Here is a 115,343-nt window from a genome sequence, read left to right as displayed (position 1 = left end):
AGTTTTCAACTAAAGAATTAGCTGTTGAATATGCAAAAAAAAATAAAATAGATTATGAAATAATAGAACCTCAAAAAAGAAAAACTATTAAAAAATCTTATGCTGATAATTTTCTTAAATAATTTAAATGTTTAAATTTTTTTCACAAAAAAAATGGTTTTTATGGGCATGGTTAGGATCTTTTGTGATTCTATCTTCGTTATGGATTCAAGTAAAAATTGACGTAAAGATAAATGAATGGTTTGGTGTTTTTTATGATATGATACAAAAAGCTCTAGCTTCACCAAATGCAATAACAATTAATGAATACTGGGCAAGTTTAGCTTCGTTTATTACTCTTGCTGGAATGTATATTGCTCTTTATGTAGCAATAAGTTTTTTTACAGCTCATTTTTTATTTAGATGGAGAACTGCAATGGTTGAATGGTATCATTCTGTTTATGATAAAGCTCGAAAAATCGAAGGTGCTTCTCAAAGAGTCCAAGAAGATACAATCAAGTTTACTCGTATTATGGAGTCACTAGGAACAAGTTTTATTGAATCAGTTATGGTATTAATTCAGTTCGTTCCCATACTTTTAGGATTGTCACTTGGTATACCAATTTTCTTTTTTGGTGATTGGCAGTATGGGCTAATAACAGGAGCTTTAATTTGGACATTGGGAGGCACAGCATTCTTGATAGGACTTGGTTGGATATTACGTTTAGTTGGTGTGGAGTATGATCTTCAAAAAAAAGAGGCCGCTTATAGAAAAATATTAGTAGTAGCTGAAGATGATATTAATGTTAGGCCAAAAACAATAAACGAACTATTTGATGATGTTCGTTCAATTCATTTTTTAAGTTATATAAGATATTTATATTTTAATGTTGGTCGTATGGCGTACTTACAGGCAAATGTATTATCGGCTTATGTTTTTTTAGCGCCTGCTATTGTTGCAGGGGTTGTAACTTTGGGTGTTATGCAACAAATAATAAGAGCTTTTGGAAGAGTTGAGGGGTCAATGCAATACTTGTTAAAAGCATGGCCTACTATTATTGAACTAGCAAGTGTCTATAAACGTTTGAGAGAATTTGAAAATGTTATAAATTCCACTGAGTCTGTTGACGAAAAAATTTAATGAGTATTGATAAAAAATATATTGATCAATTTATTAATGTTTCATCTAAAGCGGCATTAGCATCTTCTTATTTAGTTGGAAAAAAAAATAAAATTGCTGCAGATCAAGCTGCAGTAGACTCAATGAGATTTGAATTAAATAAGATGGATATTTCTGGTGAAGTAGTTATTGGAGAAGGATCATTAGATGAAGCACCAATGTTATATACTGGCGAACTTCTTGGTAGTAAAAATGGACCAAGTTTTGATATTGCTGTTGATCCATTAGAAGGGACTAATTTTGCTGCAAATAATTTACCTGGAGCTATTTCAGTTATAGCTATTGCTGAAAAAGGAAACCTATTTAATGCTCCAGAAACTTACATGGACAAAATTTCAACTGGCAAAGTAGAGAAGGGTTTAATTGATTTAGATAACCCATTAAAAAAAAATATCTACAATTTAGCAGATTTTATGAACAAAGATATTTCATCTATTACAGCCTGCATTTTGGATAGACCAAGACATAAAAAGATAATAGATGAATTAAAAAGATTAAATGTAAAGATTAAGTTAATTACTGATGGGGATGTTCTTGGTGCTCTATATGTATCAAACCCAAAATATAATGTTGATATTTTTTTAGGTATAGGAGGTGGACCAGAAGGGGTTTTAGCTGCTTGTGCACTTGATACTTTTGATTGTCATTTTCAGGGAAGATTTATATTTGATAATGATAAAGATAAACATGAGGCACAAAAAATGGGTATTACAGATTTTAATAAAAAATATGAGTTAAATGAAATTATAAAGGGTGACTCGATATTCTGTGCAACAGGAATCACTACAAACGATGTGCTTACTGGCATAAAAATTAGAGACAATAATTATATATCCGAAACATTAGTTACTCATAAAAACACTCACTTAAAAAAGATTATAAAGAAATCAACTATTATTAAAGGATGATTTCTATCTCTGGTAAAAATTGGGAACAAAAAAAAAATAATAAAAATTTAATAGAAAAATTAAAACAAGATTATAGTCTTAGTGATATTTTATCAAGACTAGTTGTTTCAAGAAAGTTTGATGAAGAAGAACTAAATAGTATAGACAATAATTTAAAACTTAATAATATTTTTTCAAAAAATGAAGATTTTAAAAAATCAGTTGAACTAGTAACTAATTCTATTATTAATAAAGAATGTATTTGTATATTAGGTGACTATGATGTCGACGGTTCAGCAGCCACATCATTATTTATAAGGTTTTTTGAATATATAAAACATCCATACTTTTACTATATACCTGATAGAGAAAAAGATGGCTACGGTGCTTCTATAAAGCTATTTCAAAAATTAATTTTAAAGAAACCAAAATTGATAATTATGCTAGATTGTGGATCAACATCTAACAAAGCAATAGAATTTTTAAATGAAAACAATATTAAATCTTTGATAATTGATCATCACGAGATAAACAAACCCTTTCCTAAAGCAAATTTTATAATAAATCCTAAAAAGGGTAATGGTTACATTGAATATGATTATTTATGTGCAGCAACTTTAACTTATTTTTTTTTAGACTTGTTGATTAAAAAAATTGAAGTCAAATTTAAAGTATCTGATTTTCTAATTTATGTATTATTAGCAACAGTATGTGATGTAATGCCATTAAGAAAACTTAATAGGTTAATTGCAATAATTACACTTAAGAATTTTGATATTAATAAAAATATTGCAATTAATGAATTATTTAATCTTAGCCAAAGGAAAAATAAACTTAATATTAATGACCTTGGTTATTTAATAGGTCCTATATTAAATGCAGGTGGTAGATTAGGTAAATCAAATTTTGCATCAGAATTGTTAGCTTCTGATAATTTAAAAATTGTTAATAATAAATCTAATGAACTAATAAAACTTAATAATAAAAGAAAAAAAATTGAAAAATTAATAATGGATGAAATTGATTTTAAAAAAATAGAAAATGAAGATAAAGATATTGTTATTTATTATAACCCAAATATTAATGAAGGATTGATTGGAATAATAGCGGCAAGACTAAAGGATTATTTTAATAAACCAGCCATAGTAATAACTAATTCTAATGAATTATTAAAAGGATCAGCTAGATCTGTTTTTAATTATAATATTGGTCGTGTAATTAAAAATTCTTTTGATAAAAATATTATAGTTAATGGTGGTGGACATAACGCTGCAGCTGGATTTACATTAAAAAAAAATAATCTTAAAAAATTTGATGATTTTATTCAAAAAGATTTTTTAAATTTAGGTTCTTTTAGAGATAACACTTTTTTATATGATGCAGAAGTATCATCTCTTGCTTTAAATATGGATTTTTATGTTGATATAAAAAAAATAGAACCTTTTGGTACAGGTAATCCTAATCCAACATTTCTATTAAAAGATTTAAAAATTATTAAATCATCTATACTAGATAATAAACATATTTCACTAATCTTGAAATCTAAAACAGGTTTTTCAATAAATTCAATATCATTTAATTCTATCAACAATAAAGTGGGTGAATATTTATTGAACTATAAAAATAGTTTAAATGTATTGGGTCAAATCAATGAAAATATTTGGAATAACAAAAAAACACTCCAATTAACTATCAGAGATATAATCATATAATTAATTTGGCTTGATAAATAATGACTTTTAAAATAAAAGATCACAACATGGTCCCTTCGTCTATCGGTTAGGACAGCTGGTTTTCATCCTGCAAAGGGGGGTTCGATTCCCCCAGGGACCGCCATAAATATGTATTATTATACTTATATGCTTAAGTCTATCAGCCCAGGGATAAAAAAAACATATGTTGGTTATACTAATGATTTAAAATCACGATTAAAAAAACACAACAATAATAAAGGGGCAAAATCAACAAAAGGATATAAATGGTTGTTAATTTATAGCAAAAAATTTAAAAGTAAAAATGAAGCCATGTCTTTTGAATATAAACTTAAAAAAAATAAATTTGGAAGAAAAAAAATCTTAGATCAGTATATTAAATGAAAATTTCCATATTATTACCATATAAAGAAAATTATTCCCCTACGTATCCAGGTGCTGTTTCTTTATTTGTCCATTCTACTACAAAAAAAAGTAATTATAAGAAAGATATTACTATTTACGGCTTTACAGATTTAAAAAATAAATTTCCTGAAAAATATATTAACATCAATCTTAATAAAAGTGTTTTATTCAAAAGTCAGAGTAAAGAATATGTTAATAAATTTGTTGATTTACATAAAAATAATAAAGTTGAAATAATAGAAATACATAATAGACCAAATTATGTAAATTTGATCGACAAGTTAAATTCTAAAATAGTACTTTATTTTCATAATGATCCAATATCAATGATTGGCTCAAAATCTCCAATTGAAAGAAAACAATTATTAACTATTTGCTCTAAAATTATTTTTAACAGTGAATGGTCAAAAAAAAGATTTTTAAAAAATCTAGATAATATTTACCATAAATCTTTAAAATTAGAAGTAATACATCAATCAATAAATAGAACTAAGATAGATATTAAAAAAAAAGAAAAACTAATTACTTTTGTTGGTAAATTAAATTCAGCTAAAGGTTACGATTTATTTGGCAAAGCAATTATAAAAATTTTAAATGAATTTAAAGATTGGAAGTCATACGTTATTGGTGATGAGCCAAGAGAAAAAATCTTTTTTGAACACGAAAATTTAAAAGTTCTCGGTTTTCAAAAACATTCAAAAGTTCTTGAAATTTTTAAAAAAACTAGCATTGCTGTTGCTTGTTCTAGATGGGAGGAGCCATTTGGTAGAACTAGTTTAGAAGCTTCTAGTAGAGGATGTGCTGTTATAATTTCAAATAAAGGGGGATTACCAGAAACAATAACCAATGGAATTATAATAAGGAGTCTTACTTTTGATAATATTTATAAGGCTATTAAAAAATTAATAATTAATAAGATACATAGAGTTAAATTACAAAATTTATCATATAAAAATTTTTATTTAACTGACGCATATATTACTGAAAAAATTGATATCTACAGATCTAAATTAGGGACTAAATTCATATACAAAAATGTTATGTTAAATAAAGACGATAAACTAAAAATTTTGCACGTTACAAATTTTAATGAAAGACACAATGGTAGACTTTTTTACAACACTGGCAAAAGAATCAACAATGGCTTGATAAGATTAAATCATAGTGTATTGGAATTTAGCGACAGAGATATAGTCAGTTATTATAGGTCTATTAAAGATCCAAAGGGCTCCAAGAGACTTAATAGTAAATTAATTGAAGTAATAAGCAACTATGTACCAAATATCATAATTCTTGGACATGCAGATTTAATACAATTGGAAACTTTAAACTTTATTAAAAAAAATTATCCTCAAATTAAAATTGTTCAGTGGTTTTTAGATAGAATGGATTCTCAATGGATTATAAACAAGAAAAGATTTTTAGATAAGATTAAAATAATGGATGCTAGTTTTTGTACTACAGACCCCAAGAGTTTAAAATTTCCAAAACAGGATAAAATATTTTATATACCTAACCCTGTAGATGTATCTTTTGAAAAACTTCACAATTATAAATATGACCACTTTAATAATGACGTCTTCTTTGCAATGAGTCATGGTGTACATCGAGGAGTTTTAAAAGATGGTAAATTTGATGAAAGAGAAAATTTTATGAACAAACTTTTATTAAAAACTCCCGATATAAGGTTTGATCTTTATGGAATGCATCAAAGACAACCTGTATGGGCTGACAATTTTATAAATTCAATATCTCAATCAAAAATTGGACTTAATTTAAGTCAGGGTAAACCAGCTAAGTATTATAGTAGCGATAGATTTGCACAATTAATTGGCAATGGTTTAATGGTAATGATTGATGAAAAAACTAAATTTGGTAACTTCTTTAATACCGATGAAATAATTTTGTATAAAAATATTAATGATTTAGCTTACAAAATTGATAAATATACTAATGATAATAAGTTAAGAAAAAAAATTGCAAAAAAGGGTAGGGATAAATACTTTAAATATTTCAATTCAACTATTGTAGCAGAATTTATAATTGAAAAAGCATTAGGTTTAAAAAATAAAAAATATTATTGGAATAACTAAAATAATGTTTTCAATAATCATACCAACATTTAATAATGTAGAATATCTAAAACTTTGTATATCCAGTATTGAAAAGAATTCAAAGTTTGAACATGAAATAATTCCACACATTAATATTGGCGACGACGGTACTGAAGAATTTCTTAAAAATAAAAATATAAAGTACACTATAACAAATTATAATGCGGGTATTTGTGAAGGCATGAATAAAGCTTCAAAAATTGCTACGTCAAATTATATTTTATATGCTCATGATGATTTTTATTTCTGTCCAGATTGGGATGAGATTTTATTAAATGAAGTAAAAAAAATTAAACACAATAAATTTTATTTATCAGGGATAATGTTGAATAACGGTCCTATAAAGTTTAATTGTGGAAATGAGCTTAAAGATTTTGATGAAGAAAAATTATTAAAAGATTATAAAATGGCTAATCATTATGATTTTCAAGGCTCAACATGGGCTCCACACCTTATACACAAAGATTTATGGGACAAAGTAGGTGGATTTAGTGAAGAATATTTTCCTGGAACTGGATCTGATCCAGATTTAAATATGAAATTATGGAAAGAAGGTGTTAGAATTTTTAAAGGTATTAATAATTTTAAAGTTTATCATTTTGGCTCTATTGTTACGAGAAAATATAAAAACCACCCTACTATTAAGACCGAGTCTGGAAGTAGAGGAGCAAAAATTTTTTTAATCAAATGGAGAATAAGCATAAGTTTTTTTAAAGAATTTTTTCTCAAATCTGATAAAATTTATGAAGGTGAACTATCAAATCCTAGAAAAACTATGAGATTTTTATTTAAATTATTATTATGTAAAATTAATTATTTTTATATAAGATATTTATATAATTTTAGAAATCGACATAAATTGATTATTAAATGAAGTTGATTAAAACTAAAATCACTGGTCTTAAAATACTTAAAACGAAAATTTTTAAAGACAAAAGAGGTTTTTTAAAAGAAATTTTTAGAAAAGAAGTTGTAAATGATGAAGACTTTCTATTTGATATTTACTCCAGTTCAAAAAAAAATGTTTTAAGAGGGTTGCACATACAAACAAAAAACCCACAAGCAAAAATTATTACTGTAACTCATGGTAGAATATTTGATGTTGCTGTAGATTTGAGGAAAAAATCAAAAACTTATGGAAAATACTTTGGAATAATAATTTCTGATAATGATGATTTTTCATTTTATATACCAGCTGGTTTTGCTCATGGATTTGTTTGTTTGTCAACAAAATGTACTGTCTATTATAAAAATTCAAAATACAGAAGTCCCAACTTTGAAGTCTCTGTTGCGTGGAATGATACGGATCTAAATATTAAATGGCCATTAAAAAATCCAGTACTATCCTCAAAAGATAAAAATGGATTAAGTTTTAAAGATTTTAAAAAACTATATAGATAATAAAGTAAATATTAAATATGAAAATTATATCACATCGTGGCTTTGTTGATGGCACTGATAAGAACTTAGAAAATAATCCTGAACAAATTCTTAACCTAATCAATAAAGGTATAGATGTTGAGATTGATATTAGAATGCATAATGATAAATTTTATCTAGGTCATGATGAACCAATGTATGAAGTATCAAGAGATTTTATAGAAAATGAAAAACTTTGGTGTCATGCAAAAACTTTTTCAGCACTTCAGTCCTTGAGCAAAATTAACTGTCACTATTTTTGGCATCAAAATGATGATTATACTTTGACAAGTCGTGGTTTCATTTGGGTGTATCCTGGTAAGCCAATTTTAGATAATTGCATATGTGTAACACCTGAAAATTTCGATTTAGATTACTCTAAATGCTTTGGTATATGCACAGATTATGTCAAAAAATATATAAAGGACTAAAATGAGTAAAATAAAAGGTTTAATTTTTGATCTTGATGGAGTTTTGGTAAATACAAAAAAAATTCATTTTGATGCATTAAATTTAGCTTTAAAAAAGATAAAAGCAAAAGAAATTTCATATGTAGATCATCTAAATATTTATGATGGGTTGCCAACAGCAAAAAAATTAGAAATTTTGAACAAAAATAAAGTTTTAAATAAAAAATACAATCAAACCATAAAAAAAATAAAACAAGAAAATACGTTGAAGCTATTGAATAGTTATATTCGATATAATCCTAAGATTTATAATACTTTTTTAAAATTGTCGAAAAAATATAAGATATCATTAGCAACAAATGCAGTAAAGAAAACTCTAGATTTATGTTTAAAGAAACTTAAAATTGAAAAATTTATTTCATTTAGTTATTCAAATGAAGATGTTAATAATAACAAGCCACATCCAGAAGTATATTTGAAATGTTTAGTTAATATGGGTTTAAAACCTTCAGAAACTTTAATATTTGAAGATTCTCATCATGGAGTAATGGCTGCACAAGACTCTGGTTGTGTTCTATATACGGTTAAAAATATTTCGGATATAAATTATTCGAATATTTTAAATATAATTAATAACTCAAACAAAAATATTATGAAAAAAAATAAAAGTAACTTTTGGTCAGATCCAAAGTTGAATATACTTATACCAATGGCTGGAGCTGGAAGTAGATTTCAAAAAGCTGGATACGTATTTCCAAAACCATTAATTGAAATAAATAATAAACCAATGATACAATGCGTTATAGATAGTCTTAATTTAGACGGGAATTATATATTCATTGTTCAAAAAGAACATCAAGAAAAGTATAACATTAATAGCGTTTTAAAAATTTTAAAACCAAATTGTAAAATTATTGAACTGGATGAAATAACAGAAGGTGCTGCTTGTACTACTTTGTTAGCAAAGAAATATATTAATAATAATGACCCATTAATAATTGCTAACTCTGATCAATTTATAAGATGGGATAGTATTAAATCTATGTATAATTTTAATTCAAAAAAAATTGATGGTAGTATTTTAACTTTTGAGGCTATTCACCCTAAATGGTCATACGCCAAAACTGATAAGAACAATTTTGTTACAGAAGTAGCTGAAAAAAAAGTAATATCAAAAAATGCTACTGTTGGTGTATATTTTTGGAAAAAGGGTAATGATTATGTTAAATATGCTGAGCAAATGATTAAGAAAAATATAAGAGTTAATAATGAATTTTATGTTTGCCCTGTATTTAATGAAGCAATTTCTGATAAAAAAAAAATTATCATAGATCCAGTTGAAGAAATGTATGGATTAGGAACACCCGATGACTTAAATAATTTTTTAAGTATTAAAAAAAACCTTGTGTAGAATAAATGAGTAAAGAAAGATTATTTGTTATATCTTGTTATTTTGATGGCTCTAATAATGCTATTTTTAATTGTACAAATTCTATATTAAATAATTATAACAAACCTAAAATTGTTGTGGTAGATAGTGACTCCCCTGATAAGTCTTATTTTGATAAACTTAAGTTAAAATCAATCGAAGTTTTAGATGCAAAAAATAAAAATTACGACACTGGTGCTTATTGGATAGCATTTAATAAATTCCATGATTATGATAATTATTATTTTTTACAGGACTCAATAATAATCAAAGAAAACTTAATATTTTATGAAAAATATAGTTTAACTACTTTTAGATATTTTCTCTCTATAAATCGAGTAGGGGGCTTTATAATTGATAAAACAAAAAAAAATTTTATTAAGAAATTATCTGCCTTTTTTAAAAGAAATAAAAAGATTCATGATATTTATGGTTATGATTATAATGATCAGATAACCTGGAGCAATGAACAACTTAAAAAAACTCTTTATTTTTTACCAAAAACTTGGTTAAGCGTGTTTGGCCCAATTTTCTTGTGTAAAAAACATGTTATGCTTAATCTTATACAAAAAAATTTTGATAAAATTTTACCTACCAATAAGATAGAACAAATGTGTATGGAAAGACTTTTTGGTATTGCATTTCAACAAGAAGGTTTAGATGTAAGTAATTCTATTCAAGGTGAAAATTTCAATACAAAATTTGACACACCTAAATTTGAAAAAATTTTTTACAAAAGAAAATAAATTATTATTTTAATCTTTTGTATGATTTCAGTCCTTTCATTGATGTTATTAAGCCATCAAATCTGCTAATAAACTTTTCACGTTTTTCATAATTTTTTGTTAGGGTATAAAATAAAATTCTAAATAATGTTCTTAGTACAATTGGTACAAAAAATATTATACTATAAATCATTCCATAGTTTTTTTTATAATAGTAATATTTGGACCAGACAAAATGCCATGTATAAAGTTTTTCTAATAATTTTTTTTCATTTTCATTTTTAATACTCACTGATGTTCCCACATAATGGTTAATTCTTATTTTATTAATTTGGTAATTTTTATTTATCCTATATGATCTTAAACAAAAATCACTTTCTTCAAAATATAAAAAGAAGTTTTCATCAAAACCTTCTAACGATTTAAATATTTCTGTTTTAAAAAACATACAAGCACCACTTATAAATTTCATATCCGCAATTTCAATATTCTCATCACTCTGAACATGAGATTTTGGATTTGCATTAATGTATCTTGGTCCTAGTGATGAAAATTTGTCTTTTAAAATTTTTGCAGATTTATAAAATTCGTTTATGTTTGTTTCAGTTAATCCTTCAATGTCTGGATTGCTTATTAGAAAATATTCAGTTTCCACAAATGTACTTGCATAATTGATTGCCGAACCATAGCCATCATTTTTAACTATTTTGAAATTTATATTAGGATAAAATTTATCTATCTTTTTTTTTAAATTTAAATCATTAGAATTATCAATTACTATAATTTGAAATTTATTATAAATATTTTTTATAAACTTCATTACTAAATTCTCACTTTTATGAGCCAGTAAAATTATAGTTATATCTTTATTCATTATTCAATTTTAATTTTATTTAAGGCGTTGTTTTTAAACAAATTTGCTTCTTTAATATATCTTCTTACCATTTCTGTCGATTTATGGCCTGTCATAGCCATAATACTTCTTTCTTCAGCTCCAGACTCAGCTGCTGTTGTTGCAAAACCAGATCTTAAGCTATGTCCTGAATAATTTTTGCTATCTATTCCAGCTAGTTTTAAATACTCTTTGATAAGCAATGCTACTGTTTGATCAGTTAAACGGTTTTCTGATAAATTTGAACCTTTTGTAAATCTTCTAAACAAAGGACCTGTATTAATCCTGGATATTTCTATCCATTTTTTTAAAGATAAAACTGGACAATATTTAATATTATTAAAGTAGGGTAGTGCTTTAACCGTTCCTTCACCAAATTGGTCTGTCTTAGACTTTTTCAAACTGATTTTAAGACCCTCTGCTACAAAATCTAAATCATCATAATCTAATGAAACTATTTCATTTCTTCTAAAACCACCTGAAAATCCAATCAGTATAATTGTCCTATCTCTTAATTTTTTAATTTGTTCTTTTTTTTGTTCATCTATCACTTGAATTATTAATTTTAAATTGTTGATTAATATCGGTTTTTTACCTCTTTGAACACTGCCTTTTCTCCTTTTTATACCCATAATATTTTCAATTATAGAGGGGTGTTTAGTATCCAGATAATACCCTTTCAGCTTATGTATTACTCCAATAGAAACTAATCTTCTCTTTAAGGTGCTCATTTTAACGTCTTTTATTGATAAATGTGTTAAATAAAGAGAAACTATTTTTGGTTCTGATGGAAGTGATTTAAAACCATTTTGTGCACAAAACAAACTAAAGTCATTAAAATCCGATTTATAAGCTCTGACTGTATTATTTGCCTTAGAACTTTGAAGATTTAATAATGTCTCTTCCTGTAAGGCTTTTATATCTGTTACTATATTATTCATATATTACTATTGATAACCATTAATTATCGTTAGTAATATATTAAGTGATTTTGAATGTCAATCAATTATTATTGAATAAATGAAATTAAAAAAAAAAGGATTTTATAGACTATACATTGTCATAGCATTGCTTTGGTCGACTTATATAATATTTATTTGGAATATTAAACATTCTGATCTAGTTTCAGGGATTCTAGCATTATTACCAATTCCAATTTATTTCGTATTAAGGTGGATAATTAGAGGTTTTAATTGAAAATTCTTATTAATATCAATGTTTTATCATCTAGAATTAAACTAAATGATTAGAAAATTAGAGCAAAAAGACAAGGGAAATTGGGCCAAATTATACAATAGTTATGCCGATTTCTACAAAGTCCCAATGAATACTGATGTTTTAGACACTCTTTGGGGATGGATTAATGATGAAAGCCATGATGTTAACGGACTTTGCTTTGAATTAGAGGGTAAAATCGTTGCTATTGCTCATTATAGAACAATGCCAAGACCAATTAAGGCTCAGTATATTGGGTTTTTAGACGATTTGTTCGTAGAGCCAGAATTTAGAGGTCAAAAAATAGCTCAAAAGCTTATTAGTCATCTAAAATCTTTATCTAAAGCCAATAATTGGAATGGAATTCGGTGGATCACCCACTCTTCCAATAAAAATGCAAAGAAATTATATAATAAAATAGCCAATAATACAGGTTTTGAACTCTATGAACTTAAAAGGGACTAAGTTTCAGCTAAAAGTCTGGAATTACTTAAGGAAAATACCAAAAGGCAAAGTTAAGACTTACTTAGAAGTTGCTAAAGCCATTGGAAAACCTAAGGCATTCAGGGCTGTTGCTAATGCAGTGGGTAAAAACCCCTATCCACCTAAAATACCCTGTCATCGAGTGATCAGATCAAATGGAAGTCTCGGCGGATACTCTAGAAAAGGTGGAATTCAACAAAAAAGACAATTATTAAAATCTGAGAAGGTCTTTATCAAATAGTGATATTTATTAATTAAAAGTATAGAAAAGTCAATAAAATCAACCCTTCTGGAGTATTTTTATAATATTATATACAAATGTTATAATGCATCCTTCAGTTGTACCAGATATGAGTCCTTGCTTAAAATAAGGTGCTCTATGGACGTTTAAAAGGCATATTCTATTACTGCATTGCTCTAGTTATCAACAATACCAACACTTTTAGAGATGGGCTAAAAAGCCCTTTTTTAAAGAGTTTTTTGACCCCCACTCTATCTCATTAAAATATTATAATTCAATGGTAGATAATAAACGTTGATATGCAACACTTTTTAACTAAATTGAATAAGGGCCAGAAAATTCAGCACAAATTAAAAATAATATCCATAATTAAAAAAATAGATCTAAATATTTACCCCTGAGTAAGATTTTTTTACTGTTAATTAGTTAATTTTATATATTAATAAAATTTAATAATTACAGTTATTTAAGTAAAAAACTTAAAGTATTATATTAAGTATTAGTAAACTTATGATACCTATACTAGGTTTTCTTGATCATTACTTCTCTTCTAGAAATATAAATACCACTTATTACGATTATTAAAAGTCCTAAAAAAGTCCAATTATCAGGGAAATTACCAAAGAAATAGTACCCAATAATCACGTTAGGAATTATCTCAGTATAGCCTAAAGGAGCTAATTTAGAAGCATCAGCATATTTTAGAGACAATATAAGAAATAAGTGACCAATGCATGCAAAGACCCCTATTCCAGCCATCATAGACCACTGATTAATGGTAGGTTTTACCCAAATGAATGGAACAATGAATGAAACAATCACGGCACCAACTAAACCTGTTAGTAGGAGAGTTAATAATGGATTGTCTGAGGTGCTTAATTTACGAGTAATTATAAGATAAAACCCATACATTATACCCGTTCCTAAAGCAGCTAAACTGGCAAGATTAATTTCAAGAAAACCTGGTCTAATAACAACCAATGAGCCTATAAATCCAATTATTACAGCCATCCATCGTCTGACACCTACCTTCTCTTTTAATAAAATCGGTGAAAACGCTGTAACTATTAATGGAGCAACAAAAGCTAATGTTAAAGCTTTAGCTAAAGGAATAATTGATATTGCGTAGAAAAAACAAATGTTGGCACAAAGTAAAATAAGACCTCTTAGAATTTGTAATTTAGGTTTATCAGACCATACAAGTTGTTTGTTATAAAAGAAAAACATTATGGGTAACGTAAAAGCTACCGTAAAAAAATATCTAGCCCATGTTATTTGTAAAACTGGAAGATCAGCACTTAAGTACTTTGCAAAACCATCCATTACTGGAAGCATCATCCAACCTAATAAGCTAAAAATAATGGCTTTCATAAGCCAATTGATACAGTTTAATTGAAGTACTTTAAAGCAAAGAATACTACTATTGGAATAGTAATAAAAGACATCAATGTTGATGTTACAATTGTACTAGCTATACTATCAACAATTTTTTTAGGTGAATACATCGATCCTACAAGATAATTTAACACAGCACTAGGCATTGCACTTTGTATTAATAAAACACCAGCTGCAAAACCATTCAAATCGAGCTTATTTATAATAAAAACACATATTATCGGACCCAAGAGAACTCGTCCTAAAGCTAATATAATTGAGTCTTTTAATGAAAACTTAAACCTTGTTAAAGCTATACCAAGAGACATTAAAACTAAAAATATAGTTGCATAAGTTAAAAGAAAAGTGGTGTTTTCAAGAAATATTGGAACTTCTATATCAAAATAAAGAAATAATACTGATATTATTATTGCATAAACAGGGGGACTTTTAAGAACTACATCAAAAGAAAATTTTTTTTTTGCAAGAAAAACACCTAATGTAAAATGAAATAAAATTATAACTGAGGCAATAGCTGATGCCACACCTAGTCCTTGAGTTCCATAAGCAAAAAGGCAGATAGGAATACCCATATTACCAGTATTTGGTAAAATCATTGGTGGTAACTCCATACTAAGGTCTCTTTTCAAAATAAAAAGTAGTATTAAACCAACTATAGAAAATCCCCCAATCATAATTAAAGCATAGAAAAAGTAGGAAGTAAAAACTACAAAACTAACACCTGTAGTAGTCACTGTATAAAAGATCATTGCAGGCGTTCCTATATTGCCTGCAAAATCAGTTATAAAATTAGTGTCTATTTTAGGATTTTTTTTTCCCAAATAAAAACCAATACCAATAACAAAAAAAACAGGAAATAAGACTTCGAATATTTTAGAATATAAATCCATTAATTATACATTCTTATTAATGTGGGATAATTAAGAATATCTTTATCTTTCTTGAAAATTGAAAGACAATTTTTTGAATTAAGCTCATTTGTTTTATGGGTAATAATAACAATTGTAGCTTTATTATTTTTTTTATCAGGTGTTTGAATTAATCTTTTTACTGAAATTTTATATTTAGCCAACCTGTTAGTAATCTTAGATAAAACACCAGGTTTATCTTTAACTTCAAATCGTAAATATAAAGAGTTTGTATAATTATTAACATTATAACATTTAATGGATTTACGCTTAATGTGAGGTATACCAAAAGGCTTTTTAACATTACCTTTTAATATAGAAAGTAAATCAGATAGTAATGATGAAGACGTAGGACCAGGTCCTGCACCCTCACCCTGTAAAATACTTTCACCTACTGGTTTTCCCTCAAGTATAACAGCATTCATCACGCCAGAAACGTTACCAATATAAGAATTTTTACTTACAAGGCATGGATGGACAGTTTCAAACAAACTACCATTAATAATTTCAGAAATTCCAAGTAACTTAATACGTAAATTTAATTGGTTGGCTATTTCAATATCTTTAAGTTCAATTTTTTCAATCCCTTCCATTAAACATTTATGTTTTGAAATAAGTGTATTAAACGCTAAAGAAGATAAAATTCTAACTTTAGCAAATGCATCAAAGCCATTTAGATCTAATTTGGGATTACCTGGCTCAGCATATCCAAGCTTTTGAGCTTTTTTTAAAACATTAGAAAAACTATCTTTAGAATTTCTCATTTCTGATAATATATAATTGGATGTACCATTTAAAATTCCATAAACTTTAGAAATTTTATTAGTTGAAAGGCCTTCTTTGATAGTTCTTAATATTGGAATGCCTCCAGCAACAGATGCCTCAAATTCTAGGTTTACATTATTATTTTCAGCTAATTTAGCCAATAGATCACCATGTTTTGATATGAGTGCTTTATTAGGAGTAATTACATGTATTTTATTTTTTAAAGCAGTTTCTACAACTTTTTTTGAGATACCATCTGATAATCCGATTGCTTCAAATAAAATATCTATTTTAGTTTCTTTAAAGATATCTAGTGGATTTTTAAAAAAAATTTTCTTATTAATTTTGAATCTTCTCTTTTTGGAAATATTTCTAGCTGAAACAGCAACTACCTTGATTTTTTTTCCAGTTTTAAGCTCAATATCTTTTTTTTTAATATTTAGTTCATTTAACAAATAAATACCTATTTGACCTAATCCAACTACAGCAATCTTTATATCATTTGTCATTATCTAATTATCAATGCTTGGGTAAGGGTTTGTCTCAGCATAATTCAATATTAATACATTAAACTCCTCAAAAGTTTTATCTTCACTAAAGTCCAAAATATTATTTTTTTTTACGTCATTATTTGAATTGAGTGAAGTACAAGATATTAAAAATATAAATAAAATTAAATATTTCATTGAAGACCTCTATTTATAGGAAATCTAAACTTCAAATTCATATTTTGGATAGCTTGTCCAGCTCCACCCTTAATTAAATTATCAATAGCTGATAAAATAATAACTCTGTTTTTATATTTAGTTTTACAAATTGAAATAAAACAGTTGTTTGAATTAATAACATCATTTGTGCTAACTAAAGAATTTATTCTTAAAATTTTAACAAATTTACTTTTATTATAAGCATTGATTAAATTTTTTTCTAATTTACTAACACTAACATTTTTATTTAGATCAACATAAATTGTACTTAGTATGCCCTTAAACATAGGTGTTAAATGAGGAGTAAACGTAAAAGAAAAATTATTTTTTGTATATTTAGATATTTCTTGTTGAATTTCTGAGTTGTGTCTGTGAAAACCAACACCATAAGGGCTTATAGATTCATAAAGATTTTTATACTTATATTTTTTATGAACACCTCTACCAGCACCTGAATACCCAGATTTTGAATCAATAATTATATTATTAGTTTTAATCAAATTTTTTTTAATCAATGGTATAAGTGGTAATAATATTGATGTTGGATAACAACCTGGGCACCCTATTATATTAAAATTTCTTATATTTTTTCCATTAACTTCTGGCAATGAATAAATCGATCTTTTAATATTTTTAATGGATCTATGTTTTTGTTTATACCATCTTAAATATTCAGAAGCTTTATTTAGTCTAAAATCAGCAGCCAAATCAATTAAAACATTATGTTCAAATAAATCGTTTGAAATATCTTGAGCCTCTCCATTTGGTAATGCGGTAAAAATAAGATCTATATCTTTTAAAAGAGATTTTTTATATTTAATTATTTTTGGTAATTTTTTTGAACTTAATTTTTTTTCATAACTTGATATATTTTTGCCAACAGAAGAATTTCCACAAAGATATTTAAGATTAACATTGTTATGTTTAATTAATAACTTAATTAATTGAACACCAATATAACCAGTCGATCCAGCAACTAAAACATTAAGCTTAGGCATTTTTTTATTATAGCAGTTTAGAGATAAAAAAGAATTATCTTTTCGAGAATTGGAAGCTTCTTCTGGCTTTCCTACGACCAGGCTTTTTTCTCTCAACTGATCTAGAGTCTCTGGTGTTGAGTTTTTCAGTCTTTAGTACGGCGCGATTCTCCGAATCAAATAAAATTAATGCTTTAGCGATACCATGTACCATTGCACCTGCTTGTCCAGTATGTCCACCACCAGCTACACTGCATCTTACATCATAAGCTGTAGCTTGATTGATAATTTCAAACGGTCTTGTAATTTGCATCTTATGACTCCCGCTGCTAAAATACTCATCCATACTTCTGCCATTTACATATATCTTACCAGTTCCCTTTTTAACCCAAATTTTAGCAATAGATTTCTTTCTTCTACCTGTTGCATACTTACTATCTTTAAAATCTAATTTAATTTTAGGTTTTTTTGCAGTTTTTTTTGATATTGCTGGTTCCATATTAATTTCTTATTAAATTTTTACTGTTTAATTTTCTTAAATCTAAAAGTTTAGGATTTTGTGCTGCATGAGGATGATTTTCACCAGCATAAATTTTTAATTTAGTTAACTGTTTTCTACCAAGGACACCACCTGGCAACATTCTTTTGACAGCTAATTTTAATGAGTCGCCTGGTTTATTTTTTTCTAATAATTTTTCAGGTGTTATTTCTTTAATTCCACCTGGGTGACCTGTGTGTTTATAATATTTTTTATCTTTAAATTTATTTCCAGTAAACTTGGCTTGTTCAACATTTTTTACTACAACAAAATCACCATCGTCCATATGTGGGGTATAGTTCGTCTTATTTTTACCTCTAACAATCATTGCTATAATAGATGCTAGTCTTCCAACTACAGCATCTTTAGCGTCGATTTCGTACCAGTTACTATTTAATTCACTACTTTTAAGAAATTTTGTCATTGTGCGACGATTAATACTATTATTCAATATAAAGTCAATTTTATATTTGCCTTGCAATACCTCACTTAAATGATAGGTTGATATTGCCGATTTGTTCCTATTGCAGGCTTTATGTTGCTAAAAAGGATTTTTTAACCACATTATCGGCAGGCGCATTTGAGCTGTATTGTACGCCTTGCATTAAGCTAAAGTACTAAAAAGGAGTATTAAGATGAGTACAAAAAGAAATAACCCTGAAACTATAGCAATTCATGGTGGTGATTATAGAAGTGACCCTGCAACTAATGCAGTAGCCGTTCCTATCTATAGAACTACATCATATCAATTCAATAACACTGAACATGCCGCTAACCTATTTGCCTTAAAAGAGTTTGGTAATATTTATACAAGAATCATGAATCCAACAAATGATGTTTTGGAAAAAAGATTAGCAGCACTTGAGGGTGGTTTAGCAAGTTTGACTGTATCATCTGGCCAAACTGCTTCAACTTTTGCAATTTTAAATGTAGCTCAAGCTGGAGATAATATTGTTAGTTCTACCGATCTTTATGGTGGAACAGTATCTTTATTTACCCACACTTTAAGTAAACTTGGAATTGAAGTTAGATATGCTGACCCATCTGATCCAAAAAACTTTGAAAAAGCTATTGATAATAAAACAAGAGCTTTTTATGGAGAAACTTTACCAAATCCATATTTAAGAGTTTTTCCAATTAAAGAAGTCTCAGATATTGGGAAGAGATATAACATACCATTAATAGTAGACAACACAGCTGCACCAGTGATTTGCAAGCCACTACAACATGGAGCTGCTGTAGTAGTTTATTCACTTACAAAATACATAGCTGGACATGGTACTGTTGTTGGCGGTGCTTTAGTTGATGGTGGAAATTTTGACTGGACAGCAGACCCTAAAAGGCAACCTCTATTTAATGAACCAGATGCTAGTTATGGTGGTGTAGTTTGGGGTAAAGCAGTACCAGAATTAACAGGAGCTAATGTTTCTTTTGCAGTAAGAGCAAGAGTAACAATTTTAAGAGATCTTGGATCTGCACTATCTCCTGATAATGCTTTTGGTGTAATACAGGGTTTAGAAACTTTGGCTTTAAGAATGAAACAACATTGTGAAAACGCATCTAAAGTTGTTGATTATTTAAAGAAACATAAAGCAGTAAAAAAAGTTATTTATTCTACTGAGCATAATGATGAAATAAATAAAAGAGCTAAAAAATATCTTAAAGGAGGCAATGGTGCTTTAGTTGGTATTGAATTAGCTGAAGGTATTGAAGCTGGAAAAAGATTTATAGAGTCTTTAAAAATGTTCTACCACGTAGCTAATATTGGAGATGCAAGGAGCTTGGCAATACATCCAGCATCAACCACTCATAGCCAATTAACAGAGGATGAATTAGCAGCTGCTGGTGTTACGCCTGGTTATGTTAGGTTGTGCATTGGTTTAGAACATATTGATGATATTATCGATGACTTAGATCAAGCATTGGCAAACTCTTCAAAAAAGAAATTAAAAGCTGTTAGCTAGAGTTTTTATATAATATTAAAAAATAAGAGCTCAAAACTAATATTGAACCTAACTGGTGTAGAGATGCGTATTTAATATCTACACCAGAAATCAAGGTTATTATTCCTAAAAAAATTTGAATCAAGATAGCAACATCAAAAAATAATAAATATTTAAAATCATATTTTTGTTTAATATAAAAATAATTTAAAATTATAATAAAAAATAATAGTAAATAAGCAGTTGATCTATGCAAAAACTGAACAATAGACGGGTTGCTTAACAATTGAGAATTTATAACTTCATAAAATTTAACATCATTAGGAAAGAAACTACCATTCATATCTGGCCAAGAATTATATATAAGACCACCATCAAGCCCAGACAAAAAAGCTCCTAATAAAATTTGTATAAAAATTAATACAAGTATGAATAATAATAGAAAATTAGAAATTTTAATATGAAATTTTCTGACTCTAAAAACTTCTAATATAAACCAAAAAATTAGACTTAAAATTAATAACGCTAAAGATAAATGTACACTTAATCTAAAATGACTAACATCATTATTTTCAATTAAGCCACTTGAGACCATATACCACCCAATAAATCCCTGAAGACATACAAGGAAAAATATAAAATAATATTTATTTGAATAAAATTTTGAGTCTTTAAATTTTAGACTGAAAAAAATTAATGGTATTAACGAAAATAAACCAACTAATCTTGCTAATAATCTGTGTGCATATTCCCAATAAAAAATTATTTTAAACTCACTCAAAGACATGCCGTAATTAATATTTTGATATTCTGGGATTTTTTTGTACTGTGTAAAGTAAAAATTCCATTCGTTTATATTTAATGGTGGTAGTATTCCTATGAAAAGTTCCCATGCAGTGATAGATAATCCAGAATCAGTTAATCTTGTGAGCCCACCTACTGCAACCATTAAAATGATTAATAGATATAAAGTTATTAGCCATAGCTTTAAATATTTTATATAGTTGTCACTGTTTACAAACATAAATTATACTTATAATACTTATTTTAATAACCAATTGAATAAATGTCGCCTATAAATAAAAAAAAGTTAGATTTATTAAGAGTTAAGCTTGATAGGCTTGATAATGATTTACTCAAATTAATTAAAAAAAGATCTAATTTAGTTAATGATGTACTGAAGATAAAAATTTATAAAAATGAAATAATTGACCAAAAAAGAATAAATTTTATTCTTAGAAAAATTAAGAAAAAATCAATACAATCAAATATAGATCCAAAAATAACTAATAGGATTTGGAAAAATATGATTTGGTCTTTTATTGATTATGAAAAAAGAAATTTTAAAAAAAAATAATACTATTTACTATGCGGGGGTAATTTTTTTTCTACAAACATTTCGTGTTTTCTTGTAGATGGATTATACTTTTTAGCAGAAAGTTTTATTTTAGCTTTTTCACCACCAGCAGGTTTTTTAACATAATAAAAAAAGGGACTATCAGGTTTGGCTTCTGGTACTAATCTAACTTTAACGTGTGTTTTTTTTGCCATTTTATTTTATATTTTTTAATTGTTTTATTAAGTTTGATATCTTCTTAAGTTTATTTTTAATACTATAATCAGCATTTATAGAATTTTTTGGTAATTCGTCAAGTTTTAATGATTTATCTGTATTAAGAACTTTTCTAGCTCCATTAATTGTCATTCCTTGATCTTTAAGTAGGTATTTAACTTTTTTTAATACCTCAATTGTATCGTCATTATAGTATCTTCTATTTCCGTTTAAAATATTTGGCTTAATTTGTTTAAATTCTTTTTCCCAGAAACGAATAGTATGAGTATTCAGGGATCCTTTTTTTTTATTTACAAGATTAAGAATTTTTGCAACTTCACCAATAGATTTATAAGTTTTATTCTTTTTATAAGTCATTCTTAGAATTTACTAAATCTTTAAATTCTTTAGAAGCTTTAAATAGAACCACATCTCTATTTGATATAGTTTTTCTTTCTTTTGTCTTGGGATTTCTACCAATTCTACTTTTTTTGGAACGTATCGAAAAAGTACCAAATTTTGATAATTTCAATTTCTTTTCAATTCTCAAATTTTCAATAATTGTCATCAAAAAATCATCTATTAGATTCTCTGATATATTTTTTGAAAATCCAATTTGCATATAAACTGAATTTATTAAATCTTTTTTTACCAAATTTACTCTAGTCATTAATAAATATTATTTCTGATTTTTTCTATTAAATTACCACTCACAGTTTTAGTACAAACATTTAATGAATTTGAAAATCCGATATAATCTGTCCCTCCATGACTCTTGATTACAGGAGAATCTAAACCAATAAATATAGCACCATTATAAAGTCGAGGATCCAATCTTGCTTTAAATTTATTTAAATTAGAAATATTTAATAAAGATGAAATTTTACCAATAATGTTACCAGTCATAGCTTTCTTGAGTTCACTTATAATAAAATTAGCAGTACCTTCTGCAGTTTTTAATGCAACATTTCCTGTAAAGCCATCCGCTACAATGACATTAACATCTCCATTCATTAATTGATTTCCTTCTATGTAGCCTTTAAATTCAAAGTCATGATTGTTTCTTTGATTTAATTGTAGATAAGTTTCTTTAATAGTTTCATTACCTTTTATTTCTTCAGATCCTATATTCAATAATGCAAGTTTTGCATTATCTTTGGGGTATAGAGATTTAAATAGTGAGGATCCCATTATTGAAAAATCAATTAAATTTTTTGGACTACACTCAATATTTGCTCCCAAATCTAAAACAACACTCATCCCTTTTTTATTAGGCCATAATGCTGATAAAGCTGGTTTATCTATATTCTCAATCATTTTAAGATTTAGTTTAGATATAACAAGTAAAGCTCCTGTGTTACCAGCTGATATTACAACATCAGATTTTTTTTCTTTAACACTTTGAACGGCAAGCCACATACTAGTATGTTTTCCTCTTTTGGCACCCTCTAATGGACTATCAGTACCCTTTACTACATCTGTTGTATGAATTATATCAAAAGATGAGTTTGGTAAATTGTTGTTAATACAAGTTAAAATTTTTTCTTTATCTCCAAAAATTTGATAAAATGAATTTTGATTATCTTTAAAATGATGCTGTATCCCATCAATAACTTTTTTTGGTGAGCCATCTCCACCCATTGCATCAACTGCAATTTTTATTATTTTATTCATTTAAAATCGGGTATTTATTCCTTGGGATCTAAAACTTGTCTACCTCTGTACATTCCAGTTTTAAGATCTAAATGATGAGATAATCTGTACTCACCAGATTTTTTATCTTCAACAATATTTTTTGATGAGAATTTCATTGTCTGAGCTCTTCTCATTCCAGTTCTTGACGGTGATTGTTTACGTTTAGGTACAGCCATAAATTTATGTGTTAACTACACCTTTTATATAGGAATTCAAAGTGTTATTTAATAATTTTATTTGGTATTTATTAAAATAATTCACTAAAAAATCAATATCTGAGCTTTTATCGACAAATAATACCATTATACTCTTTTTTGAATCTTTTGAAATTTCATCCCAATAATGGATTCTATCAATCATTGCATAAAAAAGATTTAAGTAATCTTTCATCTTCTTATTGATTGACTGATCACCATATCCAATCTCTCTAATGCTCAATTCAAGCTGTCTAAATACATAATCATAAATATCTTGTAAAATTGCCTTATTGTTATCATTTTTAAAAACTTTAAAAAAAAAAGCAAGATGTATTAACAATAAAACTAGTCTATCTGAAAACTCATCTTGTTTATTAAAATTTTTATAGAGGTCTTTATTTCTAGTTAAACTAACTAAACTATTGTAAATATTTATATATTTATAATTCATGACTAAATTTTATTTATATATATTTTTTATGATTTTTATTTCTAATTGTACATTAAAAAATGTAGAAAAACATCATGGTTTTAATCAACTAAATAAAAAAAATGAAAAAATCATTATAAATTTATTTAATAAAAATGACATTCTCAATTTATTAGGGCCACCATCTACAATAGGAAGCTTTAATCAAGATGTATGGATATACATTGAATATAAAGAAAAAAAACAATCTATATTTAAGTTAGGCAAAACGGCAGTAGACATTAATAATATATTAATATTAGAGATTGATAATATGGGTCTTCTGGCTAAAAAAACTTTTTTAGATAAAAGTGATATGAATGAATTAAAATTTTCAGAGGCAAAAACGTCTGTTGACTATAAAAAAGATAAATTCATTTACAACTTTTTATCAAGTATAAGACAAAAAGTTAATGATCCTCTGGGTAAAAGAAAACCAGGAGACCGTCGAAAAAAAAACAACTAAAAGCTTTAACCTGCAATAATAGCTAACAATAATAAAGCAACAATATTTGTAATCTTTATCATAGGGTTTATTGCTGGTCCCGCTGTATCTTTATATGGGTCTCCAACTGTATCACCAGTCACGGCAGCTTTATGAGCTTCAGAACCTTTTCCACCATGATTACCATCTTCTATAAATTTTTTAGCATTATCCCAAGCACCACCACCTGCAGTCATTGAAATCGCAACAAACAACCCAGTAATGATAACACCAAGCAACATGGCACCAACAGCCGCTAAGGCTGCAACTTGACCACCAATTGCAAAAATAACAAAGTATAAAACAATTGGAGATAAGACCGGAAGCAATGATGGGATTATCATTTCTCTTATTGCTGCCACTGTTAATAAATCAACAAGTTTGGCGTAATCAGGTTTTTGCTTACGTTTCATAATCCCTGGGTATTTTTTAAATTGTCTTCTTACTTCAACAACTACAGCTCCACCTGCTCTTCCAACAGCCTGCATTCCCATTGATCCAAAAAGATATGGTAGCATTCCACCAATTAATAAACCAACGACTACATAAGGATTTGACAAATCAAAAGTAACAACTATTCCTTCTAATTTAGATCCCGCTACACCTGAAAAATGTTTAATATCCTCAACGTAAGCTGCAAATAAAACTAAAGCACCTAATCCTGCAGATCCAATAGCATAACCTTTAGTAACAGCCTTTGTTGTGTTCCCTACTGCATCTAAAGCATCAGTAGTTTTTCTGACACTATTTGGTAATTTAGACATTTCAGCAATACCACCGGCATTATCTGTTACAGGACCATAAGCATCAAGAGCTACAACCATTCCTGCTAATGCCAACATAGTTGTAACAGCTATTGCTATTCCATAAAGACCTGCAATAGAATTAGTAAATAAAATACCTGCTACAATAATTAAAGCAGGTATAGCTGTAGCCTCCATAGAAACAGCTAATCCTTGAATAACATTCGTTCCATGTCCTGTTGTTGATGACTTAGCAATACTTCTTACTGGTCTATATTCTGTGCCAGTGTAGTACTCAGTGATCCAAATCAATAAGCCTGTAATAACTAAGCCAATAATTCCACATGTGTATAAATTCATACCATTAAAAGTTTTACCATTAACAGTATATTCACTTGAAAACCCAATTACAAAATCAGTGACTGGATATAAGATTAATAATGAAGAAACAGCAGATACAACAAAACCTTTATATAAAGCATTCATGACATTTTTACTTTTTCCTAATTTAACAAAGAATGTTCCTAAAATTGATGTTAAAATACATGCTCCACCGATAGTTAATGGATAAATCATCATATTAGTATCACCGACAAAAAATATTGATGATAAAACCATAGTAGCAACAATAGTTACTGCGTAAGTTTCAAATAAATCAGCAGCCATACCAGCACAATCACCAACGTTATCTCCAACATTATCAGCAATAACAGCTGGATTTCTAGGATCATCTTCTGGAATTCCTGCTTCAACTTTACCAACTAAGTCTGCACCTACATCAGCTCCTTTAGTAAAAATTCCACCACCTAATCTAGCAAAAATAGAAATAAGAGAAGCACCAAAACCAAGAGCTACTAGTGCATTAACTATTTCTCTTTCAGCAATTCCAAATTTTAACAATAAATAATAATAGACAGCAATAGATAACAAAGCTAAGCCTGCAACTAGCATTCCTGTTACAGCACCAGACTTAAATGCTACAGAAAGTCCACTTGCCAAACCTTTTCTTGATGCTTCAGCAGTTCTAACATTAGCCTCCACTGAAACTAACATACCTACATAACCTGCAATACCTGATAACGTAGCACCAATTAAATAACCAACAGCGACCAAAGGACTAAATACAAAACCGATAATAATCAAAACAACAACACCAACTACAGCTATTGTTTTATACTGTCTTGCCAAATAAGCTTTTGCGCCAATTTGAATAGCAGAAGCAATTTCTTGCATTTTTGAATTCCCAGCACTCAAATTAAGAATATTTTTACCAGTAAAAAAACCGTAAACTATTGAAAGAAATCCCGCCGCTATTGTATAAAGTAAAATTGTTTCTACTGATGTGTTCATAATACCTTTTTGGTTGTTTAGTTGTTAAATTTTATTGTTGTAAAGTCCGGACAATACAAAAAAAGCTATAAAAGGCAATATTTAACTTACTAAAACTGATGTAAATAACCCTTAGTTTTAAGGGCAATTGTCCTGTTTTTATCATCAATAATGGATGATTTTTCAACATAACTTTGAATTGAGCCAATTTTTGTAAGCCTAACTCTACAATTAGAAGCAATTTTTTTTATGATTCTCATCTTATTTTTAGAAGCTGTAAATAAGACCTGATAATCATCACCATTAGAAATGTAATTAATCTTGGATAGTTTTTTAAGATCAAGTATCTTTTTAAGATTGCTTGAAATTGGAATATCTTTTAAAAAAAGTTTATAAGACAATTTTTGACAATTAATCATCTTATCAAGATCGGCTAAGAGTCCATCAGAAACGTCAATTGAGGTATTAGCAAATTTCTTGATTTGATCAGTTAATCTTAATTGGATATTTGGCATAAAATATTGATTAGTAAAATATTTTTTTAATTTTGGCTTAAGCTTAAATTTATTTTTTAAAACTAATAGGCCTAAATAACTATCACCTAAATTTCCAGAAACATATATATCATCATTAATTTTAGCTTTGTTCCTATATATAATATTATTAGCAAAACCTATTGAGGTAATTGTAAAACTTAGCTTGTTTGAAAAAACTGTATCTCCACCACTTAAAAATATTTTATATTTATTTTGTTCTTGATTAAGTGATTTGCTAATTTTTGATAAATTCAATTTAGAAAAACTTTTTTTATTACCTGATCCTGAAATAAAGTAATATTTTGGTTTAATACCTTTGCAAACGAGGTCTGAAATTGATGATCTAATTATTTTTTTGATAACTAGCTCAGGTTTTTTAAAGTTTATGAAATGATTACCTTCCACATATGTATCAACTGATACAGCTAAACTTTTTTTTTTATCAAAAAAAACATCATCATTTAAATTTAGTGCACTTGGTGATTTTTTAGAAAGTTTTTGAAAATAATTTTTTATTAATTCAAATTCATGCATTAGTAGTTCTTATTTTTTTAGCTATCTTATCTAATATAGCATTTAAATATTTCGTTTGACCATCTTCTAAAAAGAAGTTTGATGCATCAAGATATTCTTTAATAATTATTTTGCTAGAAACTTTTGGTTTATATAAAAATTCGAATATAGCAGATTTTACAATGATTTGAAAAACTTGATCTAAATTAGTCAATTGTAAGTCTTCACTTAAGTATTTATTAACTTCTTCTTTAATAATTTCGTCTCTCTCGATAGTACCTAAAACTACATCTTTAATGAACTTTTTAAATCTATGTTTGGGAAAAGTTAAATCTGTATCATCATTAAAAAAATTACCGTATAATTTTTGGATAATTATAACTCTTGGACTTTGATTGGAATTGTATGGAGTTCTCATGAAAAGTTTTTTAGAACAGATAATACAGCTTTAGCAGCTTCCTCACCTTTTCCTGTTTTGACACGACTTTCTATTATGTAATTACCACATCGATTTTCTGCTTGTTTTCTGTTTAAAGCAGTAATAATTCCATTGCCAATTGGTTTTTTACTTTCAATTGATATCTTCATAATTCCATCAGTCGTAGCTTGTGAAATAAAATCAAAATGAGGTGTTTCACCTTTTATAACACAACCAAGAGCTATAAACGCATCATATTTTTTTATATTTTTTGAAATAATAACAGGAATTTCAAAAACTCCAGGAACTTTTATAATTTCATATTTTGACAGGATTGGAACAAAATTATCATCTTTTTCATTATTTATATGTGATGTAATTAAAGTGCCCGTTGCTCCTACTTCTAGATTATTTGATATTTCGTAATAATAATCTGAAATAACAATTAATATTTTTGCTTTTAATTTCTTTTTCATTAAATGATTTCCTGCTTAGTAATCTTTATATCATAACCCTCTAAACCAATAACTTTTTTAAGAGATTTAGTGATTAATATCATATTTTTGATCTTTAAATCTTTAATTATTTGAGCCCCAATACCATAATTTCTTATAAGCTTATCATTTCCTTTTTTATAAAAATCTTTATTTTTATAATCCTTCAGTGTTTGTGTAACTGATTTTAAGTTTGTATCTTTTATAAAAACTAAAACACAATTATTAAATTTCTTAAAATAATTTAAAGTTTTGTCAAATGAATTTGGTAATTGTTGATTGATTAAATAATTTTGAACTACGTTAGATGAGATTACTCTAACTCTTGGAACTATCCCTTTTTTAATATTCCCTTTAATTAAAGCAAAATGTTCAGATCCATCTAAAAGATTTTCATAAATTCTAATTTTATATTTTTGATTTTTAACTTCAATATCTGATTGTTTTTTAAGTTTAATTAGTTTTTCTTTTTTTAAACGGTAAGCAATAAGATCTTCAATCTTACCAATTTTTAGATTATGTTTTTTTGCAAAGTTAAATAAATCGTGACCTTTTGCCATTGTGCCATCTTCATTCATGATTTCACAAATAACTGCAGAATTGTTTTTTTTTGCAAGTTTTGAAATGTCCACAGAAGCTTCTGTATGACCGGCCCTAACTAAAACACCTCCATCTTTAGCAATGATTGGAAAAATATGCCCTGGAGATACAATATCTTTTTTATTTGCATTTTTTTTTGATGCAATTTTTATTGTTTTAGCTCTATCTTTTGCAGAAATCCCAGTTGTTATTCCTTTTTTTGCTTCTATAGAAATTGTAAATGCAGTTTTATTTCTAGACTGATTTATTGATGACATTAAAGATAAATTTAACTTTTTTGCCTGAATACTATCTAGGGCTAAACAAATTAATCCACGACCAAATTTAGCCATAAAATTTATATTCTTAGCATTTGAATCAGTTGTTGAGATTATAAGATCACCTTCATTTTCTCTTTTTTCATCATCCACTAAGATAAACATACCACCCTTCTTTGCAGTATTAATTATACTTTCAATTGATGCGTAATTATTTTTTTTCATTAAAATAATTTCTAACGTATTTAGATAAGATATCTATCTCTATATTTACTAGTTTTTTCATTTTTAAAGTGGATAAGTTTGTAAGTCTGAAAGTGTGTGGAATAACCCAAACCTGAAATCCTTTTTTGGTTATTTTTGAGATTGTTAGAGAAATTCCATTAATACAAATTGAAGCTTTTTCGATTAAATTTTTTCTTTCCTTTTTAACTATTTCAAAATCAAATAAATAAGACTTATCAATTTTTTTGATAAAACCAATTTTTCCAACAGTGTCAACGTGACCTTGACAAATATGACCAGATATTTTTTGACCATATTTTAAGGGTAATTCAATATTAATTTTATCATTTATCTTTAAAAATTTAAATTTTGATCTCTGAATAGTCTCGTCTGAAAGATAAAATTCGATTAACTTATTTTTTATAGCTATCAGTGTTAGACAAACACCATCACAAGCAACGGAGACACCAATATCTTTTTTAGTTAATTTTAAATTTGAATTTATAAAAATATTAATACCCTTGTCTCTTTTAGTGATTTTTTTAATAACCCCTTGATTAAATATTATTCCATTAAACATAATATCTTTTATAGAGGGTGATTGAATCTTTTCCTAATAATGTATTAATCTTTTTTTTATTTTTATAGTTTTGTGACAAGTATTTAAAGCAATTAAAATCTTTATAGGCAACTAATTTCGATAAATTTTTTCGGCTTTTAAATAGATAAAATTCATTAAATAATTTATTTTTTAAAAAACTTCCAGATAATTCATCACCACCTTCCACTAGAATATTTCTAATTCCAAATTTGTAGAGTTTTTTAAGAGCTAATTTCAAATCAAAATATTTTTTTTTATTTAGATCAGATTTAATTAATTGAATACCTTTTTTTTTAAATAAAGTAATTTTGTGTTTATTAGCATTATTATAAAAAATTATCGTATTTTTTTTATTGGCTGTATTAAATATATACGAATTAATCTTTGTATTTAAATTATTATCTAAAATTATTCTTTTTGGTGAAAACATTTCTAAACCACTTAATCTACAGTTTAACTTTGGATTATCTTTATTTAAAGTTTTATAAGAAATCATTATAGAATCACTTTTATATCTTAAAAAATGTGTCAATTTATCTGAATGTTTATCTGTAATTTTTTTTATTTTATTACTATAGATTATATTATTTTTTGATAAAGCAATCTTTCCAATTACAAAAGGTAATTTATTTTTTCTGTTAAAAATATAAGTTGAATAAAATTTACCAACATCTTTTTTAAGTAAACCTTTTTTAACATTAATATTCCTAGATTTTAAAATTTTAAAACTTTTTCCTTTAACTTTTTTATCAATATCATTTATTGAATAGATAACTTCTTTAATTTTTTTTTTTATTATTAAATTTGTACAAGGAGGAGTTTTTCCTAAATGATTACATGGTTCAAGTGTTACATACATTTTTGAACCTTCTAAATTCTCATAAGAATTATTAATCGCATTGTGTTCTGCATGTGGTCTACCATTATAATTAGTTTGGCCTATTGAAATTATCTCATCATTTTTGACAATTACACACCCCACAGATGGATTTGTTCCAGTATGTCCATGTCTAGCCATAGCCAAACTTAATGCTAGCTCCATATACTTTTTATCTTTTTTGGTAAATTTATCTTTTTTTGTAGACATCTAATTTGTCCACGAATTGTACAAAATCTTTTTCTTCTCTAAAATTTCTATAGACAGATGCAAATCTAACATAAGCAACAGGGTCAAGTTCTTTTAAACCCTCCATTACCATCGTTCCGATAATGTTTGATGATATTTCGCTCTGACCAAGTTCTTCTAAGGCTCTTGAAGTTTTACTAATAAATTTTTCTGCTGTTTCTGTGTCTATAGGTCTTTTTTTAAGAGCAATATAAATTGACTTTGAAAGTTTATCTCTATCAAAAGATGATTTTCTTCCATTTTTTTTAACTACCATTATTTCTCTAAACTGAACTCTTTCAAATGTAGTAAATCTTGCACCACAAACACAAAGTCTCCTTCTTCTTATTGCTGTTCCATCTTCTGTTGGTCTAGAGTCTACTACGGACGTTTCACCTTTTTTACAGATCGAACAAATCATTATTTTAAATTTTTATAAATAGGGAATGAAGATGTAAGTTCTATAACTTCATTTCTTACTTCTTCCTCTATTTTGCTATTATCATTGGGATTTTCAGATAAACCTTTTACAACTTTAGTTATTAACTCTCCCACTTTTTCAAATTCTTTTAATCCAAAACCTCTAGTTGTTGCTGCTTGAGTTCCTAATCTTATACCTGATGTGATCATTGGTTTTTCTGTATCAAAAGGTATTCCATTTTTATTGCAAGTAATATTAGCATTAGAAAGACTTTCAGCAGTCAAATTGCCCTTAACGTTAAAAGGTCTCAGATCAACTAACATTAAATGAGTATCCGTTCCTCCAGAATAAATCTTAAAACCATTATTTTTAAGTGTCTCTGATAAAATTTTAGCATTAGCTAAAACTGATTTAATATAATCTTTAAAATCTGGTTTTAATGCTTCTAAAAAACCAGCAGCCTTAGCAGCAATTACATGCATCAATGGTCCACCTTGGTAACCAGGAAAAACTGCAGTGTTAAATTTTTTTGCCAGGTCTTCATGATTAGTTAAAATGATTCCACCTCTTGCACTTCTAAAAACCTTATGAGTTGTTGAAGTAACGACATGTGCATAGTCACACGGATTAGGATATCCTTTACCAGCGACTAATCCAGAAAAATGAGCCATGTCTACCATTAGATATGCACCTACTTTATCTGCAATGTCTCTAAATTTCTTAAAGTCAATTACTCTAGAATAAGCACTACCTCCACAAATTATAAGTTTTGGTTTATGCTCTAAGGCTAATTTTTCAACATTATCGTAATCAATTAATTCTGATTCCTTATCAACATCATATCCTATTGGATTAAACCATTTACCTGACATTGAAATTTTTAATCCATGAGTGATGTGTCCACCAGAATTTAAACTCATTCCCATAAATGTATCACCTGGATTTAATAGAGCTAAAAATACAGCTCCATTTGCTTGAGCACCAGAATGAGGTTGTGCATTAGCAAATTTACAATCAAATATCTTTTTTAATCTTTCTATAGCTAAGTTTTCAGCAACATCAACGTGCTCACATCCATTATAGTATCTTTTACCAGGATATCCTTCCGCATACTTGTTTGTTAAGACAGACCCTTGTGCCTCTAAAACAGCTTGTGAAACAATATTTTCAGATGCAATTAATTCAATGTGTTGCTGCTGTCTTCTTAGCTCATCATTTATAGCTTTATGCAGTTCTGGATCTGTTACAGATAAACTATCTTCAAAAAAACTTTTATAATTTTCATTTAAGTAATTTTTTTCACTGGACATAGTTAAATCTTTTTTATTCTTTTTGCGTGTCTTCCACCTTCAAATTTTGTATCTAAAAAAACACTGACACATTTTAAAGCATTAATTTTAGTAAGCAATCTTGATCCTAATGTAATGATATTTGCATCGTTATGCAATCTTGATAATTTTGTAGATTTTAGATTAAAACATTGGGCTGCACGTATATTTTTATGTTTATTTGCGGCAATATTCATACCCATTCCAGAACCACAAACTAGTATTCCAGCATGATTATTGTTGGTCTTCACTTTTTTAGCAACTTTATGAGCATAATCTGGGTAATCAACCCGATCATCACTGAATGGACCTAAATCAAAATATCTAATTTTCTTCTTATCTAAATTAATCTTAATAAATTCTTTCAGCTTATATCCAGCGTGATCTGATGAAATAAATATCTTTTTCAAATTAGTTAAATTTATAATCTAAAACACAAGCTACTAGGTGAACCCTATTTTCTTCACCACCATTAAAAGCGTTGTGATATTTTGTATTATTAGTAACCCATACAGATCCATCTGCTGGCATATGTTTTGCAACATTATCTATGACCATCAAACAACCTGGGTTTGTAATTAATGGAATATGTAACCTTGGTTCTGGGTCTCTATGCCAACTTAATGTTGACCTTGGTTCTTTTAATAAAATTCTAACTCGTCCTAGTTTATATTTAGATGATAGAGTGTCAAAAACTTCTTTAAAATATGTATTTTCATAATCAGGTATAAATTCTGAATAAGCTGACTCGTCAATCGAGATATCTCTTGAAACTTCTTTGCCTGACTTATCTGGCTTAGTCCAATAAACTCCTCTAGCTTTACTTCCTTTTACTGAATCTGGATCACCAGGAATTTGTGTTAAAGAAATAGCACCAAAATGGGCTATTCCACCACCATCTTCAAATTTTTTAGTTTGGACAATCTGATTGTAAGCTTCTTGAAGTTTATTAATATCAAATTTAATACTTTGTTTTTGAAAGTCACTAAAATCTAAAATTTTTTCATCTTTTTTAAGATTTAAATTTACAATATTTTTATTTTCGATATTCATCTAGATTGTTTTTTACTTATTTTAATATATATTTGTATAATACATTTGTCGCATTTTAAAAGTAGATTTAAGCATGATTATAGGAAATTACCCAAATTTAAGACTTAGAAGAAGTAGAAAACATGATTGGTCTAGAAGATTAATTCAAGAAAATACCCTTTCGACAAGCGATTTCATATTACCTATATTTTTGATTGATGGGAAAAATACAAAACAATTAATTAAAACTATGCCTGACGTTTATAGATATACTATAGATAAACTTGGAACTATTTTAGATAGAGCGATTAGGAACAAGATACCTATGGTTGCATTATTTCCTTACACTAACAAAAATAAGAAGAATGAAATTGGAACAGAAGCTTTAAATGAAGATAATCTTGTTTGTAAAGCCATTAAATACATTAAAAAAAATTATAAAAATGAGATTGGTATTATGTGTGATGTTGCTTTAGATCCATATACTACTCATGGACATGATGGTTTGGTAAAATCAGGATATGTTTTAAATGATGAGACCATTGAGGTATTGATAAATCAATCATTGCTTCAGGCTGAAATTGGATGTGATGTTCTTGCACCATCAGATATGATGGATGGAAGAATTGGAAAAATAAGAAAAGCTCTTGATAAAGAAGGTCATGAAATGGTTCAAATACTTTCATATGCCATAAAATATGCATCAAGTTTTTATGGTCCTTTTAGAGATGCCGTTGGTTCAAAAGGATTGTTAAAAGGTGACAAAAAAAACTATCAGATGGATTTTAGAAATAGCCATGAAGCTATAAGAGAAGTAGCTTTAGATATAAAAGAAGGTGCTGACATGGTGATGGTCAAACCTGGAATGCCTTATCTAGATATAATTAAAACAGTTAAAGATAATTTTAAAATTCCAGTATTAGCTTACCAAGTTTCTGGTGAATATAGTCTTTTAAGTAATGGTATAAAAAAAGGACTAATAGATAAAAGTGCTATTTTAGAGAGTTTAATTTCATTCAAAAGAGCTGGCGCTAGTGCAATAATTAGTTATTACGCAGATAGAATTAATAATTTAATTAAATAAATTATTTTAAAAGATTAACAAAATGAGTTCTAGAGCTTGGAATGTTTAGATTGTTTGGTCTTAAAATACTCTTTTCAAGATAGTCAGTAACTAGTTTTAAACCTTTAAGCAGATTTTTTAAATCAACATCTTTATAATTTTTATCTATTAAAAAATTTGGAATATTTTTTTTTTCTGATGAAGATTTTACAAAATAATTAACTTTTTGATCAATAATTTCTTTTTCAACTATATTTTTTAATTCAAGGTCATAGCCAAGTAATTTGAGTAATTCTAACTCCCAAAAAATATATTCTTTAATCCAATTTTCTAAGGGTAGTATTTCAAAAAACTTGTCAATTAAAATAAATATTTCTTCATTAGATTGAGCTTCTGCAGTAAGAAGTTTAATTAAATTCATAGCAGAAGAAATGCAAGATAGTTTTTGGTTTTCATCAAAATAAAGTGGAGTTAATGCTTTTAAAATTTCTACTTTAAAATATCCAATTCTAGTAGGACTTTTAGAATTGTAGTTTACATAGATTTTATTACCAACTTGTAAATAATTTTTAATTTTTTTTGAAGTTCCACCAAAAATTATTCCAGATATTTTTCCATGATTTTTAGTAAAAACTTCAGCAATTATTGAATTTTCACTATAACGATTTTTTGAAATTAGATAGCCATTATCATCCCAAATCATTTTTTAAAAACACTTTCAAGGCATAATGATGCTGCATTTTGTTCTGCATCCTTTTTGGAGGTACCTTCAGCTGTAAAAAATTTAGTATCTTTTAATTTAACAGAAACTTTAAAAAGTGGTTTATGTCGAGGACCAGTATTAGATATTAATTTATAAATAGGTAAAAGTTTAAAGATCTTCAATGAATGTTCTTGAAGTTTAGTTTTAGCATCAATCTGGGTTATTATGCTTGCTGTAATATGTTCACTCCAAATGTTTAGTATAAATTTTTCAGTAAAATTTAAACCTTTATCAAGATAAATTGCACCAATTAATGCCTCTAGACAGTCTGCTACTATTTTATCTTCTATTAAAATATCTTTATTTTTTGGGTTTGAAATTAAAATATATTTCTCTAATTCTATTTTTTTTGCTATTTCTAAACATTTTTTTTTATTTACTAGCGAAGCAAATTTCTTATCTAATACCCCTTCTTTTTCATCGGGATAAAGATCTAATAATTTTTTAGCAATAATTAAGCCTAAAACTCTGTCACCTAAAAATTCAATTTTTTCATTATTGTTTTTTGAGTCAAAACTTTTATGTGTTAAACTTTTAGTAAGAATTTTGTGGTCTGAAAATTTAAACTTTAGTTTTTTTTCAAGATTTGCAGTGCTTATTTTCATTAATTTATTCTTTTAAAAAATCTATCAAATCTAATAGTTTTATGCCATTTCCAAAAAGAAAAAATACTGCCAATCCTAAAATCAGATGAAAAAAAAATAAATTGCGCTTTACCAACAAGGTTTTGTTCGGGTACATAACCCAAATCGGCTAACTTTCTACTATCAGCAGAGCAGTCTCTGTTATCACCTAAAAAAAAATAGTGCTTTTTAGGAATAACAAACAGGTCTGTATCTTCACTGTTATTTTTAGAATAAACTGTTGTATGATTTATACCATTAGGAAGTTTTTCATTAAAAGTATCTACCTCTATCTGACTACCACAATAAATAACATCTGTTTTTGAAATTATTGATTTAGGAACTTGATTGTTATTAATATATAGATCACCATTGATAAATTGAATAGAATCACCAGGTAACCCAATCAATCTCTTAATAAAGTCAGTTCTGTTATCTCTTGTAGTTTTAAATACTACTACATCACCCATTTTTGGTTTATTAGAAAACAATCTACCATTAAAGATAGGTGGACTAAATGGAAATGAATGTTTGCTGTAGCCATAAGAATATTTTGTAACAAATAATCTATCTCCAATTAGTAAATTAGGTTCCATAGATGAAGATGGTATATAGAATGGTTGAATAAAAAGAGATCTAATAATTATTGCTATAATTAAAGCGTAAAAAATTGTTTTTATATTATCAATTATTATATTTCTATCTATTTTCATTTTTTTTGTAAAATTACATAAGCAATAGAATATTTTTTTTCATCTGAAATTGATAGAAAGAAATTAAAGGATGTTGTTTTAAATTGTTTTTTTACAATTTTTTTTATTTTTTCATTAATTATAAATGATGGTTTTCCAGCTTTATTATTGATTATAGATATATCTTTAAAATTAAGATCATTTCTAAAACCAGTTCCAATAGATTTTACAAAAGCTTCTTTTGCTGCAAATCTATTAGAATAGTAGGTTTTTTTATCTTTTATTTTTTTTGCTATTATAATTTCTGAATTTGAAAATATACGTTTAATAAAGAGTTTATTTTTTAATGATTTAACAATTCTAGAATTTTCAATGATATCAACACCTATTCCTAAAATTTTCATGACTATTTATTGGATATTTTTTTAAATCTTTTGATTGTACTTTTTAAACCATGGATTATTGACTCACCTATAATAAAATGACCAATATTAAATTCTTCAATCTCACTAAGTTTAGATAAAATTGCAGTGCTTTTATAATCAAGTCCATGACCAGCATGTACCTCAAGATCAATTTTTTTTGCAAGTTCACAACATTTCTTAATTTTTTTATATTCGTAACTATAATTCTTTTTAGTTTTAACTAAATTTGAAAATTTTCCAGTGTGAAGTTCTACACAATCAACATTTAATTCTTTTGAAATTTTAATATCTTTTAAATTTGGATTAATAAATAAGCTCGTTCTAATTTTTTTTTTATTAAATTCTTGAATAGTTTTTTTAATTAAATTAAAGTTTTTGGATAAATTTAAACCACCTTCGGTGGTAACTTCTTTTCTTTTTTCAGGAACTATACAAATAAAATTTGGTTTATTTTTTAAAGCAATTTTTATTATCGCTGCATTTAATGAAATTTCTAAATTACTAATAACTTTCTTAAGTTTACAAATTTTAACAACATCGGCATCTTTTATATGTCTCCTATCTTCTCTCAAATGAATTGTAATAGAATGAGCCCCACATTTCATAACATAATTAGCAATACTAACTGGGTCAGGATGAAATGAACCTCTGGCATTCCTAACAGTTGCTACATGATCAATGTTAACACCTAATCTTTTCATTTTATAAATCTACTGCCGGGAACAGAAATTGGCGTATTTTTAAGTTCTTCTGGAAGTTTGCTTTTTTTAAATGTTGGAACTTTTATTTTCATATGTGAAATAATTTTTTTTTTTATCTTTAAAGTTTTTTTAGTTGACCGATCTATTATTGTCGCAAAACCAATAAGATTAGCACCAGCATCGGTAATTAGCTTTACGCATTCTAGGCTTGATTTTCCAGTTGTTATAACATCCTCTATAACAACAACTCTAGATCCTTTTTTAATATGAAAACCTCTTCTTAGCTTAAACTTACCCTCTATTCTCTCACAAAATATTGTTTCCTTTTTTAATAATTTTCCAATTTCATAACCAATAATAACACCACCCATCGCTGGAGCTAAAATTAAATCTATAGACTTAAATTTTTTTTTAATTTTGTTAGCTAGTGATAAGCATATATCTTTTGCGAAATGTGGAAAACTTAATAACTTTGCACATTGAATATACCGTGGAGAATGTAAGCCTGATGAGAGTACAAAATGACCCTCTATAAGGGCGTTAGTTTTTTTTAAAATATTTAAAGATTTTTTGTGTGAAAGCATTACGTTCCTTTAACCAGTTATCTTCGTGTCTAATGATTTTAAATTTTATTTCCATTTGTTTTAACTCACTGATAAAATTTGTAAAGTTCTTCAAGTCGCGTATAATTAAATTAAATCTAAAATTAATATATTCTTTCGACTTTTCCTTCATTTCAACGCTTGAAATGTTTAAACTATGATAGCCAAGTAAAGTGGTAACTTCACCAAGTTTACCTGGCTTATCAGGCAAAGAAATCCATAGGGTAGTATTATATCTTTTAACTCTCTGAGCTTTTTCCTCACCTTTTTTATACCAATACTTTCTAATAGCTGACCTTGCTTTTCCTGTTTTTGTTATTGGTATCCAGTGTAGAGAGGGTGATTTATTTTTAGAAGTAATGATATCTACAACATCCCCGTTATAAAGAATACTTTGCAATTCTCCATCATTACCGTTGATTTTACAACCAATAGCACTATTGCCAATTTTTGTGTGTACAGCATAAGCAAAATCTATTGGTGTGGCATCTTTTGGCAATTTAATTACTGAACCTTTTGGAGTAAAACAAAAAACATTTTCCTGAAACATCTGTAGCTTTGTGTATTCATAAGAATGTTCCGGGTTTTCATTCTTGTCAATGATCTCAACTAGATCAGCAAGCCAATCATATTCTTTCCATGTTAAAGAATTAAATTTTTCAGAAGATTTATACTTCCAATGAGATGCAATACCTCTTTCTGCATACTCATGCATTTGGAGAGTCCTAAGTTGTATTTCAATAGGTCTTCTGTTTGGTCCAATAATTGATGTATGAATTGATTGGTATTTATTTATCTTAGGAGATGAAATATAATCTTTAAATTTACCTGGTATACAATTCCATCTATTATGAAAAATACCAAGAGCTTTATAACAATCTTCAACACTTTCGAGTATTATCCTAAAACCAATAATGTCTGAAATTTGTTCAAGAGAAATTCTCTTTTTTTGTACTTTTCTCCAAATCGAAAAAGGAGTTTTTTCACGACCAAAAATTTCAGCATTTATTTTGTGTTCATTTAATAGACCGCTAAATTCTAATGAGATTGAATTGAAACTATTTACTTTATCATCTTTAATTTTATCTAATCTTTTTTTGATAAGCTTTCTAGCTTTACTATTCAATACTTCAAAAGATAAGTCTTCCAATTCGTCTCTAATTCTATGCATGCCCATTCTGTCAGCTAGTGGGGCATAAATTTCCATAGTTTCTTTTGCAATACGTTCTTTTTTTTCAACTTTGTTGATTGCATCAATTGTTCTCATGTTGTGTAGACGATCAGCAATTTTAACAAGTAGTACTCTTATATCTTTTGAAGTTGCTAAAATTAATTTTCTAAAATTTTCAGCTTTTGATGTTGATGTAGCTTGATTTTCAAAAACTGATATTTTTGTTACTCCATCTACTAAATCAGCTACCTCTTGTCCAAACTCATTCTTTATAGTTTCATAAGTAGCATATGTGTCTTCTATAGTATCATGAAGTAATCCTGTTGTTATAGTTGCACTATCTAATTTTAGATCTGTTAGTATGCTTGCTACTGCAATTGGGTGATTAGAGTAAGGATCACCCGAATCTCTCCTTTGATTTTCATGAGCTTTAACAGCAAAGTTATATGCTTTATTTAATTTATCAGGATTTAAAAATCTATTATATGATTTTATCTTATTTATTAATTCTTCAGAATTAAGCATATTTAATTATAGCATTAATTTATATTTGTTTAATAGATCTTAAATCTTTAACTGGCAAAGAACTGATTAGTTTTACTATATTAATCTTAGTTTCTGGGTGTTTCCATGATTTTTCAATTTCAAATAAAGGTAATAATACAAAAATTCTATTATCCATTCTTGGGTGAGGTAAAATCAAATTTTTTTTTTTTTCATTCAATAATTTTTGATCATAATCTATAATATCAATATCACATATTCTTGGTGCATTTATTTTTGCCTTAACTCTACCCATTTTAAATTCTATTATTTTACAAACTTTGAGAAGTTGAAACGGTTCTAGATATGTTTTAACTTTTATGACGCTATTAATAAATTTAGGTTTAGTATTATCTGGCCAAGATTCAGATAAATATTTAGATGAAGACTTTAAAATCTTAATTTTAAACTTTTCCAATTCTATCTTGGTTATCTCAATATTGTAGACTTTATTTCCTAAATTTGACCCTATTGCTAAATATACTACTTTAGCTCGATTTTCTAATGTGTCTTGCTTTTTCACGATTCCAATCTCTATTTTTCTTTGTAGCTCTTTTATCAAATTGCTTTTTTCCTTTGGCTACAGCTATTTCAATTTTAGCCTTACCTTTCTTAAAATACATTTTTGTTGGAACTAAAGTTAACCCATCTCTCTGTAACTTTCCAATCAGTTTGTTAATTTCTTTTCTGTTTAATAAGAGTTTTCTTTCATCCATAGGATTGTGATTGGAGTAGCTAGCTTGTTTAAAGGCTGCAATATGAGAATTAATTAAAACTATCTCACCATTTTTTTCTACAGCATACGAGTCTGATATGTTAACTTTACCGTCTCTTATCGATTTAATTTCAGATCCTTTAAGAACTATTCCGGCTTCTATCAACTCTTCAAAAAAAAAGTTAAAGCTTGCTTTTCTGTTTAAGCAAATAATTTTTAAACCAGAGTTGGTTTTATTGTTCATTAGAGCAGATTTGCTGAGACTAAAACTTTTTTAATAGTTGCTTTAGTTAAATCTGTAACTTTTACCAGAGGTAGTCTTACGTCATCATTGCAAAGACCTAAAAGTTTTGCGGCATATTTTACAGGACTAGGATTGCTTTCAATAAACATTGAGTTGTGAATAGGCTGTAGTACTTTGTCAAGTTTCTCAGCTTCTAATATTCCTTCTTTAGATTTTGTAATAGAGGATTTCTGAAAATTCGCACAAAGTTTTGGAGCAATATTTGCTGTAACACTAATAGAGCCAACGCCACCCCTTTTATTAAATTCTAATGCATTATCGTCATTACCTGTAAGTTGAATAAAATCATTTCCCATTTTTTTTTTTTGCTGATCAACTCTATTAAGATCGCCTGTTGCATCTTTCACTCCAACAATATTTTTTAATTCAAATAATTTAGCCATTGTATCAACTGACATGTCAATAACAGATCGACCTGGAATATTGTAGATTATTATTGGAATACCACACTTGTCATTAATAGCTTTATAATGCTGGTACAAACCTTCCTGATTAGGTTTATTATAATAAGGAGTAACAATTAAAGCAGCATCAGCTCCTACTTTTTCCGCATGCGTTGTTAAAGAAATGGCTTCTTTTGTCGAATTAGATCCAGTCCCCGCAATTACTATATTTTTTCCTTTGCTTTCTTGAATACATAATTCAATGACTTTTTGATGCTCCTCATGATTTAATGTTGGAGATTCACCTGTTGTTCCAGCTGGCACCAAGCCATTAGTGCCATTTTCTATTTGAAAATTAATAAGCTTAATATAAGCATTTTCATCAAGCTTATCATTCTTAAACGGGGTTATTAAAGCAACATTTGATCCTTTGAACATAAATACTTATAACATAGTTTGTTGATTCATTTAGTAAAATTTATGCTTAGAAATAGATTATTTTATATAAAGTTTTTATTACTTTTATTGTTATTTATAAACAATTCGAATGCCATTGAGCTAACAACAATTCCTTTAAAAAAACCTACTTTAGATAAAATAACAAAGCAAATTAAATTAATACAAGGCATAATAAGGCCTAAACCAAAACCCATTACAAAAGATGAAAAGCAACAAATATCTAAAGAAATTTTAAAACCTAAATTTAAACCATCAAAACAAAATATAGCAGAAGCAGAAACAGAATATAAAAAAAAAACAGATAAAAAGTTGATTGTTTTAATACCCAGGAACAAGCCCATCACTTTCAAAAAAACATCTAAAATAAAAAAAATAAATTCTAAGTTTTACAGTCAAAAAGATTTTAACATTGCAAAAAATTCTATTAAAGCTGTAGAAAAACGTCAATGGACTTCTGCTTTGTCTTTATCAAAAAAATCTAAAGATAAATCTATATACAATTTTATTCAGTGGAGACACTTATTAACTACAGGTAATCAAGCAAGTTTTTATGACTACTTATCATTTATTAATAGTAATGAAAATTACCCTAGAATTAATAGAATTCGATATTTAGCTGAACACAAACTTTCAACAGATAAGATTTCACCTAATAAAATAATAGATTGGTTTAATTCTGAAGAGCCATTAAGCGGCTATGGTAAATTAATATTAGGAGAAAGCTTTATACAAACTGGAAAAATTGAAAAAGGAACTTCTTTAATTAAGGATGGATGGGTGACAGCAGATCTAAATAGAACAGAAATGAAATTTTTTAGAAAAAAATATAAAAAATATTTAAATGCAGAAGATTATATTGAGCGTGCGGACTATTTGGCTTGGGAAGGTAAATCTTGGGATTTAAAAAGAATGCTAAGATATCTACCTAAAGACTATGAGTTACTTTATACAGCTAGACAAATTTTAATGAGTAAATCTTACGGTGTAGATAATGCTATTAAAAATGTTCCAGTAAAACTTAAAAATGATGCTGGTTTGAATTATGATCGACTTAAATGGAGAAGAAAAAGAGGAAGAGTTGATGATTCTTTGAAGATTATATTTAAAGTTCCAAATAATAAAAAATATTTAGTTAGACCCGATAAATGGTGGAAAGAAAGAGCAATTATGACAAGAGCTCTTATTTATAAAAAAAAATATGAATTAGCATACAAAGTTGCAAGTAAACACAGTCTTGATAAAAGTCCAGAATTTGCTGAAGCTGAATGGATGAGTGGATGGATTGCTTTAAGTTTCTTAGATGATCCCATTTTAGCAATAGATCATTTTAATAATTTTTATCAAAATGTTGGTTATCCTATCAGCCTTTCTAGAGGCGCTTATTGGCTTGGAAGATCCTATGAAAAAATTGGTGATTTAAAACAATCTAAACAATGGTATGAGGAAGCAACTAAATATTTAACGACTTATTATGGTCAATTGGCTCACTTAAAAATTAAACCTGATGAAAAATTTGAACTTAAAGAACAACAAAAAATTACAGATGAATATAGAAAATATTTTTATAAAAAAGATTTAGTTAAAATAGTCCACTTGCTAGATGAATTAGATAAAACAAAATATACAAAAAATATTTTAAAACATTTAGCAAATGACAATATTCAAAATGGAAGTGAAATATTAGCTGCAGAACTATCAACTAATATATCAAGATATGATTTCGCAATTCAAATAGCAAAGAAGGCTTCTTATGAAAAAAGGTTTCACAATGATTTTAACTATCCAATAATAGGTACACCCAAGTTCGTTAATGGAAGAAAGATACCAGAAACTGCTTTTATCCTTTCTCTTATTAGACAAGAAAGTGAATTTGATATGAGAGCAAACAGTCACGTTGGTGCACAAGGTTTAATGCAACTAATGCCTTACACAGCTAAGTTAGTTGCAAAACAAGCGAAGTTACCTTACTCAAAATCAAGACTAACATCTGATCCTGAATACAATATAAATCTAGGCTCACATTATATTGCTGGTTTAATTTTGCAATATGATGGTGCCTATCCGTTTGCGACCGCTGCTTACAATGCAGGTCCAAAGAGAGTTAAATATTGGAAAAAAATTAATAAAGACCCACAAAACAAACAAGTTGATTATGTTGACTGGGTAGAATTGATTAAATTTAAAGAGACACGAAACTATGTCCAGCGTGTTATGGAAAATTATAATGTCTATAGATATATTTTAGAAAAAAAACCAATTAAAATGAAAGATTTTTTTAAAGATCAGCCCTTATTTTGATGGCGGAAGAGGAGGGATTCGAACCCTCGGTACAAGTTTCCCCGCACGGTCATTTAGCAAACGACTGGTTTCAGCCTCTCACCCACTCTTCCACTGCGACACTGATATAACTGATTGTATTGAATATTCAATATTTATAAAGTAATTCTTGGATATTATTATGAAAAATAAATACTCAATATTTTCATTGATTAAAAATGCATTTTCACATCATGAAAATTGGCAAAAAGCCTGGAAAGATCCCACTATAAAAAAAGAATACGATGCGGTTATTATTGGTGGTGGCGGTCATGGCTTAGCAACTGCATATTATTTAGCTAAAAAACATAATATGAAAAATATTGCAGTTGTTGAAAAAGGTTGGATCGGTGGTGGTAATACTGGGAGAAATACTACAATTATAAGATCTAATTATTTATGGGATGCAAGTGCTGGTCTATATGATCATGCTTTAAAACTATGGGAAGGTTTATCTCAAGAAATAAATTACAATGTAATGTTTAGCCAAAGAGGTGTAATGAATCTTGCTCACAATTTACAAGATATCAGGGATTTAAAGAGAAGAACACATGCTAACAGACTAAATGGTATCGATGCTGTGTATTTAACCACTGAAGAAGTTAAAAAGTTTTGCCCTATTATCAATACATCTCCTAATATTCGTTATCCAGTATTAGGTGGGACTTTACAAAGAAGAGCTGGTACTGCTAGACATGATGCTGTTGCATGGGGATATGCTCGTGGTGCTGATGAAATGGGTGTTGATATAATTCAAAATTGTGAAGTTAATGGAATTAAAAGAATTGGTGATGAGGTTGAGGGTATAGAAACAACTAAAGGATTTATAAAAACTAAAAAAATTGGTGTAGTTGCTGCTGGTCATTCAAGTGTAATTGCTAATATGGCTGGGCTCAGATTACCTTTAGAAAGTAAACCTCTTCAAGCACTAGTCTCAGAACCAGTAAAACCAATTATTGATACTGTTGTAATGTCAAATGCAGTTCATGCTTATGTTAGTCAATCTGATAAAGGTGAACTTGTAATTGGAGCTGGTACAGATGATTATGTTTCATACTCTCAAAAAGGAAGTCACGATATTGTTGAAGGAACTTTAAATGCAATTTTAGAACTTTACCCAATTTTTAGTAGAATGCGAATGCTCAGACAATGGGGTGGTATTGTAGATATTTGTCCAGATGCAAGTCCTATTATCAGTAAAACATCTGTAAAGGGTTTATATTTTAATTGTGGTTGGGGAACAGGTGGGTTTAAAGCAACACCTGGATCTGGTGATTTATTTGCTCATACAATTGCAAATGATGAACCTCACAAATTAAATTCTGCTTTCAACCTAAACAGATTTAGTAGTGGTGACCTTGTTGATGAACATGGTGCTGCAGCGGTAGCTCATTAATGTTTTTAATTACTTGTCCCTATTGTGGTGAACGTGAACAAAGTGAATTTAAAGCTGGTGGAGAGGCCCATATTGAGAGACCTAAACAACCTACAGAATTAAGTGACGATGAATGGGCAGAATATTTATTTATGAGAAAAAATATCAAAGGTGTTCAATTTGAAAGATGGAACCATACTCATGGTTGTAGAAAATGGTTTAATCTAGTTCGTGATACTTCTAACGATGAAATTAAATCGGTTTATAAAATGGGTGAAAAACCTCCAAGTATTTAACTTTATGTTAAAAAATTTAAGAGTAAAAACTAGTAAGTTTATTGATGAAACCTCAAGAGTTTCATTCAAATTTAATGGTAAAATATATTACGGTTTTAAAGGTGATACACTAGCTTCAGCTCTACTCTCTAACAATGTTCATTTAATTGGAAGAAGTTTTAAATACCATAGACCAAGAGGCATAATGACAGCTGGCTCTGAAGAACCTTGCGCAATCGTTCAAATAAATGGTAAAACATCATTAACAGAGCCAAATATAAGAGCTACTGAAATTGAAATCTACGAAGGTTTAGACGCTACAAGCCAGAATTGTTGGCCAAATGTAAATTTTGATATTGGTGGAATAAACAACTTTATCTCTCCACTTTTACCGGCTGGATTTTATTATAAAACATTTATGTGGCCAGCAAGTTTTTGGGAGAAGTATGAGTACTTAATAAGACACTCAGCTGGACTTGGAAAATCACCAACAAAACCTGATCCAGATATTTATGAACATAAATATGTTCATTGTGATGTCCTTGTTATAGGTGCTGGTATTACAGGAATAATGGCTGCAAAAACTGCAGCTAAGAATGATTTAAAAACTTTACTGGTTGATGAAAAAAGTGAAATTGGTGGATCTACAATCTATCAGAATTCAGAACATATTACAATAAATGATCAATACTCTTCAACCTGGTTAGAAAATGAAATTAATGATTTAAAAAAGTTTAAAAATTTAGAAGTTAAAACAAGAACAAGTGTTGCCGCATACCATGGTTATAATTATTTACTAGCAAGAGAAAATCTTACCGATCATCTTCCACAAGATGAAAAAAAAAATAAAGTAAGACAAAGACTATTAAAGATTAGAGCCAAAAAAGTAATTGTTGCAACTGGGTCTTTAGAGAGACCGCTTGTTTTTAATAATAACGATAGACCTGGTATTATGCTTTCATCAGCTGTTAAAAAATATGCAGATTATTACGGTGTGGCAACAGGACAAAAAAATATATTCTTTACGAATAATGATACAGCATATGAAAGTGCTATTTCATTAAATAAGAAAGGCATAAAAGTTGAGGCAATTATTGATACTAGAGAAAAATCAAATTCAGAATTTACTGCAGAGGCTGAAAGTTTGGGTATTAAGGTTTATAGATCTAGAACTATTGTTGATACAGGAGGTTATAAAAGAATAAACAAGATTACTGTTATGGAGCTATCTAAAAACGGACAATCTTTTGCTAACTCAGAAAAGATTACATTAGATTGTGATTGTCTAGCTATAGCTGGAGGATGGACACCAGCTGTTCATTTATTTACTCAGTCAGGTGGAAAATTAAAGTTTAGAGATGAAGATCAAGTTTTCATCCCTAACAAATATCCATCAGACCAAGTTAGTATTGGTTCGTGTAATGGAGATTTTGAATTAGATGATATAATAAAAGAAACTTCAAAAACTTTAAAAGAGTTTTTAAATATTAAAGAAACTAATTATGATGATTTAAAAATCAAATGTCCCAAAAATAAAGAAATTAGAAATATTTGGTTGCTACCTTCTGACAAAGTTATTGGAAAAACAAAGCCATTTGTTGATTATCAAAATGATGCAACAGCAAAAGATATCAAACTTGCTCTTAGAGAAGGTTTTAAATCAATTGAACATGTTAAACGTTATACTACAACTGGTATGGGTACAGACCAAGGTAAGCTTGGTAATATGCATGCATTAGGCATTATTGCAGAAACTGCAGGTGTTAAAATGGGAGAACTTGGAACCACAACATTTAGACCTCCTTATACACCATTAACGTTTGGAACTATTGTTGGAAGAAATGTTGGTGAGTATTTTGATACTTTTAGAAGAACACCCATGAATGATTGGCACATTGAGAAAAAAGCAGAATTTGAAAATGTGGGTCAATGGAAAAGGGCTTGGTATTACCCAGTAAATAACGAAACTATGCATGAAGCAGTTCAAAGAGAAAGTAAAGCTGCAAGAGAAAGTGCTGGAATATTAGATGCTTCAACACTAGGTAAGATTGACATACAGGGAACAGATGCTTCTGAATTTTTAAATAGAGTTTATACAAATGCTTGGTCAAAACTGGCTATAGGTAAGTGTAGATATGGATTAATGCTCAATGAAGATGGTATGGTTTATGATGATGGAGTAACCACTCGTCTTGATGAAAATCATTATATTATGACAACAACAACTGGTGGAGCTGCTAATGTGTTAGGCAAACTTGAGGATTATCTTCAAACAGAATGGCCAGAATTAGATGTTTACCTATCATCAGTTACTGATCACTATGCTACTGCTAGTGTTTGTGGTCCAAATAGTAAAAAAATATTAAATAAAATAATCCCAGATTTAGATTTATCTGATGAAAACTTTCCCCATATGTCATTTATGAATGCAAAAATTGGTAATATTAAATGTAGAGTTATGAGAATTAGTTTTACAGGAGAGCATACGTATGAAATTAACATACAAGCAAACTTCGGAAAGTCTCTTTGGGAAAAATGCATGGAAGCTGGTAAGGAATTTAACATTACACCTTATGGAACAGAGACAATGCACTTATTAAGAGCTGAAAAAGGATTTATTATTGTTGGTCAAGATACAGATGGAACTATGACTCCTATTGATCTTCAGATGGATTGGATTGTGAGTAAAAAGAAGTATGATTTCATTGGCAAACGTTCTCTTTATAGATCAGATACAATGCGTGAAGACCGTAAACAGTTAGTTGGATTAGTAACAGATAATCCAAGTGAAGTTTTAGAAGAAGGAGCTCAGATAGTTGCTGATGCTTATTTAAAACCTGTTGAAATGCTAGGTCATGTAACATCAAGTTACTATAGTCCAAATTTAAATAAATCTATTGCACTTGCAGTGGTTAAGAATGGAAAAAGTATGATGGGTCAAAAATTATTTATTCCAATGGAAAATAAAAATATTAATGTAACTATTGTTGATCCTGTATTTTTTGATAAAGAAAATGTGAGGTTAAATGCTTAATTATAATACATCTATAAAAGAAAATAGGTCTTATGTGGATCTAGAGATGAGGGAAATTAAACCTGTTATGAAATTAATCATAAGAGGCAAAACAAAAGATTTTATTACTGCTATTGGAAAAAATTTAAATATGATCTTACCAGCTGAAGCAAACACATCAACATCAGGTCAAGCTTTAACAGCCTTATGGCTAAGTCCAGATGAATGGATGTTAGTATCAAATAAAACATTAAGTGAGGACACTAATACTTACGAAGTTGAAGATAATCTAATTAAGAATATCTCAAAAGTTAACTTAGGTGCAGTAACTAATGTCAGCGATCAATTTGTAATGATTAATATAAAAGGCAATAAAGTTTTTGATTTATTTGCAAAAGGGTCACCTTTTAACTTTAATCAATTTAAAGATAAAAAAGGGTCAGTTGTTCAAACAATATTAAACCAAATTGATGTAATTATTCATCTTATAGAGATAAATGAGGTAAATTTACTTGTAAGAAGATCATTTTCTGAGCATTTATACTCATGGATAAATGATAGTGCGTCAAGGTTATAACCTTATATTTGCTAAAATTGTTGTTATATGAGGTATATGAAAAAAAAACTAATTGTTGTGCTATTAGCACTTTTACCTTTCTCTCTTAACGCAGAAACTAAACTTGATCAGATTTTATCTTCTGGTGAATTAAAAGTTGGAACTACAGGTGACTGGGATCCAATGACAATGAAAGATCCTGCAACAAATAAGTATAAGGGATTTGATATTGATGTGATGAATGAATTAGCAAAAGATATGGGTGTAAAAATTACTTTTGTTCCTACTGAGTGGAAAACTATCGTTTCAGGAATTACTGCAGGAAGATATGATATTTCTACAAGTGTCACTAAAACTCCAAAAAGAGCAGAAGTTGCTGGTTTCACAAACTCGTATTATAAATATGGAACTGTTCCATTGGTTCTTAAAAAGAATTTAAAAAAATTTTCAACATGGAATTCTTTGAACAACCAAGATGTTACTATTGCAACAACCCTTGGTACATCTCAAGAGGAGAAAGCTAAAGAATTTTTTCCCAAGTCTAAATTGCAATCTGTTGAATCACCAGCAAGAGACTTTCAGGAAGTTCTGGCTGGCAGAGCAGATGGAAATATTACAAGCTCAACAGAAGCTAATAAGCTAGTCATCAAATACCCTCAATTAGCAATTGTTCCTGATGGAGAAAAAAATCCTGCTTTTTTAGCAATGATGGTTGGTAAAAATGATAAAGTTTGGAATGATTATGTTAATGAGTGGATTAAAGGCAAGAAATCCTCTGGTTTCTTTAAAAAACTACTCACTAAGTATAATTTAAAAAGTTTATAAAAAATTAGATATTAATTTTTAATTCATTATAACTTTAAGAGTGAAAAATTTATTTTTTTTACTTTTAATTTTACCTCTTGCTTCATGTAGTGGTCAAGAATTAGGTTGGTTTATTCTATCACCTAATAATGTCGAAGGATTAACAAATTTAAAGTTTTTATTAAGTGGGTTAACAACAACAATTTACATTTCAGTTGTAAGTATAGTTTTATCAGCGATTATAGGTTTTATTATTGCAATTCCATCTTTGGCAAAAAGTAAATTTTTAACCTACATAAATATTGGATATGTAGAAATTGTAAGGGCAATACCACTCCTTGTTTTAATTTTATGGATTTATTATGGTTTGCCTATAATGACTGGAATAAGTTTTAGTCCGTTTGTTTCAGGTATTATTGCACTAGCAATAAGTGAAAGTGCTTTCCAGGCAGAAATTTTTAGAGCTGGTATTAATTCAATTAAAAAATCACAATGGGAAGCTGGCTCATCATTAGGTTTAACTTTTTTTAAAAGACTAAGATTGGTAATCTTTCCACAGGCAATAAAAAATATTTTACCTGCATTAGGTAATCAATTTGTATATGTTTTAAAAATGTCTTCATTAGTATCAATTATTGGCATTGGTGATTTAACAAGAAAAGCAAACGAATTAGTTGTGTCAACATATAGACCTTTGGAAATTTATACATTCTTAATTTTAGAATATTTAGTTTTGATATTAATCGTTTCATTTTTTGTAAGAAAGTTAGAAAAAAATCTTGAAAAAGATGGAAATAATTAATGAGTTCATCAGATAATACTAATTATGATATTAATCTAAGTGATGGAGTTATTACTTTTAAAAATATCAATACTACACTTGGGTTTGTTAGATATAATGAAGCAGCTGAAGTTGAATATATTTTTGTTAATCCAATGTTTAGACGCCAAGGGCTTGCTAAAAAACTACTAAGTATTGTTGAAAAGAAAACAAAAATTAAACCTACTCCTCAAAATCCAATCAGTCCTTTGGGTGAAAAGCTATTTAAAATTAATAAACAAGTGATTAATTAGAATTCTGGGGCACCGGGTAACAGAACTACCGTGCGTGCTAGCTTTAATTTTTCTTAGATTTTCTATAATCCCAAGGATAATCAAACTCCATAGACCACATACCTAGTTTATTGGTTCTTGCATAATCTTCATCTACAACAAACTTTTTTGAATACCTTCTGTAGGCAAATGCATAGCCACTTCTAACAAGGTAACTTGATAGACTTTCATTATTAACAAAACATTCTGCTAGTGTTCTTTTGTATTGATCTTTTCCTTCACTAATACATTCAACAGTATTGTTTCCAATTTTATCAATAAGGATTTCTTTTGCTGTAACTCCACAAGGATCTTTTACACTATCTTTAAAGCAAGTTTGTTTCAGTTCAGGTGTATCTATTCCAGTAAATCTAATTTTTTCTCCATTAAGATGAATTGTGTCCCCATCAACAATTTTAATTGTTTGAGATTTAACCTGGTTATTAGTTAAAATAAATATTAGTACCGAAACACTAATAAGAAAAATGGCTTTTCTTTTGTTTAAAAACATTATTTAAAAAGTATCCAATAAAGATGATTACTGCAATACCCATAAACCAATTGGTTACCATGATGGTGTAAAAAATATCTGCATAATCTCCACCTCTAATATTAATTACATACCATAATGATAAGAAAGGAAATGCAGTTAATCTAATGATACTTAAATAAAGACTATACAATGGTTTTTTTACAGCTTGAAATACAGCAGTAGTTATAAAGAATACAGGGTATATAGGACCAATTAATGCAGCAACTTTCAAATAAATTGCACCATGTTTTATCGCAACAACATTATCAGTAAATTGTGAAACAAAAAATTCTGCACCAAAGAATAAAATCACACCGGCTAAAGCCATGAATGATGATCCAAAAAATAATGCTTTGGTATAAAGCTCTCTTATGCGGTTATAATTTTTAGCACCGAAGTTTTGTCCACCAATAGAAAGTACTGCTGTGTTTAAACCAATCACAGGTAATAGAAAGACTTGCTCTACTCTTAAGGCTGCTCCGTAACCAGCTGTAGCAAGATCACCAAATTGACCAATGAAGTATAAAATATTAAAAATTCCAACTCCAATAAATAACATACTAAACATAATAGGTGTTGATTGTTTTGTTAATGTCTTTAGCATTTCAATTTTAGGAATAAAGCATTCTAATTTTAAGTATTTTCTTATTTCACAAGAATTTACTTTATAGGCTAAGTAAAACATTCCTATTGATTGAGAAATTACAGTTGCTATAGCAAGTCCTGCTATTCCAAATGCAGGAACAATACCGTAGCCCCATATAAATAGTGGATTTAAAAAGATATTAAGAAAGAAACTAAATATTAAGACATTTCTATAACTTTTCGTATCACCTTGTGCATTTAAAGTACCATTTAAAGAAATTTGGATCATAACTATAAAGGTTCCATAAAAAATAATATCCAAATATTCTCTTGTTAAAGCTATACCTTGAACATCAGAACCCATAACACCTAGAAGAAAATTAGATGCATTTAAACCAAACATTGTCACTAATATAGAAATTCCTAATGCAAAAATGATTGATTGAGCAATAAATAAAGATGCAACTCTTACTTTTTTTTCACCAATTGAATTACCAATTAATGAATTGGTAGCAGCGCCTATACCAACACCAACAGCTATAATTGTAAAATAAATGGGAAAAGATTTAGCAATTGCCCCTATAGCTTCAGCTGAAATTTTTCCTGCAAACCAAGTATCAACCAAGTTATAAAAAGTTTGAAACAATGATCCAACACTAGCAGGAATTGTTACTTTTCTAAGAAGACGCCAAATAGGATCTTTTTGTAAATTTATTTTTTTAGACAATTTTATTACTTTATATAAATTCTTTTTTGAATATATGCTTTGAACCACTCTTTTTAGCAAGGTTTATTTGCTTTTGTCTCATCCGAAATCTCTCTTTTTGAGTTTGAGTTAATTTATCATGACAGTTTACACACGAAACACCCTCTTCATATTTTTTAGACTTCTTATCTTTTTGTGAAACAGGTTTTCTACAACCACTACACATTGAATATGTGCCAGTTACCAATCCATGTTTTACACTGATTCTGTTATCAAAAACAAAGCACTCACCATTCCATAGACTTTCTTTTTTTTTAATATTTTTTAAGTAATTTAAAATTCCACCTTTTAGCTGATAAATATTTTTAAAACCTTTTTTTTCTAAAAATACTGAAGCTTTTTCACATCTTATTCCACCAGTACAAAACATTGCAATTGGTTTTGTTTTTTTTAGCTTATTTAAGTATTTTGGAAATTCTCTAAAATTGTGAACATCAGGGTTAACTGATTCTTTAAAAGTTCCAATATCATATTCAAATGGTTTTCTTGAATCTAAAACTAATGTTTCTTTATCGTTAATCAACTTATTCCATTTTTTAGGGTCAACATGATTATCTTTTTTATTTTTTGATGACAAAGAAAGACCCATAGGGACTACTTCTTTTTTAATCTTAACTTTGGGTTTGTGAAAGGGTTGAAATTTACTTTTTGAAATATTTTCACTATCAAACTTTTTAAAATTTAATATCTTTTTAATCTCTGTGATAGTAGACTTTAAATCAACAGCTTTACCTGAGATTGTTGCATTTACTCCTTCACTAGCTATAATTATTGTTCCTCGGATATTTTTTTTAATTAAAAAATCCTGTAGTAAAACCTTATTTTTTTTTAAAGAGGTTATTTTTTTAAATTTATAAAAACCAAATATATCGAACATTATAACACTCTACAAACAGTCATGCCGTCACCTAAAGGTATTATGATTTGTTCCACTCTTTTATCGTTTGCAACATAAGTATTAAAATCTCTGATATTTATTGTATATTTATCTAAATTATCTTCATCAGCAACTTCACCATGCCATAAAACATTGTCTACAATAATCAATCCACCTTTGTCCAATAACTTAAGTGATCTTTCATAATATTCTTTATAATTCATTTTATCAGCATCAATGAAAACCATATCAAATTTACTATTCTTAAATTCATCCAAACTGTCTAATGCAGGTTTAACAATTGTTTGAATTTTATTATTAAGATTTGCTTTTTTAAAAAAATCTAATGCAACTTTGTTCGTTTCTTCATCTTTATCTAGTGCAACAAGTTTGCCATCATCCGGTAGTGCTAATGCTATTGAAAGAGCACTTAACCCAGTAAAAGTACCAATCTCAAGCACTCTTTTGATATTAGAGGTTTTTATAATTAAATGAAGAAAATGACATTGAGATGTTGCTACTTGCATTCTCTTAACGTCTCCAAGTGTATTATTGTAATCAATTATTTCTTGCTGAATGGGATTTAACTTTAAACTAAAATTTTTTATATATTTTTCAAGTTTTTCTGTAATTTCAAGGTTCTTAGCCATGGTTTTTTAAGTCCTTTGTGTATACCTATTTTAAGACTATTGAAGTTTTTTCTTTAATATTTCATTTATTAGTTGTGGATTAGCTTTGCCACTTGAAGCTTTCATTGCTTGTCCTACAAAGAAACCAAATAGCTTTTCTTTACCATTCTTATATTCAATAGCTTTTTCCCTATTATCATTGATAATCTTATCAATTAAAGCCTCTAATGCCTTAGGGTCACTTTCTTGTTTTAAACCTTTTTTCTCAACAATTATTTGAGGATCTATGTCTCCATCAATCATTAATTCAAATATTGTTTTAGCTATTTTTCCAGAGATTGTTCCATTCTTAATTAGATTAATTAATTTTGCCAAATTTTTTGCACTTATTGGACTTTGTGTAATTTCTAAATTTTTATTATTTAAAACAGCAAACAATTCACCTGTAATCCAGTTAACGGCTAATTTCATATCTCGGTTTTTGCCCATTTTAGCAACAACTTCCTCAAAATATTTAGCTGTATCAATGTCAGATACTAATATTGTAGCCTCGTAAGCAGAGACTTTAAATTCATCAATAAATCTTTTCTTTTTATCATCTGGCAGTTCTGGAATATCTGCTTTAAGTTTTTCAATAAATTCATCAGTTACTTCTAATGGTAATAAATCTGGATCTGGAAAATATCTATAATCATGAGCATCCTCTTTAGATCTCATAGATCTTGTTTCATTTTTTTTAGTATCAAATAGTCTTGTTTCTTGATCGATTGTTTTATCTTCTTCAATTAAATCAACTTGTCTGTTAGCTTCATAATCAATAGCCATTTGCATAAATTTAATTGAGTTAACATTTTTAATCTCACAACGAGTTCCAAGTTTATCTGAACCTTTAATTCTAACAGAAATATTAACGTCAGCTCTTAAAGAGCCTTCCTGCATATTTCCATCACACGTACCAAGGTATCTCATAATAGATCTTAATTTTTTAACATAAGCACTAACTTCATCTGGGGTTCTCATGTCTGGTTTACTAACAATTTCCATTAAAGCTACGCCAGATCTATTTAAATCAACTAATGTATTTTGTGGGTCCATATCATGAATACTTTTTCCAGCATCTTGCTCTAGGTGCAATCTTTCTATACCAACTTCCTTTTGGCCATGTGCCATATCAAGAACAACAGTGCCCTCTCCTACTATAGGATATTTAAATTGTGAAATCTGATAACCTTGTGGAAGATCTGCATAAAAATAATTTTTTCGATCAAAAACTGATCTTTTATTAATTTGAGCTCTTAGGCCTATGCCCGTTTTAATTGCTTGTTTTACACAGTACTCATTAATAACTGGAAGCATTCCTGGAAATGCAGCGTCCACTAAACTTACTTGTGTATTAGGTTCGGCACCAAAAGTTGTTGATGAAGATGAAAATAATTTTGAATTTGATGTAACTTGAGCATGAACTTCAAGACCAATTACTACTTCGTAAACATTATCTCGTCTTTCAATTAAATATTCTGAATTATCTTTAGTCATTTATTTAATCCACCAGTCAGTAATTTTGTTTCTAAACTGAATTTTCTCTTCCATAGCGTACGCAATGTTTAAAATATTTTGTTCGTCAAAAGCTTTACCAATAATTTGAAGTCCCAATGGATAACCCTTAACATCTACTCCTGCTGGAATAGAAATCGCAGGTAATCCAGCTAAATTAACTGGAACTGTGAATATATCATTTAAATACATTGAAACTGGGTCATTAGTTTTTTCACCAATTTTAAAAGCAGCACTTGGTGTCGATGGAGTTAAAATTGCATCAACTTTTTTGTAAGCTTCTTCAAAATCATTTTTAATTAATTTTCTAACTTTTTGTGCCTTTAGATAATAAGCATCATAATAACCAGAGGATAAAACATATGTTCCTATCATTATTCTTCTTTGAACTTCGCTACCAAAACCTTCAGATCTTGTTTTTTCGTACATATCAATAAGATTTTCACCTTTAGATCTAAAACCATACTTAACACCATCATATCTAGCTAAGTTTGAAGAAGCTTCAGCTGGGGCTACTATATAATAAGTAGGTAGAGCATAATTTGTATGAGGCAGCGAAATTTCAATAATTTCAGCACCACAATCTTTTGCATACTCAATTCCCTTAGTCCATAAATCTTCTATCTCCTTTGGCATTCTATCAACTCTATATTCTTTTGGAACTCCAATTTTCTTACCTTTGATATTATTTGTTAGTTCTTTACTGTATTCATTTCTTTTAAAATCAATTGATGTTGAATCTTTTTCGTCATAAGTGCTAATTATTTCTTGAAGAAGTGCACAATCTTTTACATCTTTAGACATTGGCCCTGCTTGATCTAATGAAGATGCAAAAGCAACAATTCCATAACGTGAACAACTTCCATAAGTAGGCTTTAATCCAACGGTACCTGTAAATGAGGCAGGTTGTCTAATAGAGCCACCAGTATCGGTTCCAATTGTAATAGGTGTTAAATTGGCTGCTAGTGCTGATGCAGAACCTCCTGAAGAGCCTCCTGGGACCAAACCTTTATCAATTGGACTTTGTACATTTCCAAAAAAACTAGTTTCGTTAGACGAGCCCATTGCAAACTCATCACAATTTAACTTACCAAGTAATATCGCACCCACATCCCAAATATTTTGAGTAACAGTAGACTCGTATGGTGGAATAAAATTATTTAGAATTTTACTACCTGCTGTAGTTTTTACATCTTTTGTACAAAACAAATCTTTAACCGCCATTGGAACTCCTGGAAGCTTTAAATCAAAGTTAGGCTTTTGATCAAAACTTTTAGCTTTCAAAAGTGCATTAGAAAAATCTTCTGTTATGTAAGCATTTAAATCTCTAGACTTTTCTCCTCTATCAATAAAAGCTTTGGTAGTTTCTTCAGAAGAAATCTTTTTATCTTTAATATTTTTAACCAATTCAGTTAAAGTGAGTGATGTGATATCTGACATTATTCAACAACCCTTGGTACTACAAAAAAATCTTCATTTTCATCTGGTGAGTTTTTTAATATTTGATCTCTTATATTTTCACTTTTAACCTCATCAGCTCTTGATTTTAATGTGGTCTCTGCAACAGAGGTTAAAGGCTCAACATTATCAGTATTGAGTTCATTCAATTTTTCAATGAAATCAAATATAGAGTTAAGATCTCCAGCTAATTTATTAGCTTTTGCATCATCAACTGAAATTCTTGATAATTTAGATATATGCTTTATTGTTTTAAGATCAATTGTCATGTGGTAATTAAATATGTCGGCAAACTATCACTTAAGTATAAAATATACAATATGATCACAATTGAAGATTTTAAAATAAAACACTCAAATAAGGTAAGATTTATAGGTTTAGATTTAGGCTCTAAAAGAATTGGTGTCTCAATTTGTGATGAAAGACAATCTATAGCCACACCCTTTAAAACCATAAACAAAACCAACACAAACGAACTAATTGATGAACTTAAGATAATAATTAAAGATAATAATATTGGTGGAATAATTGTCGGAAACCCAGTTAATATGGATGGCAGTCTAGGTAGATCTGCTCAATCAGTTAATGATGTTGCATCGAACATATCAAAATCTATAGACCTACCTGTAATATTGTGGGATGAGAGACTTTCAACAGTTGGGGCATTTAATCTGTCAAGTTTATTAGACGTTAATGTTTCAAAAAGAGTTAAAACAATTGATCAAAATGCTGCAGCCTTTATTTTACAAGGTGCAATTGACTATTTAAATAATTAACTTGCCATATTGATGGTTAATAGTTATAGAGTTAATTTTAATGGCAACTAAAACAAATAAAGCTATTAAAATCTCTCAAAAACACCTTCTGGGTATTCAAGATCTTTCTATTAACGATGTTAATCAAATTTTAGACGAAGCTAAAACTTTCATTAAACTCAACCAAAGTAAAAATAAAAGATTAAATGTTTTAAACGGTAAAACTCAAATAAATTTATTTTTTGAACCCTCTACTAGAACACAAAGTTCATTTGAATTAGCTGGAAAAAGATTGGGTGCAGATGTTATGTCAATGAATATGGCAAATTCTGCTATTAAGAAAGGTGAAACACTAATAGATACCGCAATGACTTTAAATGCAATGCATCCAGATATAATTGTAATTAGACACCAGGATTCAGGTGCATGTAATCTTTTATCTCAAAAAGTAAATTGTGCAGTACTTAATGCTGGTGATGGAAGCCGTGAACACCCTACTCAAGCTTTACTAGATGCTTTAACGATTATAAATCGTAAAAAGAAAATTGAAGGTTTGAGGGTTGCGATTTGTGGTGACATAACTCATTCACGTGTTGCAAGATCAAATATTTATCTTCTAAATATGTTGGGTGCAGAAGTTAACATTATTGCACCATCAAACCTAATGCCAAAAGAAATAGAAAAGTTTGGTGTTAATACATTTTCAGATATGAAAAAAGGTCTGAAAGATTGTGATATTGTAATGATGCTAAGGTTACAAAATGAAAGGATGACTAGTTCTTTCTTGTCTTCTAATAGAGAATACTATGAATATTATGGACTTACACCAGATAAACTTTCTCATGCAAAAGAAGATGCTTTAATAATGCATCCTGGTCCAATGAATAGAGGAATTGAGATAGATACTAAATTAGCAGATGACATTAATAGAAGTGTAATTAAAGAACAAGTTGAACTGGGTGTTGCAGTAAGAATGGCTTGTTTAAAAATTTTTTGTGAATAAATGAAAAAACAATACTTTATAAATGGCAATATAGTTGATCCTCATAATTCAATAAGTGAGAATGGAGGATTAATAATAGGAGAAAATGGGTCAATTGAAGCTGTTGGTAAAAAAGTAAACACAAACAATATTCCTTCAAGAGAAAAACCAATGGATCTAAAAGGTAAATATATATTCCCTGGTATAGTTGATATGAGAGTTTTTGCAGGAGAGCCTGGTTATGAATATAAAGAAAATTTCAGAACTCTAAGTAATGCAGCACTTGCAGGTGGAGTTACTTCAGTAGTCACTATGCCAAATACAGATCCAATTATAGATAATGTTTCAATAGTAGATTTTTTAAAAAGACGTGGAAGAGATAAATCTAAAATTAACGTATACCCAAGTGCCGCCCTTACAAAAAATATTGAAGGAATTAGTATGACCGAGTTTGGTTTACTACAAAGCAGAGGTATAATTGGATTTACAGATGGTGTTAAAACTATCCAAAATACAAGACTAATGTCTCGCATAATGAATTCAGCTAAGGATTTAGGCACACTAATCATGCAACATGCTGAAGACTTCGATTTATCTAAAAATGGAATGATAAACTCTGGAATTATTGCAACAAAACTTGGTTTATCTGGAATACCTGCTGTTGCTGAAAGACTAATTATAGAGAGAGACTTAACATTATTAGAAAATATTAAATGTAGATATCATATATCACAAATCTCAGCTGCAAAATCAGTTGAGATAATTGAGGAAAGAAAAAATAATGTTAAATTTACAACTGGTGTATCTATTAACAATCTTTCATTAAATGAGATTGATATTGGAGACTTTAAAACATTTTTAAAACTCTCCCCACCATTAAGAACAGAAGAAGATAGAGTAGCTCTTGTTGAGGGGTTAAAAAATGAAACTATTGATGTTATTGTATCTGATCACAAACCAGAAGATGAAGAGCAAAAAAGATTAACTTTTGCACAAGCTTCAACTGGAGCATCAGGAATAGAAACGCTTTTATCACTAAGTCTAGAGTTATATCACAATGGCTCTGTTAAATTAGAAACCATAATTAAAGCCCTAACATCAAACCCTGCAAAAATTTTAAAAATTGATAAGGGCAATCTTTCAGTGGGTAATGAAGCAGATTTTTGTATTGTAGATATTGATAAGCCATGGGTTGTTAAAAAAGATAAACTTGTCTCCAAATCAAAAAACACCTCCATTGAGGACAAAAAACTCCAAGGTAAGGTCACTAATACATTTGTAAAAGGTGAAGAATTATTCAAATTATAATAATGGAATATTTAATTGTTACATTAAGCTCATATTTATTAGGATCAATACCTTTTGGTTTTATACTTACAAAAATATTTTTAAAAAAAGATATTAGAGATATTGGTTCAGGAAACATTGGAGCTACAAATGCTCTTAGAACAGGTAATAAAACGTTAGGTTACTCAACTTTATTACTAGATATAACAAAAGCTGTATTGCCTGTTTTATATGTAAAATTTAATTATCCTGATTATATCTTTATTGCATCATTAAGTTCCTTTTTAGGACACGTTTTTCCAATATGGCTTAAATTTAAAGGGGGTAAGGGTGTTGCAACATATGTTGGAATATTATTTTCAATAAACATAGTTTTGGGTTTAGTGTTTATTGTTAGTTGGGCTGTTATATTTCTTATTTCAAAATACTCATCACTTTCATCTCTTGTTAGCAGTCTAATAATTCCATTTTATTTGATAATATTTAACGATTATAGTTCAATATTTTTCATGATAATGTTTGTACTTATATTCTATACACATAGAGAAAATGTTAAACGATTGAAAAATAAAGAAGAAACTAAGACTAAAATTTATTGATTTGACTATCTAAGTCTTTTAAGTAATTTGTTTAATAATGAATCTTGTAGTCGTAGAAAGTCCAGCTAAAGCAAAAACAATTAATAAATATCTGGGTGATGATTATATTGTATTAGCAAGTTATGGTCATATTAGAGACCTACCTTCAAAAAATGGATCTGTTGATCCAGAAAATAATTTTAAAATGGAATGGGAAGTAGATAGTTTTTCTAAAAAATATCTTAAAGAAATTACAGATGCAGCTAAAATTTCTTCAAAAATTATACTAGCAACTGACCCCGACCGTGAGGGAGAGGCGATTGCTTGGCATGTTAAAGAATATTTGAATGAGAAAAAATTAATTAAGGACAAGCATGTAGAAAGAGTTGTTTTTAATGAAATTACAAAAAAAGCAGTAATTCATGGAATTGAAAACCCACGACAAATCGAGCCACTGCTTGTTGATGCCTATATGGCTAGAAGAGCCTTAGACTATTTAGTTGGCTTTAATATATCACCAATTTTATGGACAAAACTTCCTGGCTCTAAATCTGCAGGACGTGTTCAATCAGTTGCTTTAAAATTAATTACAGAACGAGAACATGAAATAGAGCTTTTTGATCCAGAAGAATTTTGGACTTTAAGTGTTCAATTCAACGATAATGATAAAAATTCTATATTAGCAAGTATCACTCAATTAAATGATAAAAAAATTGAAAAATTTTCTTTTAAAAATAAAGCTGAAATTGATAAAGCAATTGAAGAAGTTAAGTCTAAGAAGTTTAATATAAATGACATCTCAAGCAAAGTTGTTAACAGAAACCCTTCGGGCCCTTTTACTACCTCTACATTACAGCAAGTTTCTTCTGGTAGATTGGGATTTGGTGCATCACGAACAATGCAGATAGCTCAAAAACTTTATCAAGGTATAGAAATAGATGGTGAAACTATTGGTCTTATAACTTATATGCGAACAGATGGTACCAACTTATCTACAGACGCTATAGACACTTTCAGGAAATATATAAAAAATGAATTTGGTGAGAAATATATTCCAGAAAATGCAGCTAGCTACTCTGGGAAAAAAGCTAAAAATGCTCAAGAAGCACACGAAGCTATTAGACCTACAGATATTATGCGTGCACCTGATACTGTTAAAAAATATCTAAGTCCAGATCAACATAAATTATATGATTTAATTTGGAGTAGAGCCCTATCCTCTCAAATGAAACCCGCTCAATTTGATAGAAATACTATTACGATAAGTTCATATGATAATGGAACAATTTGTAAAGTTAGTGGATCTGTTATTAAATTTGATGGTTTCTTAAAGGTTATGAAAGATACTAAAAAAGATGATGATGAAGACATCCTTCCTGAAATGAACAAAGGTCCAGTTAATATAGAGGCTTTATTAGATGAACAACATTTTACACAACCACCACCAAGATACTCAGAAGCAAGTTTAGTTAAAAAATTAGAAGAACTTGGTATTGGAAGACCTTCAACTTATGCAAGTATAATATCTGTTATATCTACTAGAGGGTATGCAGAAGCAATTAATAAAAGATTTCACCCTACAGATCGTGGTAAATTAATTTCTGCTTTTCTAGAAAAACTTTTCTCTAAATATGTTGATTATAACTTCACTGCAAGTTTAGAAAATCAACTTGATGACATTACCACCGGTAAAGAAGGATGGATAAAAGTTCTTGAGTTGTTTTGGAAAGATTTTAATCAAAATGTATCTGACGTTAAGGAAAAAAGAACTAGAGAAGTTTTAGATCTATTAAATGATAGTTTGGGTAGTTTGATTTTTGAAAGAGATAAAAATGGAAATATTAATAGACAATGTAAGTTATGTGACAGTGGATCATTAAGTTTAAAAAATAGTTTTAGAGGGGGTGCTTTTATAGGTTGTTCAAATTATCCAGATTGTAAATTTACTAGACCTCTTTCTAAAGCTAAAGCAGCTGCTCAATCTCAACTAGCTGAACCAAAGTTTATAGGAAAACATGAAAATGGTAATGATATCTATCTTAAAAATGGAAGATTTGGCCCCTACTTACAATATGAAAAAATTGAGGAAATTAAGGAAGAGATTGTAATTGAAACAAAAAAGAAAAAGAAAACAAAAAAAAAGAAGATAGAAAAAGAAGATAATAATTTAAGAAATGTGTCTATTCCTAAAGGAATTACATTAGATAGTGTAGATCTTGATAGGGCTAAGTTTTTGTGCTCATTACCAAAAAATTTAGGTATCAACCCTGAAAATCAAAAAAATATCCTTTTAAATACAGGAAGATTTGGTCCATATCTAAAGTGTGAAAATAAATCTGCTAGAATTGAAAATGTTGAAGAAATTTTTTCAATTGGTTTAAATAGAGCAATAACCTTAATAGCAGAAGCTAAACCTGGCAGAATGTCAGCATCCATAATTAAAGATTTAGGCGAACATCCAGAGGATAAAAAACCTGTAAGGGTAATGAAGGGTCAATATGGACCATATATTAAATATAAATCACTCAATGCAACAATACCTGAGGAAAAAGATCCTTTAGAAATTAATATGGAAGAGGCGCTAATATTGATTGAGAAAAGAAAAGAATACGATAAAATTAAAAAAAAGAAAAAAAAGAAAAAAACTAAATAATTATGAATTTTGAAAAAAAAATTAGTGAACTAAAGATAATATTACCAGATGCTAAAGCTCCAGTAGGATCATATGTAGCTTCAAAAATTATAGGAAAAATGCTTTTTATTTCTGGCCAAATTTCAATATCTGCTGATGGCGAATTAATAAAAGGTAAAATTGGTAAAGACTTAAAAACTGAAGATGGTTACGAGGCTGCTAAAAGGTGTGGCTTAAGTATAATCTCACAAGTCAAAAAGGCTTGTAATGATGATCTTTCTAAAATTAAATCGTGCATAAAATTAACAGGCTTTGTAAATTCTACAGAAGACTTTACAGAGCAGCCTAAAGTAATCAACGGTGCTTCTGATTTAATAGTTTCAATTTTTGGTGACGCTGGAATGCATACAAGAGCTGCTATTAGTACAAATAGTTTGCCGCTTGGGGTATCAGTGGAAGTTGATGCTATATTCGAGCTAAATTAACAACCTATAGCAAAATATTTGATCTTCTGTTCTTTCATTTTTTTTGCAGAATAAATATTTCTCATATCAAATATTTTATAATTTTTATTTTTGACACCTTTTTTAAAATTGATTGATTTAAAGTCATTCCATTCTGTGTGAATAATTATTAAGTCAGCTTTTGTTATTGCAGATTTAACATCATTAGAAAATGTAACATTTTTAATCTTATTAAAAACATTTTTTTTACCTGTCGGGTCAAAATAATTTATTTTAGCCCCTTTTTTAACTAAAGAAGGTATCATGGATAGGCATGATGAATCTCTCATATCATCTGTATTAGCCTTAAATGTTACACCTAAAAAACATATTCTTTTATTTTGAATGTTGTTATTTAATATATCAAAAACTCGTTTTAATAATAAAGAGGATCTGTTATTGTTAGATTTAATTACGCTTTTAATAACAGATAGATTAGTTTTAAATTTATCACTTGTAGAGACTATAGCTTTGGTGTCTTTTGGAAAACATGATCCACCATAAGCTGGTCCTGCTCTTAAAAAACGACTACCAATTCTTTTATCAAGACCCATACCAATAGAAATATCTTCAATATTAACATCTATTTTTTCACATAAGTTTGATAATTCATTAATAAAAGTTATTTTAGTAGCTAAAAAGGCATTCGAAGCATATTTGATTAATTCTGCAGCTCGTCTTGAAGTGTTAATATATTTTGCTCCTTTGGATATAAGTGGTGAATAAAGATTTTTTAATATTTTATTTGATCGTTTGTCTTTAGTGCCGATAACTATTCTGTCTGGATAAATGAAATCTCTTATAGCTTCACCTTCTCTTAAAAATTCAGGATTTGACACCACAGAAAATAATTTTTTAGATACTTTTTTTGAAAATATTTTTTCAATTTCATCACCTGTAGTAACTGGAACAGTAGATTTAGTAATAATAATTTTAAATTTATTAATAGAAGTACTAATTTCTTTTGCAACATTGTAAACTTGACTTAAATCAGCAGCACTACTATTTTTTTTAGTCGGTGTACCAACACATATGAAAATAATATCTGATTTTAATATTGAGTCTTTTAAATTTGATGAAAATTTTAATCTTTTATTTTTAAAATTTTTTAAAACTAACTCATCTAATCCAGGCTCATAAATTGGAATAATTCCTTTTTTTAAATTTTTAATTTTGTTTAAATCTTTATCAACACAGATAACATCATTACCAAGATCAGAAAAGCACACGCCACTCACTAAACCCACATAACCTGTGCCTATCATGCAAAGTTTCATATTTTAGAAATCTCCAAAGTTGAATTAATATAACCTTTCATTGTGCCACAATCTAAGTATTTCCCTGAAAAATTATGACCGATAAACTTATAGTTATCACTTATTAAAGATTGTATGGCATCAGTAATGTGGATCTCACCACCTTTACCAGGTTTAAGTTTTGATAATTTTTTAAATATTGTTTTAGGTAAAATATACCTTCCTATAACAGCATTATTTGATGGTGCTAATTTGATAGAAGGTTTTTCTACAACATTTTTAATTGTAAAATTATTCTTATTTACTTTATTTTTAACACTGTAAATTCCCCATCTTGAAACTTCTTTTTTATTTACTTTCATACTAGCCATTACAGATGAATTATACTTTTTATGAACAGCAATCATCGATTTGGAACAATTATTTTTAACAATCAAATCATCAGGTAATAACATTAGAAAATATTTATCTTTAATATATTTTTTTGTTTTCAATACCGCATCACCAGTTCCAAGCGGTTTATCTTGAAAAACAAATTTAATCATTTTCTTGTATTTTAAGATTTTTTTATATTCTTGAATAATTCTTGGATCTTTTTTTTTTTTAATTATATCTTTATAAAATTTATCATTATAAAAATATTTCTTAATCATTAATTTTTTTTGAGATATAATAAAAATAACTTCTTTAATTCCAGCACTTATACATTCGTCTAAAATATATTCTATTCCTGGCTTACCATTAATAGGTAAAAGCTCTTTAGCAAAAACACTAGTTAGTGGTAACAATCTAGTTCCAAGTCCTGCTAAAGGAATAATAGCTTGTTTAATCATACAAATGTTTTACTTATTAATATTGATATTACAAATGAAATTAATAAGACAAATTACTGATTTAAATAAGGCAATAAGTAGTCAGAGGGAATTAGGGTTTGTTCCTACAATGGGAAGTCTACATAAAGGACATGCTTCACTTATTAATTCCTCTAAACAAAAATGCAAAAAAACATTAGTTAGTATTTTTGTTAATCCTACTCAATTTAACGATAACAATGATTTCAAAACATATCCTCGAAATCTAAATAAAGATATAAAATTACTAAAAAGCTTAAAAGTTGATTTTCTTTATGTGCCAACTGTTAGTCAAATTTACAATAATAAGAAACATAAAATAACTAGATTAAATAAATCTGAAAAGATACTTTGTGCCAAATTTAGAAAGGGGCATTTTGAGGGCGTACTTAATGTTATGGGTAGATTTACTGATATAATTAAACCCAAAAATATTTTTATGGGAGAAAAAGATTATCAACAATTTTTTTTAGCACGCAATTTTATTGAAAGAAAATACAAAACAAAAGTTATTGCATGCAAAACAGTAAGAGATGTAAATAAAGTAGCATTATCCTCAAGAAATTCATTACTGGATTTAGAAAGTTTTAAAAAAGCTGGAAAAATTTCTTTAGAGTTAATTAAACTTAAAAATTTAATTAAAAAAAACATTAAAGATAAAAAATTGATTAAAAAAATAAAAGATGATCTTATAAAAAAATTTAAAATTAAAATTGAGTATTTGGAATGTAGGAACACAATTGATCTCAAAACTAATTTAAAGAATAAGCCATTTAAAATTTTTGTTGCCTACTACTTAAAAAATGTAAGACTTATAGACAATTTTTAAAGAAAGTAAGCACTAACTCCTAAAAATGAAACAAAACCAATTACATCAGTAATTGTAGTAACAAAAACACTAGACGCAATTGCTGGATCAATATCCATTTTTTTTAATGTTAAAGGGACAACAATTCCAAATAAGCCTGCCACCATCATCGTAATAATCATCGATACTGAAATAATTAAAGAAAGCAAATTGTCACCAAACCATAAATGTACGATCAATGCGCTAATTATTGCAAAAATAATTCCATTTAAAATTCCAATATTAAATTCTTTTAAAATATTTTGTGTAAAGTTATTTTTAGTTAAATCGTTTGTAGCTAAAGTCCTTACAGTAACTGCCAAAGTTTGCATACCAGCGTTACCACCCATAGATGCAACGATTGGCATTAAAAAGGCTAGAACAACCATCTGTTCTATAGTTGCACCAAATAAACTAATAACCCATGTTGCAAGAAAAGCAGTAAAAAGATTTAGTAAGAGCCAATTAAATCTTCTTTTAGTTTTTGTTAAAACACCATCAGTAATTTCTTCATCACCTACACCTGCCAATCTTAAAGCATCTTCTTCCGCCTCTTCTTTCAAAACAGTTAAAACATCATCATACGTGATCATGCCTACTAGTTTATTCGTTTTATCCACTACAGCAGCTGAATTTAAATTATAATTTTCAAAAACATTACCCACTTCTTCTTTATCCATGTCAACAGGTATTAACAATTGTGACTCGGACATTATAGTAAGCATTTTTATATCTCTTGAAGCTGTTAAAACTTTAGACGAAGGTACAGTTCCAATTGGTTTAAAATCTTCATCTACAATAAAAATTTCAAGAAACTCCTCTGGTAAATCTTTGTTTTCGCGTAAATAGTCTATTGTTTGACCCACTGACCAATTACTTGGAATAGCTGTAAAATCACGTTGCATTATTCTCGCAGCTGTGTCTTCTGGGTAACTCAAACTTTCTAATAAAGCAAAACGATCTTTTGGTGGTAATGAACTTAATATATCGTTTTTATCTTTTTCATCAACATTTTCTAAAATTGCAATTGCATCGTCTGATTCTAAATTTGTTAAAAGTTTGACGATTGAATCAGATGAGAGATAAGCAATAATTTCTGATTGAACAGACTCATTAAGTTCAACGAAAACCTCAGGATCAATATTAAAATTATTAAGTTTTATTAAGTTTTCTCTATCATTTTGACTTAGATGTTCAATAATATCAGCTGCATCTGCTGGATGCATTTCATTAAATGAATTTGTAATAAATTGAGCATCATTATTAGTGATTTTATTTGTAACAACTTTTAAATACTCTTTATTAAACTCAAAATTAACTTTTTTATCTTTTATTTTTTTTATTAAAGACATAAATTTACCTATAAATCAATTTTGAACTCTTAATGCATAATAAGAATATTACAATTTATAAATGAAAATAGAAATTAAAAAGTCAATAAAACCAGTAAAATATGATGTAGCTATAAAGTATTTAGAAGAAAGATTATTGGAAATTACCAACAATAAAAAAAGTGATTTAATTTGGGTTTTAGAACATGATGAAATTTATACAGCTGGTACAAGTTATAAAGAAAATGAAATTTTAAATAAAAGTATCAAAATATTTAAAACTAACCGAGGTGGTAAAATTACCTATCATGGGCCAGGTCAACTAATATGTTATTTTGTTATAGATTTAAAGCCAAGAAAAAAAGACATTAGGAAATTAATAACACTAATTGAAAAAACAATTATCGAAAGTCTAGCTGAATTTAATATCAAATGTTTTGGAGATCCAAAAAATATTGGTATTTGGGTTAATACAAATTCTGGAATTAAAAAAGTTGCTGCAATTGGTGTAAGAGTTAGTAAATGGGTTGCCTATCATGGGTTTGCAATAAATATTGATAACGACATTTTAAAATATCTAAATATAATTCCATGTGGAATTTCAGATAAAGGTGTTACTAACCTAAAAAAAATTAATGACCAAAATTATAATAAATTGAGCGATATAATAATTAAAAACTTATCTATGAACTTAGAAATCTAAGTCTTTTAGTTTTTAAAAGTTTTTTAAAATAATCAGGCAGTAAAGCTGTGTATGTATATTTTTTATCCTTTATCATAAACTTGATTTGATATGAATGAAGCATTAAATTTTTATTAATAGCTTTATTTGTATTACTAAATCTATATTTTTTATCACCATATATAGGACAACCAGCTGCATATAATTGTTTCCTAAGCTGATGTTTTCTACCTGTAATAGGTTTCATTTCTACTAGACTACAAATAGAATTTTTATCTAATACTTTATAGGTTGTACGTGCTCTTTCAACAATTTCCTTATCATTATCATATCTCGTTAGATTATCATTCCATTCACCAAAATCTTTTTGTAATTCTCCATGACATATAGCTAAGTAAGTTTTGTGAACTTTTCTAAGTCTAAATAAAGAAGTTAAAAGCTGTGCAGACTCTCTATGTTTAGCCATAATAAAAACTCCTGATGTATCTTTATCTAATCTGTGAACAGAAAATGGCTTCGTATTTTTAAAAATTTCACTACGTGTAAATATATCAATAAGATTTTTTTTGGATTTAGTTCCTCCTTGAACTGAAATTCCAGAACTTTTATTAAGAACAATGAAGTCGCTATTATTATCAATTATAAGTTCTTCGTTCTCTTTAATAATTTCTTCTGATGGGTCAAATTTAATTGTTTTTTGAACAATTGTTTCTTTAAAATCAAAATTAAATAGGTTTATAACATCCCCTGTTTTTACCTTATGTGAGCTTTTTATTTTTTTACTATTAATTTTAACTTTTCCACTTTTTAAACTTTTTTCTATTAGACCTTGAGGATAATTACCTAGATTATTACGTATCCATCGATCGATACGCATATCGTTAAACGTTGAATCAACGTTAAATGACTTTTTCATGATGATATTATTTTATATGGAAAATTAAGCAGTAGCTAATTTTTTTTCTTCAGTTTTATTTTTACCTGCTTCTTTTTTCTTTTTATCAACCCTCTTTGCCTCAACATCTCTATCTACAAATTCTATAATTGCCATTGGTGCATTATCACCATATCTAAATCCTGCTTTTACAATTCTAGTGTAACCACCTTTTCTTGTTAGATACCTTTTGGATAAGGTTTTTTTAACTTTATTAGTAGATATTATATCCTGCAATTTTGACATTAACATTTTTGTTGTCTGAAGTGTTTCCTTTTTTCCTAAAGTTATAATTTTGTCAGCTTGAGGCTTCAAAAACTTAGCTTTCGGAAGTGTTGTAGTAATCTGTTCATATTTTATTAATGAATTTAGCATATTCTTTAATAAAGCTTTTCTATGTTCTGAAGTTCTGTTTAACTTCTTATTAGCCATCCCATGTCTCATTAGATCTGTTCCTCTAACTTTTTAGACATTTCAGCAATATTATCAGGAGGCCAATTAGGTATTTCCATACCCAAATATAAGGACATACCAGTCAAAACTTCTTTTATTTCATTTAGTGATTTTCTTCCGAAGTTTGGTGTTCTAAGCATTTCTCCTTCAGATTTTTGTACTAAGTCACCTATATAAATAATATTATCATTTTTTAGGCAATTCATTGAACGAACTGATAGTTCTAATTCATCTACTTTTCTTAAAAGATTTTTGTTAAACTCAGGTTCCGTTGATACTTCCTTAACTGTAGTTTCCACCGGCTCATCAAAATTAACAAACATATTTAGCTGATCTTGAAATATTCTAGCAGAGTAAGCAACTGCATCTTCAGCTGATATTGAGCCATTTGTTTCTACTTGCATAGTCAACTTATCATAATCAAGAGCTTTTCCTTCTCTCGCAGTACTAACAGAGTATGAAACTTTTTTAACAGGACTATAAAGTGAGTCTATAGCTATAAGACCTAATGGTGGCTCTTCGGGTTTATTCATTACTGCGGGCACGTACCCTTTCCCATTACCAACGTTCATTTCCATGTGAAAATTTGTTTTTTCATCTAAGTTACAAATTACTAAATCTGGGTTCAAAATTTCAATATCAGCCACAGAAGTAATATCAGAAGCTTTAATTTCACCTGGACCTTTTGCATCTAAGATCAATTTTTTTGAGGTTTCTGATGAACTTTTTAATGCTAAAGATTTAACATTTAACACAATATCTGTAACATCTTCACGCACACCTTTAATAGATGTAAATTCATGTAACACACCATCAATTTGTAATGATGTTACTGCTGCTCCTCTGATTGAAGAGAGTAAAATTCTTCTTAAAGAATTACCTAAAGTCAATCCATAACCTTTTTCTAAAGGTTCTGCTACAATTGTTGCTTGGGATTTATCATCACTAATTTTAACATCTAATTGAGCTGGTTTAATTAATGATTTCCAGTTTTTAACATTTACATTTAAACTTTCCATTTAAACTCTCCTTTTCTTTGGTGGACGCACGCCATTATGTGGCATTGGTGTTGTATCTTTTATCGAAAGAATTTTGAATCCTCTTGCTTGTAGAGCTCTTAATGCTGTTTCTCTTCCTGAGCCTGGACCTTTAACTTCAACAGATAAAGTTTTCATACCACACTCTTGAGCTTTTGATGCAGCAGAGTCAGCTGCTATTTGTGCTGCATAAGGAGTGGATTTTCTAGATCCTTTAAAACCTTTTTGACCAGATGAGGCCCATGAAATAACATTTCCATTAGTATCTGCTATAGAGATTATCGTATTGTTAAAAGTTGACTGCACGTATGCAATACCATTAAGTATGTTTTTTTTTATTTTTTTCTTTTTAGAATATGAACTTTTCTTAGATTTTTTATCCAATTTTTTTTCAACTTTTTTTTCTAAAACAGAATCGTTGTTTTCTACTTTATCTAATTTTGCCATAAATCAATTATTTTTTGAGTGGTGTTAGTTTTTTACCTGCTATTGCAATCGCTTTACCTTTTCTTGTTCTTGCGTTACACCTTGTTCTTTGTCCTCTTACTGGAAGTTTTTTTCTATGTCTTGATCCTCTGTAACATGCTAAATCGATCAACCTTTTTATAGTTAAAGAATAATCTCTTCTTAGATCACCTTCTACTTTAAAATTTGCATCAATATATTCTCTTATTTTTAAAATATCATCGTCTGTTAGTTCGTTTATTCTTTTTTTTGTAGGAATTTCTAATGATTTACAAATTTGATTTGAAAACTTGTCACCGATACCATAGATGTAGGTTAGTCCTATGTGAACAAGTTTATTTTGGGGTATGTTTACACCTGCAATACGAGCCATATTTTTGAGAATAAATTTAGCCTTTTATATAAGAAGATGTTCTAAAGTCAATGTCTTAAACCTTAAGAATATCGTTGATTTTGCTTGTTATTTTATCAATTTCAAGGGTTCCGTCAATTTCATAAAAATTTGGATTTTTAGAATAGAAATCTAAGACTGGGCTAGTAGTTTGCATGTAGGTATCATATCTTTTAAGAATGGTATTTGTATTATCATCTGATCTTCTTTCTAAGATTTTTCTTTTCTCAATTCTTTTTATAATTGTATCTTTATTTACATTAAGGAAGAAAATAAAATCTATTTTTTGTTTTGAGCTTTCTAATAATAAATCTAAATTTTTAGCCTGACTTAATGATCTAGGATATCCATCAAATATTAATTTATCTTTTTTTAAAGGATCAAATAGAATATTTTTTATAAGATTGTTTACTATGTCATCATTAACAAATTTTCCCTCATTCATATTATCTGTTATCTTTTTTCCAATTTCTGAATCTTTTTCTATTTCATCTCTTAACATATCACCTGTTGATATTTGAAAACAATTCAACTTTTTTACTAAATACTTAGATTGTGTTCCCTTACCTGCTCCAGGAGGGCCGAATAAAATAATATTCACTTTTTATTTTCCGAATTTAGTTTTTTTGATTAATTGCTCATATTGTGAGCTCATTAATCTTGTTTGTATTTGAGTTACGGTATCAATTGCAACAACAACAACAATCAAAATTGAAGTACCACCCAGATAAAATGGTATTGGATAATTTGCAATTAAAAACTCTGGCATTAAACAAACTAGTGTTAGATAACAAGCACCAATCGTAGTAAGTTTAGTAACAATTTTATCTATGTACAAAGCTGTATTTTCACCAGGTCTAATTCCTGGTACAAACCCACCATATTTTCTTAAATTATCAGCAGTTTCTGTGGGGTTAAAAGTTATTGAAGTGTAGAAGAAAGTAAAAAATATTATTCCAGAAGCATACAATAACATATAAAGAGGTTGTCCTTGTGTAAAAAATGAGCTTATGTTTAAAAAAGCATCATTGTCAGAAAAACTAAAATTTGAAAAGGTTACAGGCAGTAATAACAAAGCAGATGCAAAAATTGCTGGTATAACTCCAGCTTGGTTAATTTTTAAAGGTAAATGAGAAGATTCTCCCCCATACATTTTATTACCCATTTGTCTTTTGGGGTAATTTATTAAAATTTTTCTTAATGCTCTTTCCATAAAAACAATGAACATAATTGTTCCAACTAATAATACGAAAATTCCGATAATCATCATTGTTGATACGGCTCCAGTTCTGCCTAATTCAAAAGTAGTTACTAAAGCTCTTGGAATTTCAGCAACTATTCCAGCAAAAATTATTAATGAAATACCATTACCAATACCTCTTTGTGTTATTTGTTCACCAAGCCACATTAAAAACATTGTTCCAGCAACTATAGTAGAAACTGCTGTTATCGTAAAAAACAATCCTGGATTAATAACTAAATTTGCAGATGACTGTAAGCCAACTGACAAACCATAGCCCTGAATGGTTGCTAGTAAAACAGTTCCATATCTTGTTATTTGTGTAATCTTAGCTCTACCAATTTCTCCCTGAGCTTTTAAATTTTTAAAATAATCAGATACACCAGTTAGTAATTGAACAATAATAGATGAAGAAATATAAGGCATTATACCCAATGCAAAAATTGCCATTCTACTCACAGCACCACCAGAAAAAACATTAAACATTCCAAGTAATCCTTTTTGATTACCACTCATCATTGTTTGTAATTGTTCAGGGTCTATCCCTGGAATTGGAACAAATGTACCAAACCTATAAACTGCCAAGATAAATATTGTAAAAATTATTCTGTTTTTAAGATCATTAGATTGAGAAGAAGAGCTCATAATATCTTAATTATTTTTTTAATTGAATTGTGCCACCAGCTTTTTCTAATTTAATAACTGCAGATTTAGATATTAGGTCAGCTTCAATTTTTATCTTATCTTTAATGTCACCGGTACCAAGTATTTTTAATTTTTCTGAATTTTTATTAATTAAATTTAATTTTTTGAGTAATGTAATGTTTATTGTATCACTAGCGTTAATAGTTTTTTCATTAATATAAGATTGAATTTTCTCTAAGTTCATTATGGCTATGCTAGATTGGTACCTTTTGATAGCATTGAAACCTCTTTTAGGTAATCTTCTATACAGAGGCATTTGACCACCTTCAAAAGCTTTAATTGCAACTCCAGATCTAGATTTTTGACCTTTAACGCCTCTACCAGATGTTTTACCTTTTCCAGATCCAATACCTCTTCCAACTCTAAGTTTGCTTTTGGTTACTTTACCTGTTGTATTTAATGTGCTCATTAACCTCTTTTTTCAATTACATCAGAAATTTTTTTATTTCTAATAGTTGCTATATGTTTTGGTGAATTTTGTTTAGAAAGAGCTTTCATTGTAGCTCTTATCATATTATGTGGATTCGATGTTCCCATTGATTTAGCAACAATATCTTTTATACCTAAAACTTCACAAACAGCTCTTACAGGTCCTCCTGCAATTATACCCGTTCCCTTGGGGGCAGATCTTAAAACAATTTTTCCTGCACCATCTTTTCCATAAACATCATGATGAATAGTCCTTCCTTCTCTAAGAGGAATATGAATTAAATCTCTTCTTGCCGTTTCATTTGCTTTTTTTATAGCATCAGGAACTTGTTTTGCTTTAGCGTGAGCTATCCCAATTTTTCCTGCCTGATTACCTACAACAACAAGTGCTGAAAAACCAAATCTACGACCACCTTTAACAACTTTGGTTATTCTGTTAATGTGTACTAATTTCTCTAAAATTCCGTCGTCATTTTTATTTTTAAAATCCATAATTAAAATTCCATTCCATTTTTACGTAATGTTTCTGCAAACGCTTTTACTCTACCATGATATTTATAAACACTTCTATCAAAATAAATTTTTGTTATTTTTTTCACTAAAGCTTTTTTAGCTAGATTTTCAGCTACAATTTTGGAAACATCAGTCTTATTAACTTTATTCATATCTCTGATTTCTTTATCAATAGAGGAGGAAGAAAGTAAAGTTACATTCTTAACATCATCAATAATTTGAGCAGATATATTTTTTGACGATCTAGAAATACTCAACCTAAATCTATCAGGAGAAGAGACTTTTTTTGCTTTATTTCTTACTCTAAATTTTTTTCTATCAATAGCTTTTAATTTCATTATTTTTTCTTTCCTTCTTTTCTTAATATGTGCTGACCTTTTTCTCTAATACCTTTGCCTTTATAGGGTTCGGGTTTTCTAAAAGATTTAATCTTTGAACAAACCATGCCAACTTGTTGTTTATCCGAACCACTAACTTTAATAGTAGTTTGTTTTTCAACTATAATTTTAATTCCTTCAGGTATGTCAAAATTTATGTCATGACTATAACCCAGTTGTAAGTTTAATTGCTTCTCTTTTAAAGCGGCTCTATAACCAACACCAACTAACTCAAGTATTTTTTCATATCCAGTGCTAGAGCCGATAACAGCATTGTTGATTAAACTTCTGTTCATTCCCCAAAGTCTTTTTGAATTTTGATCAACTTTTTTAGGTTTAATTGATATTTCTTTTCCTTCTGTAATATTGACACTAAACATCTCTAAATCAACATTAAGAGCTTTTTTTCCTAATGGTCCCTCTATATTAAGAACACTGCCTGATAAAACAGCCTTAACTTTTTCAGGAATTGAGATGCTTATTTTACCAATTTTAGACATTAAAATACCTTACAGATTATTTCGCCACCAACCTTTTGTTTTCTAGCATCAACATCAGTCATAACACCTTTTGGGGTAGATACGATTGCAACACCAAGCCCACCATTAATTTTTGGTAAACTACCTGCACTTGAAAAAATTCTTCTTCCAGGTTTTGAGACTCTTTCAAAAGTACTAATGACTGGATTCCCAGAATAATATTTAAGATCTATTGACAATACTGGCTTTTTATCCTCTGTATCAATTTTATATTCTTTAATAAAACCTTCATTTTTCAAAATATCAGCAATTTTTACTTTAAAATTAGAAGATGGCAGTGCAACCTTCTTGTGATTTCTCACTAAAGCATTTTTTATTCTAGCTATCATATCCCCTATAGGGTCACTTAAACTCATATATTCCTTTCTACCAGCTCGACTTCGTCATACCTGGAATTAATCCATGCAATCCTAAGTCTCTTAAAGCTATTCTTGATATTTTTAACTTTCTGTATACTCCATGTGGTCTACCAGTGATTTTACATCTATTCATTACTCTATTTTTTGCAGAATTTCTTGGTAGGTTAGATAATTTTTGTTGAGCTTTAAACCTTTCCTCTAGAGAGATTTTCTTATCCATGACAATTTTTTTTAAAGCTTGTCTTTTTTTAAAAAGTCTATCTGAAAGTTTAATTCGTTTGTCGTTTTTATTAACTGCGCTTACTTTAGCCATTACTAGTTATCTCCTTTTTTAATAAATGGAAAATTTAATTTTTCTAAAAGAGCAAAACTGTGCTCTTTATTAATAGCAGAAATTACAACTACTATATCAAGTCCCCTGATTTTATCTATTCTATCAAAATTAACTTCTGGGAATATGATATGTTCTTTTATCCCAAAAGTATAATTTCCAAATTTATCAAAACCTTTAGGTGAAAGTCCTCTAAAATCTTTAATTCTAGGTAAGGCAATATTAACTAATCTGTCAATAAATTCATACATTTTATTACCTCTTAAAGTAACTTTTAGACCAGCATTGCTCCCTTTTCTTGTTTTAAAATTGGCTACTGATTTTTTAAATTTCGTTATAACTGGTTTTTGTCCTGTAATTTTTCCTAAATCTTCCTCAGTAGATTTCATTATCTTAGTATCAGCACCATCAAGGCCTAAACCCATATTAATAACAACTTTAACAACTTTAGGTCCTTCATAAGTATTTTTAAAGCCCAATTTCTCTTTAAGAGCAGGTTGTATTTCTTTATAATAAAGTTCTTTTAATCTTGGTATCATTATTTTTTAGCCTCAGTTTTTTTTGATTTTTCCTTAACATCAACAAGCATAAGATTTGAAATATGAATAAAACTTTCTTTAGAAACTATTCCACCTTTTTTTTCTTTTGTTGTTTTTACATGTTTTTTTACAATATTGATCCCTTGTACTTTTACTCTATTGTTAAGTCTGTCGATTTCAATAACTTCACCTTCTTTTTTCTTATCTTTACCAGTTAATACTTTTACTTTTAAACCTTTTTTAATCATTTTATAAAACCTCAGGAGCTAATGAAATTATTTTCATTTGGCCCCTATTTCTTAATTCCCGTGTTACTGGACCAAAAATTCTAGTTCCAACTGGTTCACCTTTGTCATCAACTAAAACTGCAGCATTATTATCAAATTTTACCTTTGATCCGTCATCTCTATGAATTCCTTTTTTAACTCTTACAACTACAGCTTTATGAACTGATCCCTTTTTAACCTTACCTTTAGGTATAGCTTCTTTTACAGCAACAACAATTGTGTCACCAATGCTTGCATATCTACGTTTAGATCCACCTAAAACTTTAATACATTCAATTCTTTTAGCTCCAGTATTATCAGCTACTAACATTTCTGTTTGTACTTGTATCATTTAGAACCATCCATAACTTGAAATTTTTTATTTTTTGAGAATGGTTTACATTCTATTATTGAAACCTTATCTCCAGTTTTAAATTTATTATCTTCATCATGAGCATTATATTTCTTTTTAACTTTTACTACTTTTTTAAGTACAGGGTGAGAGTATTTTCTCTCTACCGCAACTGTAATTGTTTTGTTTGGTTTGTCGCTTGTAACTATTCCTGTTAATATTTTTTTAGGCATTTAATTTTCCTTTAAGTATAGTTTTTAATCTTGCAATTGTTTTCTTTGTTTGTCCAATTTTTGAGGGATCTTTAATTTCAGAATTAATTCTTTGAAATCTAAAATTAAATAAATCTTTTTTAAATTTATCTATATTTTTAATGATCTCATCTTTTGATAATTTTTTAATTTCTTGTTTTTTCATATTATACAAATCTTTTTATAAATTTAGTTTTAATTGGTAGTTTTGCAGATGCTTTATAAAGTGCTTCTTTTGCAATTGTTTCTGAAACTCCATCAATTTCGAATAATATTCTACCTGGTTTGACTCTGCATGCCCAATACTCAGGGGCACCTTTACCTTTACCCATTCTAACCTCAACAGGTTTTTTAGAAACAGGAATATTTGGAAAAATTCTAGTCCAAACACGACCTTGCCTCTTCATGTGTCTGGTTAAGGCAACTCTAGCAGCTTCAATTTGTTTACCTATAATTCTTTCAGGTGCCATTGCTTTTAAAGCAAACGAACCATAGTTAATCTTTGCAGCACGTGTAGCTGTACCATGAATTCTGCCTTTATGAGCTTTTCTATACTTTGTTCTTACTGGCTGTAACATTAATCTTTAACCTCTTTTGCTTTTACTTTGTTAGTTTCTTGACTAAATTCTCTTGCAAAAACTTCCCCTTTGTAAATCCACACTTTAATTCCAATAATTCCAAATGTTGTTAATGCCTCAGCTTCATTATAATCAATATCAGCTCTCAATGTATGAGAGGGGATACTTCCTTCTCTTAACCATTCTGTCCTTGCTATTTCATTACCACCAAGTCTGCCACTAATTGAAACCTTGATTCCTTTGGCACCTAATCTCATACATGATTGCATAGCTCTTTTCATCGCTCTTCTGTATGATATTCTTTTAACCAGTTGTTGAGCAATATTCTCAGCAACAAGATAGGCATTAGTTTCTGGTTTTTTAACTTCTTTAATATTTAATGAAACATCATTACTAGTAAATTTAGACAAATTGTTTTTAATTTTATCAATATCACTCCCTTTTTTACCAATAACAAATCCTGGTCTAGAAGTATAAATTGTCACAAAACATTTATTTGACGTTCTCTCAATCATAACTTTTGATACACCAGAGTTAACTACATTTTTCTTGATATAGGCTCTAATTTTAAAGTCTTCTATTAAATAATTTCCAAAATCTTTCTTTTTCGCATACCAAACAGAGTCCCAACCTCTATTTACACCAAGTCTAAAACCTGTTGGATTAACTTTTTGACCCATGACTCTCCATTTGTTTAATTTCTGATAATATAATTGTAATTGATGAATAAGGTTTTAAAATTGGTGCTGCTCTTCCTTTTGCTCTAGGTCTGAATCTTTTCATAATAATTTTTTTTCCACAATATGCTTCTTTAACAATAAGTTTATCTATATCATATTGATTATTGTTTTCAGCGTTAGCAACGGCTGAAGAAACAGTTTTTCTAATCTCTTTAGTAATTCTTTTAGCAGAAAATTGTAATTCTCTAATAGCAACATCTACTTTTTTTCCAACAATAGATTTTAAAATTGGATTAAGTTTTCTTACACTAGATCTTATATTGTTATTTACTGACCTAACGGTATCTAATTTAATTCTATTATTTTTCTTTTTCTTATTCATAATTATTTTTTAACAGCTGTTGCTGGTTTTGCTTTTTTATCAGCTGGTGTATGACCGAAGAAAGTTCTTGTTGGTGAAAATTCTCCAAGCTTATGACCAACCATATCCTCGGAAATAGTAACTGGTATAAATTTTTTGCCATTATAAATTAAAAAACTAACACCAATAAATTCAGGAATTATTGTTGATTTTCTTGACCATGTTTTAATTGGCATTTTTTTTGGATCTAATTTTTGCTTTTCAACTTTTTTTATTAAGCTTTCTTCTACAAAGGGTCCTTTCCAAACTGATCTAGACATTATTTTTTAGAATCCTTTCTTTTATTTCTTCTTCTCACTATAAATTTATCTGTTCTCTTATTATCTCTAGTTTTTAAACCTTTAGCACCTTGTCCGGTTGGCGATACTGGATGTCTACCACCTGCACTCTTACCTTCACCACCACCGTGTGGGTGATCAACTGGGTTCATTACAACACCTCTAGTATGTGGTCTTCTACCTAACCATCTTGATCTTCCAGCTTTACCTATTTTAATATTTTTTTGATCTGGATTTGATAGAACTCCTATTGTCGCCATGCATCTAGAATCAATTTTTCTCACTTCACCAGATATCATTTTGATTAATGAGTAGTTTCCGTCTAATCCACTAATAGTAACTGAAGTACCAGCTGATCTAGCTATTTTACCTCCACCGCCTGGCTTTAATTCAACATTATGGATATTAACACCAACAGGAATGTCTCTTAAGGGCATACAATTTCCAACTTTAATTTCTTTGGCAGGTCCGTTTTCAACTTTATCACCTACATTAATTTTTTGAGGTGCCAAATAATAAAAATGAGTTCCGTCTTCAAATTTTATTAACATAATGTAACATGATCTGTTTGGATCATATTCTATACGCTCAACGGTACCTGGTACATCCATTTTTTTTCTGTAAAAGTCAACAAGTCGATACATTTTTTTATGACCACCACCTGACATATTTCTAGAAGTAATATGTCCATTGTTATTTCTTCCTCTCATAGAATTTTTTGGCTCAACCAATTGTTTAAATGGTTTGCCCTTCCATAGACCAGCTCTGTCAACTAGAACAGTTCCTCTAGTAGATTTTGTATATGGTTTAAATGTTTTTAATGCCATTATTTAAATTCCTGTTGTTAGATCAATGCTTTGACCTTTTTTTAAAGTTATAATTGCTTTTTTATATCCTTGGACATTTACTTTTTTTCCTCTTTTTACTACTGATCTGTTTTGTTTATTAATAATATTGATTTTTGTAACGTTAACTTTAAAAATCTTTTCTATATTCTTTTTTAGATTAGTTTTGTTTGCAGCTCTAGGTACTTTAAATACAATCTTATTTTGTTCTGATAGGTTTGTAGATTTTTCAGTTACCATCGGTGATAAAATTTTATCGTATAAATGTATTTTATCCATTTTATGAATATCTCTTTTCAAGTTCTTTTACTGAGCTTTCAGTAAATACAACTTTTTTAAATTTAATGATGTCAAAAGCACTAAAATGATTAATGTCAGTAACTTTGATGTTTGGAATATTTCTCATAGATTTTTCTACTTTTTCTTTTGAAGATTTATCTAAAATTATTAATGAGTGTGTTATTTCAAATTTTTTAACAATAGCATTCATTTCTTTAGTCTTTTTAATTTCAGTTCCAAAATCATTGAAAATTAATAAATTGTTAAGTTTGTTTTTTTCTGTGATTAAAGATGCAATACTCAATTTTTTTTCACTTTTATTAAGTTTTCTTTTTTTATAAGCCAGTTGACCTTTAGGGCCATGTGCTACACCACCACCGACGAATATTGGCGCTTTTCTACTCGCATGTCTTGCTCCACCAGTACCTTTTTGAGCATAAATCTTAGACGTAGATCCAGTAATTTCATTTTGTTGTTTGGTCTTACCATGTCTGCCTTTGTAATTGGCATTTGTTTTATACAAAACATTATCTACTAATTTTTTATTTATTTTTGCTGAAAAAATTTTATCTAAAACTTCGATTGAGTCTTTTTTTCCATCTAAATTTAGTTTATTAATTTTCATTATTTCTTTTTCTTTTCAGGTGTTTTTTTAGCTTCGACTGCTGCTGCAATTTTCTCTTTAATTGTCATTTTATTAATAACTTTAACTGACTGTTTAACAAGTATTTCAGAATTTTTTGAGCCAGGTATTGAACCTTTTAAATATAATAATTCATTTTCTAAATCAGTTTTAATAATTTCTAAATTTTGCATAGTCCTGCTTCTATCACCCATATGGCCAGCCATTTTTTTCCCCTTAAAGACTTTTCCTGGATCTTGTCTTTGTCCAGTTGAACCATGAGATCTATGTGACACTGAAACACCATGTGTCGCTCTTAGTCCACCAAAATTATGTCTTTTCATGGCACCTGCAAAACCTTTACCAATGGTTTTAGAAATTGTATCAACAAATTTTACTTCATTAAAAATTTCTAAACCGAATTCATTGCCTTCTTTAAATTCTTCAGTACTTTTAACTCTAAATTCTTTTAACTTTTTTTTGGCTTCTGTGTTTTTCTTTGCATACAAGCCCTTCATAGCCTTTGTAAGTTTTGAACTTTTAATATTTCCAAATCCTAATTGTACAGCTTTATACCCTCGCTTTTCTTCTTCTATAACATTTATTACTCTAGCTTTTTCCATCTTAATTACAGTTACAGGAACTAAACGACCAGTTTTATAAAATTCTCTAGTCATCCCTATCTTTTTTCCAATTAGAGCTAATTCAGTCATAATTAAATTTTTATCTCCACGTCAACACCAGAAGCTAAATCAAGTTTCATTAAGGCTTCTACAGTTTGTGGAGTAGGCTCAATAATGTCAATTAATCTTTTGTGTGTTCTTGTTTCAAATTGTTCTCTACTTTTTTTATCAATGTGAGGACCTTTTAAAACTGTATATCTTTCAATTCTAGTAGGTAAAGGTACGGGGCCTTTGATTGTAGCACCTGTTCTCTTAACTGTATTAACAATTTCTTCTGTTGATGCATCTAAAATCTTATTATCATAAGCTCTTAATTTAATTCTAATATTTTGTTTTTCCATAATAATTATCCAGCAATCTTTTTAGTTACTTCATCTTGAACATTCTGTGGAACTTTAGAATAATGATCAAAGAACATTGAGTACTGAGCTCTTCCTTGAGACATTGATCTTAAACTATTTATATACCCAAACATATTTGCTAAAGGGACCATAGCAGTTATTACAGTTGCATTTCCTCTTTGCTCTTGAGTACTAATTTGACCTCTTCGACTATTTAAATCACCAATTACATCACCCATGTAATCTTCAGGAGTTACAACTTCAACTCTCATAACTGGTTCCAATAACTTTAAAGTACCTTTTGTGCAAGCCTCTTTAAAACATGCTCTACTAGCTAATTCAAAAGCCAGAACACTTGAGTCAACGTCGTGGTGTAAACCATCTAAAATTGTAACTTTATAATCAATCATGGGAAAGCCAGCTAAAATTCCTCCATCTGACACTGTTTCGATACCTTTTTCTACACCAGGAATAAATTCTTTTGGTATTGAACCTCCTTTAATTTTGCTTTCAACAGATCTACCAGCACCAGGTTCTTGAGGTTCTACTAATAATTTTACTTTAGCAAATTGACCAGCTCCACCACTCTGTTTTTTATGTGTATATTCAACTTCTGAGGCATTTTGTAATGTTTCTCTATATGCAACTTGTGGCGCCCCAACATTTGCCTCAACATTAAATTCTCTTTTCATTCTGTCTACAATAATATCAAGATGCAACTCACCCATACCTTTTATAATTGTTTGTCCAGATTCTTCGTCAGAAGTAACTCTGAATGATGGATCTTCTTTTGCTAAACGTCCTAAAGCCTCACCCATTTTTTCTTGGTCAGCTTTTGTTTTAGGTTCAACTGCAATTTCAATAACTGGATCAGGGAATTCCATTGGTTCTAATAGAACTGGATTTGCTTCATCACAAAGAGTGTGGCCTGTTATTGTGTATTTTAAACCAGCTAAAGCAACGATATCACCTGTATTTGCTTCTTTAATATCTTCTCTAGAGTTTGCGTGCATTAAAAGCATTCTGCCAACTCTTTCCTCTTTATCTTTTGAGGTATTATAAATTGCTGTACCAGTTTTGATTGTTCCTGAATAAATTCTAATAAAGGTTAATGAACCAACAAATGGATCATTTGCAACTTTAAATGCTAATGCAGAAAATCCAGCACCATCTTCGAATTTCATTTTAATAACATCTTCACTGCCCGGTTTTGTTCCATCGATAGAACCAATATCGATTGGACTTGGCAAATAATTGATAACTGCATCAAGTAATGGCTGAACACCTTTATTTTTAAAAGCTGACCCAGTAGTTATTGGAACAAAACTGAAATTTAAAGTTCCTTCTCTAATACATCTCACTAAGTCTTCTTCTTTAATTTCTTCCCCATTTAAATACCCTTCCATGAGCTTTTCGTTTTGTTCAACAGCCATTTCTACAAGTTCTGTTCTATATTTTTGTGCAATTTCCTTTAAATCCTCAGGAATTTCTTTATATTCCCACTCAGCTCCAAGTGCTTCGTTTTTCCATACTTGTGCTTTCATTTTTACTAAATCAACAACTCCTGACAAATCTGCTTCTATTCCTATTGGAATTTGAATGGGTAATGGTTTACAACCAAGTCTATCTCTAATCATGTCTACACATCTATAGAAATCTGCACCTGTTCTATCTAATTTATTAACAAAACAAATTCTTGGAACTTTATATTTATCTGCTTGTCTCCAAACTGTTTCTGATTGAGGCTCTACACCAGCAACACCATCAAATACACATACAGCACCATCTAAAACTTTTAAAGATCTTTCAACTTCAATTGTAAAATCCACGTGACCAGGTGTATCTATAATATTGATTCTATGATCATTCCAAAAACAAGTAGTTGCTGCTGAAGTGATTGTAATTCCTCTTTCTTGTTCTTGTTCCATCCAGTCCATAGTTGCAGCACCGTCATGAACTTCACCAATTTTGTGACTTTTTCCTGTATAATATAAAATTCTTTCAGTTGTAGTTGTTTTTCCTGCATCTATATGAGCCATGATACCAATATTTCTGTATTTATCTAATGTATGTGTTCTAGCCATAATTTTTTACCACCTGAAATGAGCAAAAGCTTTATTTGACTCTGCCATTTTATGTACATCTTCTCTTTTTTTTACTGCAGAACCTTTTTTTTCATAGGCATCATACAGTTCATTAAAAATTTTGTCTGACATATGTTTGTCTTTTCTTTTTCTTGAGGCATCAACTAACCATCTGATAGCGAGAGCTTGTGCTCGTTTACTTTTAACTTCAACAGGGACTTGGTAAGTTGCTCCTCCTACTCTACGCGATCTTACCTCTACTGTTGGTTTAATATTATTTATTGCTTCGTTAAAAACATTGATAGGTTCTTCTTTTGTTTTAGATTTTATTTTTTCAATAGCTTCATAAACTATTTTTTCAGCTACTACTTTTTTTCCATCGTACATTATAGAATTAATTAATTTAGGAATAATTGTAGAACTAAATATTGGATCTGGAACAACAACTTTTTTTGGTTGAGTTTTTTTTCTAGACATAATTACTTACCTTTTTTAGTTCCATACAAAGATCTACGTTTTTTTCTGTTTGCAACGGCTTGAGTATCTAAATTTCCTCTGAGAATGTGATAACGAACACCAGGTAAATCTTTTACACGGCCACCTCTGATTAAAACAACTGAGTGTTCTTGAAGGTTATGTCCTTCACCACCAATGTAAGCTGTAACTTCAAAACCATTTGAAAGTCTAACTCTTGCAACTTTTCTTAAAGCAGAGTTTGGTTTTTTAGGAGTTGTTGTATAAACTTTAAGACATACACCTCTCTTTAAGGGTTGCTTTTCTAGTGCTGGAACTTTGTTCCTAGCAACTGGTCTAGTTCGTTTTTTTCTTAACAACTGATTAATAGTTGGCATAAAATAATGTTTATTAATTAATTTATTTTTGAATGAAAATAACTGACAGGTTATTTTGTGGCAGCGTTTAGTACTGTGTAACAAGTACTACATTCCAACCAAAAACACCGTCAAAATACTGTTTAATTTGACTTTGTCAAACTAAAACTACAATTTTAACGTGTTATATTTTATTGATTAGCTTGAGTTTCTGTCGATTCACTGGGCTCTATTTTGTCTTGCTCAGCAAGGAATTTGTTATCATCTTCTAAAGCTTTTTTGTTCCAGTTATTCTTAATATGACCAGTACCTGCTGGCACTAATCTCCCAACAATAACATTTTCTTTTAGCCCATTTAATGGGTCTACTTTGCCTTTAATAGCAGCATCTGTTAGTACTCTTGTAGTTTCTTGGAAGGAAGCTGCAGATATAAAGGATTCTGTTTGTAATGATGCCTTTGTAATCCCCATTAAAACTCTTTCACCGACCGCAGGATTTTTTCCTTCTGCTACTAATTTTTCGTTTGTGATATCGAATTTAATTCTATCAATCATTTCCCCTGGTAGATAACTTGAGTCACCAGAAACTTTAACTTCAATTTTTTTAAGCATTTGTCTTAAGATAGTTTCGATATGTTTATCATTAATTATTACACCTTGTAATCTGTAAACTTCTTGAACTTGGTTTACAAAATACTCAGTTAAATCTTTGATACCTAAGATCCTTAAAATATCATGTGGTAAAGGTTGTCCATCAAGTAGGTATTCACCTTTCTTAATCTTTTCACCTTGATTGAAGTTTATATGCTTGCCCTTAGGTATTAAATAATTAGAAGCTTCTCCGTCTTCTGGTTGAATAGAAATTTTTTGCTTTCCTCTTACTTCTTTACCAAATAAAACTTGTCCATCATTTTCAGCAATAATTGCACTATCTTTTGCTTTTCTTGCTTCAAATAATTCTGCAACACGAGGTAATCCTCCTGTAATATCTTTTGTTTTAGTTGTTTCTTTGGGTAGTCTAGCAATTATATCACCTGCAAATATTTTTTGACCATCTTTTACAGACAAAATTGAGTCTGGGACTAGATAATATCTAGCTTCATTATCATCTGCTTTTTTTATTACATTTCCCTTGCCATCTCTTAAAGTAATTCTTGGTTTTAAGTCAGTATTTTTAGATTGAGCTCTCCAATCAATTACAGATTTGGATGAAATACCAGTTGCATCGTCAGTGGTCTCTTGAATTGAAACACCATCAATCAAATCAACATAGCCAGCTATACCACTTTTTTCTGCTATTACTGGTGTTGTATAAGGGTCCCATTCACAGATTTTATCATTTGATTTTACTTTGTCTCCATTTTGGAAAAATAATTTAGATCCATAAGCTACTTTATAAATTGCAACCTGAACACCATTATCATCTTCAATTGAAAGCTGCGTGTTTCTTCCCATTACAATCAAATTTTTCTTAGAGTCTTCAAGTAAATTAGAGTTTATAATTTTTAAGGTTCCAGCTGTCTTAGAAATTATCTGAGACTCTTGCTTAACAGAGGCGGTACCACCCACATGGAAAGTTCTCATTGTTAATTGAGTTCCTGGCTCACCAATTGACTGGGCTGAAATCATTCCGATAGCTTCACCAACATGTACCATTTTACCTCTTGATAAATCACGTCCATAACAAGTTGCACAAACTCCAAGTTTAGAACTACATGTCATAACCGAGTAGGCTTTTATAAATTTGACACCAGCAGCATCAATTTTATCGCATCCAGCTTCATCAATCATAGTTTCTTTTTTAATAACTACTTCACCTGTAATAGGGTTTTTAACATCAAAGGCAGTCACTCTTCCTAAGGCTCTTTCAGACAAACTGACAACTACGTTTCCACCTTCCAGAATTTCACCTAATTCAATAAAACCAGGGTTTTCACATTTTATTTTGGTAATTGTAAGATCCTGTGCTACATCACAAAGTCGTCTAGTTAAGTATCCAGAACTTGCTGTTTTTAATGCTGTATCTGCAAGCCCTTTTCTAGCTCCATGAGTTGAGTTAAAATATTCAAGGGCAGTAAGACCTTCTTTAAAATTAGAAATAATTGGAGTCTCAATAATTTCCCCAGAAGGTTTAGCAATAAGTCCTCTCATTCCAGCTAACTGCTTCATTTGAGCGGCTGATCCTCTGGCTCCGCTGTCTGCCATCATAAATACAGAATTAATTTTCATTCCTTCTGGAGTACTTTCTGTTGCAGAAATTCCTCTCATCATTTCACCAGCTACTTTATCAGTACACTTTGACCAAGCATCAACTACTTTATTGTATTTTTCTCCTCGAGTAATCAAGCCTTCAGAATATTGATTTTCATAATCTGCAATTAGTTTTTTGGTATCTTCAATTAATTGACCTTTATTTTCAGGTATAACTAGGTCATCTTTACCAAATGAAATACCGGCTTTAAATGCATGCTTAAAACCTAAATCTTTTAAATGGTCACAAAAAATTACTGTAGTTTTTTGACCACAAAATCTAAATACACTATCAATAATTTCAGAAACTGTTTTTTTTGGTAGTAATCTGTCTATCAATGAAAAAGTGATATCTTTATTTTTAGGTAATAGATTAGCAAGTAAAAATCTACCTGCTGTAGTTGTGTGTTTTTCAAATTTTTGATTTCCTTTTTCATCAACTGTTTCAAATCTTGAAACAATAGTTGAGTGTACTTTGATTTGACCTGTAGATAACGCATGCTCAATTTCATTGTTATTTACAAAATAGCCATCTGGTTTTTCTGTTTGAAAAGGTGCTTGTGACAAATAGTAAAGACCTAAGATCATATCCTGACTTGGTACAATAATAGGTTTTCCATTTGATGGACTTAAAATATTGTTAGTAGAAAGCATTAAAATTCTTGCTTCTAATTGGGCTTCTAAACTTAACGGCACGTGTACAGCCATTTGATCTCCATCAAAGTCAGCATTAAATGCTGCACAACATAGTGGATGAAGCTCAATAGCATCACCTTCAATTAATTTTGGTTCAAAGGCTTGAACACCAAGTCTGTGAAGTGTAGGAGCTCTATTAAGAATTACAGGATGTTCTCTAACTATTAATTCAAGAGCATCCCAAACTGCATTAGTTTCTTTTTCAACTAATTTCTTTGCCTGTTTAATAGTTGATGCTAGTCCAAGTTTATTTAATCTTGCGTATAAGAATGGCTTAAATAACTCTAAAGCCATTTTTTTGGGTAAACCGCATTCATGTAACTTTAGGTCTGGTCCAACAACAATCACTGATCTACCAGAATAATCTACTCTTTTTCCTAATAAATTTTGTCTAAATCTCCCCTGTTTACCTTTTAACATCTCTGCTAAAGATTTAAGAGGTCTTTTTCCTGTGCCTGTTATTACTCTTCCTCTTCTACCATTATCAAATAATGCGTCTACAGATTCTTGTAGCATTCTTTTTTCATTTCTCACAATTATGTGTGGGGCTTTAAGATCCATTAATCTTTTTAAACGATTATTTCTATTTATAACTCTTCTATAAAGATCATTTAAATCAGATGTTGCAAATCTTCCACCATCTAGCGGAACCAAAGGCCTTAGCTCAGGTGGTATTACAGGAATAACTGTTAAAATCATCCATTCTGGTTTTTGACCTGTTTCTATGAAAGACTCAATTAATTTAAGTCTTTTAATAGATCTTTCTTCATTAACTTTAGATTTTGTTTCTTTAATAGAATTAATTAAATTTTTTCTTTCTAGTTCTAGGTCCATTGATTTTAAAATAGAAAGTATGGCTTCTGCACCAATACCAACTTCAAAAGACTCTTCACCAAATTCATCTTGGTGTTTTGCTAATTCTTCTTCATTTAAAAGTTGATGTTTTTTAAGTCCAGTTAATCCTGGCTCTATAACTATAAAATTTTCAAAATATAAAACTCTTTCGACTTCTTTTAATTTCATATCTACTGCAAGAGAAATTCTACTAGGTAGAGACTTTAAAAACCAAATATGAGCAACTGGAGTTGCTAGATTAATATGACCCATTCTTTCTCTACGAACATTAGATTTTGTAACTTCAACACCACATTTCTCACAAATGATCCCCCTAAATTTCATTCTTTTGTATTTTCCACACAAGCATTCATAATCTTTTATCGGACCAAAAATTCTTGCACAAAATAAACCGTCTTTTTCTGGTCTAAAAGTTCTGTAATTTATAGTTTCTGGCTTTTTAATTTCTCCATAAGTCCAAGATTTAATTTTTTCAGGACTGGCTAATGTAATTTTAATGCTATTAAAATTTTGAGCTTCAGAAATTCCAGTATTTTTGAATAGGTTTGTTAATTCATTTTTCATATTTAGTTCAACTCTATATTAAGTGCTAATGATTTTATTTCTTTAACTAATACATTGAAAGATTCAGGTATTCCTGATTCAAAATTCTCCTCACCCTTAACTATAGTTTCATAAACTTTAACTCTTCCTGCTACGTCGTCTGATTTAACAGTTAAAATTTCTTGTAAGGTATAAGAGGCACCATAAGCTTCAAGCGCCCAAACTTCCATTTCACCAAATCTCTGTCCACCTAACTGAGCTTTTCCTCCCAACGGTTGTTGTGTAACAAGACTATAAGGTCCTGTGGATCTAGCATGGATTTTATCTTCAACTAGGTGATGAAGTTTTAACATATAAATAATTCCTACCGTTACGGGTCTATCAAACATTTCACCTGTTCTTCCATCCCATAGATGTGTTTGGCCCGAAGTTGGCAAATTAGCTATTTTAAGCATTTCTGAAACATCTTTTTCTTTAGCACCATCAAATACTGGGGTAGCTATAGCTATTCCATCTTGTAAGTTTTCACACAAATCTTTAAATTCTATTTTATTTAGTTTGTCGATACTGCTATCAAAAATTTCTTTACCATAAACTGATTTTAAAAATTTTGATATTTTTTCTGTTTTTTCAATTCTTTTATTATTATCATTAATTAAACGTTTAACCTCTTCACCAAATTCCTTACATGCCCATCCTAAATGGGTTTCTAAAATTTGACCGACATTCATACGACTTGGTACACCAAGTGGATTTAACACAATATCAACTGGTCTTCCATCTTCTCTATAAGGCATATCTTCAACCGGAACAATTTTACTCACAACTCCTTTATTTCCATGTCTACCTGACATTTTATCACCTGGTCTCAACCTTCTTTTTATAGCAACAAAAACTTTAACCATTTTCATTACACTTGGTAATAAATCATCTCCACTTCTAATCTTTAAAACTTTGTCTTCAAATCTTTCTAAAATATCTTGCTTGGCCGTGTTGTATTGATCTTTTAACTGAGCGATGCTTGCTTCATCTTTAACATTTCCGACAGTGATTTTAAAAACATCATTGATGTTGATTTTATTTATAGTTTCTAAGTCAAGTTTAGTGCCATTTTCTAAATCTTTTATTTTTTTAGTTAATGAAGCACCTGATAAAATTTGATTAGCTCTTTGTTTGATACTTCTTTCTAAAATTTCTTCCTCAACAATCTTATCTTGTTGAACTGTTTCAATTTCTGCTCTTTCAATAGTAATTGATCTTTCATCTTTTTCTATTCCATGTCTATTAAAAACACGGACGTCAACAACAGTTCCGCTGCTACCCCTAGACATTTTTAAAGAAGTATCAGTAACATCTATCGCTTTTTCACCAAAAATTGATCTCAATAATTTTTCCTCAGGTCCTGACGCAGAATCTCCTTTTGGGGTTACTTTTCCAACTAAAATATCACCTGCTTTAACCTCAGCTCCAATATAAACAATTCCAGATTCGTCTAAATTTTTTAAAGCTTCTTCGTTAACATTTGGAATATCTCTAGTTATATCTTCTTCACCTAGTTTTGTATCTCTAGCCATAACTTCGTATTCAACTATATGAACAGAAGTAAATACATCGTCTGTTACACATCTTTCAGAAATTAAAATCGAATCTTCAAAATTATATCCTTGCCAAGGCATAAAGGCTACAGTTACGTTTTTACCAAGTGCTAACTCACCAAGTTTTGTTGAGGGTCCATCCGCAATAATATCTCCAGATCTTACTTTATCTCCAACTCTAACTAGTGGTTTTTGGTTTATACAAGTATTCTGGTTAGATCTTTTAAATTTTTGTAAATTATGAATATCAACACCAGATTTGGTAAAATCAGTTTCGTCTGTTGCTTTAATTACAATTCTTTTTCCATCAATTTTATCTACAATACCATCACGTTTTGCAACAATAGTAACACCTGAGTCTAAAGCAACATCACTTTCGATACCTGTACCTACCAGAGGAGATTCTGGTTTTAATAAGGGAACTGCTTGCCGCATCATATTAGACCCCATCAATGCTCTATTAGCGTCATCATTTTCTAAAAAAGGTATTAAAGATGCAGCAACAGAAACTAATTGTTTTGGAGATACATCTATATAATCAATATTATCTGGCTTAGACAAAATAAAATTTAGGTTTTCTCTACAAGAAACGAGTTCCTCTAAAATTTTTCCATTTTTATCAACCTTAGTATTAGCTTGAGCTATAGTATGTTTTGTTTCTTCCATAGCTGATAAATATTCAACTTTATCTTCAACAGTACCATTTTTAACTTTTTTATAAGGACTCTCAATAAAACCATATTTATTAATTTTTGCATAAGTAGATAGACTATTTATTAGTCCAATGTTTGGTCCCTCAGGAGTTTCTATTGGACAAATTCTACCATAGTGGGTTGGGTGAACATCACGAACTTCAAATCCAGCTCTTTCACGAGTTAACCCACCTGGTCCTAAAGCAGAAACTCTTCTTTTATGGGTTATTTCAGAAAGTGGATTTGTTTGATCCATGAATTGTGAAAGTTGGGAGCTCACAAAAAAATCTTTAAGTGAAACAGTTAAAGGTTTTGCATTAATCAAATCCTGGGGCATGGCTGACTCGATATCTAGAGTCGTCATTTTTTCTTTAATAGCTCTCTCCATTCTATAAACACCTATTCGAGCTTGGTTTTCAACCAACTCTCCTACAGATCTAACTCTTCTATTTCCTAAATGGTCAATATCATCAACTTCGTCTTTTCCATCTCTTAATTCTAGCATTTTATGAATAATAGCTACAATATCGTCATTTCTTAAAATCGTTACTTTATCTGAGCATTCTAAGCCAAGTCTTGAATTCATTTTTACTCTACCAACATCAGAAAGGTCATATCTTTCGGAACTAAAAAATAAATTGTTAAAAATTTGTGTGGCAATTTCAGGTGTAGGCGGTTCTCCTGGTCTTAAAACTTTATAAACTTCAGTTACTGCTTCATCTTTAGTGTTATTTTTATCATTTAAAATAGTTGTTAATAAATAAGGTCCTTTGTTTATTGAATTTGTTATGGAAATTTCAATTGAAGATATTTTTGAATCAATGATTTTATTAATGATAGTGTCATTTAGTTCTGTTCCAATTCCAAAATTATCCTCTTCTTCTGCATCATTAGTTTTAACTTCACTATGTAAAAATTTTCCATATAGTGATTCTTGTGAAACTAAAATATCTTTTAAGCCATCACTAGCTAGTTTTTTGGCAGTTAAATAGTTTACTTTATCTCCTAATTTAATAACAACATTGCCTGTTTTAATGTCTACAACCTCTTCAGAAAAATTTTTTGCCTTGTAGTTTTCTGGATTAAATTTTGTTTTCCATTTACCAGTTTTACTATCAAATGAATAAGTTTCTTTACTATAAAATTCATCAGCAATTTCCGATTTGGTAAATCCTAATGCCATCAATAAAGTTGATATAAAAATTTTTTTCTTTCTATCTATCTTAAAATATAAAAAATCTTTTACGTCATACTCTAAGTCTAACCAAGAGCCTCTATTAGGTATAACCCTGCAATTAAAAAGAAGCTTACCACTTGCATGGGATTTTCCTTTATCATGGTCAAAGAATACACCTGGACTTCTATGCATTTGATTAACAACTACTCTTTGAACTCCATTAGTTATAAAAGTTCCACTATCTGTCATCATAGGAACTTCACCCATATAGACTTCTTGTTCTTTTGCTGATAAAATATCCTTTGTATTCTTTTCTTGATCTATTTCATAAACAACTAATCTTAATGTACATTTAAGAGCTGACGTAAAAGACAAACCTCTCTGTATACATTCTTCGGTATCAAATTTTGGTTTTTCTAATCTATATGATACATATTCCAGCGTCCCTTTATCATTAAGATCTTCTATTGGAAAAATACTTTTAAAAACTCTGTCAAAACCTTTAGATAAATCTCCAGCTTGAGAGTCAAAATCTGTTAATTGTTTATAAGAATTTTTCTGAACTTCTATTAAATTAGGTATAGATAGAGTTTCAGTTAATTTACCAAAACTTTTTCTGATATTTTTTTTTTCAGTAAAAGATAATTGCATTTATAAATAGTTATTGATTAAAAATTAATCAATAATTAAGTTCTTTCTAATTAATTTATTTAAGTTCTACTTTTGCGCCGGCTGCTTCTAATTTAGTTTTAAGCTCTTCAGCATCTTTTTTATTTACACCAGATTTAACTTCTTTAGGTGCACCTTCAACTAGATCTTTTGCTTCTTTAAGACCTAAAGATGTTGCTGCTCTAACTTCTTTGATAACATTAATTTTTTTATCACCAGCTGAAACTAACATAACTGTAAACTCATCTTTTGCTTCTTCAGCTGCTCCACCTGCCGCTGCCGCTGGTGCTGCTGCAGCCATAGCTGTAACACCCCATTTTTCTTCAAGTTGCTTAGAAAGATCAGCTGCTTCCACTACAGTCAAACTTGATAAATCTTCAATAATTTTATTTAAATCAGGCATATTTTTTTTATTTCTTTATGGTTATTTTTCAGAATTTTCTGGTGACAAAATACTCATTTTTTCAGATCGTGCAAGTAAAATACTTACAAATTTAGATGCAGGTGTTGCTAGAATTCCCACAATATTAGCACGCGCCTCGTCTAAAGTTGGTAAATTGGCAACATTTTGAACTCCAGCTTGATCCAAAACATCATTTCCCATTATTCCACCTAATAACTTCAAGTTTTCATTTGTTTTAGCGAACTTTGATAAAATTCTTGCTGAAATGATGGCATCGTCAGAAAATGCTACAGCTGTAGCGCCTGCAAATAAATTAGAAAGGTCTTTACACTTAGTTTTTTCTATTGCTAGTTTAGTTATTCTGTTTTTAGTAATTTTAAATATAATTCCATGTTCTCTCATTTGAGATCTTAGTTCATCAAGTTGTGACATTGTAAGCCCCTGGTAATGAGTAACTAATACAGCTTCATGGTTTTGAAACTGAGATTCCATCTCTGTGATATATGCTTTTTTTTGTTCTCGACTCATCATGACTAAATAACTTTTCCTAATTTAATTTTGTAAGACACGCCCATACTTGATGTTACAAAAGTATTTTTTATTAAATCACCTTTTAAAGTTAGATTACCCTTTTCTTTGTCTAAAGCATCAAGAATTGCATTATAATTTTTCAACAATTGATCGTCATGGAAAGATTTTTTACCAATACTAACACCAATATTTCCATCTTTATCATTTCTGATTTCAGCTTGACCAGATTTAGCATCTGTAACTGCTTGTTTCACATTGTCAGAAACAGAACCAAGTTTAGGGTTAGGCATAAGTCCCTTTGGTCCCAAAACTTTTCCAAGTTTAGAAAGTTTAATCATCATGCCTGGCGTACAAATCAATTTTTCAAAATTTAATTCACCAGCCTTAATTTGCTCGATAAATTCTTCACTGCCTACTATATCAGCACCTGCATCTTTGGCTTCCTGAGTTTTGTCGTCTTCACAAACAACAGCAACCTTTACATTTTTACCATTACCACCTGGTAAATTAACTACAGTTCTAATATTAACTTCACCTTTTTTCTGTTTGTTATTTACTTGGAGGCTTAAATCAATAGACTCATCAAATTTTGTCGTGCAGTTTTTTTTAATCACTGGCAATAATTTTTCAATTGATTCGGATGTTAAGTCTTTTGTTTTTTCTGGTAATTTACTAAATCTTTTTGAAGCCATTAGTCTTTAACCTCTATTCCCATTGATCTTGCTGAGCCTTCAATGATTTTAACTGCTTGTTCCAAATCATGTGCATTAAGATCTTTCATTTTTTGTGTTGCAATATCTTCAGCTTGTTTTTTTGAAATTGATCCAGCTATACTTCTTCCTGGTTCTTTTGATCCACCTTTTAATTTAGCAGCTTCTTTAATAAAGTGAGATGCTGGTGGTGATTTAATTTCAAAATCAAATTTTTTATCTTTATAAACTGTAATAATTACTGGAATTGGTTTTCCAGCAAATGCCTTGGTCTTATCGTTAAAAGCTTTACAAAATTCCATTATGTTAATTCCACGTTGACCTAAAGCAGGTCCAACCGGTGGAGCTGGATTTGCTTGACCACCCAAAATTTGTAATTTTATGTAGCCACTAATTTCTTTTGCCATTAACTTGCTTTCTCTACTTGGTTATATTCTAAATCAACAGGAGTAGGTCTTCCAAAAATTGATACTGAAACTTTTAATCTAGATTTCTCTTCATCAATATCTTCAACCATTCCACTGAATGATGCAAAAGGTCCATCAACAACCTGAACCTTTTCACCAATGCTGTATTCTATACCAGATTTTGGCTGTGCTACACCATCTTTTATTTGACCTAGAATTTTTTCTATTTCCTTGTCAGATACTGGTACGGGAATGCCTTTAGAGCCTAAAAAACCACTAACTCTCTTTAAATTTTTAATTAAATGATAAAGACCATTATCCATCTCACATTTTATTAAAACATAACCTGGAAAGTACTTCTTTTTTCTTTGAATTCTCTTTCCTCTTTTAACTTCAGTTACATCATGAGTTGGAACAACGATTTCTTCAACTTTGTCTGCAATTTTAGCTTTTTCAGCTTCTTCTTTTATTAATCCAGCAACTTTATTCTCAAAATTTGAGTGAGATTGAACAATATACCAATTTTTCATCAAATACTTACCTTTAGTAATGCTTCCAATAAAAACTTTAGAAATTGATCAAGAAGTAAAAAGAAAAGCGACATAACCAAAGCCATAGCAAATACCATTAAAGCACCTTGCATAGTCTCTTTTCCAGTTGGCCAAGAAACTTTAAAAGCCTCTTGCTTAACTTCTTGAATAAATTTAATTGGGTTTTTCATAATATATCATTCAGCTTATTGGCAGGAGCGGAGGGACTCGAACCCTCAGCCTCCGGTTTTGGAGACCGGCGCTCTACCAATTGAGCTACACTCCTATAGAGTTTACTCTATAATTTTTGTTACTACTCCAGCTCCAACTGTTCTACCACCTTCACGGATAGCAAAATTTAGTTTTTCACTCATCGCGATTGGAGTAATTAAAGTAACTGTGAATTTAGCATCATCACCAGGCATAACCATTTCAGTTCCTGCTGGCAATGTTACTTCACCTGTTACATCTGTTGTTCTAAAGTAAAACTGTGGTCTGTATTTAGTAAAGAAAGGAGTATGTCTTCCACCCTCATCTTTTTTAAGTACATAAGCCTGAGCTTCAAATTTAGTATGTGGTGTAATTGAACCAGGTTTACAAAGGACTTGTCCTCTTTGAATGTCATCCCGCTCAACACCTCTTAATAAGATACCAACGTTATCACCAGCCTCACCTGAGTCTAAAAGTTTTCTAAACATTTCAACACCAGTACAAACTGATTTTTTAGTTTCAGTAACACCAACAATTTCAACTTCTTCACCTGTTTTAATAACACCAGATTCAATTCTTCCAGTTGCTACAGTTCCCCTGCCAGAAATTGAGAAAACATCCTCAACAGGCATTAGAAAAGGTTTGTCTTTGTCTCTAGTTGGTTGAGGAATAAATTCATCAACTGCTTTCATTAATTCTAAAATAGAATTTTTTCCAATTTCATCATCTCTTTTTTCTACGGCTGCTAATGCTGAACCTTTAATGATTGGAGTTTTGTCACCTGGATATTTATATGAAGTTAAAAGTTCTCTAATTTCTTCTTCTACAAGTTCAATCATGTCTTTATCATCAACTTGGTCTACTTTGTTTAAGTAAACAACAATTGAAGGAATACCAACTTGTCTTCCTAAAAGAATGTGTTCTCTAGTTTGAGGCATAGGACCGTCAGCTGCGTTAACAACTAAAATTGCTCCATCCATTTGAGCTGCACCTGTAATCATATTTTTTACATAGTCAGCGTGACCTGGGCAATCTACGTGTGCGTAGTGTCTTTTTTCAGTTTCGTACTCAACGTGAGCAGTTGAAATTGTAATCCCTCTTTCTTTTTCCTCAGGGGCTTTATCAATCTGATCGTAAGCAACAGCTTTTGCTCCACCAGCTTCTGATAGAGTGATTGTAATTGCAGCAGTTAATGTTGTTTTACCATGGTCGACATGACCAATTGTACCAATGTTACAGTGTGGTTTATTTCTTACGAACTTTTCTTTTGACATTACTTTTTTACCTCAGTTTTAGTTTTTATTAATAATTTCTTTTTTTCTTGGAGCGGGTAAAGAGAATCGAACTCTTACATCCAGCTTGGAAGGCTAGCGTTCTACCATTGAACTACACCCGCACAACATCAAGAATAACACTCCATTGTTATTAAAAAAATTTATTGAATGGTGGAGGGGGAAAGATTCGAACTTTCGAAGACCGAAGTCAACGGGTTTACAGCCCGCCCCATTTGACCGCTCTGGAACCCCTCCTTTTTGGGGAAGTGTCCCCTTGTTCAATAAAAGCTTCAAACAACAGCCGTTTTATATATTTTTATTATGCAATTGCAACACGAGATTTACTGTGAAAATGCAGGAAAATACGTATAAAACAAGGATAATTTATGAATAAATCATCTTTTTTAATCGTTGGTCAACATGCTGTTATTGAGGCTTTAAGAAACCCAAAAAGAAAGGTTTTAAAAGTTTTTTTAACGGAAGAAAGTAAAAAAAATATTCATAGAAAAAACCCAAAGAAAAATGTTCTTGAGGACGTTAAGGTTTATTTTAAATCAAAAAAAGAATTAGATAAGTACACTTCTAAAGATCAAATCATGCACGGTGGGTACATTGCAGAAGTGGAGCATATCGATCAACCCGACTTAAAAGAATTTATAAAAGGAAAAAACAAATTAACATTTGTTTGTATTGATGAAGTAACTGACCCAAGAAATATTGGATCATTAATTAGAAGTGCCTCTTCATTTCATATTGACGGATTAATAGTTAAAGAAAGACAGTTCCCCTCTGATAGTAAGCTTATGTATAAAGCAGCGAGTGGATGTATGGAGCATATTAATATTTTTGAGGTGTCAAACATAAATTCAACACTTAAAAATTTAAGAGAAAAGAATTTTTGGGTTTATGGGTTTGATGCAAGAGGGGAAAAAGACTTTACCGACATCAAATGGGAAGGAAAAAATGTTCTTTTATTTGGATCTGAGGGTTTTGGTATGAGGGAACATACTGGAAAGTACACAGATTTTTTTGTTAAGATAGATATAAATAAGGATGTAGAAAGCTTAAATATCTCAAATAGTGCAGCAATTGTGTTTCATCATTTAAGTTATTTAAAAAAAATTCTTGATTAGTATAAGATTTCTTAATAGAAATCAGATAAGCCCTTGTAGCTCAGCTGGTAGAGCAATTGATTTGTAATCAGTGGTCTTTAAATAATCATCCGCACACATGTTATTCATCTAGTAAATACTAGCATCATTTAAGCAAAAAAGATTCAGTTATTTTATTCATCCAAACACCGACAAGAACAAGACAGATTCAATTATTTAAATTAAAATTATAGTAAAAAATATTACAAAAATATAACCTTATTAAAAAGGAGAAAATATGGATATAGGTTTAGCGATACTAATGGGAATGGCAGTTCTTTTAATAATGATTTATTTGTCTACACGTTCAATAGTAGAGGTACTTAATCATTGGGGCAAAAGAAACGATGATGCTCAAGGACATATAATGGAAAAATTAGATAGCGTTAATAAGGAACTACGAGATAAGTTACCAATGAGATAGTTAATTTCTTGGAGGAAGTATAACCATAGTCTTAGTAAAGTGGTCTCTAAATTTTTGTGTGTAACTATAGTTTTTGGTAAGTGCCAACATTCCATTTAAAAATTCGTAACTTTGTTTTCCTAAATTTGAAACATCTTGTTTTTGCCATTCTAAATATTTGTCTATAAATTCTTCAGAATAATAACCATTATCTCTCTTGTATTCATTCCAACATTCTAGGTGAAATTCTGCATAGTAAAAGAATTCATCTTTTTTATGTTCAACTTTATAATCAATAGTTTTTTCATTTAAAGCCTGAATATTTGATGCCTCAGCTAGCACTTCATTCAATAGCATATAAAGTTTCATATTAATCTCATCTGCTAAATTACTTAACTTACTTTTAAGCTCTGTAGGACCCATCAAACTTTTGTCTATATTATTATCTACTTTATATTGTTTTATTGCTTTTTCTCGATCTGATAACTCCATCATTATTCCCGATTTTCTAGTTTTTGTTATTATAATTTCAGGGTATGCGTTTAAATTTTTGATATATTTAATATCAGCACAATGAGATAAGGCTTGACGTAAATTATTTTCCTCTCTTGAACAGCCTGCAATAATTAATCCAATTATTAAAATTGATAAAACATTTTTCACTTAGCACCTAACTTAACGTTTAGATCAATTCTTTTTCCTTTTCTAATAACTTTAAAATCTACAATTTGATCAGCTTTTAGTTGGCTTAAGAGATAAAGTAATTCTTCTTTGGTAGCTATAATTTTATTATTCAAAGAAAGAATAATGTCACCAGACTTAACACCTGCGAGAGAAGCTGGACCATCTTCAGTAACAGTATCAATAACTACAACTGAATTATTATCTTTATCAATTTGCTTAATTCTTACTCCTAGCCATCCATTTCTATCGTCTCTTGTTTTATCTGGATCTGTATAATTTAAGACCTCTATGTCTTTATTAAAACCTCCAACAAATCTTATGATACGTGGAAGTGGTAACGAGTCCTCACCAACAGCCTGCCCTTCAACTAATCTCCATTTAGTAACAGCATCAATAAACTCTTTTGGTAGATTCTTATATTTATCATGTGCCTGAGATAAGACTAACCAATCATCAGACTCAACTGCATTGTCAGTTTTATCAGGTTGGTAACTTTGATGTCTTATTAGGGCTATTACGTAATTAACTTCTGTATCAATAAAAACTAAACCTTTTTTAGTACAGTTTTTATACTCACAACCACTGATCACAACATACCTCTTATCTTTTGATATTGTATATCCACCATTAGCTCTTTGAAATATACTCAGAAGTTCATCAACAACAGTTCCATCCATACCTAAATCTTCCCATACAAAAGATTTCATGTCATTAATTTGATAATCTAAAAATTCTTCAAATCTTTTATCTTTATCTTCATTTAATAAATCTTTTGAATCTTTGAATTCTGTCTGTACAGCAAACCATTTAGCATCATCAAAGCCATATTCCATTACGTATGACGAGTGGAAAAAATAACAATTTCTAGCTAGTTCTTTAAGTGTTTCGTAAGTTTTTTGTTTAAAACAATTCTTTTTAAGATTTGGTATCTCCCAAACTATTGGTGGAAAATCATCCCATGCTAATTCTCTTTTTTCTCTAGCTCTTAAAGCATCTTTAATTTGATCGCTGATAGCAAGATCATCGATACTGCTAGCTAAATTGGTTTGAAAAATATTATCACCAAACTCATAGAATAAATCCCAGTGATAGTTAGCTAATAAATCCTTGTAAATATTATCAAAGTTTGCCCTAGTATATTTATTAAGTACTTCAGTTTCATAAAAACGAGCTAAAATATTTACCATTCTTGCTGGACTTATCTGTAATACATCTATTTTTTCATGTAGCTCTTCGTATGTATCAATAGATTTAAAACCATTAACATGATCTAGTTCATAAAACTTTTGACCTTGATAATAATAATTAGCAGCGTTAGATGATCCAGTAATTTTTACTGCGTCTGAAATTATTAATTTTTTTGAATTAATGGTTGCTTTATAAAATGGGCTCACGTTTAAACTAGTTAGTTTTTGCTCAATAGATATCTTGTTATTTTTTTTAACAGGTAAGAATATTCTTAATGCTGTAAAATTAGGATTAATATTTTCACAATATTGATCCCAACCAACACCCCATGCAACTACTTTACCTTTATGTTTAAGTTCATATAGGGAACTAGCACCACTTATTTTTCTCGTTGCAAGAACATGACCATCATTATCTCTTATCATTAAGTCTCTAAAATTTGAGACAGATATATCTATTTTATTACCATCAAGATTGATCGTAGAATTAGCTATTGTTTGAAACTTTCTTTCGTACTTACTTTTTTCTAATTTAGTAATTCTATTAGGAACTTCAGTGACTATGTTTTGTATATTAAATGGCTTGTCATAATATTTTTTTGGATCTGGACCACATGCGTTTAGATAAACATTCTGGTCTTTGGCAAATGTAGTCATAGCATCTTCATCAAAACGTCCTATGTAATTAGTATCAAAAGTATATTTCCTTTTATGGGTCGTCATCATGTTGGTGATCAGTAATTCATCATTAGAATACATTTCAGCTTTCAATCCTCTATCGTTGGAACCCTTTACGTACCAATATTTATTTTTATGGATGATCAAAGCTTCAGACGTATAGACACAACTCTCACCACATTTTTGATCTACTAATGAACTCATTTCATATTTTTCATAAGTAAGATTATTAGTTAGTGATTTAGATGTTTCTTTATTTAAAATTATTTTTTGAGGTTTTAAAGGTTTGTCAGATAAAAATGATTTTACAGGATAAGTTTTTTGATGCTCTTCAAACTTTTTAACTAAACAATCAACGTCTAGATTTTTTCCAATAAAAACTTCAACTTCTGTAATATTGGCTATGGCACTGGTAAAAGGGTATGAACGTTTATATTTACTGCACGTTGTTAAGTAATTAGCATAAGTAGTAGACTGATCTACATATCTTTTTTCAAAGCTGTTTAATTGAGTTTTATCTCCTTCTCGGAATGAAGTAACAGCAGCTGTCATAGTTTGAGCACCCATTGAATAGGCTCCATCCTTTTGAAACCTGATCACAAGATCCATGTAGCCATCATTGTTTGCATCAGCATAAAAATGATCAATAATATTTATCCAATTATTTTTAAGATCATCTTCACCCTCGTATTCGATCTTAACTAAATTACAAGGTTCTGAAGTACACTTTGGCTCCTCCATAGATTCTTCATATGTGATAATTTTTTCAACACCGCATCTTCTGCTTATTTCGTATAGGGTAACTCTTTTTTCGTTCTTAATATCAATCTTGCATGATCGTTCCTTATTTTTAGGAATTTCTAATTTAAAAAACTTATTACTAAGGTATTTGAAATATAATTTTTCTATATCAAGTTTACCCCAGCTTTCTTGAATATAATCGTATTTAGCTTCAGTCTTAAACTCAGCACGCATTTTCATGGTAGCACAATAGTTTTCTATTCCTCTACCTGTATTAAATGTTGCCTGATCATATTGACCAAGATCAATATTCTTAGACTCATATTCTTTACAAATTTCTACTATTTGATTAGTGCTTAATTCTTTATTAGATAATTTATCGCTGTACTCATAAATTACGTCATCTGAAAATGCTACGTTTGAAAAGAATAAAGTAAAAAAAATAAGTGATAAAAGTTTTTTCATAACTTTTTATTTAGACCTATATTTAATAAATTCAAAATACAAACCTTGTAGTATTTTATAAGAGGCATAGAAAAATCCTATTAATATCAAAACAATGAAAGGATTAGGAAAAGAAAAAGATTTAATTGTCATAAATAAGTATATTCCTAAATAATCAAGCTCAACATTGTTTCCAATTAAAATTTGATAAGAAAAATAAGATGCGGTTAAAAATAGTGCCAAGAGAAAGAATGTTTCAAATATAACTCTTAAAAGTGTCACTAAAGAAAAAAGTATAATTAAAAGTTTTTTCATTTATTACCCCACTTTAATTCAAAACCATAAGGAGTTTCACTATGTAATTTTTCACAATTAATTAGGAAATTAGCATACTCTTCATTTTTAGTTTTTTTATTGATACTAGTTTTCTTCACGATTTCATCAGCATATAAACCATAATGATTATAACCAGCTATAATGTAATTCCTTGCTCTATACCTCATGTCACTAAAGCCTTTTAATACTTGTTCTGGTACCTCTTTACCTTCATATGCTTTAGCAGCTTTATCTGCTTTTTCATTTAATGCGTAGCCTTGGTTCAAAAGTTCTTCACCTCTTTTAATTTTTCCCCAATTACGCACAATTGTACCTCTCGCACTACCCATTGTTTTTTTATAAGACTTATCCTCATAATTAATAAAAGTTTCATCAGCACAATTTTCAAGAGCAATTTCTTTTTTATTTTTTGAGAATGCGGAAGTAATACAAACTAAACTTAAGAATATTGTTAATAATAATTTTTTCATAGTTAATCCTCATGATCAAATTGGCTAGTAGCAACATTAAGAGTTAATTTGAGTTTTTTGATAATATTACCAATATTATTTGGATGCATACCACCTCCTTTGAAATCTTCTTCAGTTTTAAATGTTTTTTCCCATCTTCTAACTCTATTATCAATTGTTTTATTAATGACTGTGCCCATACCAATATAGACCATGTCATCTTTTTTATATTTTGGTTTACACTCACAATTAAAGATATCACAATCACACAGAAAAGCTGAAACCATAGCGTAATCTGTTTTTCCATCAATCAAACACAAAACCTTAACGTAAGCTAAAGTTTTCTTTCCAGCATCATTCACTATCATGTGAAGAATTTTTCCATGGTACAAAGATTTTGGTTTTAACTCATCGTTGGTAAAAAACTTTTCCATGTATTCAAAACACGCATCTACAGATTTAAAGACTAGCTTATCTTTCATGTCCCTTTTGTAATTGTTAGATAAATTATTATTAAAATTATTAACCCAAAACCTAATATTCCCCAACCAAGCCAGTTTGGAGTCCCCTCATAACAGAGAAACTCTACCTTACAAAAACCAGTTATAAATTTATTCCACATATCTAAAAGACTAACAAATCCTTAACCACGACTCAAATTGATTAATTATCTCACACCGACAAGAACAAGACAGATTAGTCCCAAACAGTCTACAACAAGCTATAAAGTTATAAATCAGAGAATTACCTTTTAATAACCAAACCTTTTAATTGTTGATTTAATTGACTTTTAACATTAAAAACTTCAGTGATACGAATGCCCTTGTAGCTCAGCTGGTAGAGCAATTGATTTGTAATCAATAGGTCCGCGGTTCGACTCCGTGCGGGGGCACCACACAATCCTTTACTTATTTCACTTTTTGAACTTTTAAAAAAAACCTATAAGAAAAAATAGTAGAACAAAGACTATACAAAGGAAGAAAGTAGAACTCACTGAAGTGAAATTGAAGTGAAATTGTTTTTATTAATGTAAAACATTATCTAGGATATTTATGGTCACATAACGATGACATTCATCACTTTCAACATCAAACTCTATTTGTGGATCTATATCTCCCGCTATAACATCTGACATAAAAGTTATATAATCACCTAGCTCATTATCTGTTGCGTAATAGTCGAATGTTTTTTTAAACTTTATCATTAGAGATGTAATATTTTATTTGATAAGTGATCGAATTTATAGTTATGAATTTGATTGTTAATAGTTAACTGGATTATTTCATCAATAATATTTAATGAAACAATATACCATTCTTTTGGCATTTTATAGTTTCCTTTTTTATCAGCTATCTTTACATCAAGACATCTTTCTGAAAAAAAATTATGAATTATGCTTTCAAATTTTTGAGGATCTAAATTAAAAGTTTTATATGCGGACATAATTTTAACTGGTGCCATTAAAAATGTTGTTTCATTTTCTGCATTTTCAATTCTTGTTTCAATTGAAGTTGTGCAATATCCAATCTTATACAAATCCCTTATTGAATTAATTTCAGCTTTTTTACTTAACGATGACAATACATAAATATGGCCAGTAGCATTATCTTTGTCAGTAATACCATTAAAACCTTTGGTGAATTCGTCCAACGCTTCATCATTAGATTGAATAACCGTACTTCCATTATTATAAAGTTCTTTACCCAGTGATCTTAAATACATATTTGACTCTAATCCATTCTCAAAGATACAGCGGATTCTTGGATCAAGCCTTTTTCGTTTACCTTGTGTTTTATCATTAAATTCTTTTACAATTGGATCTTCAATTTTTTCTAAAAATAATAAAATTCCATCTAAAACAAAGTATCTACCTTCTTTTAAATGATGCTCCTTATGAGTTATTAGTTTTCTTTTTCCTTCCTTAATTTCTTTTTGCATTGTTTTAAAATTATTCTCATAATCTTTAAAATTCTCACATGGTTTTCTTCTTGCTACAAAATCAGTTTTATTTTTATTTTTTGGTATATTTTTTAAATCAAAAATATTTACTGGATCATCATCGAGTAAACCAAGCACATCGTTACTTAAAATATCATCAACAGTTATATTTTCTTTAACATTTTCAAGTAAATTATGTCTATCTAAATCTTTTAAAATTGAAGCTTTGCCAAAATCTTTCTTTAATTCTTTTAAACGTGAAAATAATTTTCTTTCAGAAATATCAATACTTTCTTCAGGTTCCCTTTCATTTTCATCTATAAATTTATTTATCTCTTCAAAGGAAACTTTTAACCTTTGATCTGTTGTAATTGATTGAGATTTACGAATTTTTAAAATACCTAATGGATCATCTTTTAATATTTTTTTAAGTTCGTTGTCAAAATCTAACATTTAGGTTATTTATTCTGTTGTCTCTTTTTATTTTTCAAAAAAACTATTGCTTCAGCCATTCTTCTTTCAATTGGGTCTCTTGAATTTAATTTAGGTTCTCTATTGTGTTTTTTAATGAAATCTGCAATTTTTTTATAAAGTAAAACCGCTTCCTGATCTGTCATAATTATTTTTTGAGATTCTATAGTTTCGCTAATCACTTTTAATAATTTTGTGGTTACATTTTTGGATAAAACCTCAAAAGCTTTTTGAAATGGATTAACCTGGTCTATTAAATCAATATGTAATTGATCAATATTAATAAACTTATCCGCCATTCTAACAAATCTTTTGTCTCCAACTTCCTTTATTTCTCCATTTTTAATTACAGAATCAACCAAAACATGTTGTCTAACTTCTTCGATTTCTTCTTTTGAAAGTTCTGGATATTTAGTTTGAATTATCTTTGGAATTAAAACTTGATTAATTACCTGAGGATCCATATTTCCTGGAATAGCTTTTATCATTTGGTCATCTTGAAGTATTGTTGCTTTTAAATCATTTAAATCACTTTCTAAAATTTGTTTAACTTTTTTTGAACTTGGTTCCTTAAATCCACCTATTTCGATTGTTCCAGGATCAACATTACCACTACTTGTTTTTGTTTTAAAATTAACATGTGGGGCTAATACTTGTTCCATTAGTAATGAAGCTGTTATAGCTTTCAACATATTATTCACCGAAAGTTTTACCTCACTATCAGAAACATCAGGTTGAGCTATCAAGTTTGTAAATTGAGAGTGACTTTTATTTTCGCTATCTCTTGTGGCTCTCCCAATTATCTGGATAATTTCGGTCAATGAACCACGATACCCAATTGTCAGTGCATGTTCACAGAAAGGCCAATCAAATCCTTCTTTAGCCATACCAAGAGCGATTATAATATCAATATCATCTACATCTTTAATCTTCCTGAGATAATTAATAATTTTTTCTCTATCATTATTATTGTCATTAACTAAATCAGCTACTTTTATAATTTTTCCATCTTCTCTTTTAACATGAATAACCCCAGTTTCTGGATCCTGCTTATCTATATTACCTATAAAATCTAATATTGTATCTACTTCATCGTGTTTAAGTTTCGTTGACTCTCCAGCATTAACATTAGGGATATGAACAATAGTTTTTTGATCGGTATCTAAAACCTCTTTTATAGCTGAAAGATATTTACCCTGATAAAAGTGATAACCAATACCAAGAGATTTTAAATATTTATAACCGTTAAGTTGTTCATAATAATTGTAGGTTACAGGAGTAAACTTCATTTCATCTTCAGGCAGTAATACTGGGATATTATCTCCTCTAAAATATGAACCAGTCATTGCAATAATATGGGCATTTGTTTTATTCATTATTTTACTCAAAACTTCACCTAATTTATTTTCTATTGCAGCTGAAACATGATGAAATTCATCAATAGCTATTAAAGTATCATTGAAGACAGATACATCTAGCTGATTAAATGCAAATCTTAAAGTTGCATGTGTGCATATTAATATGGCCTCAGATTTATCTTCTATGAATGTTCTGAAAGCTCTAACTTTTTTATGATCACCTCCTGGTGTGCATAGATTATAATCTTCATTATAATCCCAATCTGCAAAAAAACCATGATCTACTAGCTTGGTCCTATCAAAAGAACCTCCAATAGATCGTTCTGGAACTGCAACAATTACTTTTTTTATCCCTTGATTATAAAGTTTATCCAAACCTAAAAACATAAGAGCTCTTGATTTTCCAGAAGCAGGTGGTGCTTTTAAAAGTAAATACTGAGAATTTCTATCCTCAAATGCCCTTTTCTGCATTTCTCTCATTCCAAGAGAATCTATGTTTAAACTTTTACCAGTTTGTTGATATGTTACATCTACAAAATTTTTCATTTAGATTAAATTTCTTTTATTATTTTCATACATTTCAAATAGAAATTTTACTCTATCATCATCAGATTTAAATTCATCATTCCGGTAGCATTTATCTATTACATTATCTATATTTTTATGAGCACTTTTTAATAAATTGGGCATGGTTTTATTATTATATAGTTGAGCTATAGTTAAATCAGGAAATTTTTCTCTAATATCAATAATATCAAAAGCTATTTTTTCAAGATTTTTTTTAGTTTGGATATCAATTTTGGGAATTGGGAAGGGATTATAACAAAAAGATGATGAATAATTAAAATCCGATCTCATTCTTCCACTTACAACACTAACCCAAGACATGTGCATTTTTGAAGACACAAATGAAAAAATGAAAATTTCTGGATTATATAAAGCATGCGCATTGTTATTTATTACATATGAGCTATCCACGAATCCAACAGGTATATAGTTTCTTTCACCTGATGACACACAAGGAATTATTAAAGCTGAACTGGGCGGGTGCTGTATTCCAATAAATTTATGAGCTCTTTCAGCAGCTTTATTTGTACTTTTAGATCTACTTGTTAATCTAAATTCTTTTACTTTTTTAATTCTTTCATTGATTAAATCAAATTTCTTTATATTTTCTAAATCTTTGTCTTCTATCCATAAACACCACCGTTCTATTCCTTTAATAAACTCTTGTGCTCCTATATATTTTTTAACATATTGTTTTGCCTCAGGAAACTTTGTTAAAATTTTTTCTTTTTCTTCATATGATAAAATAAAATTTCCATTATCTGTTGGTTTATTACCATAAATCATTTTAGGTTTATCAAATAAGGGATCGTGAGTTCTATTTACAATTGTATTATTATCTAAATCTATTAAATAAGGATTAATATTTTTTACAAATCTGAAAGTAGACTTTTCAAATATTCTTTTTTTATTATCTGCTTTATTTGATAAACAAATAATTACACAGGTTACACCTGCTTTGGCTTTTGCATTATTTTTCCAATGAAATGATTTATAAGCAAATTCAATTTCAATATCCAAATCAAGAATGTTTGGCCACAAACTAATAACTTGTTCACCCTGAGTTATCGAATTAGTTGATACAAAGGCTAATTTAGAATTTGAGTCCTTTATATATTTTGATCCTTTTATAAACCAACAAGAAATATAATCTAAATTTTTATAATTTTTTTTTCCTTTAAAAATTTTTTCAATTTCAAATCTTTGTTTTTTCGTTTGCCATGTTGAACCTAGATAAGGAGGATTTCCAATTAAATAGGTAATCTTTTTTTTATCCTTAGGACAAATTTTATCCCAGTCTATTTCATTGGAGTTTTCACAATATATATTACCTGAAGTTGTTAAGGGCAAAGTAGCTTTGGTTTCACCTAAAACATCTTTAAAATATAAATTTATTTGATGTTGAGCTATCCATAAAGAAAGCTTTGCTGACTCATGGGCATAGTCATCAATTTCAATACCATAAAATTGATTTAAACTAATTCCTGATTTCATTATTAGCCATTGATTTGAATCAATAGTTTGTAATTTTTTAAAAATTTCTAGCTCAATCTTACAAAGTTCTTTAAAACTAATGACTAAAAAATTCCCTGAACCACAAGCAGGATCAAAGATCCTAGTGTTGTAAATCTTTAACAAAATTAAATTCAATTTTTTTTTATTGTCATGTGCCTCCTCTAAATTACTATAAAGTTCATCAAGGAATAATGGTTTTATAATTTTCAAAATATTTTCAACAGAAGTATAGTGGATTCCAAATTCGTCACGTTTATCTTGACTTACTACAGCTTGCATCATAGACCCCAAAATATCTGGATTTATCAATGACCAGTCAAGGTCACCTATTTCGATCAATAATTTCCTAGACTCTTTAGAAAATTTTGGAATATTTATTTTTTCTTCAAATAATCCACCATTAACATAAGGAAATTTTGTTAAATAAACTGGTATATCAGATCTTTTTTCTAAGTTTAAAACTTCGAATAGATTTTGAAAAAAAGTATCTAAATCATCTCCATTTTCTTGGGTATATGAAATAATTGATTTTGTAAAAAGTCTTTCTTCAAATATTTCAGAATCTTCAGAAAAAAAACAAAATAAAATTTTAGAAAAAAATAAGTTTAAGTGATGTTTGGATCTTTCATTATCATTTAATTTTGGATTATCTTTAATTAAAATATCAAATAATTTTCCCATTTTATAAGCAGCTTTTACATCGGCTAAATTTTCGCTTATATTTTCTGCTTTTTCCAGTCCAGTTAATGGCATGAAAAAATTTGCATTTAAATAAATTTTATTTATATCAATATCTAAAGTGTCATGATTTTTTAAATCTTTAGCTAAAAACGTGTTAAAATCAGTTACAATTAAAAATCTAACTTTAAATTTTTCTGCATTTTTATTTTTTGATAAATCATCAATCACATAATGAACATCATCTTCTTTTCTAATTTTCTTAAAATAGATCTTTTTACTCCAAATTATCTCATCTTCTTTTTTTGATTTATTATAATCACCTTTTTTAAGTCGATTGATTGAAGATTTAGGTTGATCAAAAGCCAATAAAAAATCATAAATAAAATTTTCTTTGTCGAAATTTGTGATGAGTTTTTTTAAATTATTCTCAATTTTAGATAAACTCATTTTTTCAACATATCAAATTTTTAATGCAAAACTAGATTTATTAAATTCATAAATTAAACAATATTGGAGCAGATTTTAAACAAACATATATGTTTAAAATAGAATCATGCATTGGATTTCATTCCTTTTTTCGCGTTTACGTTTTTTTTCCTTACATTCCTCTTTACGTAGACCTCTTGATTGGAAGAGGAGTGAAACCATTACCAACTACAAATTACTTACCTTAAAAAATACAACCAACAATAGGAGTTTTGATATATGGAAATAGACCGTATTAATAAATACTGTCATGTAAGTGCTTATATAGCTTACGATAACTGCAGCCCAGTTTACAAACAAACTTTTAAATTTGAAATTAGCCCAAGCGACCATAATTCTATTATTTGGGACAAAATAATAAGGACCCTTAAAAAAATTGGTGTAAATGTGGAGCTTAAGTCTTGAAGCGGTTCCTTATCTTTGTTTCAGCCCACTTAATTCTTTTTTTAATGATAATTGCCTACCAAGCACAAGCTGAGGAAGAGTGGACAATAGATAGATATGAAACTCTATCTTATGCGAGAGTTAGTGGTGAAGTAGTTCATGGTGATAGTTTAAATTTCTTTATAGGATCGAGAGAAAATTGTGAAACTGTCTATAATAACTTTACCTTTGTCACTTATGAAAAACCTGGTGATATATATCAACTAGAGGGTAAAAATATTCCAATCAAAATTAATGGAGAAGATTTTACAGCTAAAGTTCAGGCAGTTAATCCTTTTTTAATTGGGTTTAGAGTTACTTTTTCCTTGGGAGAGTTTCCAGTTAAAGAATACATCCATCGCTTAAACAATTTTTATAAAAAAGAGAATAAGTATGAAATTGAGATAGTAGATGGGATCGACTTTAAAGCAGCAAAATATTTCGATATAACGACTAACAATTGGAAGTTAGATAAGCTTGTTCCGTCTGTATTAAAAGCTAATAAGCTTTGTGAAACCATTAGTCATTTGGATAGTTAGATAATGTTAAGAATTCTTATAATTATCTTATTATTATTGCCAACGACCTCAAATGCAGATCAAGGTTTAAAACTGTCATGTCTTAATATGAAGTCAGCTTTTGGAAGGAATTACGATCCTTTGAAATTCACATTACAAGCAGTAGGTCTTGAATATTTCGATGAAGAAAAAGATAAATTTGTAATGATTGAAGCAAACAAATTAGACATAGGTGAAAATCAAGTAACTGCAAGATTTGTAGATTATGAATTAGGCTTTCAAATGATCGTATTTGCAGGAGAGACAGAGCCTACTATGACAATGTCTAAATATGATTATAAAAATAAAAAGTTTTTAGAACACTATAAGTGCGATGTTGAAACGGGCAATATAGAGTAAAACAAGTGAAGTGAAATTGAAGTGAAATATCTTTAACCAACTTGACGTGAGTCTAGAAGTAAGTAGTATCAATAGTTAATGAATGTAAATTGTCTTTGCTTGTTGATTTGTAATCAATAGGTCCGCGGTTCGTCTCCGTGCGGGGGCACCATCACTCAATAAAATCAACACTTATTATTTTTGCTAAATCTAAATACTTTCAATTATTGTGTCACGCATGTGTCGAGATTACAGTTGGTTGATTATAAGCATTGCAAACGATATTAATTTTATCACAAATAAATATTTAGTTATTTGGTATGACATCAAATGCTAGAACTGTTCGGTCTTCTTGAGACTCAAATGGAATTGTGTAATGAAGTAAAGAAGCTGGAAAAAGACATAAACTCCCAGTTACAACATTTATAGTACTCTCTTGTTTTGTTTTTCTAAGTTTATTTTCTGTATCATCTAAACATACAACAATATTTCCACTGTCATTCTTTACTTTTCTTGGAACATTTATGTAAATACTACCTGTAATCCAGCCCAAATCATGCATATGAGCTTTTATGCTACCTCCACTTTTCATATTTACAAGCCAACCATTTATTTTATAACTTGCTGGCCATTTTTTTAAAAAACCTTCTTTACTATTTTTAAAATGAATTCGATACTTTTCTAATTCTAAATGTATTATATTTTCTATTTGCTTAATATAAAAGCCCTTTATATCAAAAAAATTTCCTGAAGTTTGACGACCATTAGTTAGGTGACCTTGTGCTTTACTTCCAGTTGTTTTGTCTTTTAAAATATCATTAGCAGTTTTTATAAATATATTTTTAAAATCATATTTTTTAGATAGATCAGAAATCAAAACATATTTCAGCGGCTCATTACAGAATGGATTTAATCTATTAATTCCATATTTAATTTCTGAACGAGAGATTAGTGAGCCAATCACTGCATTTGTTTCACCTTGGTTTAACATGGTATCTAATTGTTTATAAAAATCAGGCTGTTGATTAGCTGAATATAAACACCTGAGTAAGTAATTTTTTCCTTCTTTAAAATTAATTAACTTAAAATGTTCTAAAGCTTCGAGGTATTTTTTTTTATTATATAACAATATTCCTAAATTATAGCGTGGTTCAATTAGGTTGGGGTTTAAGATTATTGCTTTTTTATAACACACTATAGCTTCATCATACCTGCCTAGGTCTTTTAAAGTATTACCTCTATTATTATGTGCTTCTACTAGCTTTGGAT

At 29.1% G+C, this 115,343-nt stretch carries 132 protein-coding genes, 6 tRNA genes and 1 riboswitch (1 of these 139 only partly in view); of the genes, 38 read left to right on the top strand and 100 right to left on the bottom strand.

Annotation, left to right across the window (positions count from 1 at the left end; translation table 11 throughout):
* The 12 genes from VP91_RS05775 to VP91_RS05720 all read left to right on the top strand — a co-directional run.
* On the top strand, nt 1-122 hold the final stretch of the coding sequence (locus VP91_RS05775) for an ETC complex I subunit (RefSeq protein WP_169036505.1). The gene continues 160 nt to the left of window position 1, outside the view; only the last 122 of its 282 coding nucleotides appear in the window; the start codon falls outside the window, past its left edge; the stop codon is at nt 120-122.
* A 5-nt stretch (nt 123-127) separates the two neighbouring features.
* On the top strand, nt 128-1,120 hold the full coding sequence (locus VP91_RS05770) for a putative transporter (RefSeq protein ID WP_169036504.1): 993 nt from the start codon (nt 128-130) through the stop codon (nt 1,118-1,120).
* Entirely contained in the window at nt 1,120-2,067 is a 948-nt protein-coding gene (glpX, locus tag VP91_RS05765; protein ID WP_169036503.1) for a class II fructose-bisphosphatase, read from the top strand. The genes VP91_RS05770 and glpX overlap by 1 nt, the downstream gene beginning before the upstream one ends.
* The gene (gene recJ / locus VP91_RS05760) at nt 2,064-3,758 is read left to right on the top strand and encodes a single-stranded-DNA-specific exonuclease RecJ (protein WP_169036502.1); all 1,695 of its coding nucleotides are present in this window, start codon (nt 2,064-2,066) and stop codon (nt 3,756-3,758) included. The genes glpX and recJ overlap by 4 nt, the downstream gene beginning before the upstream one ends.
* Nucleotides 3,759-3,807: 49 nt before the next feature.
* Nucleotides 3,808-3,882: transfer RNA gene (locus VP91_RS05755), tRNA-Glu, on the top strand.
* Nucleotides 3,883-3,887: 5 nt separating this feature from the next.
* The gene (locus tag VP91_RS05750) at nt 3,888-4,142 is read left to right on the top strand and encodes a GIY-YIG nuclease family protein (protein WP_169036501.1); all 255 of its coding nucleotides are present in this window, start codon (nt 3,888-3,890) and stop codon (nt 4,140-4,142) included.
* On the top strand, nt 4,139-6,256 hold the full coding sequence (locus tag VP91_RS05745; RefSeq protein WP_169036500.1) for a glycosyltransferase: 2,118 nt from the start codon (nt 4,139-4,141) through the stop codon (nt 6,254-6,256). Before VP91_RS05750 ends, VP91_RS05745 begins: the two co-directional genes overlap by 4 nt.
* Nucleotides 6,257-6,260: 4 nt before the next feature.
* Nucleotides 6,261-7,151 (top strand): glycosyltransferase family 2 protein, encoded by an 891-nt coding sequence (locus VP91_RS05740; RefSeq protein ID WP_169036499.1) that lies wholly within the window; start codon nt 6,261-6,263, stop codon nt 7,149-7,151.
* The gene (gene rfbC / locus VP91_RS05735; RefSeq protein ID WP_169036498.1) at nt 7,148-7,678 is read left to right on the top strand and encodes a dTDP-4-dehydrorhamnose 3,5-epimerase; all 531 of its coding nucleotides are present in this window, start codon (nt 7,148-7,150) and stop codon (nt 7,676-7,678) included. The genes VP91_RS05740 and rfbC overlap by 4 nt, the downstream gene beginning before the upstream one ends.
* 17 nt (nt 7,679-7,695) lie before the next feature.
* The gene (locus VP91_RS05730) at nt 7,696-8,127 is read left to right on the top strand and encodes a hypothetical protein (RefSeq protein ID WP_169036497.1); all 432 of its coding nucleotides are present in this window, start codon (nt 7,696-7,698) and stop codon (nt 8,125-8,127) included.
* 1 nt (nt 8,128) lies between these two features.
* Complete coding sequence (locus tag VP91_RS05725; protein WP_169036496.1) at nt 8,129-9,517, top strand: HAD-IA family hydrolase; 1,389 nt, start codon at nt 8,129-8,131, stop codon at nt 9,515-9,517.
* Between the two features lie 5 nt (nt 9,518-9,522).
* Nucleotides 9,523-10,281: a hypothetical protein gene (locus VP91_RS05720; protein ID WP_169036495.1), complete on the top strand. Its 759-nt coding sequence runs from the start codon at nt 9,523-9,525 to the stop codon at nt 10,279-10,281.
* Between the two features lie 4 nt (nt 10,282-10,285).
* On the opposite strand, the gene VP91_RS05715 is transcribed toward VP91_RS05720, so the two are convergent.
* Together VP91_RS05715 and VP91_RS05710 are read right to left on the bottom strand one after the other, a co-directional pair.
* The gene (locus VP91_RS05715) at nt 10,286-11,134 is read right to left on the bottom strand and encodes a glycosyltransferase family 2 protein (protein ID WP_169036494.1); all 849 of its coding nucleotides are present in this window, start codon (nt 11,132-11,134) and stop codon (nt 10,286-10,288) included.
* The gene (locus tag VP91_RS05710; protein ID WP_169036493.1) at nt 11,134-12,093 is read right to left on the bottom strand and encodes a site-specific integrase; all 960 of its coding nucleotides are present in this window, start codon (nt 12,091-12,093) and stop codon (nt 11,134-11,136) included. The genes VP91_RS05715 and VP91_RS05710 overlap by 1 nt, the downstream gene beginning before the upstream one ends.
* A 301-nt stretch (nt 12,094-12,394) precedes the next feature.
* On the opposite strand from VP91_RS05710, the gene VP91_RS05705 reads away from it, so the two are divergent.
* Together VP91_RS05705 and VP91_RS05700 are read left to right on the top strand one after the other, a co-directional pair.
* Nucleotides 12,395-12,832 (top strand): GNAT family N-acetyltransferase, encoded by a 438-nt coding sequence (locus tag VP91_RS05705; protein ID WP_169036492.1) that lies wholly within the window; start codon nt 12,395-12,397, stop codon nt 12,830-12,832.
* Complete coding sequence (locus VP91_RS05700) at nt 12,813-13,091, top strand: methylated-DNA--[protein]-cysteine S-methyltransferase (protein WP_211181517.1); 279 nt, start codon at nt 12,813-12,815, stop codon at nt 13,089-13,091. Before VP91_RS05705 ends, VP91_RS05700 begins: the two co-directional genes overlap by 20 nt.
* 522 nt (nt 13,092-13,613) lie before the next feature.
* On the opposite strand, the gene VP91_RS05695 is transcribed toward VP91_RS05700, so the two are convergent.
* From VP91_RS05695 to rplM, 7 genes are read right to left on the bottom strand one after another with little or no spacing between them, the layout of a single operon-like run.
* Nucleotides 13,614-14,462: a DMT family transporter gene (locus VP91_RS05695; RefSeq protein ID WP_169036490.1), complete on the bottom strand. Its 849-nt coding sequence runs from the start codon at nt 14,460-14,462 to the stop codon at nt 13,614-13,616.
* Nucleotides 14,463-14,479: 17 nt separating this feature from the next.
* The gene (locus tag VP91_RS05690; protein ID WP_169036489.1) at nt 14,480-15,376 is read right to left on the bottom strand and encodes an AEC family transporter; all 897 of its coding nucleotides are present in this window, start codon (nt 15,374-15,376) and stop codon (nt 14,480-14,482) included.
* Nucleotides 15,376-16,668 carry a homoserine dehydrogenase gene (locus VP91_RS05685; RefSeq protein WP_169036488.1) on the bottom strand — a complete coding sequence of 431 codons (1,293 nt, stop codon included), beginning with the start codon at nt 16,666-16,668 and terminating at the stop codon, nt 15,376-15,378. The genes VP91_RS05690 and VP91_RS05685 overlap by 1 nt, the downstream gene beginning before the upstream one ends.
* Before the next feature lie 3 nt (nt 16,669-16,671).
* Nucleotides 16,672-16,845, bottom strand: a complete 174-nt coding sequence (locus VP91_RS05680; RefSeq protein WP_169036487.1) for a hypothetical protein — start codon at nt 16,843-16,845, stop codon at nt 16,672-16,674.
* Nucleotides 16,842-17,864 carry an N-acetyl-gamma-glutamyl-phosphate reductase gene (argC, locus tag VP91_RS05675; protein ID WP_169036486.1) on the bottom strand — a complete coding sequence of 341 codons (1,023 nt, stop codon included), beginning with the start codon at nt 17,862-17,864 and terminating at the stop codon, nt 16,842-16,844. Before argC ends, VP91_RS05680 begins: the two co-directional genes overlap by 4 nt.
* A gap of 34 nt (nt 17,865-17,898) precedes the next feature.
* Nucleotides 17,899-18,342 (bottom strand): 30S ribosomal protein S9, encoded by a 444-nt coding sequence (rpsI, locus tag VP91_RS05670; RefSeq protein ID WP_169036485.1) that lies wholly within the window; start codon nt 18,340-18,342, stop codon nt 17,899-17,901.
* 1 nt (nt 18,343) lies between these two features.
* Nucleotides 18,344-18,805, bottom strand: coding sequence for a 50S ribosomal protein L13 (gene rplM, locus VP91_RS05665; protein WP_169036484.1), 462 nt, complete (start codon nt 18,803-18,805; stop codon nt 18,344-18,346).
* Nucleotides 18,806-18,944: 139 nt separating this feature from the next.
* A riboswitch (SAM riboswitch) is annotated at nt 18,945-19,012 on the top strand.
* Nucleotides 19,013-19,016: 4 nt separating this feature from the next.
* Here rplM and VP91_RS05660 point away from each other — a divergent pair.
* Complete coding sequence (locus VP91_RS05660; RefSeq protein WP_169036483.1) at nt 19,017-20,345, top strand: O-acetylhomoserine aminocarboxypropyltransferase/cysteine synthase family protein; 1,329 nt, start codon at nt 19,017-19,019, stop codon at nt 20,343-20,345.
* Here the strand turns inward: VP91_RS05660 and VP91_RS05655 are convergent.
* On the bottom strand, nt 20,338-21,348 hold the full coding sequence (locus VP91_RS05655) for a COX15/CtaA family protein (protein ID WP_169036482.1): 1,011 nt from the start codon (nt 21,346-21,348) through the stop codon (nt 20,338-20,340). The two genes, VP91_RS05660 and VP91_RS05655, sit on opposite strands and share 8 nt — an antisense overlap.
* Nucleotides 21,349-21,390: 42 nt before the next feature.
* Here VP91_RS05655 and VP91_RS05650 point away from each other — a divergent pair, with 42 nt between their 5' ends.
* The gene (locus tag VP91_RS05650) at nt 21,391-21,681 is read left to right on the top strand and encodes a chorismate mutase (RefSeq protein ID WP_169036481.1); all 291 of its coding nucleotides are present in this window, start codon (nt 21,391-21,393) and stop codon (nt 21,679-21,681) included.
* A 2-nt stretch (nt 21,682-21,683) separates the two neighbouring features.
* Here the strand turns inward: VP91_RS05650 and VP91_RS05645 are convergent, their stop codons facing one another.
* From VP91_RS05645 to VP91_RS05620, 6 genes are read right to left on the bottom strand one after another with little or no spacing between them, the layout of a single operon-like run.
* Entirely contained in the window at nt 21,684-21,875 is a 192-nt protein-coding gene (locus VP91_RS05645) for a 50S ribosomal protein L33 (protein ID WP_169036480.1), read from the bottom strand.
* A 1-nt stretch (nt 21,876) separates the two neighbouring features.
* A complete protein-coding gene (locus tag VP91_RS05640; RefSeq protein WP_169036479.1) occupies nt 21,877-22,254 on the bottom strand; it encodes a MerR family transcriptional regulator in 378 nt (125 codons plus the stop codon).
* The gene (locus VP91_RS05635; protein ID WP_169036478.1) at nt 22,244-22,546 is read right to left on the bottom strand and encodes an HU family DNA-binding protein; all 303 of its coding nucleotides are present in this window, start codon (nt 22,544-22,546) and stop codon (nt 22,244-22,246) included. Before VP91_RS05635 ends, VP91_RS05640 begins: the two co-directional genes overlap by 11 nt.
* Nucleotides 22,546-23,550 (bottom strand): phosphate acyltransferase PlsX, encoded by a 1,005-nt coding sequence (gene plsX, locus VP91_RS05630; protein ID WP_169036477.1) that lies wholly within the window; start codon nt 23,548-23,550, stop codon nt 22,546-22,548. Before plsX ends, VP91_RS05635 begins: the two co-directional genes overlap by 1 nt.
* Nucleotides 23,551-23,564: 14 nt before the next feature.
* Complete coding sequence (gene rpmF, locus VP91_RS05625) at nt 23,565-23,747, bottom strand: 50S ribosomal protein L32 (RefSeq protein WP_169036476.1); 183 nt, start codon at nt 23,745-23,747, stop codon at nt 23,565-23,567.
* A 4-nt stretch (nt 23,748-23,751) separates the two neighbouring features.
* Nucleotides 23,752-24,219, bottom strand: a complete 468-nt coding sequence (locus tag VP91_RS05620; RefSeq protein ID WP_169036475.1) for a ubiquinol-cytochrome C chaperone family protein — start codon at nt 24,217-24,219, stop codon at nt 23,752-23,754.
* Here VP91_RS05620 and VP91_RS05615 point away from each other — a divergent pair.
* A complete protein-coding gene (locus VP91_RS05615; protein ID WP_169036474.1) occupies nt 24,218-24,703 on the top strand; it encodes an outer membrane protein assembly factor BamE in 486 nt (161 codons plus the stop codon). The genes VP91_RS05620 and VP91_RS05615 overlap by 2 nt on opposite strands.
* A 5-nt stretch (nt 24,704-24,708) precedes the next feature.
* Here VP91_RS05615 and VP91_RS05610 read toward each other — a convergent pair whose 3' ends face one another.
* The 11 genes from VP91_RS05610 to VP91_RS05560 form a co-directional block, all read right to left on the bottom strand.
* A complete protein-coding gene (locus VP91_RS05610) occupies nt 24,709-26,814 on the bottom strand; it encodes a sodium-translocating pyrophosphatase (protein WP_169036473.1) in 2,106 nt (701 codons plus the stop codon).
* Nucleotides 26,815-26,903: 89 nt separating this feature from the next.
* Nucleotides 26,904-27,863 carry a thiamine-phosphate kinase gene (gene thiL, locus VP91_RS05605; RefSeq protein WP_169036472.1) on the bottom strand — a complete coding sequence of 320 codons (960 nt, stop codon included), beginning with the start codon at nt 27,861-27,863 and terminating at the stop codon, nt 26,904-26,906.
* Nucleotides 27,856-28,260, bottom strand: a complete 405-nt coding sequence (locus tag VP91_RS05600) for a transcription antitermination factor NusB (RefSeq protein WP_169036471.1) — start codon at nt 28,258-28,260, stop codon at nt 27,856-27,858. The genes thiL and VP91_RS05600 overlap by 8 nt, the downstream gene beginning before the upstream one ends.
* On the bottom strand, nt 28,257-28,736 hold the full coding sequence (gene ribH, locus VP91_RS05595; protein ID WP_169036470.1) for a 6,7-dimethyl-8-ribityllumazine synthase: 480 nt from the start codon (nt 28,734-28,736) through the stop codon (nt 28,257-28,259). Before ribH ends, VP91_RS05600 begins: the two co-directional genes overlap by 4 nt.
* Nucleotides 28,736-29,836, bottom strand: a complete 1,101-nt coding sequence (ribB, locus tag VP91_RS05590) for a 3,4-dihydroxy-2-butanone-4-phosphate synthase (protein ID WP_169036469.1) — start codon at nt 29,834-29,836, stop codon at nt 28,736-28,738. Before ribB ends, ribH begins: the two co-directional genes overlap by 1 nt.
* Nucleotides 29,823-30,416 carry a riboflavin synthase gene (locus VP91_RS05585; protein WP_169036468.1) on the bottom strand — a complete coding sequence of 198 codons (594 nt, stop codon included), beginning with the start codon at nt 30,414-30,416 and terminating at the stop codon, nt 29,823-29,825. The genes ribB and VP91_RS05585 overlap by 14 nt, the downstream gene beginning before the upstream one ends.
* The gene (gene ribD / locus VP91_RS05580) at nt 30,409-31,524 is read right to left on the bottom strand and encodes a bifunctional diaminohydroxyphosphoribosylaminopyrimidine deaminase/5-amino-6-(5-phosphoribosylamino)uracil reductase RibD (protein WP_169036467.1); all 1,116 of its coding nucleotides are present in this window, start codon (nt 31,522-31,524) and stop codon (nt 30,409-30,411) included. Before ribD ends, VP91_RS05585 begins: the two co-directional genes overlap by 8 nt.
* The gene (gene nrdR / locus VP91_RS05575) at nt 31,505-31,963 is read right to left on the bottom strand and encodes a transcriptional regulator NrdR (protein ID WP_169036466.1); all 459 of its coding nucleotides are present in this window, start codon (nt 31,961-31,963) and stop codon (nt 31,505-31,507) included. Before nrdR ends, ribD begins: the two co-directional genes overlap by 20 nt.
* Entirely contained in the window at nt 31,963-33,273 is a 1,311-nt protein-coding gene (glyA, locus tag VP91_RS05570; RefSeq protein ID WP_169036465.1) for a serine hydroxymethyltransferase, read from the bottom strand. Before glyA ends, nrdR begins: the two co-directional genes overlap by 1 nt.
* Nucleotides 33,274-33,275: 2 nt before the next feature.
* The gene (gene rpiB, locus VP91_RS05565) at nt 33,276-33,701 is read right to left on the bottom strand and encodes a ribose 5-phosphate isomerase B (RefSeq protein ID WP_169036464.1); all 426 of its coding nucleotides are present in this window, start codon (nt 33,699-33,701) and stop codon (nt 33,276-33,278) included.
* A gap of 1 nt (nt 33,702) precedes the next feature.
* Nucleotides 33,703-34,344 carry an aspartyl/asparaginyl beta-hydroxylase domain-containing protein gene (locus VP91_RS05560; protein ID WP_169036463.1) on the bottom strand — a complete coding sequence of 214 codons (642 nt, stop codon included), beginning with the start codon at nt 34,342-34,344 and terminating at the stop codon, nt 33,703-33,705.
* 73 nt (nt 34,345-34,417) lie between these two features.
* Between VP91_RS05560 and hemB the strand changes: the two genes are divergently transcribed.
* A complete protein-coding gene (hemB, locus tag VP91_RS05555; protein WP_169036462.1) occupies nt 34,418-35,407 on the top strand; it encodes a porphobilinogen synthase in 990 nt (329 codons plus the stop codon).
* Between the two features lies 1 nt (nt 35,408).
* Here hemB and recO read toward each other — a convergent pair whose 3' ends face one another.
* From recO to dapA, 10 genes are read right to left on the bottom strand one after another with little or no spacing between them, the layout of a single operon-like run.
* The gene (gene recO, locus VP91_RS05550) at nt 35,409-36,089 is read right to left on the bottom strand and encodes a DNA repair protein RecO (RefSeq protein ID WP_169036461.1); all 681 of its coding nucleotides are present in this window, start codon (nt 36,087-36,089) and stop codon (nt 35,409-35,411) included.
* A complete protein-coding gene (rnc, locus tag VP91_RS05545; protein WP_169036460.1) occupies nt 36,086-36,754 on the bottom strand; it encodes a ribonuclease III in 669 nt (222 codons plus the stop codon). Before rnc ends, recO begins: the two co-directional genes overlap by 4 nt.
* On the bottom strand, nt 36,754-37,485 hold the full coding sequence (lepB, locus tag VP91_RS05540) for a signal peptidase I (protein WP_169036459.1): 732 nt from the start codon (nt 37,483-37,485) through the stop codon (nt 36,754-36,756). Before lepB ends, rnc begins: the two co-directional genes overlap by 1 nt.
* Nucleotides 37,482-37,868, bottom strand: a complete 387-nt coding sequence (gene acpS, locus VP91_RS05535; protein ID WP_169036458.1) for a holo-ACP synthase — start codon at nt 37,866-37,868, stop codon at nt 37,482-37,484. Before acpS ends, lepB begins: the two co-directional genes overlap by 4 nt.
* A gap of 2 nt (nt 37,869-37,870) precedes the next feature.
* On the bottom strand, nt 37,871-38,590 hold the full coding sequence (locus tag VP91_RS05530) for a pyridoxine 5'-phosphate synthase (protein ID WP_169036457.1): 720 nt from the start codon (nt 38,588-38,590) through the stop codon (nt 37,871-37,873).
* A complete protein-coding gene (gene pyrE, locus VP91_RS05525) occupies nt 38,587-39,174 on the bottom strand; it encodes an orotate phosphoribosyltransferase (protein ID WP_169036456.1) in 588 nt (195 codons plus the stop codon). Before pyrE ends, VP91_RS05530 begins: the two co-directional genes overlap by 4 nt.
* On the bottom strand, nt 39,131-40,888 hold the full coding sequence (locus VP91_RS05520) for a bifunctional (p)ppGpp synthetase/guanosine-3',5'-bis(diphosphate) 3'-pyrophosphohydrolase (protein WP_169036455.1): 1,758 nt from the start codon (nt 40,886-40,888) through the stop codon (nt 39,131-39,133). The genes pyrE and VP91_RS05520 overlap by 44 nt, the downstream gene beginning before the upstream one ends.
* A 19-nt stretch (nt 40,889-40,907) precedes the next feature.
* Nucleotides 40,908-41,429: a 2-amino-4-hydroxy-6-hydroxymethyldihydropteridine diphosphokinase gene (gene folK, locus VP91_RS05515; RefSeq protein ID WP_169036454.1), complete on the bottom strand. Its 522-nt coding sequence runs from the start codon at nt 41,427-41,429 to the stop codon at nt 40,908-40,910.
* Nucleotides 41,395-41,865: an SsrA-binding protein SmpB gene (gene smpB / locus VP91_RS05510; RefSeq protein ID WP_169036453.1), complete on the bottom strand. Its 471-nt coding sequence runs from the start codon at nt 41,863-41,865 to the stop codon at nt 41,395-41,397. The genes folK and smpB overlap by 35 nt, the downstream gene beginning before the upstream one ends.
* On the bottom strand, nt 41,865-42,746 hold the full coding sequence (gene dapA / locus VP91_RS05505; RefSeq protein ID WP_169036452.1) for a 4-hydroxy-tetrahydrodipicolinate synthase: 882 nt from the start codon (nt 42,744-42,746) through the stop codon (nt 41,865-41,867). Before dapA ends, smpB begins: the two co-directional genes overlap by 1 nt.
* 42 nt (nt 42,747-42,788) lie before the next feature.
* On the opposite strand from dapA, the gene VP91_RS05500 reads away from it, so the two are divergent.
* Entirely contained in the window at nt 42,789-45,065 is a 2,277-nt protein-coding gene (locus tag VP91_RS05500) for a lytic transglycosylase domain-containing protein (RefSeq protein WP_169036451.1), read from the top strand.
* On the opposite strand, the gene VP91_RS05495 is transcribed toward VP91_RS05500, so the two are convergent.
* Nucleotides 45,066-45,157: transfer RNA gene (locus VP91_RS05495), tRNA-Ser, on the bottom strand.
* Nucleotides 45,158-45,225: 68 nt separating this feature from the next.
* Here VP91_RS05495 and VP91_RS05490 point away from each other — a divergent pair.
* Genes VP91_RS05490 through VP91_RS05460 form a run of 7 tightly spaced genes read left to right on the top strand, consistent with a single transcriptional unit; the run spans nt 45,226 to nt 52,180 of the window.
* Nucleotides 45,226-46,479 carry a sarcosine oxidase subunit beta family protein gene (locus VP91_RS05490; RefSeq protein ID WP_169036450.1) on the top strand — a complete coding sequence of 418 codons (1,254 nt, stop codon included), beginning with the start codon at nt 45,226-45,228 and terminating at the stop codon, nt 46,477-46,479.
* Nucleotides 46,479-46,754 (top strand): sarcosine oxidase subunit delta, encoded by a 276-nt coding sequence (locus VP91_RS05485; RefSeq protein ID WP_169036449.1) that lies wholly within the window; start codon nt 46,479-46,481, stop codon nt 46,752-46,754. Before VP91_RS05490 ends, VP91_RS05485 begins: the two co-directional genes overlap by 1 nt.
* Before the next feature lie 4 nt (nt 46,755-46,758).
* Nucleotides 46,759-49,767 carry a sarcosine oxidase subunit alpha family protein gene (locus VP91_RS05480; protein WP_169036448.1) on the top strand — a complete coding sequence of 1,003 codons (3,009 nt, stop codon included), beginning with the start codon at nt 46,759-46,761 and terminating at the stop codon, nt 49,765-49,767.
* A complete protein-coding gene (locus tag VP91_RS05475) occupies nt 49,760-50,323 on the top strand; it encodes a sarcosine oxidase subunit gamma (protein WP_169036447.1) in 564 nt (187 codons plus the stop codon). The genes VP91_RS05480 and VP91_RS05475 overlap by 8 nt, the downstream gene beginning before the upstream one ends.
* 36 nt (nt 50,324-50,359) lie before the next feature.
* A complete protein-coding gene (locus VP91_RS05470; protein ID WP_169036446.1) occupies nt 50,360-51,127 on the top strand; it encodes a transporter substrate-binding domain-containing protein in 768 nt (255 codons plus the stop codon).
* Nucleotides 51,128-51,167: 40 nt separating this feature from the next.
* Nucleotides 51,168-51,908 carry an ABC transporter permease subunit gene (locus VP91_RS05465; protein ID WP_169036445.1) on the top strand — a complete coding sequence of 247 codons (741 nt, stop codon included), beginning with the start codon at nt 51,168-51,170 and terminating at the stop codon, nt 51,906-51,908.
* Nucleotides 51,908-52,180 (top strand): GNAT family N-acetyltransferase, encoded by a 273-nt coding sequence (locus tag VP91_RS05460; RefSeq protein WP_169036444.1) that lies wholly within the window; start codon nt 51,908-51,910, stop codon nt 52,178-52,180. Before VP91_RS05465 ends, VP91_RS05460 begins: the two co-directional genes overlap by 1 nt.
* A 43-nt stretch (nt 52,181-52,223) precedes the next feature.
* Here VP91_RS05460 and VP91_RS05455 read toward each other — a convergent pair whose 3' ends face one another.
* From VP91_RS05455 to gatC, 7 genes are read right to left on the bottom strand one after another with little or no spacing between them, the layout of a single operon-like run.
* Complete coding sequence (locus VP91_RS05455) at nt 52,224-52,709, bottom strand: thermonuclease family protein (protein ID WP_169036443.1); 486 nt, start codon at nt 52,707-52,709, stop codon at nt 52,224-52,226.
* Nucleotides 52,672-54,042 carry an MATE family efflux transporter gene (locus tag VP91_RS05450; RefSeq protein ID WP_169036442.1) on the bottom strand — a complete coding sequence of 457 codons (1,371 nt, stop codon included), beginning with the start codon at nt 54,040-54,042 and terminating at the stop codon, nt 52,672-52,674. Before VP91_RS05450 ends, VP91_RS05455 begins: the two co-directional genes overlap by 38 nt.
* A 10-nt stretch (nt 54,043-54,052) precedes the next feature.
* Nucleotides 54,053-54,958 carry a rhodanese-related sulfurtransferase gene (locus tag VP91_RS05445; protein ID WP_169036441.1) on the bottom strand — a complete coding sequence of 302 codons (906 nt, stop codon included), beginning with the start codon at nt 54,956-54,958 and terminating at the stop codon, nt 54,053-54,055.
* Nucleotides 54,958-55,608 (bottom strand): O-methyltransferase, encoded by a 651-nt coding sequence (locus tag VP91_RS05440; protein WP_169036440.1) that lies wholly within the window; start codon nt 55,606-55,608, stop codon nt 54,958-54,960. The genes VP91_RS05445 and VP91_RS05440 overlap by 1 nt, the downstream gene beginning before the upstream one ends.
* A 36-nt stretch (nt 55,609-55,644) precedes the next feature.
* The gene (gene gatB, locus VP91_RS05435) at nt 55,645-57,123 is read right to left on the bottom strand and encodes an Asp-tRNA(Asn)/Glu-tRNA(Gln) amidotransferase subunit GatB (RefSeq protein WP_169036439.1); all 1,479 of its coding nucleotides are present in this window, start codon (nt 57,121-57,123) and stop codon (nt 55,645-55,647) included.
* Nucleotides 57,124-58,581: an Asp-tRNA(Asn)/Glu-tRNA(Gln) amidotransferase subunit GatA gene (gene gatA, locus VP91_RS05430; protein ID WP_169036438.1), complete on the bottom strand. Its 1,458-nt coding sequence runs from the start codon at nt 58,579-58,581 to the stop codon at nt 57,124-57,126.
* Nucleotides 58,581-58,868, bottom strand: a complete 288-nt coding sequence (gatC, locus tag VP91_RS05425) for an Asp-tRNA(Asn)/Glu-tRNA(Gln) amidotransferase subunit GatC (RefSeq protein WP_169036437.1) — start codon at nt 58,866-58,868, stop codon at nt 58,581-58,583. The genes gatA and gatC overlap by 1 nt, the downstream gene beginning before the upstream one ends.
* 51 nt (nt 58,869-58,919) lie before the next feature.
* Between gatC and ruvX the strand changes: the two genes are divergently transcribed.
* Genes ruvX through VP91_RS05395 form a run of 6 tightly spaced genes read left to right on the top strand, consistent with a single transcriptional unit; the run spans nt 58,920 to nt 65,318 of the window.
* The gene (gene ruvX, locus VP91_RS05420) at nt 58,920-59,375 is read left to right on the top strand and encodes a Holliday junction resolvase RuvX (protein ID WP_169036436.1); all 456 of its coding nucleotides are present in this window, start codon (nt 58,920-58,922) and stop codon (nt 59,373-59,375) included.
* 40 nt (nt 59,376-59,415) lie between these two features.
* A complete protein-coding gene (locus VP91_RS05415; RefSeq protein ID WP_169036435.1) occupies nt 59,416-60,357 on the top strand; it encodes an aspartate carbamoyltransferase catalytic subunit in 942 nt (313 codons plus the stop codon).
* Entirely contained in the window at nt 60,358-61,644 is a 1,287-nt protein-coding gene (gene pyrC, locus VP91_RS05410; RefSeq protein ID WP_169036434.1) for a dihydroorotase, read from the top strand.
* A gap of 2 nt (nt 61,645-61,646) precedes the next feature.
* Nucleotides 61,647-62,222: a glycerol-3-phosphate 1-O-acyltransferase PlsY gene (gene plsY, locus VP91_RS05405; protein ID WP_169036433.1), complete on the top strand. Its 576-nt coding sequence runs from the start codon at nt 61,647-61,649 to the stop codon at nt 62,220-62,222.
* 37 nt (nt 62,223-62,259) lie between these two features.
* On the top strand, nt 62,260-64,854 hold the full coding sequence (gene topA / locus VP91_RS05400; protein ID WP_169036432.1) for a type I DNA topoisomerase: 2,595 nt from the start codon (nt 62,260-62,262) through the stop codon (nt 64,852-64,854).
* Between the two features lie 2 nt (nt 64,855-64,856).
* Nucleotides 64,857-65,318: a RidA family protein gene (locus tag VP91_RS05395; protein ID WP_169036431.1), complete on the top strand. Its 462-nt coding sequence runs from the start codon at nt 64,857-64,859 to the stop codon at nt 65,316-65,318.
* On the opposite strand, the gene VP91_RS05390 is transcribed toward VP91_RS05395, so the two are convergent.
* Nucleotides 65,315-66,613, bottom strand: a complete 1,299-nt coding sequence (locus VP91_RS05390) for a UDP-glucose dehydrogenase family protein (RefSeq protein ID WP_169036430.1) — start codon at nt 66,611-66,613, stop codon at nt 65,315-65,317. The two genes, VP91_RS05395 and VP91_RS05390, sit on opposite strands and share 4 nt — an antisense overlap.
* The gene (locus tag VP91_RS05385) at nt 66,610-67,425 is read right to left on the bottom strand and encodes a sugar phosphate nucleotidyltransferase (RefSeq protein WP_169036429.1); all 816 of its coding nucleotides are present in this window, start codon (nt 67,423-67,425) and stop codon (nt 66,610-66,612) included. The genes VP91_RS05390 and VP91_RS05385 overlap by 4 nt, the downstream gene beginning before the upstream one ends.
* A gap of 4 nt (nt 67,426-67,429) precedes the next feature.
* Between VP91_RS05385 and panC the strand changes: the two genes are divergently transcribed.
* Nucleotides 67,430-68,272, top strand: a complete 843-nt coding sequence (panC, locus tag VP91_RS05380; protein ID WP_169036428.1) for a pantoate--beta-alanine ligase — start codon at nt 67,430-67,432, stop codon at nt 68,270-68,272.
* Here panC and mgtE read toward each other — a convergent pair.
* Complete coding sequence (gene mgtE, locus VP91_RS05375) at nt 68,269-69,642, bottom strand: magnesium transporter (protein WP_169036427.1); 1,374 nt, start codon at nt 69,640-69,642, stop codon at nt 68,269-68,271. The genes panC and mgtE overlap by 4 nt on opposite strands.
* Before the next feature lie 61 nt (nt 69,643-69,703).
* On the opposite strand from mgtE, the gene lipB reads away from it, so the two are divergent.
* Nucleotides 69,704-70,324, top strand: coding sequence for a lipoyl(octanoyl) transferase LipB (gene lipB, locus VP91_RS05370; RefSeq protein ID WP_169036426.1), 621 nt, complete (start codon nt 69,704-69,706; stop codon nt 70,322-70,324).
* Here the strand turns inward: lipB and VP91_RS05365 are convergent.
* The 42 genes from VP91_RS05365 to VP91_RS05160 all read right to left on the bottom strand — a co-directional run bounded on the left by VP91_RS05365 (nt 70,305) and on the right by VP91_RS05160 (nt 99,921).
* Entirely contained in the window at nt 70,305-71,219 is a 915-nt protein-coding gene (locus VP91_RS05365; protein WP_169036425.1) for an RluA family pseudouridine synthase, read from the bottom strand. The two genes, lipB and VP91_RS05365, sit on opposite strands and share 20 nt — an antisense overlap.
* A 24-nt stretch (nt 71,220-71,243) precedes the next feature.
* On the bottom strand, nt 71,244-71,681 hold the full coding sequence (gene rplQ / locus VP91_RS05360) for a 50S ribosomal protein L17 (protein WP_169036424.1): 438 nt from the start codon (nt 71,679-71,681) through the stop codon (nt 71,244-71,246).
* Entirely contained in the window at nt 71,681-72,709 is a 1,029-nt protein-coding gene (locus VP91_RS05355) for a DNA-directed RNA polymerase subunit alpha (RefSeq protein ID WP_169036423.1), read from the bottom strand. Before VP91_RS05355 ends, rplQ begins: the two co-directional genes overlap by 1 nt.
* Complete coding sequence (rpsK, locus tag VP91_RS05350) at nt 72,710-73,174, bottom strand: 30S ribosomal protein S11 (RefSeq protein WP_169036422.1); 465 nt, start codon at nt 73,172-73,174, stop codon at nt 72,710-72,712. It lies immediately after the preceding gene.
* 7 nt (nt 73,175-73,181) lie between these two features.
* Nucleotides 73,182-73,565 carry a 30S ribosomal protein S13 gene (gene rpsM, locus VP91_RS05345; RefSeq protein WP_169036421.1) on the bottom strand — a complete coding sequence of 128 codons (384 nt, stop codon included), beginning with the start codon at nt 73,563-73,565 and terminating at the stop codon, nt 73,182-73,184.
* Between the two features lie 55 nt (nt 73,566-73,620).
* Entirely contained in the window at nt 73,621-74,184 is a 564-nt protein-coding gene (locus VP91_RS05340) for an adenylate kinase (RefSeq protein WP_169036420.1), read from the bottom strand.
* 3 nt (nt 74,185-74,187) lie between these two features.
* Nucleotides 74,188-75,468, bottom strand: a complete 1,281-nt coding sequence (gene secY, locus VP91_RS05335) for a preprotein translocase subunit SecY (protein ID WP_169036419.1) — start codon at nt 75,466-75,468, stop codon at nt 74,188-74,190.
* A gap of 10 nt (nt 75,469-75,478) precedes the next feature.
* Nucleotides 75,479-75,937, bottom strand: coding sequence for a 50S ribosomal protein L15 (gene rplO / locus VP91_RS05330; RefSeq protein WP_169036418.1), 459 nt, complete (start codon nt 75,935-75,937; stop codon nt 75,479-75,481).
* Nucleotides 75,937-76,449, bottom strand: a complete 513-nt coding sequence (rpsE, locus tag VP91_RS05325; RefSeq protein WP_169036417.1) for a 30S ribosomal protein S5 — start codon at nt 76,447-76,449, stop codon at nt 75,937-75,939. The genes rplO and rpsE overlap by 1 nt, the downstream gene beginning before the upstream one ends.
* 2 nt (nt 76,450-76,451) lie before the next feature.
* Entirely contained in the window at nt 76,452-76,808 is a 357-nt protein-coding gene (gene rplR, locus VP91_RS05320; protein ID WP_169036416.1) for a 50S ribosomal protein L18, read from the bottom strand.
* Nucleotides 76,808-77,347 (bottom strand): 50S ribosomal protein L6, encoded by a 540-nt coding sequence (gene rplF, locus VP91_RS05315; protein WP_169036415.1) that lies wholly within the window; start codon nt 77,345-77,347, stop codon nt 76,808-76,810. Before rplF ends, rplR begins: the two co-directional genes overlap by 1 nt.
* The gene (rpsH, locus tag VP91_RS05310; RefSeq protein ID WP_169036414.1) at nt 77,347-77,742 is read right to left on the bottom strand and encodes a 30S ribosomal protein S8; all 396 of its coding nucleotides are present in this window, start codon (nt 77,740-77,742) and stop codon (nt 77,347-77,349) included. Before rpsH ends, rplF begins: the two co-directional genes overlap by 1 nt.
* 10 nt (nt 77,743-77,752) lie before the next feature.
* On the bottom strand, nt 77,753-78,058 hold the full coding sequence (rpsN, locus tag VP91_RS05305; protein ID WP_169036413.1) for a 30S ribosomal protein S14: 306 nt from the start codon (nt 78,056-78,058) through the stop codon (nt 77,753-77,755).
* 2 nt (nt 78,059-78,060) lie between these two features.
* Entirely contained in the window at nt 78,061-78,615 is a 555-nt protein-coding gene (gene rplE, locus VP91_RS05300) for a 50S ribosomal protein L5 (protein WP_169036412.1), read from the bottom strand.
* The gene (gene rplX, locus VP91_RS05295; RefSeq protein ID WP_169036411.1) at nt 78,615-78,863 is read right to left on the bottom strand and encodes a 50S ribosomal protein L24; all 249 of its coding nucleotides are present in this window, start codon (nt 78,861-78,863) and stop codon (nt 78,615-78,617) included. The genes rplE and rplX overlap by 1 nt, the downstream gene beginning before the upstream one ends.
* Nucleotide 78,864: 1 nt before the next feature.
* Entirely contained in the window at nt 78,865-79,233 is a 369-nt protein-coding gene (rplN, locus tag VP91_RS05290; RefSeq protein WP_169036410.1) for a 50S ribosomal protein L14, read from the bottom strand.
* Nucleotides 79,230-79,466, bottom strand: coding sequence for a 30S ribosomal protein S17 (gene rpsQ / locus VP91_RS05285; RefSeq protein WP_169036409.1), 237 nt, complete (start codon nt 79,464-79,466; stop codon nt 79,230-79,232). Before rpsQ ends, rplN begins: the two co-directional genes overlap by 4 nt.
* On the bottom strand, nt 79,459-79,650 hold the full coding sequence (rpmC, locus tag VP91_RS05280; RefSeq protein WP_169036408.1) for a 50S ribosomal protein L29: 192 nt from the start codon (nt 79,648-79,650) through the stop codon (nt 79,459-79,461). The genes rpsQ and rpmC overlap by 8 nt, the downstream gene beginning before the upstream one ends.
* A 1-nt stretch (nt 79,651) precedes the next feature.
* Nucleotides 79,652-80,062 (bottom strand): 50S ribosomal protein L16, encoded by a 411-nt coding sequence (gene rplP / locus VP91_RS05275; RefSeq protein ID WP_169036407.1) that lies wholly within the window; start codon nt 80,060-80,062, stop codon nt 79,652-79,654.
* Complete coding sequence (gene rpsC, locus VP91_RS05270) at nt 80,062-80,742, bottom strand: 30S ribosomal protein S3 (RefSeq protein ID WP_169036406.1); 681 nt, start codon at nt 80,740-80,742, stop codon at nt 80,062-80,064. The genes rplP and rpsC overlap by 1 nt, the downstream gene beginning before the upstream one ends.
* Nucleotides 80,726-81,124, bottom strand: coding sequence for a 50S ribosomal protein L22 (rplV, locus tag VP91_RS05265; protein ID WP_169036405.1), 399 nt, complete (start codon nt 81,122-81,124; stop codon nt 80,726-80,728). Before rplV ends, rpsC begins: the two co-directional genes overlap by 17 nt.
* 2 nt (nt 81,125-81,126) lie before the next feature.
* Entirely contained in the window at nt 81,127-81,423 is a 297-nt protein-coding gene (gene rpsS, locus VP91_RS05260) for a 30S ribosomal protein S19 (protein ID WP_169036404.1), read from the bottom strand.
* Nucleotides 81,423-82,268, bottom strand: coding sequence for a 50S ribosomal protein L2 (gene rplB, locus VP91_RS05255; RefSeq protein ID WP_169036403.1), 846 nt, complete (start codon nt 82,266-82,268; stop codon nt 81,423-81,425). The genes rpsS and rplB overlap by 1 nt, the downstream gene beginning before the upstream one ends.
* A 3-nt stretch (nt 82,269-82,271) precedes the next feature.
* Nucleotides 82,272-82,565: a 50S ribosomal protein L23 gene (gene rplW / locus VP91_RS05250; RefSeq protein WP_169036402.1), complete on the bottom strand. Its 294-nt coding sequence runs from the start codon at nt 82,563-82,565 to the stop codon at nt 82,272-82,274.
* 1 nt (nt 82,566) lies between these two features.
* Nucleotides 82,567-83,190, bottom strand: coding sequence for a 50S ribosomal protein L4 (gene rplD, locus VP91_RS05245; protein WP_169036401.1), 624 nt, complete (start codon nt 83,188-83,190; stop codon nt 82,567-82,569).
* Nucleotides 83,190-83,900: a 50S ribosomal protein L3 gene (gene rplC / locus VP91_RS05240; protein ID WP_169036400.1), complete on the bottom strand. Its 711-nt coding sequence runs from the start codon at nt 83,898-83,900 to the stop codon at nt 83,190-83,192. The genes rplD and rplC overlap by 1 nt, the downstream gene beginning before the upstream one ends.
* 2 nt (nt 83,901-83,902) lie before the next feature.
* Nucleotides 83,903-84,211 (bottom strand): 30S ribosomal protein S10, encoded by a 309-nt coding sequence (rpsJ, locus tag VP91_RS05235; RefSeq protein WP_169036399.1) that lies wholly within the window; start codon nt 84,209-84,211, stop codon nt 83,903-83,905.
* A gap of 5 nt (nt 84,212-84,216) precedes the next feature.
* Nucleotides 84,217-86,295 carry an elongation factor G gene (gene fusA, locus VP91_RS05230; protein ID WP_169036398.1) on the bottom strand — a complete coding sequence of 693 codons (2,079 nt, stop codon included), beginning with the start codon at nt 86,293-86,295 and terminating at the stop codon, nt 84,217-84,219.
* Nucleotides 86,296-86,301: 6 nt separating this feature from the next.
* Nucleotides 86,302-86,772: a 30S ribosomal protein S7 gene (gene rpsG / locus VP91_RS05225; RefSeq protein ID WP_169036397.1), complete on the bottom strand. Its 471-nt coding sequence runs from the start codon at nt 86,770-86,772 to the stop codon at nt 86,302-86,304.
* Between the two features lie 2 nt (nt 86,773-86,774).
* On the bottom strand, nt 86,775-87,146 hold the full coding sequence (gene rpsL, locus VP91_RS05220) for a 30S ribosomal protein S12 (RefSeq protein WP_169036396.1): 372 nt from the start codon (nt 87,144-87,146) through the stop codon (nt 86,775-86,777).
* A gap of 170 nt (nt 87,147-87,316) precedes the next feature.
* Nucleotides 87,317-91,489, bottom strand: coding sequence for a DNA-directed RNA polymerase subunit beta' (gene rpoC, locus VP91_RS05215; protein ID WP_169036395.1), 4,173 nt, complete (start codon nt 91,487-91,489; stop codon nt 87,317-87,319).
* Between the two features lie 2 nt (nt 91,490-91,491).
* Nucleotides 91,492-95,583, bottom strand: coding sequence for a DNA-directed RNA polymerase subunit beta (gene rpoB / locus VP91_RS05210; protein WP_169036394.1), 4,092 nt, complete (start codon nt 95,581-95,583; stop codon nt 91,492-91,494).
* A 55-nt stretch (nt 95,584-95,638) separates the two neighbouring features.
* On the bottom strand, nt 95,639-96,004 hold the full coding sequence (rplL, locus tag VP91_RS05205) for a 50S ribosomal protein L7/L12 (protein WP_169036393.1): 366 nt from the start codon (nt 96,002-96,004) through the stop codon (nt 95,639-95,641).
* Between the two features lie 21 nt (nt 96,005-96,025).
* Entirely contained in the window at nt 96,026-96,532 is a 507-nt protein-coding gene (rplJ, locus tag VP91_RS05200; protein WP_169036707.1) for a 50S ribosomal protein L10, read from the bottom strand.
* A gap of 5 nt (nt 96,533-96,537) precedes the next feature.
* Nucleotides 96,538-97,227: a 50S ribosomal protein L1 gene (rplA, locus tag VP91_RS05195; protein ID WP_169036392.1), complete on the bottom strand. Its 690-nt coding sequence runs from the start codon at nt 97,225-97,227 to the stop codon at nt 96,538-96,540.
* A complete protein-coding gene (rplK, locus tag VP91_RS05190) occupies nt 97,227-97,652 on the bottom strand; it encodes a 50S ribosomal protein L11 (protein WP_169036391.1) in 426 nt (141 codons plus the stop codon). Before rplK ends, rplA begins: the two co-directional genes overlap by 1 nt.
* A complete protein-coding gene (gene nusG / locus VP91_RS05185; protein ID WP_169036390.1) occupies nt 97,652-98,182 on the bottom strand; it encodes a transcription termination/antitermination protein NusG in 531 nt (176 codons plus the stop codon). The genes rplK and nusG overlap by 1 nt, the downstream gene beginning before the upstream one ends.
* The gene (gene secE / locus VP91_RS05180) at nt 98,182-98,373 is read right to left on the bottom strand and encodes a preprotein translocase subunit SecE (RefSeq protein ID WP_169036389.1); all 192 of its coding nucleotides are present in this window, start codon (nt 98,371-98,373) and stop codon (nt 98,182-98,184) included. The genes nusG and secE overlap by 1 nt, the downstream gene beginning before the upstream one ends.
* A 19-nt stretch (nt 98,374-98,392) precedes the next feature.
* A tRNA-Trp gene (locus VP91_RS05175) sits at nt 98,393-98,468 on the bottom strand.
* Nucleotides 98,469-98,475: 7 nt separating this feature from the next.
* Nucleotides 98,476-99,666, bottom strand: coding sequence for an elongation factor Tu (gene tuf / locus VP91_RS05170; protein WP_169036388.1), 1,191 nt, complete (start codon nt 99,664-99,666; stop codon nt 98,476-98,478).
* Nucleotides 99,667-99,714: 48 nt separating this feature from the next.
* A tRNA-Gly gene (locus VP91_RS05165) sits at nt 99,715-99,788 on the bottom strand.
* A gap of 47 nt (nt 99,789-99,835) precedes the next feature.
* Nucleotides 99,836-99,921 (bottom strand) — tRNA-Tyr (locus VP91_RS05160).
* A gap of 131 nt (nt 99,922-100,052) precedes the next feature.
* Here VP91_RS05160 and rlmB point away from each other — a divergent pair.
* On the top strand, nt 100,053-100,799 hold the full coding sequence (gene rlmB / locus VP91_RS05155) for a 23S rRNA (guanosine(2251)-2'-O)-methyltransferase RlmB (RefSeq protein ID WP_169036387.1): 747 nt from the start codon (nt 100,053-100,055) through the stop codon (nt 100,797-100,799).
* A 442-nt stretch (nt 100,800-101,241) separates the two neighbouring features.
* Here the strand turns inward: rlmB and VP91_RS05150 are convergent, their stop codons facing one another.
* From VP91_RS05150 to VP91_RS05130, 5 genes are read right to left on the bottom strand one after another with little or no spacing between them, the layout of a single operon-like run.
* The gene (locus VP91_RS05150) at nt 101,242-101,883 is read right to left on the bottom strand and encodes a hypothetical protein (protein ID WP_169036386.1); all 642 of its coding nucleotides are present in this window, start codon (nt 101,881-101,883) and stop codon (nt 101,242-101,244) included.
* Nucleotides 101,880-104,975 carry a PDZ domain-containing protein gene (locus tag VP91_RS05145; protein WP_169036385.1) on the bottom strand — a complete coding sequence of 1,032 codons (3,096 nt, stop codon included), beginning with the start codon at nt 104,973-104,975 and terminating at the stop codon, nt 101,880-101,882. Before VP91_RS05145 ends, VP91_RS05150 begins: the two co-directional genes overlap by 4 nt.
* Before the next feature lie 6 nt (nt 104,976-104,981).
* The gene (locus VP91_RS05140) at nt 104,982-105,269 is read right to left on the bottom strand and encodes a hypothetical protein (protein ID WP_169036384.1); all 288 of its coding nucleotides are present in this window, start codon (nt 105,267-105,269) and stop codon (nt 104,982-104,984) included.
* Nucleotides 105,266-105,760, bottom strand: coding sequence for a hypothetical protein (locus VP91_RS05135; protein WP_169036383.1), 495 nt, complete (start codon nt 105,758-105,760; stop codon nt 105,266-105,268). Before VP91_RS05135 ends, VP91_RS05140 begins: the two co-directional genes overlap by 4 nt.
* 2 nt (nt 105,761-105,762) lie before the next feature.
* Nucleotides 105,763-106,221: a hypothetical protein gene (locus tag VP91_RS05130; RefSeq protein WP_169036382.1), complete on the bottom strand. Its 459-nt coding sequence runs from the start codon at nt 106,219-106,221 to the stop codon at nt 105,763-105,765.
* A 337-nt stretch (nt 106,222-106,558) separates the two neighbouring features.
* On the opposite strand from VP91_RS05130, the gene VP91_RS05125 reads away from it, so the two are divergent.
* A tRNA-Thr gene (locus VP91_RS05125) sits at nt 106,559-106,634 on the top strand.
* A gap of 129 nt (nt 106,635-106,763) precedes the next feature.
* Here VP91_RS05125 and VP91_RS05120 read toward each other — a convergent pair.
* Genes VP91_RS05120 through VP91_RS05105 form a run of 4 tightly spaced genes read right to left on the bottom strand, consistent with a single transcriptional unit; the run spans nt 106,764 to nt 112,716 of the window.
* On the bottom strand, nt 106,764-106,943 hold the full coding sequence (locus tag VP91_RS05120; protein ID WP_169036381.1) for a hypothetical protein: 180 nt from the start codon (nt 106,941-106,943) through the stop codon (nt 106,764-106,766).
* A complete protein-coding gene (locus VP91_RS05115; protein WP_169036380.1) occupies nt 106,943-108,130 on the bottom strand; it encodes a GIY-YIG nuclease family protein in 1,188 nt (395 codons plus the stop codon). Before VP91_RS05115 ends, VP91_RS05120 begins: the two co-directional genes overlap by 1 nt.
* A gap of 5 nt (nt 108,131-108,135) precedes the next feature.
* Complete coding sequence (locus tag VP91_RS05110) at nt 108,136-110,052, bottom strand: DEAD/DEAH box helicase (protein WP_169036379.1); 1,917 nt, start codon at nt 110,050-110,052, stop codon at nt 108,136-108,138.
* Nucleotides 110,053-112,716 (bottom strand): class I SAM-dependent DNA methyltransferase, encoded by a 2,664-nt coding sequence (locus tag VP91_RS05105; RefSeq protein ID WP_169036378.1) that lies wholly within the window; start codon nt 112,714-112,716, stop codon nt 110,053-110,055. It abuts the gene before it with no gap.
* Nucleotides 112,717-113,204: 488 nt separating this feature from the next.
* Between VP91_RS05105 and VP91_RS05100 the strand changes: the two genes are divergently transcribed.
* Both VP91_RS05100 and VP91_RS05095 read left to right on the top strand, forming a co-directional pair.
* A complete protein-coding gene (locus VP91_RS05100) occupies nt 113,205-113,717 on the top strand; it encodes a hypothetical protein (RefSeq protein WP_248289226.1) in 513 nt (170 codons plus the stop codon).
* Between the two features lie 3 nt (nt 113,718-113,720).
* Complete coding sequence (locus VP91_RS05095; protein ID WP_169036376.1) at nt 113,721-114,095, top strand: hypothetical protein; 375 nt, start codon at nt 113,721-113,723, stop codon at nt 114,093-114,095.
* A gap of 286 nt (nt 114,096-114,381) precedes the next feature.
* On the opposite strand, the gene VP91_RS05090 is transcribed toward VP91_RS05095, so the two are convergent.
* The coding region (locus VP91_RS05090; RefSeq protein WP_169036375.1) for a putative 2OG-Fe(II) oxygenase at nt 114,382-115,343 on the bottom strand (962 nt) is incomplete at its 5' end.

Source organism: Candidatus Pelagibacter communis (assembly GCF_012932795.1).
In the GTDB taxonomy this organism is placed as follows: Bacteria; Pseudomonadota; Alphaproteobacteria; order Pelagibacterales; family Pelagibacteraceae; genus Pelagibacter; species Pelagibacter ubique_S.
The sequence above is the reverse complement of the archived record's forward strand: the minus strand, read 5'-3'. Positions and strand labels throughout refer to the sequence as shown.

Coding starts and splice junctions, on each gene's coding strand:
- VP91_RS05770 (WP_169036504.1), top strand. CDS start 128: ATGTTTAAATTTTTTTCACAAAAAAAATGGTTTTTATGGGCATGGTTA.
- glpX (WP_169036503.1), top strand. CDS start 1,120: ATGAGTATTGATAAAAAATATATTGATCAATTTATTAATGTTTCATCT.
- recJ (WP_169036502.1), top strand. CDS start 2,064: ATGATTTCTATCTCTGGTAAAAATTGGGAACAAAAAAAAAATAATAAA.
- VP91_RS05750 (WP_169036501.1), top strand. CDS start 3,888: ATGTATTATTATACTTATATGCTTAAGTCTATCAGCCCAGGGATAAAA.
- VP91_RS05745 (WP_169036500.1), top strand. CDS start 4,139: ATGAAAATTTCCATATTATTACCATATAAAGAAAATTATTCCCCTACG.
- VP91_RS05740 (WP_169036499.1), top strand. CDS start 6,261: ATGTTTTCAATAATCATACCAACATTTAATAATGTAGAATATCTAAAA.
- rfbC (WP_169036498.1), top strand. CDS start 7,148: ATGAAGTTGATTAAAACTAAAATCACTGGTCTTAAAATACTTAAAACG.
- VP91_RS05730 (WP_169036497.1), top strand. CDS start 7,696: ATGAAAATTATATCACATCGTGGCTTTGTTGATGGCACTGATAAGAAC.
- VP91_RS05725 (WP_169036496.1), top strand. CDS start 8,129: ATGAGTAAAATAAAAGGTTTAATTTTTGATCTTGATGGAGTTTTGGTA.
- VP91_RS05720 (WP_169036495.1), top strand. CDS start 9,523: ATGAGTAAAGAAAGATTATTTGTTATATCTTGTTATTTTGATGGCTCT.
- VP91_RS05715 (WP_169036494.1), bottom strand. CDS start 11,134: ATGAATAAAGATATAACTATAATTTTACTGGCTCATAAAAGTGAGAAT.
- VP91_RS05710 (WP_169036493.1), bottom strand. CDS start 12,093: ATGAATAATATAGTAACAGATATAAAAGCCTTACAGGAAGAGACATTA.
- VP91_RS05705 (WP_169036492.1), top strand. CDS start 12,395: ATGATTAGAAAATTAGAGCAAAAAGACAAGGGAAATTGGGCCAAATTA.
- VP91_RS05700 (WP_211181517.1), top strand. CDS start 12,813: ATGAACTTAAAAGGGACTAAGTTTCAGCTAAAAGTCTGGAATTACTTA.
- VP91_RS05695 (WP_169036490.1), bottom strand. CDS start 14,462: ATGAAAGCCATTATTTTTAGCTTATTAGGTTGGATGATGCTTCCAGTA.
- VP91_RS05690 (WP_169036489.1), bottom strand. CDS start 15,376: ATGGATTTATATTCTAAAATATTCGAAGTCTTATTTCCTGTTTTTTTT.
- VP91_RS05685 (WP_169036488.1), bottom strand. CDS start 16,668: ATGACAAATGATATAAAGATTGCTGTAGTTGGATTAGGTCAAATAGGT.
- VP91_RS05680 (WP_169036487.1), bottom strand. CDS start 16,845: ATGAAATATTTAATTTTATTTATATTTTTAATATCTTGTACTTCACTC.
- argC (WP_169036486.1), bottom strand. CDS start 17,864: ATGCCTAAGCTTAATGTTTTAGTTGCTGGATCGACTGGTTATATTGGT.
- rpsI (WP_169036485.1), bottom strand. CDS start 18,342: ATGGAACCAGCAATATCAAAAAAAACTGCAAAAAAACCTAAAATTAAA.
- rplM (WP_169036484.1), bottom strand. CDS start 18,805: ATGACAAAATTTCTTAAAAGTAGTGAATTAAATAGTAACTGGTACGAA.
- VP91_RS05660 (WP_169036483.1), top strand. CDS start 19,017: ATGAGTACAAAAAGAAATAACCCTGAAACTATAGCAATTCATGGTGGT.
- VP91_RS05655 (WP_169036482.1), bottom strand. CDS start 21,348: ATGTTTGTAAACAGTGACAACTATATAAAATATTTAAAGCTATGGCTA.
- VP91_RS05650 (WP_169036481.1), top strand. CDS start 21,391: ATGTCGCCTATAAATAAAAAAAAGTTAGATTTATTAAGAGTTAAGCTT.
- VP91_RS05645 (WP_169036480.1), bottom strand. CDS start 21,875: ATGGCAAAAAAAACACACGTTAAAGTTAGATTAGTACCAGAAGCCAAA.
- VP91_RS05640 (WP_169036479.1), bottom strand. CDS start 22,254: ATGACTTATAAAAAGAATAAAACTTATAAATCTATTGGTGAAGTTGCA.
- VP91_RS05635 (WP_169036478.1), bottom strand. CDS start 22,546: ATGACTAGAGTAAATTTGGTAAAAAAAGATTTAATAAATTCAGTTTAT.
- plsX (WP_169036477.1), bottom strand. CDS start 23,550: ATGAATAAAATAATAAAAATTGCAGTTGATGCAATGGGTGGAGATGGC.
- rpmF (WP_169036476.1), bottom strand. CDS start 23,747: ATGGCTGTACCTAAACGTAAACAATCACCGTCAAGAACTGGAATGAGA.
- VP91_RS05615 (WP_169036474.1), top strand. CDS start 24,218: ATGACTAAATTTTATTTATATATATTTTTTATGATTTTTATTTCTAAT.
- VP91_RS05620 (WP_169036475.1), bottom strand. CDS start 24,219: ATGAATTATAAATATATAAATATTTACAATAGTTTAGTTAGTTTAACT.
- VP91_RS05610 (WP_169036473.1), bottom strand. CDS start 26,814: ATGAACACATCAGTAGAAACAATTTTACTTTATACAATAGCGGCGGGA.
- thiL (WP_169036472.1), bottom strand. CDS start 27,863: ATGCATGAATTTGAATTAATAAAAAATTATTTTCAAAAACTTTCTAAA.
- VP91_RS05600 (WP_169036471.1), bottom strand. CDS start 28,260: ATGAGAACTCCATACAATTCCAATCAAAGTCCAAGAGTTATAATTATC.
- ribH (WP_169036470.1), bottom strand. CDS start 28,736: ATGAAAAAGAAATTAAAAGCAAAAATATTAATTGTTATTTCAGATTAT.
- ribB (WP_169036469.1), bottom strand. CDS start 29,836: ATGAAAAAAAATAATTACGCATCAATTGAAAGTATAATTAATACTGCA.
- VP91_RS05585 (WP_169036468.1), bottom strand. CDS start 30,416: ATGTTTAATGGAATAATATTTAATCAAGGGGTTATTAAAAAAATCACT.
- ribD (WP_169036467.1), bottom strand. CDS start 31,524: ATGTCTACAAAAAAAGATAAATTTACCAAAAAAGATAAAAAGTATATG.
- nrdR (WP_169036466.1), bottom strand. CDS start 31,963: ATGATTTGTTCGATCTGTAAAAAAGGTGAAACGTCCGTAGTAGACTCT.
- glyA (WP_169036465.1), bottom strand. CDS start 33,273: ATGTCCAGTGAAAAAAATTACTTAAATGAAAATTATAAAAGTTTTTTT.
- VP91_RS05560 (WP_169036463.1), bottom strand. CDS start 34,344: ATGAATATCGAAAATAAAAATATTGTAAATTTAAATCTTAAAAAAGAT.
- hemB (WP_169036462.1), top strand. CDS start 34,418: ATGATTATAGGAAATTACCCAAATTTAAGACTTAGAAGAAGTAGAAAA.
- recO (WP_169036461.1), bottom strand. CDS start 36,089: ATGATTTGGGATGATAATGGCTATCTAATTTCAAAAAATCGTTATAGT.
- rnc (WP_169036460.1), bottom strand. CDS start 36,754: ATGAAAATAAGCACTGCAAATCTTGAAAAAAAACTAAAGTTTAAATTT.
- lepB (WP_169036459.1), bottom strand. CDS start 37,485: ATGAAAATAGATAGAAATATAATAATTGATAATATAAAAACAATTTTT.
- acpS (WP_169036458.1), bottom strand. CDS start 37,868: ATGAAAATTTTAGGAATAGGTGTTGATATCATTGAAAATTCTAGAATT.
- VP91_RS05530 (WP_169036457.1), bottom strand. CDS start 38,590: ATGAAAAGATTAGGTGTTAACATTGATCATGTAGCAACTGTTAGGAAT.
- pyrE (WP_169036456.1), bottom strand. CDS start 39,174: ATGCTTTCACACAAAAAATCTTTAAATATTTTAAAAAAAACTAACGCC.
- VP91_RS05520 (WP_169036455.1), bottom strand. CDS start 40,888: ATGCTTAATTCTGAAGAATTAATAAATAAGATAAAATCATATAATAGA.
- smpB (WP_169036453.1), bottom strand. CDS start 41,865: ATGAACAATAAAACCAACTCTGGTTTAAAAATTATTTGCTTAAACAGA.
- dapA (WP_169036452.1), bottom strand. CDS start 42,746: ATGTTCAAAGGATCAAATGTTGCTTTAATAACCCCGTTTAAGAATGAT.
- VP91_RS05500 (WP_169036451.1), top strand. CDS start 42,789: ATGCTTAGAAATAGATTATTTTATATAAAGTTTTTATTACTTTTATTG.
- VP91_RS05490 (WP_169036450.1), top strand. CDS start 45,226: ATGAAAAATAAATACTCAATATTTTCATTGATTAAAAATGCATTTTCA.
- VP91_RS05485 (WP_169036449.1), top strand. CDS start 46,479: ATGTTTTTAATTACTTGTCCCTATTGTGGTGAACGTGAACAAAGTGAA.
- VP91_RS05480 (WP_169036448.1), top strand. CDS start 46,759: ATGTTAAAAAATTTAAGAGTAAAAACTAGTAAGTTTATTGATGAAACC.
- VP91_RS05475 (WP_169036447.1), top strand. CDS start 49,760: ATGCTTAATTATAATACATCTATAAAAGAAAATAGGTCTTATGTGGAT.
- VP91_RS05470 (WP_169036446.1), top strand. CDS start 50,360: ATGAAAAAAAAACTAATTGTTGTGCTATTAGCACTTTTACCTTTCTCT.
- VP91_RS05460 (WP_169036444.1), top strand. CDS start 51,908: ATGAGTTCATCAGATAATACTAATTATGATATTAATCTAAGTGATGGA.
- VP91_RS05455 (WP_169036443.1), bottom strand. CDS start 52,709: ATGTTTTTAAACAAAAGAAAAGCCATTTTTCTTATTAGTGTTTCGGTA.
- VP91_RS05445 (WP_169036441.1), bottom strand. CDS start 54,958: ATGTTCGATATATTTGGTTTTTATAAATTTAAAAAAATAACCTCTTTA.
- VP91_RS05440 (WP_169036440.1), bottom strand. CDS start 55,608: ATGGCTAAGAACCTTGAAATTACAGAAAAACTTGAAAAATATATAAAA.
- gatB (WP_169036439.1), bottom strand. CDS start 57,123: ATGACTAAAGATAATTCAGAATATTTAATTGAAAGACGAGATAATGTT.
- gatA (WP_169036438.1), bottom strand. CDS start 58,581: ATGTCAGATATCACATCACTCACTTTAACTGAATTGGTTAAAAATATT.
- gatC (WP_169036437.1), bottom strand. CDS start 58,868: ATGACAATTGATCTTAAAACAATAAAGCATATATCTAAATTATCAAGA.
- ruvX (WP_169036436.1), top strand. CDS start 58,920: ATGATCACAATTGAAGATTTTAAAATAAAACACTCAAATAAGGTAAGA.
- VP91_RS05415 (WP_169036435.1), top strand. CDS start 59,416: ATGGCAACTAAAACAAATAAAGCTATTAAAATCTCTCAAAAACACCTT.
- pyrC (WP_169036434.1), top strand. CDS start 60,358: ATGAAAAAACAATACTTTATAAATGGCAATATAGTTGATCCTCATAAT.
- plsY (WP_169036433.1), top strand. CDS start 61,647: ATGGAATATTTAATTGTTACATTAAGCTCATATTTATTAGGATCAATA.
- topA (WP_169036432.1), top strand. CDS start 62,260: ATGAATCTTGTAGTCGTAGAAAGTCCAGCTAAAGCAAAAACAATTAAT.
- VP91_RS05395 (WP_169036431.1), top strand. CDS start 64,857: ATGAATTTTGAAAAAAAAATTAGTGAACTAAAGATAATATTACCAGAT.
- VP91_RS05390 (WP_169036430.1), bottom strand. CDS start 66,613: ATGAAACTTTGCATGATAGGCACAGGTTATGTGGGTTTAGTGAGTGGC.
- VP91_RS05385 (WP_169036429.1), bottom strand. CDS start 67,425: ATGATTAAACAAGCTATTATTCCTTTAGCAGGACTTGGAACTAGATTG.
- panC (WP_169036428.1), top strand. CDS start 67,430: ATGTTTTACTTATTAATATTGATATTACAAATGAAATTAATAAGACAA.
- mgtE (WP_169036427.1), bottom strand. CDS start 69,642: ATGTCTTTAATAAAAAAAATAAAAGATAAAAAAGTTAATTTTGAGTTT.
- lipB (WP_169036426.1), top strand. CDS start 69,704: ATGAAAATAGAAATTAAAAAGTCAATAAAACCAGTAAAATATGATGTA.
- VP91_RS05365 (WP_169036425.1), bottom strand. CDS start 71,219: ATGAAAAAGTCATTTAACGTTGATTCAACGTTTAACGATATGCGTATC.
- rplQ (WP_169036424.1), bottom strand. CDS start 71,681: ATGAGACATGGGATGGCTAATAAGAAGTTAAACAGAACTTCAGAACAT.
- VP91_RS05355 (WP_169036423.1), bottom strand. CDS start 72,709: ATGGAAAGTTTAAATGTAAATGTTAAAAACTGGAAATCATTAATTAAA.
- rpsK (WP_169036422.1), bottom strand. CDS start 73,174: ATGGCAAAATTAGATAAAGTAGAAAACAACGATTCTGTTTTAGAAAAA.
- rpsM (WP_169036421.1), bottom strand. CDS start 73,565: ATGGCTCGTATTGCAGGTGTAAACATACCCCAAAATAAACTTGTTCAC.
- secY (WP_169036419.1), bottom strand. CDS start 75,468: ATGAGCTCTTCTTCTCAATCTAATGATCTTAAAAACAGAATAATTTTT.
- rplO (WP_169036418.1), bottom strand. CDS start 75,937: ATGAGCACATTAAATACAACAGGTAAAGTAACCAAAAGCAAACTTAGA.
- rpsE (WP_169036417.1), bottom strand. CDS start 76,449: ATGGATTTTAAAAATAAAAATGACGACGGAATTTTAGAGAAATTAGTA.
- rplR (WP_169036416.1), bottom strand. CDS start 76,808: ATGAAATTAAAAGCTATTGATAGAAAAAAATTTAGAGTAAGAAATAAA.
- rplF (WP_169036415.1), bottom strand. CDS start 77,347: ATGTCTAAAATTGGTAAAATAAGCATCTCAATTCCTGAAAAAGTTAAG.
- rpsH (WP_169036414.1), bottom strand. CDS start 77,742: ATGAGTTTAAGTGACCCTATAGGGGATATGATAGCTAGAATAAAAAAT.
- rpsN (WP_169036413.1), bottom strand. CDS start 78,058: ATGGCTAAAGTAAGCGCAGTTAATAAAAACGACAAACGAATTAAACTT.
- rplE (WP_169036412.1), bottom strand. CDS start 78,615: ATGATACCAAGATTAAAAGAACTTTATTATAAAGAAATACAACCTGCT.
- rplX (WP_169036411.1), bottom strand. CDS start 78,863: ATGATTAAAAAAGGTTTAAAAGTAAAAGTATTAACTGGTAAAGATAAG.
- rplN (WP_169036410.1), bottom strand. CDS start 79,233: ATGATACAAGTACAAACAGAAATGTTAGTAGCTGATAATACTGGAGCT.
- rpsQ (WP_169036409.1), bottom strand. CDS start 79,466: ATGCCTAAAAAAATATTAACAGGAATAGTTACAAGCGACAAACCAAAC.
- rpmC (WP_169036408.1), bottom strand. CDS start 79,650: ATGAAAAAACAAGAAATTAAAAAATTATCAAAAGATGAGATCATTAAA.
- rplP (WP_169036407.1), bottom strand. CDS start 80,062: ATGTTACAGCCAGTAAGAACAAAGTATAGAAAAGCTCATAAAGGCAGA.
- rpsC (WP_169036406.1), bottom strand. CDS start 80,742: ATGGGTCAAAAAGTTAATCCAACAGGTTTTAGACTTGGTGTAAATAGA.
- rplV (WP_169036405.1), bottom strand. CDS start 81,124: ATGAATAAGAAAAAGAAAAATAATAGAATTAAATTAGATACCGTTAGG.
- rpsS (WP_169036404.1), bottom strand. CDS start 81,423: ATGTCTAGATCAGTTTGGAAAGGACCCTTTGTAGAAGAAAGCTTAATA.
- rplB (WP_169036403.1), bottom strand. CDS start 82,268: ATGGCATTAAAAACATTTAAACCATATACAAAATCTACTAGAGGAACT.
- rplW (WP_169036402.1), bottom strand. CDS start 82,565: ATGGATAAAATACATTTATACGATAAAATTTTATCACCGATGGTAACT.
- rplD (WP_169036401.1), bottom strand. CDS start 83,190: ATGAAAATTAATAAACTAAATTTAGATGGAAAAAAAGACTCAATCGAA.
- rplC (WP_169036400.1), bottom strand. CDS start 83,900: ATGACTGAATTAGCTCTAATTGGAAAAAAGATAGGGATGACTAGAGAA.
- rpsJ (WP_169036399.1), bottom strand. CDS start 84,211: ATGGAAAAACAAAATATTAGAATTAAATTAAGAGCTTATGATAATAAG.
- fusA (WP_169036398.1), bottom strand. CDS start 86,295: ATGGCTAGAACACATACATTAGATAAATACAGAAATATTGGTATCATG.
- rpsG (WP_169036397.1), bottom strand. CDS start 86,772: ATGTCTAGAAAAAAAACTCAACCAAAAAAAGTTGTTGTTCCAGATCCA.
- rpsL (WP_169036396.1), bottom strand. CDS start 87,146: ATGCCAACTATTAATCAGTTGTTAAGAAAAAAACGAACTAGACCAGTT.
- rpoC (WP_169036395.1), bottom strand. CDS start 91,489: ATGAAAAATGAATTAACAAACCTATTCAAAAATACTGGAATTTCTGAA.
- rpoB (WP_169036394.1), bottom strand. CDS start 95,583: ATGCAATTATCTTTTACTGAAAAAAAAAATATCAGAAAAAGTTTTGGT.
- rplL (WP_169036393.1), bottom strand. CDS start 96,004: ATGCCTGATTTAAATAAAATTATTGAAGATTTATCAAGTTTGACTGTA.
- rplJ (WP_169036707.1), bottom strand. CDS start 96,532: ATGAGTCGAGAACAAAAAAAAGCATATATCACAGAGATGGAATCTCAG.
- rplA (WP_169036392.1), bottom strand. CDS start 97,227: ATGGCTTCAAAAAGATTTAGTAAATTACCAGAAAAAACAAAAGACTTA.
- rplK (WP_169036391.1), bottom strand. CDS start 97,652: ATGGCAAAAGAAATTAGTGGCTACATAAAATTACAAATTTTGGGTGGT.
- nusG (WP_169036390.1), bottom strand. CDS start 98,182: ATGAAAAATTGGTATATTGTTCAATCTCACTCAAATTTTGAGAATAAA.
- secE (WP_169036389.1), bottom strand. CDS start 98,373: ATGAAAAACCCAATTAAATTTATTCAAGAAGTTAAGCAAGAGGCTTTT.
- tuf (WP_169036388.1), bottom strand. CDS start 99,666: ATGTCAAAAGAAAAGTTCGTAAGAAATAAACCACACTGTAACATTGGT.
- rlmB (WP_169036387.1), top strand. CDS start 100,053: ATGAATAAATCATCTTTTTTAATCGTTGGTCAACATGCTGTTATTGAG.
- VP91_RS05145 (WP_169036385.1), bottom strand. CDS start 104,975: ATGAAAAAACTTTTATCACTTATTTTTTTTACTTTATTCTTTTCAAAC.
- VP91_RS05140 (WP_169036384.1), bottom strand. CDS start 105,269: ATGAAAAAACTTTTAATTATACTTTTTTCTTTAGTGACACTTTTAAGA.
- VP91_RS05135 (WP_169036383.1), bottom strand. CDS start 105,760: ATGAAAAAATTATTATTAACAATATTCTTAAGTTTAGTTTGTATTACT.
- VP91_RS05130 (WP_169036382.1), bottom strand. CDS start 106,221: ATGAAAGATAAGCTAGTCTTTAAATCTGTAGATGCGTGTTTTGAATAC.
- VP91_RS05120 (WP_169036381.1), bottom strand. CDS start 106,943: ATGATAAAGTTTAAAAAAACATTCGACTATTACGCAACAGATAATGAG.
- VP91_RS05115 (WP_169036380.1), bottom strand. CDS start 108,130: ATGTTAGATTTTGACAACGAACTTAAAAAAATATTAAAAGATGATCCA.
- VP91_RS05110 (WP_169036379.1), bottom strand. CDS start 110,052: ATGAAAAATTTTGTAGATGTAACATATCAACAAACTGGTAAAAGTTTA.
- VP91_RS05105 (WP_169036378.1), bottom strand. CDS start 112,716: ATGAGTTTATCTAAAATTGAGAATAATTTAAAAAAACTCATCACAAAT.
- VP91_RS05100 (WP_248289226.1), top strand. CDS start 113,205: ATGATAATTGCCTACCAAGCACAAGCTGAGGAAGAGTGGACAATAGAT.
- VP91_RS05095 (WP_169036376.1), top strand. CDS start 113,721: ATGTTAAGAATTCTTATAATTATCTTATTATTATTGCCAACGACCTCA.